The 115,343-nt window shown below is 45.8% G+C and carries 108 protein-coding genes, 1 tRNA gene and 1 pseudogene (2 of these 110 cut by a window edge); 67 read left to right on the top strand and 43 right to left on the bottom strand.

The window, feature by feature from the left end; all coding sequences use genetic code 11:
- The 4 genes in view from BUB18_RS05205 to BUB18_RS05190 are tightly spaced (at most 19 nt apart) and all read left to right on the top strand, a layout consistent with a single transcriptional unit that may run on beyond the window.
- Positions 1-647, top strand: the final stretch of a protein-coding gene (locus BUB18_RS05205) for a SusC/RagA family TonB-linked outer membrane protein (protein WP_073078781.1). 2,662 nt of this gene lie to the left of the window's left edge; 647 of the gene's 3,309 nt are visible here — the last part of the coding sequence; the start codon falls outside the window, past its left edge; its stop codon occupies positions 645-647.
- Positions 648-659: 12 nt separating this feature from the next.
- Positions 660-2,084: a RagB/SusD family nutrient uptake outer membrane protein gene (locus BUB18_RS05200; protein WP_073078779.1), complete on the top strand. Its 1,425-nt coding sequence runs from the start codon at positions 660-662 to the stop codon at positions 2,082-2,084.
- A gap of 19 nt (positions 2,085-2,103) precedes the next feature.
- A complete protein-coding gene (locus tag BUB18_RS05195) occupies positions 2,104-2,943 on the top strand; it encodes a DUF4843 domain-containing protein (protein ID WP_073078777.1) in 840 nt (279 codons plus the stop codon).
- A gap of 18 nt (positions 2,944-2,961) precedes the next feature.
- A complete protein-coding gene (locus BUB18_RS05190) occupies positions 2,962-4,524 on the top strand; it encodes a PKD-like family lipoprotein (RefSeq protein ID WP_178372090.1) in 1,563 nt (520 codons plus the stop codon).
- 146 nt (positions 4,525-4,670) lie between these two features.
- On the opposite strand, the gene bioB is transcribed toward BUB18_RS05190, so the two are convergent.
- Both bioB and BUB18_RS05180 read right to left on the bottom strand, forming a co-directional pair.
- Complete coding sequence (gene bioB / locus BUB18_RS05185) at positions 4,671-5,654, bottom strand: biotin synthase BioB (RefSeq protein ID WP_073078773.1); 984 nt, start codon at positions 5,652-5,654, stop codon at positions 4,671-4,673.
- Positions 5,655-5,685: 31 nt separating this feature from the next.
- Positions 5,686-6,297 carry a hypothetical protein gene (locus tag BUB18_RS05180; RefSeq protein ID WP_073078772.1) on the bottom strand — a complete coding sequence of 204 codons (612 nt, stop codon included), beginning with the start codon at positions 6,295-6,297 and terminating at the stop codon, positions 5,686-5,688.
- A gap of 121 nt (positions 6,298-6,418) precedes the next feature.
- Between BUB18_RS05180 and BUB18_RS05175 the strand changes: the two genes are divergently transcribed.
- Positions 6,419-7,897: an aminotransferase-like domain-containing protein gene (locus tag BUB18_RS05175; protein WP_073078770.1), complete on the top strand. Its 1,479-nt coding sequence runs from the start codon at positions 6,419-6,421 to the stop codon at positions 7,895-7,897.
- Positions 7,898-8,107: 210 nt separating this feature from the next.
- Here BUB18_RS05175 and BUB18_RS05170 read toward each other — a convergent pair whose 3' ends face one another.
- Together BUB18_RS05170 and BUB18_RS05165 are read right to left on the bottom strand one after the other, a co-directional pair.
- On the bottom strand, positions 8,108-8,932 hold the full coding sequence (locus tag BUB18_RS05170) for a glycoside hydrolase family 16 protein (protein WP_073078768.1): 825 nt from the start codon (positions 8,930-8,932) through the stop codon (positions 8,108-8,110).
- A 29-nt stretch (positions 8,933-8,961) separates the two neighbouring features.
- Positions 8,962-9,840 carry a DMT family transporter gene (locus BUB18_RS05165; protein WP_073078766.1) on the bottom strand — a complete coding sequence of 293 codons (879 nt, stop codon included), beginning with the start codon at positions 9,838-9,840 and terminating at the stop codon, positions 8,962-8,964.
- Between the two features lie 557 nt (positions 9,841-10,397).
- On the opposite strand from BUB18_RS05165, the gene BUB18_RS05160 reads away from it, so the two are divergent.
- The 4 genes from BUB18_RS05160 to BUB18_RS05145 all read left to right on the top strand — a co-directional run bounded on the left by BUB18_RS05160 (position 10,398) and on the right by BUB18_RS05145 (position 19,642).
- Positions 10,398-14,438 (top strand): DEAD/DEAH box helicase, encoded by a 4,041-nt coding sequence (locus tag BUB18_RS05160; protein ID WP_073078764.1) that lies wholly within the window; start codon positions 10,398-10,400, stop codon positions 14,436-14,438.
- 382 nt (positions 14,439-14,820) lie between these two features.
- Positions 14,821-17,604, top strand: coding sequence for a TonB-dependent receptor (locus BUB18_RS05155; protein WP_073078762.1), 2,784 nt, complete (start codon positions 14,821-14,823; stop codon positions 17,602-17,604).
- Between the two features lie 7 nt (positions 17,605-17,611).
- A complete protein-coding gene (locus BUB18_RS05150; protein WP_073078760.1) occupies positions 17,612-18,370 on the top strand; it encodes a GLPGLI family protein in 759 nt (252 codons plus the stop codon).
- A gap of 744 nt (positions 18,371-19,114) precedes the next feature.
- Positions 19,115-19,642, top strand: coding sequence for a hypothetical protein (locus tag BUB18_RS05145; protein WP_073078758.1), 528 nt, complete (start codon positions 19,115-19,117; stop codon positions 19,640-19,642).
- A gap of 62 nt (positions 19,643-19,704) precedes the next feature.
- Here BUB18_RS05145 and BUB18_RS05140 read toward each other — a convergent pair whose 3' ends face one another.
- Complete coding sequence (locus tag BUB18_RS05140; protein ID WP_073078756.1) at positions 19,705-20,136, bottom strand: acyl-CoA thioesterase; 432 nt, start codon at positions 20,134-20,136, stop codon at positions 19,705-19,707.
- 93 nt (positions 20,137-20,229) lie between these two features.
- On the opposite strand from BUB18_RS05140, the gene rph reads away from it, so the two are divergent.
- Entirely contained in the window at positions 20,230-22,818 is a 2,589-nt protein-coding gene (rph, locus tag BUB18_RS05135; protein WP_073078755.1) for a rifamycin-inactivating phosphotransferase, read from the top strand.
- Positions 22,819-23,144: 326 nt separating this feature from the next.
- Here rph and BUB18_RS05125 read toward each other — a convergent pair whose 3' ends face one another.
- From BUB18_RS05125 to BUB18_RS05115, 3 genes are all read right to left on the bottom strand, one after another.
- Positions 23,145-24,206 carry a serine hydrolase domain-containing protein gene (locus tag BUB18_RS05125; protein ID WP_073078751.1) on the bottom strand — a complete coding sequence of 354 codons (1,062 nt, stop codon included), beginning with the start codon at positions 24,204-24,206 and terminating at the stop codon, positions 23,145-23,147.
- Positions 24,207-24,306: 100 nt separating this feature from the next.
- A complete protein-coding gene (locus tag BUB18_RS05120; RefSeq protein ID WP_073078750.1) occupies positions 24,307-24,681 on the bottom strand; it encodes a VOC family protein in 375 nt (124 codons plus the stop codon).
- Between the two features lie 74 nt (positions 24,682-24,755).
- Positions 24,756-25,550 (bottom strand): DUF6597 domain-containing transcriptional factor, encoded by a 795-nt coding sequence (locus BUB18_RS05115; protein WP_073078748.1) that lies wholly within the window; start codon positions 25,548-25,550, stop codon positions 24,756-24,758.
- A 63-nt stretch (positions 25,551-25,613) separates the two neighbouring features.
- Between BUB18_RS05115 and BUB18_RS05110 the strand changes: the two genes are divergently transcribed.
- The 6 genes from BUB18_RS05110 to BUB18_RS05085 all read left to right on the top strand — a co-directional run bounded on the left by BUB18_RS05110 (position 25,614) and on the right by BUB18_RS05085 (position 38,455).
- The gene (locus BUB18_RS05110) at positions 25,614-28,172 is read left to right on the top strand and encodes a M1 family metallopeptidase (protein ID WP_245805616.1); all 2,559 of its coding nucleotides are present in this window, start codon (positions 25,614-25,616) and stop codon (positions 28,170-28,172) included.
- A gap of 157 nt (positions 28,173-28,329) precedes the next feature.
- Positions 28,330-29,181 carry an L-type lectin family protein gene (locus tag BUB18_RS05105; protein WP_073078744.1) on the top strand — a complete coding sequence of 284 codons (852 nt, stop codon included), beginning with the start codon at positions 28,330-28,332 and terminating at the stop codon, positions 29,179-29,181.
- A 107-nt stretch (positions 29,182-29,288) separates the two neighbouring features.
- Positions 29,289-35,741 carry a PKD domain-containing protein gene (locus BUB18_RS05100; protein WP_073078742.1) on the top strand — a complete coding sequence of 2,151 codons (6,453 nt, stop codon included), beginning with the start codon at positions 29,289-29,291 and terminating at the stop codon, positions 35,739-35,741.
- Positions 35,742-35,961: 220 nt separating this feature from the next.
- Complete coding sequence (locus BUB18_RS05095) at positions 35,962-36,729, top strand: class I SAM-dependent methyltransferase (RefSeq protein WP_083549386.1); 768 nt, start codon at positions 35,962-35,964, stop codon at positions 36,727-36,729.
- A gap of 104 nt (positions 36,730-36,833) precedes the next feature.
- Entirely contained in the window at positions 36,834-37,700 is an 867-nt protein-coding gene (locus tag BUB18_RS05090) for a helix-turn-helix domain-containing protein (RefSeq protein WP_073078737.1), read from the top strand.
- A gap of 59 nt (positions 37,701-37,759) precedes the next feature.
- Positions 37,760-38,455: an SIP domain-containing protein gene (locus BUB18_RS05085; RefSeq protein WP_073078736.1), complete on the top strand. Its 696-nt coding sequence runs from the start codon at positions 37,760-37,762 to the stop codon at positions 38,453-38,455.
- Positions 38,456-38,495: 40 nt separating this feature from the next.
- On the opposite strand, the gene BUB18_RS05080 is transcribed toward BUB18_RS05085, so the two are convergent.
- The 4 genes from BUB18_RS05080 to BUB18_RS05065 all read right to left on the bottom strand — a co-directional run bounded on the left by BUB18_RS05080 (position 38,496) and on the right by BUB18_RS05065 (position 43,879).
- Complete coding sequence (locus BUB18_RS05080; protein WP_073078735.1) at positions 38,496-41,342, bottom strand: outer membrane beta-barrel protein; 2,847 nt, start codon at positions 41,340-41,342, stop codon at positions 38,496-38,498.
- Between the two features lie 4 nt (positions 41,343-41,346).
- Positions 41,347-42,555, bottom strand: a complete 1,209-nt coding sequence (locus BUB18_RS05075; protein WP_073078734.1) for a 6-bladed beta-propeller — start codon at positions 42,553-42,555, stop codon at positions 41,347-41,349.
- Between the two features lie 208 nt (positions 42,556-42,763).
- Positions 42,764-43,285 (bottom strand): GNAT family N-acetyltransferase, encoded by a 522-nt coding sequence (locus BUB18_RS05070; RefSeq protein ID WP_073078733.1) that lies wholly within the window; start codon positions 43,283-43,285, stop codon positions 42,764-42,766.
- 9 nt (positions 43,286-43,294) lie between these two features.
- On the bottom strand, positions 43,295-43,879 hold the full coding sequence (locus tag BUB18_RS05065; RefSeq protein ID WP_073078732.1) for a histidine phosphatase family protein: 585 nt from the start codon (positions 43,877-43,879) through the stop codon (positions 43,295-43,297).
- 98 nt (positions 43,880-43,977) lie between these two features.
- On the opposite strand from BUB18_RS05065, the gene BUB18_RS05060 reads away from it, so the two are divergent.
- Positions 43,978-45,051, top strand: coding sequence for a class I fructose-bisphosphate aldolase (locus BUB18_RS05060; RefSeq protein WP_073078731.1), 1,074 nt, complete (start codon positions 43,978-43,980; stop codon positions 45,049-45,051).
- Between the two features lie 78 nt (positions 45,052-45,129).
- Here the strand turns inward: BUB18_RS05060 and BUB18_RS05055 are convergent, their stop codons facing one another.
- Positions 45,130-46,380: a glutamate-5-semialdehyde dehydrogenase gene (locus tag BUB18_RS05055; RefSeq protein ID WP_073078730.1), complete on the bottom strand. Its 1,251-nt coding sequence runs from the start codon at positions 46,378-46,380 to the stop codon at positions 45,130-45,132.
- Between the two features lie 12 nt (positions 46,381-46,392).
- Entirely contained in the window at positions 46,393-47,427 is a 1,035-nt protein-coding gene (gene proB, locus BUB18_RS05050; RefSeq protein WP_073078729.1) for a glutamate 5-kinase, read from the bottom strand.
- An 80-nt stretch (positions 47,428-47,507) separates the two neighbouring features.
- Between proB and BUB18_RS05045 the strand changes: the two genes are divergently transcribed.
- From BUB18_RS05045 to BUB18_RS05025, 5 genes are all read left to right on the top strand, one after another.
- Positions 47,508-48,191, top strand: coding sequence for a response regulator transcription factor (locus tag BUB18_RS05045; RefSeq protein WP_073078728.1), 684 nt, complete (start codon positions 47,508-47,510; stop codon positions 48,189-48,191).
- Position 48,192: 1 nt separating this feature from the next.
- Positions 48,193-49,560, top strand: coding sequence for a HAMP domain-containing sensor histidine kinase (locus BUB18_RS05040; RefSeq protein ID WP_073078727.1), 1,368 nt, complete (start codon positions 48,193-48,195; stop codon positions 49,558-49,560).
- Between the two features lie 265 nt (positions 49,561-49,825).
- Positions 49,826-50,095: an ArsR/SmtB family transcription factor gene (locus BUB18_RS05035; RefSeq protein WP_073078726.1), complete on the top strand. Its 270-nt coding sequence runs from the start codon at positions 49,826-49,828 to the stop codon at positions 50,093-50,095.
- 541 nt (positions 50,096-50,636) lie between these two features.
- Positions 50,637-51,386 carry an SDR family oxidoreductase gene (locus BUB18_RS05030; protein WP_073078725.1) on the top strand — a complete coding sequence of 250 codons (750 nt, stop codon included), beginning with the start codon at positions 50,637-50,639 and terminating at the stop codon, positions 51,384-51,386.
- A gap of 256 nt (positions 51,387-51,642) precedes the next feature.
- Positions 51,643-52,392 carry an SDR family oxidoreductase gene (locus BUB18_RS05025; RefSeq protein ID WP_073079544.1) on the top strand — a complete coding sequence of 250 codons (750 nt, stop codon included), beginning with the start codon at positions 51,643-51,645 and terminating at the stop codon, positions 52,390-52,392.
- 79 nt (positions 52,393-52,471) lie between these two features.
- Here the strand turns inward: BUB18_RS05025 and BUB18_RS05020 are convergent, their stop codons facing one another.
- Entirely contained in the window at positions 52,472-53,899 is a 1,428-nt protein-coding gene (locus BUB18_RS05020) for an aminotransferase-like domain-containing protein (protein WP_073078723.1), read from the bottom strand.
- 101 nt (positions 53,900-54,000) lie between these two features.
- Between BUB18_RS05020 and BUB18_RS05015 the strand changes: the two genes are divergently transcribed.
- From BUB18_RS05015 to BUB18_RS04975, 9 genes are all read left to right on the top strand, one after another.
- Entirely contained in the window at positions 54,001-54,936 is a 936-nt protein-coding gene (locus BUB18_RS05015) for a DNA-3-methyladenine glycosylase family protein (RefSeq protein ID WP_073078721.1), read from the top strand.
- A gap of 7 nt (positions 54,937-54,943) precedes the next feature.
- Positions 54,944-55,426 (top strand): methylated-DNA--[protein]-cysteine S-methyltransferase, encoded by a 483-nt coding sequence (locus tag BUB18_RS05010; protein ID WP_143159837.1) that lies wholly within the window; start codon positions 54,944-54,946, stop codon positions 55,424-55,426.
- Between the two features lie 438 nt (positions 55,427-55,864).
- Complete coding sequence (locus tag BUB18_RS05005; protein WP_073078720.1) at positions 55,865-57,256, top strand: pyridoxal phosphate-dependent decarboxylase family protein; 1,392 nt, start codon at positions 55,865-55,867, stop codon at positions 57,254-57,256.
- A 7-nt stretch (positions 57,257-57,263) separates the two neighbouring features.
- On the top strand, positions 57,264-58,178 hold the full coding sequence (locus tag BUB18_RS05000; protein WP_073078718.1) for an EamA family transporter: 915 nt from the start codon (positions 57,264-57,266) through the stop codon (positions 58,176-58,178).
- 132 nt (positions 58,179-58,310) lie between these two features.
- Complete coding sequence (locus BUB18_RS04995; RefSeq protein WP_073078717.1) at positions 58,311-58,751, top strand: GNAT family N-acetyltransferase; 441 nt, start codon at positions 58,311-58,313, stop codon at positions 58,749-58,751.
- Between the two features lie 29 nt (positions 58,752-58,780).
- Positions 58,781-59,332, top strand: a complete 552-nt coding sequence (locus tag BUB18_RS04990) for an NUDIX domain-containing protein (protein ID WP_073078715.1) — start codon at positions 58,781-58,783, stop codon at positions 59,330-59,332.
- A 36-nt stretch (positions 59,333-59,368) separates the two neighbouring features.
- Positions 59,369-60,139 carry a 23S rRNA (guanosine(2251)-2'-O)-methyltransferase RlmB gene (gene rlmB / locus BUB18_RS04985; RefSeq protein ID WP_073079540.1) on the top strand — a complete coding sequence of 257 codons (771 nt, stop codon included), beginning with the start codon at positions 59,369-59,371 and terminating at the stop codon, positions 60,137-60,139.
- 33 nt (positions 60,140-60,172) lie between these two features.
- Positions 60,173-61,024, top strand: a complete 852-nt coding sequence (locus BUB18_RS04980) for a hydroxymethylglutaryl-CoA lyase (protein WP_073078713.1) — start codon at positions 60,173-60,175, stop codon at positions 61,022-61,024.
- A gap of 9 nt (positions 61,025-61,033) precedes the next feature.
- A complete protein-coding gene (locus BUB18_RS04975; protein ID WP_073078711.1) occupies positions 61,034-62,017 on the top strand; it encodes a GSCFA domain-containing protein in 984 nt (327 codons plus the stop codon).
- On the opposite strand, the gene BUB18_RS04970 is transcribed toward BUB18_RS04975, so the two are convergent.
- Complete coding sequence (locus BUB18_RS04970; RefSeq protein WP_073078709.1) at positions 62,012-63,472, bottom strand: MFS transporter; 1,461 nt, start codon at positions 63,470-63,472, stop codon at positions 62,012-62,014. The genes BUB18_RS04975 and BUB18_RS04970 overlap by 6 nt on opposite strands.
- Before the next feature lie 115 nt (positions 63,473-63,587).
- Between BUB18_RS04970 and BUB18_RS04965 the strand changes: the two genes are divergently transcribed.
- Positions 63,588-65,831, top strand: coding sequence for a patatin-like phospholipase family protein (locus BUB18_RS04965; protein WP_178372089.1), 2,244 nt, complete (start codon positions 63,588-63,590; stop codon positions 65,829-65,831).
- 90 nt (positions 65,832-65,921) lie between these two features.
- Here BUB18_RS04965 and miaE read toward each other — a convergent pair whose 3' ends face one another.
- Positions 65,922-66,518, bottom strand: coding sequence for a MiaE family protein (gene miaE / locus BUB18_RS04960; protein ID WP_073078705.1), 597 nt, complete (start codon positions 66,516-66,518; stop codon positions 65,922-65,924).
- Between the two features lie 60 nt (positions 66,519-66,578).
- Here miaE and BUB18_RS04955 point away from each other — a divergent pair, with 60 nt between their 5' ends.
- The 3 genes from BUB18_RS04955 (at position 66,579) to BUB18_RS04945 (ending at position 70,304) form a co-directional block, all read left to right on the top strand.
- Positions 66,579-67,682, top strand: coding sequence for an aminotransferase class I/II-fold pyridoxal phosphate-dependent enzyme (locus BUB18_RS04955; RefSeq protein WP_073079539.1), 1,104 nt, complete (start codon positions 66,579-66,581; stop codon positions 67,680-67,682).
- Between the two features lie 52 nt (positions 67,683-67,734).
- On the top strand, positions 67,735-70,158 hold the full coding sequence (locus tag BUB18_RS04950; protein ID WP_073078704.1) for a penicillin acylase family protein: 2,424 nt from the start codon (positions 67,735-67,737) through the stop codon (positions 70,156-70,158).
- Positions 70,159-70,231: 73 nt separating this feature from the next.
- Positions 70,232-70,304, top strand: a tRNA-Lys gene (locus tag BUB18_RS04945).
- Positions 70,305-70,830: 526 nt separating this feature from the next.
- On the opposite strand, the pseudogene BUB18_RS30180 reads toward BUB18_RS04945, so the two are convergent.
- The 4 genes and pseudogenes from BUB18_RS30180 to BUB18_RS29595 all read right to left on the bottom strand — a co-directional run.
- A pseudogene (locus BUB18_RS30180) lies at positions 70,831-71,820 on the bottom strand (recombinase family protein); the annotation flags it as partial.
- 19 nt (positions 71,821-71,839) lie between these two features.
- On the bottom strand, positions 71,840-72,274 hold the full coding sequence (locus tag BUB18_RS04935; RefSeq protein WP_073078702.1) for a recombinase family protein: 435 nt from the start codon (positions 72,272-72,274) through the stop codon (positions 71,840-71,842).
- A complete protein-coding gene (locus tag BUB18_RS29600; protein ID WP_178372088.1) occupies positions 72,264-72,413 on the bottom strand; it encodes a hypothetical protein in 150 nt (49 codons plus the stop codon). Before BUB18_RS29600 ends, BUB18_RS04935 begins: the two co-directional genes overlap by 11 nt.
- A 427-nt stretch (positions 72,414-72,840) precedes the next feature.
- Complete coding sequence (locus BUB18_RS29595; RefSeq protein WP_178372087.1) at positions 72,841-73,230, bottom strand: hypothetical protein; 390 nt, start codon at positions 73,228-73,230, stop codon at positions 72,841-72,843.
- A 346-nt stretch (positions 73,231-73,576) separates the two neighbouring features.
- Here BUB18_RS29595 and BUB18_RS04920 point away from each other — a divergent pair, with 346 nt between their 5' ends.
- Both BUB18_RS04920 and BUB18_RS04915 read left to right on the top strand, forming a co-directional pair.
- Entirely contained in the window at positions 73,577-73,813 is a 237-nt protein-coding gene (locus BUB18_RS04920; RefSeq protein WP_073078698.1) for a hypothetical protein, read from the top strand.
- 83 nt (positions 73,814-73,896) lie between these two features.
- Positions 73,897-74,754 (top strand): hypothetical protein, encoded by an 858-nt coding sequence (locus tag BUB18_RS04915; RefSeq protein ID WP_073078697.1) that lies wholly within the window; start codon positions 73,897-73,899, stop codon positions 74,752-74,754.
- Between the two features lie 14 nt (positions 74,755-74,768).
- On the opposite strand, the gene mobC is transcribed toward BUB18_RS04915, so the two are convergent.
- From mobC to BUB18_RS04890, 5 genes are all read right to left on the bottom strand, one after another.
- The gene (gene mobC / locus BUB18_RS04910) at positions 74,769-76,757 is read right to left on the bottom strand and encodes a conjugal transfer protein MobC (RefSeq protein ID WP_073078695.1); all 1,989 of its coding nucleotides are present in this window, start codon (positions 76,755-76,757) and stop codon (positions 74,769-74,771) included.
- Between the two features lie 27 nt (positions 76,758-76,784).
- Positions 76,785-77,693, bottom strand: a complete 909-nt coding sequence (locus BUB18_RS04905; protein ID WP_073078694.1) for a phosphoadenosine phosphosulfate reductase domain-containing protein — start codon at positions 77,691-77,693, stop codon at positions 76,785-76,787.
- Positions 77,694-77,705: 12 nt separating this feature from the next.
- Positions 77,706-78,956, bottom strand: a complete 1,251-nt coding sequence (locus BUB18_RS04900) for a relaxase/mobilization nuclease domain-containing protein (protein ID WP_073078693.1) — start codon at positions 78,954-78,956, stop codon at positions 77,706-77,708.
- Complete coding sequence (locus tag BUB18_RS04895; RefSeq protein ID WP_073078691.1) at positions 78,941-79,333, bottom strand: plasmid mobilization protein; 393 nt, start codon at positions 79,331-79,333, stop codon at positions 78,941-78,943. The genes BUB18_RS04900 and BUB18_RS04895 overlap by 16 nt, the downstream gene beginning before the upstream one ends.
- 255 nt (positions 79,334-79,588) lie before the next feature.
- On the bottom strand, positions 79,589-80,482 hold the full coding sequence (locus BUB18_RS04890) for a toprim domain-containing protein (RefSeq protein ID WP_073078690.1): 894 nt from the start codon (positions 80,480-80,482) through the stop codon (positions 79,589-79,591).
- Positions 80,483-80,652: 170 nt separating this feature from the next.
- On the opposite strand from BUB18_RS04890, the gene BUB18_RS04885 reads away from it, so the two are divergent.
- Together BUB18_RS04885 and BUB18_RS04880 are read left to right on the top strand one after the other, a co-directional pair.
- Positions 80,653-80,928: a hypothetical protein gene (locus BUB18_RS04885; protein WP_073078689.1), complete on the top strand. Its 276-nt coding sequence runs from the start codon at positions 80,653-80,655 to the stop codon at positions 80,926-80,928.
- Between the two features lie 7 nt (positions 80,929-80,935).
- Positions 80,936-81,277 (top strand): hypothetical protein, encoded by a 342-nt coding sequence (locus BUB18_RS04880; RefSeq protein WP_073078687.1) that lies wholly within the window; start codon positions 80,936-80,938, stop codon positions 81,275-81,277.
- A gap of 78 nt (positions 81,278-81,355) precedes the next feature.
- On the opposite strand, the gene BUB18_RS04875 is transcribed toward BUB18_RS04880, so the two are convergent.
- The 3 genes from BUB18_RS04875 to BUB18_RS04865 form a co-directional block, all read right to left on the bottom strand.
- The gene (locus BUB18_RS04875; RefSeq protein WP_073078686.1) at positions 81,356-81,775 is read right to left on the bottom strand and encodes a response regulator; all 420 of its coding nucleotides are present in this window, start codon (positions 81,773-81,775) and stop codon (positions 81,356-81,358) included.
- A gap of 154 nt (positions 81,776-81,929) precedes the next feature.
- The gene (locus BUB18_RS04870; RefSeq protein ID WP_073078685.1) at positions 81,930-82,262 is read right to left on the bottom strand and encodes a hypothetical protein; all 333 of its coding nucleotides are present in this window, start codon (positions 82,260-82,262) and stop codon (positions 81,930-81,932) included.
- A gap of 51 nt (positions 82,263-82,313) precedes the next feature.
- Entirely contained in the window at positions 82,314-82,574 is a 261-nt protein-coding gene (locus BUB18_RS04865; protein WP_073078683.1) for a hypothetical protein, read from the bottom strand.
- Positions 82,575-82,770: 196 nt separating this feature from the next.
- Between BUB18_RS04865 and BUB18_RS04860 the strand changes: the two genes are divergently transcribed.
- Positions 82,771-82,992, top strand: coding sequence for a helix-turn-helix domain-containing protein (locus BUB18_RS04860; RefSeq protein WP_073078681.1), 222 nt, complete (start codon positions 82,771-82,773; stop codon positions 82,990-82,992).
- Positions 82,993-83,062: 70 nt separating this feature from the next.
- Here the strand turns inward: BUB18_RS04860 and BUB18_RS04855 are convergent, their stop codons facing one another.
- The 9 genes from BUB18_RS04855 to BUB18_RS04820 all read right to left on the bottom strand — a co-directional run bounded on the left by BUB18_RS04855 (position 83,063) and on the right by BUB18_RS04820 (position 86,789).
- The gene (locus tag BUB18_RS04855; protein WP_073078679.1) at positions 83,063-83,356 is read right to left on the bottom strand and encodes a hypothetical protein; all 294 of its coding nucleotides are present in this window, start codon (positions 83,354-83,356) and stop codon (positions 83,063-83,065) included.
- Positions 83,357-83,417: 61 nt separating this feature from the next.
- A complete protein-coding gene (locus tag BUB18_RS04850) occupies positions 83,418-84,215 on the bottom strand; it encodes a DUF3560 domain-containing protein (RefSeq protein ID WP_073078678.1) in 798 nt (265 codons plus the stop codon).
- Between the two features lie 62 nt (positions 84,216-84,277).
- Complete coding sequence (locus tag BUB18_RS04845) at positions 84,278-84,589, bottom strand: J domain-containing protein (RefSeq protein ID WP_073078676.1); 312 nt, start codon at positions 84,587-84,589, stop codon at positions 84,278-84,280.
- A gap of 2 nt (positions 84,590-84,591) precedes the next feature.
- Positions 84,592-84,834: a hypothetical protein gene (locus tag BUB18_RS29290; protein ID WP_143159836.1), complete on the bottom strand. Its 243-nt coding sequence runs from the start codon at positions 84,832-84,834 to the stop codon at positions 84,592-84,594.
- Positions 84,835-84,845: 11 nt separating this feature from the next.
- Positions 84,846-85,229: a hypothetical protein gene (locus tag BUB18_RS04840; RefSeq protein ID WP_073078674.1), complete on the bottom strand. Its 384-nt coding sequence runs from the start codon at positions 85,227-85,229 to the stop codon at positions 84,846-84,848.
- A 55-nt stretch (positions 85,230-85,284) separates the two neighbouring features.
- Positions 85,285-85,719: a DUF6908 domain-containing protein gene (locus BUB18_RS04835; RefSeq protein ID WP_073078673.1), complete on the bottom strand. Its 435-nt coding sequence runs from the start codon at positions 85,717-85,719 to the stop codon at positions 85,285-85,287.
- 69 nt (positions 85,720-85,788) lie between these two features.
- The gene (locus BUB18_RS04830; protein WP_073078671.1) at positions 85,789-86,265 is read right to left on the bottom strand and encodes a molecular chaperone DnaJ; all 477 of its coding nucleotides are present in this window, start codon (positions 86,263-86,265) and stop codon (positions 85,789-85,791) included.
- An 11-nt stretch (positions 86,266-86,276) separates the two neighbouring features.
- Positions 86,277-86,480: a hypothetical protein gene (locus BUB18_RS04825; protein WP_073078669.1), complete on the bottom strand. Its 204-nt coding sequence runs from the start codon at positions 86,478-86,480 to the stop codon at positions 86,277-86,279.
- Positions 86,481-86,537: 57 nt separating this feature from the next.
- The gene (locus tag BUB18_RS04820) at positions 86,538-86,789 is read right to left on the bottom strand and encodes a hypothetical protein (protein ID WP_073078667.1); all 252 of its coding nucleotides are present in this window, start codon (positions 86,787-86,789) and stop codon (positions 86,538-86,540) included.
- Positions 86,790-87,417: 628 nt separating this feature from the next.
- On the opposite strand from BUB18_RS04820, the gene BUB18_RS04815 reads away from it, so the two are divergent.
- From BUB18_RS04815 to BUB18_RS04800, 4 genes are all read left to right on the top strand, one after another.
- A complete protein-coding gene (locus tag BUB18_RS04815) occupies positions 87,418-88,422 on the top strand; it encodes a helix-turn-helix domain-containing protein (RefSeq protein WP_073078665.1) in 1,005 nt (334 codons plus the stop codon).
- Between the two features lie 237 nt (positions 88,423-88,659).
- Positions 88,660-89,148: a MauE/DoxX family redox-associated membrane protein gene (locus BUB18_RS30175; RefSeq protein ID WP_073078663.1), complete on the top strand. Its 489-nt coding sequence runs from the start codon at positions 88,660-88,662 to the stop codon at positions 89,146-89,148.
- Between the two features lie 50 nt (positions 89,149-89,198).
- Positions 89,199-89,567, top strand: coding sequence for a hypothetical protein (locus BUB18_RS04805; protein ID WP_073078662.1), 369 nt, complete (start codon positions 89,199-89,201; stop codon positions 89,565-89,567).
- A gap of 141 nt (positions 89,568-89,708) precedes the next feature.
- The gene (locus tag BUB18_RS04800; protein ID WP_073078661.1) at positions 89,709-90,245 is read left to right on the top strand and encodes a hypothetical protein; all 537 of its coding nucleotides are present in this window, start codon (positions 89,709-89,711) and stop codon (positions 90,243-90,245) included.
- Between the two features lie 50 nt (positions 90,246-90,295).
- On the opposite strand, the gene BUB18_RS04795 is transcribed toward BUB18_RS04800, so the two are convergent.
- From BUB18_RS04795 to BUB18_RS04785, 3 genes are read right to left on the bottom strand one after another with little or no spacing between them, the layout of a single operon-like run.
- The gene (locus BUB18_RS04795) at positions 90,296-91,648 is read right to left on the bottom strand and encodes a RagB/SusD family nutrient uptake outer membrane protein (RefSeq protein WP_073078660.1); all 1,353 of its coding nucleotides are present in this window, start codon (positions 91,646-91,648) and stop codon (positions 90,296-90,298) included.
- 16 nt (positions 91,649-91,664) lie between these two features.
- Positions 91,665-94,871 (bottom strand): SusC/RagA family TonB-linked outer membrane protein, encoded by a 3,207-nt coding sequence (locus tag BUB18_RS04790; protein ID WP_073078659.1) that lies wholly within the window; start codon positions 94,869-94,871, stop codon positions 91,665-91,667.
- A gap of 41 nt (positions 94,872-94,912) precedes the next feature.
- The gene (locus BUB18_RS04785; protein ID WP_073078658.1) at positions 94,913-95,491 is read right to left on the bottom strand and encodes a TlpA family protein disulfide reductase; all 579 of its coding nucleotides are present in this window, start codon (positions 95,489-95,491) and stop codon (positions 94,913-94,915) included.
- A 199-nt stretch (positions 95,492-95,690) separates the two neighbouring features.
- Between BUB18_RS04785 and BUB18_RS04780 the strand changes: the two genes are divergently transcribed.
- Genes BUB18_RS04780 through BUB18_RS04770 form a run of 3 tightly spaced genes read left to right on the top strand, consistent with a single transcriptional unit; the run spans position 95,691 to position 96,915 of the window.
- Positions 95,691-96,095 carry a helix-turn-helix domain-containing protein gene (locus tag BUB18_RS04780; RefSeq protein WP_073078657.1) on the top strand — a complete coding sequence of 135 codons (405 nt, stop codon included), beginning with the start codon at positions 95,691-95,693 and terminating at the stop codon, positions 96,093-96,095.
- Between the two features lie 12 nt (positions 96,096-96,107).
- The gene (locus BUB18_RS04775; protein WP_073078656.1) at positions 96,108-96,518 is read left to right on the top strand and encodes a helix-turn-helix domain-containing protein; all 411 of its coding nucleotides are present in this window, start codon (positions 96,108-96,110) and stop codon (positions 96,516-96,518) included.
- 4 nt (positions 96,519-96,522) lie between these two features.
- Positions 96,523-96,915, top strand: coding sequence for a helix-turn-helix domain-containing protein (locus BUB18_RS04770; RefSeq protein WP_073078655.1), 393 nt, complete (start codon positions 96,523-96,525; stop codon positions 96,913-96,915).
- On the opposite strand, the gene BUB18_RS04765 is transcribed toward BUB18_RS04770, so the two are convergent.
- Complete coding sequence (locus BUB18_RS04765; protein ID WP_143159835.1) at positions 96,893-97,237, bottom strand: hypothetical protein; 345 nt, start codon at positions 97,235-97,237, stop codon at positions 96,893-96,895. The two genes, BUB18_RS04770 and BUB18_RS04765, sit on opposite strands and share 23 nt — an antisense overlap.
- A 205-nt stretch (positions 97,238-97,442) precedes the next feature.
- On the opposite strand from BUB18_RS04765, the gene BUB18_RS04760 reads away from it, so the two are divergent.
- Genes BUB18_RS04760 through BUB18_RS04740 form a run of 5 tightly spaced genes read left to right on the top strand, consistent with a single transcriptional unit; the run spans position 97,443 to position 101,127 of the window.
- The gene (locus BUB18_RS04760; protein WP_073078653.1) at positions 97,443-98,678 is read left to right on the top strand and encodes a hypothetical protein; all 1,236 of its coding nucleotides are present in this window, start codon (positions 97,443-97,445) and stop codon (positions 98,676-98,678) included.
- A gap of 12 nt (positions 98,679-98,690) precedes the next feature.
- On the top strand, positions 98,691-98,969 hold the full coding sequence (locus BUB18_RS04755) for a hypothetical protein (RefSeq protein WP_073078652.1): 279 nt from the start codon (positions 98,691-98,693) through the stop codon (positions 98,967-98,969).
- Between the two features lie 22 nt (positions 98,970-98,991).
- The gene (locus BUB18_RS04750; protein WP_073078651.1) at positions 98,992-99,678 is read left to right on the top strand and encodes a hypothetical protein; all 687 of its coding nucleotides are present in this window, start codon (positions 98,992-98,994) and stop codon (positions 99,676-99,678) included.
- Between the two features lie 32 nt (positions 99,679-99,710).
- Positions 99,711-100,574 carry a HEPN domain-containing protein gene (locus BUB18_RS04745; protein WP_073078649.1) on the top strand — a complete coding sequence of 288 codons (864 nt, stop codon included), beginning with the start codon at positions 99,711-99,713 and terminating at the stop codon, positions 100,572-100,574.
- Between the two features lie 19 nt (positions 100,575-100,593).
- Positions 100,594-101,127, top strand: coding sequence for a hypothetical protein (locus BUB18_RS04740; protein ID WP_073078647.1), 534 nt, complete (start codon positions 100,594-100,596; stop codon positions 101,125-101,127).
- Here the strand turns inward: BUB18_RS04740 and BUB18_RS04735 are convergent.
- Entirely contained in the window at positions 101,118-101,534 is a 417-nt protein-coding gene (locus tag BUB18_RS04735; protein ID WP_143159834.1) for a hypothetical protein, read from the bottom strand. The genes BUB18_RS04740 and BUB18_RS04735 overlap by 10 nt on opposite strands.
- Before the next feature lie 289 nt (positions 101,535-101,823).
- Between BUB18_RS04735 and BUB18_RS04730 the strand changes: the two genes are divergently transcribed.
- From BUB18_RS04730 to BUB18_RS04660, 15 genes are all read left to right on the top strand, one after another.
- The gene (locus tag BUB18_RS04730; protein WP_073078644.1) at positions 101,824-102,693 is read left to right on the top strand and encodes an RteC domain-containing protein; all 870 of its coding nucleotides are present in this window, start codon (positions 101,824-101,826) and stop codon (positions 102,691-102,693) included.
- A gap of 399 nt (positions 102,694-103,092) precedes the next feature.
- Entirely contained in the window at positions 103,093-103,524 is a 432-nt protein-coding gene (locus tag BUB18_RS04725) for a hypothetical protein (protein WP_143159833.1), read from the top strand.
- A gap of 214 nt (positions 103,525-103,738) precedes the next feature.
- Positions 103,739-104,074 carry a DUF4134 domain-containing protein gene (locus BUB18_RS04720; RefSeq protein ID WP_438939904.1) on the top strand — a complete coding sequence of 112 codons (336 nt, stop codon included), beginning with the start codon at positions 103,739-103,741 and terminating at the stop codon, positions 104,072-104,074.
- 12 nt (positions 104,075-104,086) lie between these two features.
- Positions 104,087-104,407, top strand: a complete 321-nt coding sequence (locus BUB18_RS04715) for a DUF4133 domain-containing protein (RefSeq protein WP_073078642.1) — start codon at positions 104,087-104,089, stop codon at positions 104,405-104,407.
- A 48-nt stretch (positions 104,408-104,455) separates the two neighbouring features.
- Entirely contained in the window at positions 104,456-106,903 is a 2,448-nt protein-coding gene (locus BUB18_RS04710) for a TraG family conjugative transposon ATPase (protein ID WP_073078640.1), read from the top strand.
- Between the two features lie 11 nt (positions 106,904-106,914).
- Positions 106,915-107,586 carry a conjugal transfer protein TraI gene (locus BUB18_RS04705; protein ID WP_073078639.1) on the top strand — a complete coding sequence of 224 codons (672 nt, stop codon included), beginning with the start codon at positions 106,915-106,917 and terminating at the stop codon, positions 107,584-107,586.
- Positions 107,587-107,592: 6 nt separating this feature from the next.
- Positions 107,593-108,201 carry a hypothetical protein gene (locus BUB18_RS04700; protein ID WP_073078637.1) on the top strand — a complete coding sequence of 203 codons (609 nt, stop codon included), beginning with the start codon at positions 107,593-107,595 and terminating at the stop codon, positions 108,199-108,201.
- Between the two features lie 11 nt (positions 108,202-108,212).
- Complete coding sequence (locus BUB18_RS04695; protein WP_073078636.1) at positions 108,213-108,863, top strand: hypothetical protein; 651 nt, start codon at positions 108,213-108,215, stop codon at positions 108,861-108,863.
- Between the two features lie 23 nt (positions 108,864-108,886).
- Positions 108,887-110,176, top strand: coding sequence for a conjugative transposon protein TraJ (gene traJ / locus BUB18_RS04690; RefSeq protein WP_073078634.1), 1,290 nt, complete (start codon positions 108,887-108,889; stop codon positions 110,174-110,176).
- A 70-nt stretch (positions 110,177-110,246) separates the two neighbouring features.
- Positions 110,247-110,852, top strand: coding sequence for a conjugative transposon protein TraK (gene traK, locus BUB18_RS04685; protein WP_245805615.1), 606 nt, complete (start codon positions 110,247-110,249; stop codon positions 110,850-110,852).
- An 11-nt stretch (positions 110,853-110,863) separates the two neighbouring features.
- Positions 110,864-111,328, top strand: coding sequence for a hypothetical protein (locus BUB18_RS04680; RefSeq protein WP_073078631.1), 465 nt, complete (start codon positions 110,864-110,866; stop codon positions 111,326-111,328).
- Between the two features lie 3 nt (positions 111,329-111,331).
- Positions 111,332-112,639 carry a conjugative transposon protein TraM gene (gene traM / locus BUB18_RS04675; protein ID WP_073078629.1) on the top strand — a complete coding sequence of 436 codons (1,308 nt, stop codon included), beginning with the start codon at positions 111,332-111,334 and terminating at the stop codon, positions 112,637-112,639.
- Between the two features lie 21 nt (positions 112,640-112,660).
- Positions 112,661-113,539 (top strand): conjugative transposon protein TraN, encoded by an 879-nt coding sequence (traN, locus tag BUB18_RS04670; RefSeq protein WP_073078627.1) that lies wholly within the window; start codon positions 112,661-112,663, stop codon positions 113,537-113,539.
- Positions 113,540-113,591: 52 nt separating this feature from the next.
- Positions 113,592-114,422 (top strand): hypothetical protein, encoded by an 831-nt coding sequence (locus BUB18_RS04665; protein ID WP_073078625.1) that lies wholly within the window; start codon positions 113,592-113,594, stop codon positions 114,420-114,422.
- Positions 114,423-114,475: 53 nt separating this feature from the next.
- A protein-coding gene (locus tag BUB18_RS04660) for a hypothetical protein (RefSeq protein WP_073078623.1) crosses the window boundary here: on the top strand, positions 114,476-115,343 show its 5' portion. Its footprint extends 11 nt past the window's final position; only the first 868 of its 879 coding nucleotides appear in the window; its start codon is at positions 114,476-114,478; its stop codon lies off the right edge, out of view.

The raw sequence follows: 115,343 nt of genomic DNA, 5'->3' as shown, positions 1-115,343 counted from the left end.
AGCTGCGTGAGCTCAACTCAGTAACACGCTACATGGATGGTTTTTCTCCGGATGACATATGGGCCGTGCCTAGCGCTGGCATCGATCCCAACACCGGCCGTGAAATCTTCATAAAAAAAGATGGTACCCATACGATGGATTTTGATTATAAAGACCAGGTAGTAGTAGGTAATTCCAGGCCTAAGGTGCAAGGGGTATTCAGTAGTAATCTGTTGTTGAAAGGCTTTACGGTAAACCTGAATTTCCGGTATATCGTGGATCAGGATATCTTCAATACCGCACTTTATAATAACGTGGAAAATATCAGCTTCCGCAGTATTATTGAAAACAACCAGGATAGACGGGCATTCTACGATCGCTGGAAAAAACCGGGCGATTATTCGCAGTTTAAATCTATTTCCATTACCTCCTCTACGCCGATGAGCAGCCGGTTTGTGCAGACAGAAAATACGGTCACGCTGGAATCGCTCAACATTGGTTACGATTTCCGTAATAAGCCATGGTTAACAAAACTGCGACTTACTAATCTCAAACTCAGTGGATACATGAACGATGTTTTCCGTTTGTCGACCATCCGGCGCGAACGTGGAATCGATTATCCTTTCGCCAGATCATTTTCATTTAGTTTAAGCACCAACTTCCAATAAATACATTTCAGCATGAAGCATATACGAAAATATAAAATAGCGCTCCTTTGCCTGCTGGTATTGGCATTGAGCTCCTGCAAAAAGTGGCTGAACGTAAAACCTGAAGATAAATTCACGGAGGAAATGATCTTTTCCAACGAACAGGGTTTCTCCGATGCCCTGAACGGTATTTATATGAAGATGGCTGCCGATGAACTCTATGGTAAAAATCTGACCATGACCATGTTGGACATCATGGCTCAGCGCTACGTTATTGCTAATACCACCATGAAGGCTTATCCGGTGAGCAGGTTCGACTACACAGAATCAGGCTTTAAAGTTACACTGGATAATATGTGGCAGAAATTATACCTCGGTATTGCCGGTGCCAACGAGTTGCTGAGTAATCTCAATAAGTACAACACCATTTTAACGCCTGAAAAAAGTGACCTGTATAAGGGCCAGGCATACGCATTACGCGCCTTCCTGCATTTTGATGTGCTACGCTTTTGGGGACATGCTTATACTACTGATTCCCTTAAAGAGGCAATACCATACTACCGCAGCTTATCTTCGGAAGTGGTGCCGTTTATTCCTGCCCGTCAGGTGTTGGATAGTGTGCTGGATGATTTGAAGATGGCAGAAACGCTGCTGGCCAATGACCCGGTACTTACCAAAGGCTCCCGGGATGAAGGCAGCAAGGATAACTATCGCTTTAACCTCATTGCAGTAAAGGCTTTGCAGGCCCGCGTATTGCTGTATCGGAACAACAAGCCGGCTGCATTGGCGAAGGCGAAGGAAGTAATAGCAATAGGCCAGCCGGTTTTTCCATGGGCTACCTATAGCAGCGTAGTGGAGTCGGAAGGGTTTAATGACCGCATTTTTGGCTCAGAAGTCTTATTTGGCGTATATGCGGGGAGGATGTACCAAACCTATAACAACCTGTTTTCGCCCCAGGCCTCACCGGATAGCATACTTGCTGCGGGCACTTCCACACTGTTGGAAACCGTATACGAAGGCAACCAGGCGGATTACCGCTATACCCAGCACTGGAAGCTGAACAGCGCCGGTGTGAGTTATCGTACCTTTTATAAATACATAGATGCGGCTCGTAAGGATTATTACAAATACCGCTATCTGGTACCGCTGATCCGCATGAGTGAAATGTATTACATCGCTGCAGAGTGTGAGCCGGATAAAGCTACTGCACTGGGTTACCTCAACAAAGTAAGGGCTAACAGGCAGAAAACACCGGTCGACCTCCTGCCCACCGCGGATGTAGAAACAGAAATTACCAAAGAGTACCAAAAGGAGTTTTATGGAGAAGGACAGATCTGGTATTACTTCAAACGTAAGCAACTGACCACCATTACATCGGCCAACTTCAACAGCGGCTTGAAAATGACACCTGCCCTGTATGTGCCGCCGATTCCGGAATCAGAACTCTCTGTCAGATAACCTTTTAAAATATTAGTAAATGCAACATAAAATTTTCCGCAGTATTGCTGCGCTAATATTAGTGGTAGCAGGTGTATCCTGTGAAAAGCAGGGCCTTGATCTGTATGATGATCAGACTGCTAAAAATGATATTTATTTCCTGGAGAAATTCAATTACGCTGCGGGTAGTAATTCCGCGGATATTATGGATAATTACCGTCGCCGGTATATCAGTCTCGGCTATACGCCATTAGGCGTGAAAGATACGGTGATAGCGATTTACGTGCGGCCAACGGGTGGCAGAGCTTCAGCTGACAGAACCTACACCGTAGAAGTGGCAGATTCATCCACCATGAAGGAAGGAGTGCATTTTGAGTTCCTGAACAAGCCGTTTAAGATTGCTGCGGAAAATACCAGGGATTCTATACTGATTAAATTTCACCGCTCTCCGGACTTTCAGAAAGATACCCTTATGCTGGCGCTTCACCTGAAAGCAAATGAAAACTTTGGTATCAATTTCCCGTGGAAGCGGAGTTACAATGGCCGCGACTCCCTCAATATCATAGAGTATATTATTGATATGGACGATATCACCGGGGAGCCCGGCGTGTGGTCGGACCCCTGGTTTAAGACTTATGTGCCTTACTATCTCGGCAAGTATTCGCGTACCAAGGTGCTGTTACTGACACAGGTGATTGGCATGGACCCTAAAGAGTTTACAGTGTTACCTACCACTACGGCCGACAAGGGCAAGCTGTTGGATAAGATTGCCACCTGGTGCAAATACCTTTACTGGTGGCTGGGTGTGGAAAAACAAAACGGCCGCACCTATACCGATGAAAATGGCGATCCTATTACGTTTGGTACTTTAATTAAATAACACACAATCATGACGAATATGATGCGATATATAGGCTTACTTGCGCTGGTAGTGCTGTTTGCTGCCTGTAGAAAGGATTTGGGAAATTATGAGTACAAAGAAGTAAATGCACTGGAGATCAGGGGGATTCCTGATACAGTAGTAGTGAAGCTGGGGACGATTGTTCCAATCAGGCCGGACCTGACCTTTACGCAGGATACCGTGGCCGGGCACTTTACCTACGAATGGATGGCCATTGACAATGCCACCGACAATAAATTCAGGCTGCTCGATACCAGCCGTAACCTCACGGTGGAAGTACCTTTACAGGCAGGCTACTACAATGTATACTATACGGTAAAGGAGAAGTCGACCGGCATTACCTGGTCCAAAAAATTTGTGATGAGCGTAGTAGGGGCCCTGGGCAAAAAAGGCTGGTTCTTTATGTCCGATGTGGATGGTAAAACCAATGTACAATTTTGGGAAGAAGATATGGCACAATTGGGCGTATATCCGATCAGGCATACGGACCTGCTGAGTAAAATCAAAGATCCGGTGAGTGGCAAACCTTTGACCCTTGAAGGAAAGCCAAGGTATTTGAACGTGACAAATTTAAGCGTCAATGTAGCTGAAACAGGCTATAAATACTGGTTGTACCTGGGTTCCGAATTTTCTGGTGAGAAGATCAATATCACCAATGGGTTAATCTGGAAGAACCCGAGTTACTCTTTCCGTTTCGAAACGGCAAATTTATACCCTTCCAATCCATTGTGGGTACACAGTCAGGGTGCTGGTGTGGCTTATGCTTACTATGAAGGGCAGTTGTATAAATCCTACTCTGTAAACAAGGAGGTTTTTGGTATTCCTATTAACCGGCTCAATACCGGGGAAACATTTAAGATTTCTCCGTATATGGCCGTACCGTTAAACATGCAGGAACTGCTGTCTATTGTGTATGATGTGGACAATAAGCGCTTTATGAAACATTACGGTGCTGCTACCAGTTATATGACGGCGCTGCTGCCCAAAGTGGGTGGTTTTGATCCCAATAATGTAAATATGGATCTGGTGTATATGGCGCACACGGCAGCCTTCGGCGGCCAGGCAGTGGCAGTGCTGAAAGACGCAGCCAATAAGAGGTTTATTGCCCGCATTACACTTACTACCAGTGGTACTACTTCAGCTGAAAAACTGGAAGAAGTAAATCTTCCGGAGCTGGCAGCAGCTGATCATTTTGAAGTGGATATCCGCTACGGATTCCTGATCTACAGTGTAAAGGAAAAGCTGTATGCCTATGATATGGATGCTAAGAAGCAATGGCTGCTGCGCGACTTCGGCGCAGGCGCCGAGATAACGATGCTGAAGTCGGGAATGGACTGCGTATTGCCTTCCTGGGCAGCGTATCTGTTAAGGCCACAAAATTATAACCGGGCGCAGATCGAGCCACCGGTAGTAGGCCTGATGGTAGGGGTGTTCAATCCCGCGCAAGGCCCCATGGGAGGAAAGGTAGATATTGTGAATATGGAACTTGCCAGCCATCCAAGTTATTATACATTTAGTGGCTTCGGCAGGGTAGTGGATATTGAGTATATCAATCTGTAGAGTACTCCTTTATTAAATGCGGATGCTGCGCGCAGCGCGGCCCCTCCTCCGTGAGGCCGAAGGCATCACGGGCAATCGCTTTCGAACAATTGCAAAAAAGATCACCACTCAGACGAGTGGTGATTTTCTTTTTAGGGTTTAACTCCTTAACAGGAGTGTGCTTCTTTTCGGGCTTCCATAGGTTTGAGTCCCAGCGTTTGCAACATTTGCATATCTTCATCCACACCCGGATTTGGCGTCACCAGTAAGGTCTGACGTTCTCCGGTGAAAATGGAGTTGGCACCTGCCATAAAGCACCAGGCTTGTTCTGCTTCGGTCATTTCGATGCGGCCTGCGCTAAGTCTCACTACGGAGGCTGGCATAATAATTCTTGCTGTTGCAATCATCCGGACCATATCCCATATGTCCACCTTAGGGTTATTTTCCAACGGTGTTCCTTTTACCCTTGCGAGTGCATTTACCGGTACAGATTCCGGATGCTTAGGCATGGTAGCCAGTGTGAGCAGCATGGCCATGCGGTCGTGATGGGTTTCACCCAAACCGATGATGCCGCCGGAGCATACGGTAATACCGGCTTTGCGGACGTTATTAATGGTATTGATTCTGTTATCGAATTTGCGGGTAGAGATGATTTCTTTATAATATTCTTCGGAGGTATCCAGGTTGTGGTTGTAGGCGTGCAGGCCTGCTTCCTGCAGGCGGATGGCTTGTTCCTCCGTGAGCATACCGAGAGTACAGCATACTTCCATGCCCAGTTCATTCACCCCTTTCACCATGTCAATTACTTTGTCGAAGTCGCGGTTATCCCGTACCTCTCTCCAGGCGGCGGCCATGCAGAAGCGGGTGGAGCCGGTGTCTTTTGCTTTTTGTGCGTGGGCTATCACCGTTTCTACCGGCAGGAGGGCCTGTACCTTAATGTTGGTATGGTAGCGCGCTGCCTGTCCGCAATAAGAGCAGTCTTCCGGGCATCCACCGGTTTTAATGGATAATAAAGTACAAACCTGCACTTCATCAGCGGCATGGTACCGGCGGTGTACGCCGGCGGCCTGGTATACCAGTTCCATCAGCGGGAGGTCGTAAATGGCCTGGATCTCTTCTTTGGTCCAGTCGTGTCTGATTTCAGCTGTCATGCTTCCTTATAGATTTTAATTTCGTATATGCTTAGGCGTAGATATTCAATTCTTCTTCAATGGCTACCAGCCATTTTACAAACAGGCCGTTTTCCAGCTCCTGTATATGGCGGGCGTGGTGTTCCCAGTCGCGTGAAAATGTTTTCAGCTGGCTGATCATTTCTTCCAGGTGGCCTTCTTCCTCCACGATGATGGACCTTACCATCACCTTGCTGTTGGCCTGATCCAGTGCCTGTTGATATACCGGGTACAGCTCATCTGCCCGTACTTCTATAGCATATGTTACAAAGAGATAAGCGGCATTTTTGAGCGCCTGCCCGCTAAGGCTGAATTGTTGCTTCAGGTAACGGGAGGTAAGCAGGTCCAGCGAATGGAGATAATGGCGTGTATGCGTGGCAGCGAGTAACTCGTGTGGCAGGTAGGTTTTACACAGCTGCGCATCCAGTTTCAGGATCTGCTTTTTCAGGTAATAGGCATGGCGGTGTTCCTCTGCAGCATGCTTCAGCTGAATCAGATCTACGCTGGTAGGATGCTCACAGCCGGATATTTTCCTGGCGCCGGCATTTTCCATGAACGACAAGGTATTGAGCCACCGGGCGTGCAGGTGAGGCTGCCCTACTATATGTTGAAGTAATTGATGCATAAGTTGCTGATTTTCGGTTCAAATGTAATGGCTTGCCGGATGGTCAAACTAGACCGGATTTTATATTTCAGCTAGTCCGGATAAAAGCTTTATTTTGCCGGACTATTAAAAAATTGCAAATATGGGTAGTCCGGTGAGCGTGCCATACGAGAGTTTTGTTCAGATCGACCGTGAGTCAGCCACAGCAGTGTATATTCAGATCGCCAACCAGCTGGTAAACGCCATCCAGCGAGGATACGTGGTGCCCGGCACCCGGCTTCCCGGCACCCGCGAGCTGAGTGAACTGCTCCGGTTACACCGCAATACCATCGTGGCAGCCTACGAGGAGCTGGACGCCCAGGGCTGGGTGGAGTCCCGCCCCAACAAAGGCACCTATGTCATCGGCAACCCGGAAGCGAAGCCCCGTAAAATACGTGCGACGGAAGAAGTACCGTTGGTGCAATACCCCACCAGCACCGGCTTCTCCTTTAAAAAATCCAGTTTACTGGATAGCCCTTTCGAACATGCCGCCTGTGAGTATATTTTCAATGATGGTACGCCGGATATCCGGCTCACACAGGTTGCCCACCTGTCGAGCCTCTACAGCGCCAACATGAAGCGCAAAAGCAATCACCGCAAGCTCGGCTACTATAACCACGACGGGAGCGAATTCTTCAAACGGAATTTATCCAATTACCTCAACGTTACCCGCGGCCTTCACATCTCCCCCAACAACCTGCTTATCACCCGCAGTACGGAAATGAGCGTGTACATTACTTCCGAAATATTATTATCTAAGGGAGATATTGTGCTGGTGGGTGCACTAAGCTATTTTTCTGTGAACATGATTTTCCAGAAATCGGGGGCGAGGATCATGCCAGTGCCTATCGACGAAGAAGGAATTGACGTGGACGCCGTCAGGGATATTTGTACTCGCCAAACGATCCGGATGCTCTACATTACGCCGCATCATCATTATCCCACCACGGTAACGCTCAGCGCACAACGGCGACTCGCATTGCTCAACCTCTCCGCTGAATTCGGGTTCATCATTCTGGAAGACGATTACGACTACGATTTTCATTATGATAAAAGCCCGGTGCTGCCGCTGGCCAGCGCAGATAAAAAAGGTATGGTGGTATACATCGGCGCCTTCGGGAAATCGCTGGCCCCGGGTTTTCGTACAGGCTTTATCGTTGCACCGGAAAACCTGATGGTGGAAATGCGCAAACACCTTGGCATCATCGACCGGCAGGGGGATATCCTCATGGAACAGGTACTGGGTGAAATGATCGAGGAAGGAGAAATTCACCGCTACCTTAAGAAATCACTAAAAGTATACCACGAACGCCGCAACCACTTCACCAGCCTGCTACAGCAGCACCTGGGGGATCACCTTCATTTCCAACAGCCCTCCGGTGGCCTCGCCGTATGGACGGAGTGGAAACAACCCGTCAATCTCTTTCAGCTGGCAAAAGAATGTGCGAAAAATAATCTCTTTATTCCTAAAACCCTGTTGTATCAACACAGGCAACTATCAGGTATGCGCCTGGGTTTCGGACACATGACCTTAAAGGAAGCAACTGAAAGTATAGAGATTTTGCGGCATTGTTTGCAGTGAGTTTATTTGCTTTAAATCCCGGTGTAAATTAGCATTTACAACCGCGCCGAAGGCGCGGCACCTTCCCCATCGCTGCCGAAGGCAGCGATAACATTCCAATAAAAAAGAAGGCACCTCCTCTCATCGTGCTGCCGAAGGCAGCGATAATACCTTAATAAAAAAGAAGGCGCCTGAAATAGTTTCAAGCGCCTTCCTCATTAAAAAAAAATATTATTGATACACCCGCACCCAATCTACTATCATCTGTACCGGCAGCTGCTCCGGATGTACTTTGCCTACCCAGTCGCCTCCTAACTGCTGATCAATCAGGATATAAAAAGGCTGATCATACGGCCACTGCGAAGGGTCTACGCCCTGCACACGGGGATAGGTAAACGTAGTTTTTCCATTGAGCTGAAACTCAATCCTGTCCGGATACCAGCTGATACCGAAGGTGTTGAACGCAAGCGGGTCCAGCTTGGCGGTGCCGCCATGAGGTGGATTTTTATCCTGCTTAAGTTCCAGCGTATACCAGGAGTGGGTGGTTTGGTAGATAAGCTGATCGTGGTTAAGATGCTCCATGATATCGATCTCTCCGTTTTTCGGGTACTTACCGTATTTATCCTGTTCGGCCAGCATCCACATGGCAGGCCAGGCTCCCTGGGCGCCTTCCAGCTTAGCACGGATTTCTATCCTTCCATACTGAAATGCAAATTTACCTTTGGACCAGATGCCGCCTGTTAGGAAAGGCCGCGGATCAGCCACAGTATCCGGGTTTACGATCCCACGGAGGTAGAGCAGGCCACTATCCAGCCGGTAGCAGGCTTCGTTGCTGCTCATATGTTTGCCCCAGGCGGCGTTGTTAGGAGGGATGCGTGTCCACCGGGAAGTATCCAGTTGTGGCTGGTTAAATTCGTCCTGCCAAACGAGTTTCCACGTTTTGTGTTCACGGCCTTGCTTTTGCACGTAAATATGCTGGCGATTGCCGCTGCGGTTCGTTACCTTACACGAAGAAATGGCTGCTACGGCGAGCAGCATCAGGAGTATGCGTTTCATTGTCAACTGTATATGACTTGAAAGATAACTCATTTTATTTTACTCGTTTTAATGGACATGAACATTTGCAGTAGCACGGAAGTAATGATCAGTAGCAGTCCTGTGTAAAATGCCATATTCAGTTGTTTCCCTTCCTGGAAAAAGAGGATGGCCAGCAATATGCTGTATACCGGCTCCAGGTTAAACGACAGGCTCACGGTAAAAGCAGAAATGCGCCGCAGGGATTCGGCTACCATCACATAAATGGCAATGGTGCAAAACGAAGCCAGGATCAGGAGATAGCCGATGTCGGTGCCGGTGGGTATTAGCTTCACGGCTATCGGTAACGTATATACGTACACGGGTATCAGCAGTCCAATGCCCAGCGTGATACCGGCCATCTGGTAATAGTTGATCATAGCAGCATCGTAGCGGCGGATCAGCTTTTCGTTGGTCAGCATATACAGGGAGCCGAATACGGACGAAATAAGGCCCAGCGTAATGCCCAGCCGGTAGCTGGTATCAAAGTGGAAGATGAGTCCTACGCCAATCACAGTGAGTAAACTTAGCAGCAGCTCTCTTGCAGAAAAGCGCTTTCCTGCTACCACTGGTCCCAGTAGGGCGGTAAAAAATCCCGAGGTACAAAAGCATATCACGCCGATACTGATATTGGAATATTTGATGCTGGCGTAAAACAGCAGCCAGTGCAGCCCCGGTAGCAGCCCGGAAGCCATCAGCTGCCATTGCTGTTTCCGCTCATATACCATAAACTTGCGGCTGCCCTTCAGAATAAGGTAGAGCAAAATCATGGAAAATAAGGCCCTGAACCATACCAGGCCAATTTCATTAATGGAAATGAGTTTGCCGAATATGCCTGTAAATCCTGCCAGGATGACTGCAATGTGCAGCAGCAGAAATGATTTTTTCATAAAAATTTAGGTAGATGCCAGTGCCGCTCAGGCACGACAATAAGTATCAGTAAAAATGATGAAGTCGGAAAAAGTCTGTAAAAGTAGGTGGAGCTGAATAAGAAGTTGGGCTATTTATCAGATAATACGTCAAAACAAAAACAACAAAACACAAGTCTTTGCTGCTTACCTGCTTTGCTGCTCCTATGTTTGCAACAAACAACAAACAACAAAACACAAGTCTTTGCTGCTCCTATGTTTGCAACAAACAACAAACAACAAAACACAAGTCTTTGCTGCTTACCTGCTTGGCTGCTTTGCGAGCAAAAAAGATCGCTCCCCTGGTGCCGAAGGCACCATCAGCGAAATAAGTCTCTGCGAGCAATAAACATCCGATCACCTGCCAATCGCAGGTAACAAGTAGCAAAGAACAAGCTTCTGATTCAGCTTAGCGGGCTACTACTGGAGGAGGAAGTGTACCTAAAAATAATGGTTTCGCCATAGTTCCAAAAATAGACATTCCTTTCCGCAATCCAAAGGGCTTAAAACTTTATTTTTGCTGCAATCTGTAAACACGCATGTTCGAAGATCCGCATTTCTCCAGGCAATATGATCATTTGTCGCCCAACCTCCGCATCATGACGGATGTATTGGCTATTTATATGTATCCCATTGACAAACCTACGCTAAACGCTGCCATGGCTACTTTGCTGCCACTGCAGCCGGTGGTGGTGGGGGAGATGTTACAGCAGCTGGCGGACATTGGCATCGTTGTAAAAAACGTTTCCGGCAGCTTCCTGCTGCCATTGGAGTATTGCCTGCAATTATTTCCTGCGGTGATTATGCAACCGCACTATCAGGATATGCTGCGGGCTGTTCCTGCCAACGATTTTCATTTTTACAGTACACACGCCGCCTTGCAGGAAATGCAGCGCATACTGGTAGCCTATTTCATCGGCGACCGCTCCCTGCTCCAGCTGCCAGTGCGGAAAATGGAACAAAACCTGACGGAGTACCTGCCTTATTTGTCGTGCCTGGCTGGCCGTACTGCCTACAAAGGTATCCTGCACTTCTTCTCCGAAAACGCCGTGGCAGCAATGTTTAGCTGGTCCTTGCGATTCCAGGAGCAGCTTATGCAGCCAATCACAGTGCTAAAGGAATTACAGGAGGAACTGACGCCGTTCAGCACCGTTCGTATATGCCCCGAAGTAAGCCTGCTGGATGGTAGCCTTGCGGCTATTCCATCTCCCGAAACAACAGACGAGCACTTTCAACAGGCCGTATGGCTGTTGTACCACGATACATCCGCCAAAGCGCGGCAAATGTTTGAGCTGGGCATTAAAAAGCAACGCAGCACCGACAAGAAAAACACGCTGCCAACTACTGCCATCTATGCTTTTTATTACGCCTGCTGCCTGGCGCTGCTGCCGCCTGCGGATAGTAGTCCCCTCATACAAAAAATTACCACGCATTACGAGCGCAAGCCCTTTCCGGCAATCGTGCCTGCACTGGCCCTGCTCTACCTCCACATGGGTAAGCGGGAGCGGGCAGAAAACCTGCTGGAAATACTGTTCGAAAATGCCGCCAGGGAAGCCGATAAACGCCTGATGGCCCTCCTGGGCTACCTGGCGCTGAGGTGGTATCACCCTAAAAATAAACTCCTGGTATTACACCAAACTTCCCGGCGCGTGCTGCTGGCAAGGGCTGTGGCCAATGGATACGGCTTGCCGGCATTCGAATACTGTTACCACACCAGGGATGAAAACTACGACGGTTACCAGTCGTTTTACGATGAATTTGCAGCCACTACCGGCTTAAAGCCATTGGGTGCTTCTGCCGACCAGGTGCCGGAATGGGAGCGGGTGCTGAATTCACTCCTGGGGCATGAGGAGAAGAAAAGAGAAAAAGCTGCGGTGCCTTATCGCATCGCTTACCTGCTGGACCTGCAACAGTACACCATCCAGCCGGTGTTGCAGCAATTTAAAGACGAAGTGTGGAGTAGTGGCCGCCCCTTGCCGCTGAGCCGCCTCAAAGATGGCAGTGCAGAAGGGATGACGGACCAGGACCTCCGTATTGGCACCGCCATACAAAAGGTGAGTTATTATAATACAGGATCGGATGGCTGGTCGTTCGAGCCCCGCGTATGGCAGGAAATGGCAGGGCATCCGCTGTTGTTTGATATTAACAACGGCGCCCCCGTTGAAGTGGTGAAAGGTGTTCCTGAAATCAACGTGATCACTAACGCTAAAGGGTATACGATTTCTACCAACATCCATGATTTCAACACTCCCATGATTTTTATCAGAGAGAGTAATACCCGCCTCAAAGTGATTGTACTCAATACCTGGCAGCAGCACCTGTTGCGTACCTTGCACCAGCTGCATACGATTCCATTAACCGGCAAGGATAAACTCAACGCAGTACTGCAACAGGTAGCTACCCACCTCACCGTACATGCGGACATGCTGGAAACACCAACGGATATACGCAGCATCACCGCGGATGCAAGGATTGTAGTGCAGTTGTTGCCGGTAAACACCGGGCTGAAAGCGGCCTTTTTTGTAAAGCCCTTCCGCAATGATCCGCCTTATTGCAAACCGGGACTTGGTGGCCGCGCGGTGCTGGGCATTATGAACGGAGAGCGCTGTCAGGCTCGCCGCAACCTGGATCAGGAATTAGCCAATTACAAGGAACTCCTCGGTTACATTCAGTTGGAAGTGATGCAGGAAGTAGATGACGACCAGATCATTTTTGAAGATGCCATGGATTGTCTGCAGCTGCTGGAAGTAATCCGCCTCCATCCTGACATCGCCGTGGCTGAATGGCCGGAAGGGGAGCGCTACCGCATCCGCCAGGAGCTGGATGCATCGCAGCTGCACATCACCATCAAAGAAAAGGATCATTGGTTTACTGCCGATGGCAGCATCCGGGTCGACGAATACACGGTGCTCACCCTGAAAGAACTGCTGGATACAAACCGCCTTAAACATAATCGTTTCTATACACTCAAAAACGGGGAGATCGTATCGCTCACCGATGGTATTCGCCGCCGCCTTCAGGAGCTGGCTACATTTACCATGGAAGAGAAAGACCAGCTACGTATCCGCCCTATGATCGTGCCTTTTGCTTCCGAAGCCCTCATGGACCTGGAAGCCGTAAAAACGGATACTGCCTGGCGCAACATGCTCAAAAAGTGGGAACAGGCAAAGGAGTTGAAAGTGGAAGTCCCCGCAGGATTACAAACCTCCCTGCGCAGCTACCAGGAAGAAGGCTTCCGCTGGATGGTGCAACTGGCTTCCTGGGGTGCAGGCGCCTGCCTGGCGGATGACATGGGCCTCGGCAAAACCATACAGGCGTTGGCGTTACTCCTGCATCGGGCACCACAGGGGCCTGCCCTGGTAGTATGTCCTGCCTCTGTGTTGCCCAACTGGATCAGCGAAGCCAATAAGTTTGCGCCTGCATTGAATGTCGTAGATCTCTCCTCAGTTAATCGTGCAGCTATAATAAAAGAAGCAACGACCTTTACGGTAGTGGTAACTACTTACGGGCTATTACATTCTGAAGCGCAGCTGCTGCATAAAAAGGTATGGCACACCGTAGTGCTGGACGAAGCACATATCATTCGCAATGCCGGTACCCGTACAGCTAAAGCTGCCTATGGCCTCGATGCTCATTTCCGGCTCGCGCTCACGGGAACCCCTGTACAAAACAACCTGGGAGAGATATGGGGGCTATTCCGCTTTTTGAATGAGGAGCTGCTGGGCAGCCAGGAGTACTTCAACAAACAATATGTATTTCCATCTCTCCGGAATCCGGAAAGCCCGGTGAAGAAGCAACTGAAAAAATTGTTGTCGCCTTTTATGCTCCGGCGCACCAAAACCGCTGTATTGGAGGAGCTGCCTCCAAGTACTGAAATAGTAAAACTGGTACAGCAAACTCCGGAAGAAGCCGCCCTTTATGAAGCTGTGCGCAGGAAGGCATTAGAGTCGCTCCATACCCGCGAGGATAATATTGGGCAACGCCACATCAAAGCACTCGCTGAAATCACGCGGCTGCGACTGGCTGCCTGCAACCCTAAACTGATTGATAGCAATATGGATATACCTTCTTCCAAGCTGGAGGTATTTATGGAGATTGTAGAGGAGTTGTTGCAAAATCAGCACAAGGCACTTGTGTTTAGCCAGTTTGTAATGCATCTGGATTTAATAAAGGCGGCACTGCTGCAAAAAGGGGTTAAGTTTTTGTATTTAGATGGGAGCACCCCGGTGGCTACACGTGCATCGCTGGTGAAACAATTCCAGTCAGGAGCGGCGGATGTATTTTTAATCAGCCTGAAAGCAGGAGGACTGGGCCTCAATCTCACTGCAGCTGATTACGTCATCCACCTGGACCCGTGGTGGAATCCCGCCATCGAGGAGCAGGCTTCCGACCGGGCAAGGCGTATTGGTCAAACAAGACCGGTAACGGTATATCGTTTAGTGACTATGCATACCATCGAAGAAAAAATCCTTACCCTGCATCATACCAAACGCGCCCTCGCGGATCAGTTGCTGGAAGGAACGGACCAATCGGTGAAGCTGTCGGCGGAGGAGCTGGTGCAGTTGATAGAGAGTTATTAATAGGTAGGTACTGTGCCACTGCTTTCCTTGTCATATCTGAAAAACGGCATTGTCAGTTATCGTGCCATTATGATAATAATTTATTAGCAACAGCGTGCATCGAATTTGAATTCAATATGCATAGCGGCGTAGAGACGGCTGGCTAGCCGTCTCCTCGCTTTGTGACCTCCCCGATGACACCGAAGGTGTCATTGGATAACCTCAATCAAAATATTTATTGTACCCCATCACCCTACTCGATAAGTAGAGTACAATTTAACAGATGTTTATCACGCACGATAAAATCATGTTGAATTTTTTTATGGAATTTTGACCGCGTTGCATCTAATCAATGCGTGTGTGTGCGGGAACTGTGAATTCCTTATTAACCTGTAACCCGTTAATGAAAAAACTTTTTTTCCTGGTTGCTTTGTTGTTTACCATACAAACAACCTGGGCGCAATCCGCGATAGTAAAAGGGAAGGTGGCGGACACCCTGAATCGTGTCAACCTTTCCAATGCGGTGGTAGCTGTACTGCATGCGAAAGACTCCATCCTGTACCGGTTTCAACGAACCGCCGGAGATGGGCGCTTTGAACTTAAAAACCTGAAACCCGGCCAGTACCTGGTCATGATCACTTACCCGAAATTTGCGGACTATGTGGAGTCGGTAACGCTTACTGACAGTACCCTGCATAATATGGGTAATGTAAATATGATCCAGAAGGCAAGACTGCTGCAGGAAGTGGTGGTGAAGCAACAGGTCGCGGCTATACGCTTTAAAGGCGATACCACCGAGTTTAATGCCGACAGCTTCAAAACCGCTGCCAATGCTAATGTGGAAGAGTTGTTGAAGGTGATGCCTGGTATACAGGTCGATAAAAACGGACAGATAACCGCCATGGGGCAGCAGGTCAAAAAAGTGCTGGTGGAAGGGGAGGAGTTCTTTGGGGATGATCCTACACTGGTAACTAAAAACCTCCGCGCGGATATGGTGGATAAAGTGCAGGTATTCGATAAAAAAAGTGAGCAGGCTGATTTTACCGGTGTCGACGACGGTGAAAAATCCAGGACCATTAACATCACCCTGAAAGAAGACAAGAAGAAGGGCTATTTCGGGAAAGCCAGTGCCAGCGGCGGTACCCATGGCTATTTTGATACGCAGCTCATGGCCAACCTCTTCCAGGGCAAACGCAAGGTAGCAGTGTTTGGCATCGCTTCCAACACCGGAAAAACGGGACTTAACTGGGAAGAACGGGATAAGTTTGGACAGAGTAATGCCGATAATATGAGCTACGATGAAGTTGGCGGTTATTATATAGGCTATAACAATGATGATCTGGGTGGCTGGGACGGCAGGTTTGATGGCAGGGGATTCCCGCTGGCACAAACAGGCGGGGTGCACTACGAGGACAAATGGAACCAGGATAAGCAGCGTATGGCCGCTAACGCGAAAGGTTTGCGCATGGATGTGGAACAGTGGTCCGCCAACCTGAATCAGAACGTACTTAATAATACCGTGCAGTATTCCAAAGATACCAACACCAGCAAGGTACTGGATAAGAAGGTCCGTGCTGATGGTATGTACGAATGGAAGATCGACAGCATGGCTACTGTAAAGTTCAACGTACAGGCAGGGCGGGATAATCATACCAGCTTTTCCCGTACCAAAGGGGAGGTAACAAATGAAAACGATCAGTTGCTCAATGAAAATGAGAACAATACCAGCAGCGATGGGCAGCGCGATAAATTTGGTACCAACTTGTTATGGAAGCAGCGTTTTCAAAAAAAGGGGCGAACCCTTTCCGTCAACTTATCGCAGAATTATGAGAAATCCAACAGCAATATGTTGCAGCTGTCCCATGCAAGTGTTTACACCGCCGGCGTGCTGGATTCTGTATTGACAGTCGATCAGCATAAACTAAATACCAGTGAAGAATCCAATATCGGTGGCAACGTAACCTATACGGAGCCTTTGGGGAAAAACGGGTTAATGCAATTCTCCTATAGGCTGCAGCTGAATAATAACCATTCCGGCCGAAGTTCCTATAATAAGGCGGACAACGGAAAGTATGAGGAGCTGGATTCTCTTTACAGTAATGACTTTCAATACAATGTAGTCACTAATTCAGGCGGCCTGGCCTATAACTATAATTACAAAAAAATCCGTTTCAACATTGGTACTAATGTAGGTGCAACGAAGTATCACCAGGATAATATGTTTACCGGTACTACCTGGGATCGCAGTTTTATCAACTGGAATCCGCGGGCGCGTATAGGTTATCAGCGTCGCCAGCAACAAAGTATCTCCTTGTCATATAACGGGTATACCCGTCAGCCGGATGTGAATCAGTTGCAGCCACTGGTGTCCAATGATAATCAGATCAATATTGTGGTGGGTAACCCGGCACTGAAACCCTCATACTACAGCTCCATGAATTTAAATTTCAGCGACTATAAGGTGTTCACGGAGCGGAATCTTTGGGTAAGCCTCAATTATAGTTTTGCCTTGAATGATTTTGGTAATGCAACGGAGGTAGATGCCAGTGGGCGAAGCAAAAGCATGACGGTAAATGTGGATGGCAACCGCAGTATCAGGTACTGGATGTCGGGCGAGTGGAAACTGAAGTGGAAAGGGGTACGATTTGGCGCAGAGTCCAATGGAGAAATGGGCAGGCGCACGGACCTGGTAAATCTGGTAAAGAATATCTCCAACACCTATAACGTTGCAGCATTGGTTTCCTTAAGGAAATTTGAGGAGAAGAAATATGAAGCATCCATACGTGCGGGCGCTCGTTATAATAGTACCGTGTCGTCCATACAGCAATCGCTGACCACTACCTATTGGGAGTTTCCGCTGAATGCCAACGTAACGGTTACATTGCCCTGGAAACTGCAGTTAAATACAGATATGGATTATACTATACGGCCTAAAACTGCGTTGTTTGCCATGAATAACAACATGGCTATCTGGAATGCCGGCTTAGGTAAGAAGTTCGGAAAGGGCGATGCCTTTGAGCTGAGGTGTTCGGTAGAGGATTTGCTGAAGCAGCGCCGGGGGATTAATCGAAACATGTATGGTAACACGGTATCGCAAAGCACGTATGGTATCATCGGCCGCTATGCCATGGTTACTTTTCTCTGGAATTTTAACAAGTTTGGTGGAAGCACTGCCGCCAGCAAATAGTTTTTTTATGAAGATGAAAATGCTTTTAGGAATACTGTTAAGTATGTGTTTAGGGCAACTGGTGAAGGCGCAGGAGGCAATGTTTTTTACTACCGGAAGGATTGAGTTTGAGAAGCGTACCAATGTACATGCAGTGCTGAAGGAGATGAATAAAGATGATCCTGATAATGGCTGGGTGCAGTTACAGTTGCAGCGTTTGCCCCAGTTCACCACCCAGTATTTCGACTGCTGGTTTACTGATTCCATAACGCTGTACAGGCCAGGCAGGGAAAGTCCGGATATGAAGAATGCCCGGGAGTTTCCGGCAAATGACAACATTGTGTACAATGTGCTCAGCAGCGGCCGTACCGTCTCCCAAAAACATGTATTCGAACAAACTTTTCTGATCCAGGATAGCCTGCGGAATATCAGCTGGAAGATCACGGATGAAAGAAGGAATATTGCTGGGTTCGATTGTCGCCGCGCAAATGCCGTGATTATGGACAGCATTTACGTGGTGGCATTTTTCACCGATCAGATCATTCCTCCCGGCGGGCCAGAATCCTTTACAGGCTTGCCTGGTATGATATTAGGCGTGGCGCTGCCCCATGAGCACATTACCTGGTTTGCTACCAAGGTGCTGGTGGAATCCATCCCGGCGGATCAGTTGTTACCACAAAAAAAGGGAAAGAAGGTTACCCGCGAACAACTACATAACGACCTGTCAGCTGCGTTGGCAGAAAAAGGTAATTATGGTAAATATTACATCAAATTTGCGGAGTTATAAACACCCTTAAAATCGCTGAAAGCCTCCGTGAACCGGGGGCTTTCTTGTTTTTGAGAATTGTTCTGTGTGTGGATAAATTTATTTATTTGGTGGATAAAAAACTAACATTTAAATTTGGAGTCCTGCGTAATTAGAACGATTTACTCCTGAGCATTGACCTCTAGCATCATTCAAAGTTCTTAGTCGAAAAGTAGCCTGTATCAATGTATTTATAGTAATCATATTTCTATTGATAAAAGATACTTCTTTTTCGTAACGTGGAATTATAATGAATGACTGCGGAGTGATCCCACTCCGCAATTCTTTCTGACATAACTTTTTCAATATAGTAACTCAAATCTGACAAGTCAGTAAAGGCTTGCTGAGGAGGATTTTATCTAATCTAAAAAATGCGTGTGAATGAAATAATATTTTACTAGACAGAGATCTAAGCCGCAATGTCGTTTAAATTCAATGTAACCGTAGCTTTAAGTAACCGCGAAACTGGAAGCGATACGTCACAGCGAATAGCAAGTACTACATCAGGCTAAGCCGGGTATTGTTGGTTTCTATTATTACGTCGGCATCTGGTAATCATATGAAGACCCTTTTATTTGTTAGAGCCCCGGAAGTATTGATCAGTGCATGCAGTTACAACAACGGTAAACATTCCGAGCATTTTTTTCAGGCTAAGTCGTGCCTGCGGGTGATATGCGCCAAAGGGCGTTGGATCTCAAACAACCGATCACCACAAAATTTATGACCATGAGAAATTTGTTTTGTTTGTTGGTAGTATTGTTAGCCACCCTGGGAGCACAAGCCCAAACTGTTCAGGTGGCCATGCCACTGGAGGGAGAAGATATCATCACTGAGATCTTCGGCAAAAACAAAGATGCCCTGATGAAGGATTACCTGCGCATTTCACCTGTAGAAACAAAAGGGTTCCAGGAAGCCCTGATGGATTATGAAACAGATAAGCAGCCATGGCAGGCCGAACGCCTGGCCCTGCTGAGAATGTACAACGAGGAATTCACATCGCTGGACGAAAAGAAACTCAATTCATTAACCAAACAAATGATGAACAACGACCTGGAATATAGCCACCTGCAAATGCGCTATTTCCGGCGGATGAATAAGTTGCTGGGCGCTAACCGTGCAGCTAAGTTCTTCCAGCTCGACAGCTATTTCGAACAGTCCACCAAGTCTTATATACAAAACAACTTACCTTTTATTAAGGAGTTGGAAGCGGGCCGGCTGGTATATTTCCGTGAAAAGCCGATTACCCGTCGCTGATTGTTCCCCTTTGAAAAAAGAAGTCCGTTGCTGTGTTTACAGGAACGGACTTTCTGTTTTAATTATTCTTCCACATAGTCTTCACTGACCGGCAGCTGCTTGAATTGCTGATACAGGTGTTCCGGCAGCGTCCCCAGTTTCCGCTTCGCCACATCTATCCAGGCGCCGTCCACATTAATGGTGGCTGCCTTCACGCCGTCCTTCCTGTAAATCTCATGGCGGATGGACCATCTGCTGCCATCTTTACGGGATTTAGTCATCACACAGGTCACTTTCAGGTAATCATTGGGGCCTACCTCCCGATGATAAATCAGCTCTTCCCTGAATAATATAGGGCCCAGCTTCAGTGCCACCAACTCTTCTGCCTTCATTCCCAGTTTATCCAGCATATTTAATCGCGCCTGCGCCGCAAAGTCGGCATAAGCGCTGTGCCGCATGTGCATATTCGCGTCTAATTGTGCCCATAATACGGGGCCTTCGAAATAAGTTACCATGATTAAATTTACGAAAAATGAAAATTACTCCTTTCATGCTGTATTTTTGTACGCAATCACCTTCTCTCTAAACCAAATTTTGACCCACTCACTATGCAATCCTATGTTCGCAGCTTTTCGGAAACTGATCGTACCATGCTTACTATTGTCGGCGGTAAAGGTGCCAATCTCGGAGAACTTACTACTATCGCGGGTGTAAACGTGCCACCGGGATTTTGTATCACTACTGCAGCATTTCAACAAGTGATGGCAGCATCTCCCTCCATTCATCAGCTACTGGAACAGTTAGCCGGTTTAACCATCCACGATCATGCAGCAATCCATTCCATCGGCACTGCATTGCGCCTGTCTATTGAGGAGGCCGCTATGCCGGCGGATGTCAGCGCCGCTATCCGTCAGCATTTACAAGGCCAGGAAGCGGTTCCGCTGGCGGTGCGTTCCAGCGCCACCGCAGAGGATTTGCCTACCGCCTCTTTTGCAGGTCAGCAGGATACCTACCTGAATATTACGGGTATTCCCGCAGTCCTGCAATATGTCAGCAAGTGCTGGGCCTCCTTGTTTACGGAGAGAGCTATTATCTATCGTATCCAACATGGTTTCGACCATCAAAAAGTGCAGCTGGCAGTGGTGGTGCAGCAAATGGTGTTCCCCTATGGGGCGGGTATTATGTTCACCGCCGATCCGGTAACAGGCAACCGGAAAACTGTTTCCGTAGATGCCGGCTTCGGACTTGGGGAAGCACTGGTATCAGGACTGGTAAATGCTGATCACTTTAAAATACAGCAGGGTAGGGTTATTGCCAGGGAGATATCAGCCAAGCAACTCGGTATTTTCGCGGCGCCGGAAGGAGGCACGCGGCAGCAAGCCATTGCGCAGGACCAGCAACAGGTATCGGTGCTGACCGATGCACAGCTACTGGCATTGGAGCAGCTGGGTCGAAAAATTGAAGCTCATTTCGGCCAACCACAGGATATCGAATGGTGCCTCGATAATGATACTTTCTTTATTGTACAAAGCCGCCCTATTACCACCTTATTCCCCATTCCGCAAGTGGAGGATGATCTTTTTCATGCCTATATATCCGTAGGCCATCAGCAAATGATGACCGATGCCATGAAGCCACTCGGGCTCTCTTTGTTTCAGCTTACCACACCACGGCCCATGTACGAAGCCGCAGGGCGTTTGTTTGTAGACGTGGCACCCGACCTGGCCGTGCCTGCCCGCAGGGCAATGTTCACCGGCGTGCTGGGTAAATCGGACCCACTGATTAAGGATGCGATACTTACCCTGCTGCAACGAGCGGAATTCCAGGTGGACAAAGCTGATACCATTCCCGTGCCCATGCACGACTACAACGTCAGAATAGATTATGATCCGCATATTGTAGCGAAGCTGATCGCTGCCAACGAGGCAGCAAGCAAACAGCTCAAAGCTGACATCAAAGGCAAAACAGGGCTGGATTTAATTGATTTTATCCTCACGCATATCAGGGAATCGGCTAAGGTATTATTCGATCCGCAAAGCCTGAATGTAATCATCACAGGTATGAACGCTGCTACCTGGCTAAATGACAACATCGAGGCATGGCTGGGGGATAAAAATGTTGCGGATATCCTCACCCAATCCGTTGCCAACAACGTCACTTCCGAAATGGGGCTCGAGCTGATGAACGTTGCCGATGTACTTCGCCCTTATCCGGAAGTAATTAATTTCCTGGAACAAACAACGGATAGTGGTTTCCTGGATCAACTCCCTGCCATACCGGGAGGGCGGGAAACCGCCGCTGCCATTACAGCGTTTCTGGAAAAATATGGCATGCGCTGCGCCGGTGAAATAGATATCACCAAAACCCGCTGGGCCGAAAATCCTGCGATCCTCCTGCCCATGATCCTCAATAACCTGCATAACTTCCCTCCGGGCGCAGCTGCACAAAAGTTTGCCCAGGGCCTCAAAGCCGCCACTGAAAAGGAAAAGGAACTGCTCGATCGCTTACAGCAGCTGCCGGGCGGCGCGGAAAAAGTGGCAGAAACAAAACGAATGATTGAATTGGTTCGCCAGTACAGCGGCTATCGTGAGTACCCGAAATACAGCATCATTAGCCGCAACTTCGTATATAAGCAGGCGTTAATGGGCGAGGCTGCACGGCTCCGGCAAGCCGGTGTTATCAGTGACGTGGAAGATATTTTCTATCTCAGCTTTGAGGAACTGAGGGAGGTGATTCGCACCCAACAAGCGGATCACGCACTCATCCGGCAACGCAGGGAAGTCTTCGCACAATTCGAAAAGCTTACCCCGCCACGCGTAATGACTTCCGACGGCGAAATCATAACGGGTAAATACACACGTGATTACCTCCCAGCCAATGCCATCGCAGGTCTGGCAGTATCCTCCGGGGTAGTGGAAGGGCGTGCCCGCGTAATCCTGGACCTCGCTGAGGCCCGCCTGGAAAAAGGTGATATCCTGGTAACGGCCTTCACAGACCCCAGCTGGACACCAGTTTTTGTAGGCATTACCGGGCTGGTAACAGAAGTAGGCGGGTTAATGACGCATGGTGCCGTAATAGCCCGCGAATACGGCCTCCCCGCAGTAGTGGGTGTGCAGGATGCTACTAAGCTGATAAAAGACGGACAATGGATAAGGGTAAACGGTACGGAGGGGTTTGTGGAAATCTTACAGGAATAAGATCCTGCGAAGCTGTTAGTTACCTTTATTTAGCTACCCAATAAATCAAATACAGCCAGAAAAGTCCTTTTAATAAAAAGAACATAAACCCCCAAAAACCGAGGCGCTTCAGCCATTTGATGATCTTTTCCTTTCGAGTGGTAGTTTCCATTACTAATCGAATTTGCTACGCATAGGTGTATGTCAAAAATAGGAATAATTATTATTGCTCGCTTCACTGGGGAAGGTAAAGCGTACAACCACGCTCACTTTCTAATTCATTCCGGATGTACAGGGCGCAGGCCCTGTACATCCGGAACCAGAGGTGACAAAAGCTTCAGGGAAAATTATTGCTGCTTTAAATACATCTGCTCAATCGCAGCAACATAACGCCCCAGCTCCAAGCCATCATTCTGATTCCCCAAAATCACAATAGATAAACGTGCCTCCGGGTATCTTACATAGTAAGAAGAAAATCCGGTAGTACCGCCCGTATGTACGTAACGCTTCATCCCATATTTCTCTTCAATTTCCCAACCATATCCATAGCCCAACGTAGGGCTAGGCCACGCGCCAGGCGTAAACATCTCCTGGAGCAAAGCAGGTTGTAATAACCGGTTTGTATAAAACGACTGATCCCACTTATAAAAATCATCTACGGAAGAGTAAATGCCGCCATCTCCCAACAGGTAACTATATCTGCTTTGGTCCATCTGCTTCAGCTGTCCGTCCCGTAAATTATAGCCATAGGCCCTGTCAGGAATGTTTGCATCTGGTGCATTGGTGGTAGTATGGCGCATTTTCAGCGGCCCAAAAATTTCATCTTTCAAAAACTGCGCGAAAGGCTTGCCGGATACTTTGGCTATTATCAGCCCAAGTAATACATAGGCAGTATTGCTGTAGGAGAATTTACTGCCTGGGGTAAAGTTGGCCGTGTCCTGCCGGGTCACCAGGTCCAGCACATCCATATCAGAGAGGGGAGTGGTGCGCGATTGCGGCATCAGATCGCTATAATCTGGTAAGCCTGCGGTATGGTGCAGCATGCGCCTGATGGTTACCTCCTTCCCGTACGGTGGAAAGCCGGGAAAGAATTTGGTAATCGGATCTTCCAGCGATAATTTCTTTTGTTGAACCAATATCAGAACTGCCATAGCTGTAAACTGCTTGGTAACGGAGGCAATGCGGTAATTGGTAGCAGTAGTGGCGGGCGTTTGTTGTTCAATGTTGGCCAGGCCAAAGGCTTTTTTGTAGCTCACCTTCCCGCCCTTGATCACCAGCACACTGATGCCGGTAGTGTTTTGCAGGTTGTAGCTGCTGAAGAGACTATCGATGCGCTGGTTGAGCTGGGCTGAAACGGGTGTGGCAGCAACAAATAGTAACAATAGGATACCGCTGATGGCGAGTTTCATAATACAAATTGGCAGGTGGTGAAGCAAAACTCACGAAGTCGTTCTCCTATGTAAGATATAAAAAAAATGGTACGGTCATTAATGGCCGTACCAGCGTAAGTTACTGTACAGAAGTAATCCAAAACGAATTATCATTCGTGTCCTGCACGCCGCCACTGCGGCCGTAAGGCTGGTCAGCCGGCTCCATAATGCTGGTGGCACCATGCGCCAATGCCTTTTTAAAAGTAGCATCCGCATCAGGTACGTAAATAAAGATTCCTGCGGGCTGCGGTCCATACTCTTTGGTGGCATTGCTGAACATAATAGTGGAGTTGCCCACCTGCACTTCCGCATGGCGGATAGTTTTACCGTCCGGCTGCATGGACTTGTGGGAAACGGTGGCGCCAAATACCTGCTGCATAAATTGAAGGAATGCGTCTGCATCCTTAAGGATCAGGTAGGGCATAATGGTTTGGTGTCCTGTAGGAATGTTCATAGCTCAGTATTTTAATGAATATTGTACCACAAAACTAGTACCACCGGCATCCGCAGAATTGTAAAAAACCGACATTATTCCATCCAGTCGGTAGCGCCCGATTTACCGGAGAAATATATCCTGGGGTGTTGCCCTGAAAAACGGCTGAAGTCGTGTATGAAGTGTGCCTGGTCGTAATAGCCACATTCCAGTGCCAGGTTGGTGAGAGAGATGTTTTTATCCCCGTAGCGTTTCATCGCACCATGAAAGCGGGCAATGCGGGAAAATAATTTAGGCGTAAATCCTGTGTAATGGCGAAACTGCCGCTGAAACTGCCGTTCTGAAATATAGTGCGTAGCGGCCAGGTCGGCAATGCTATGCTGCCCATGTGCATTAATAATACCTGCAATCGCTTTGAATACCGGTGGCTCCGGTTTTTCCGTTACGGCGAGGCGGCGCAGCAGAAACTGCTCTATCAGCTGAATGCGCTCGCTGTTGCCGGCAGCGTTGAAAATACTTTCTTCCAGCGCTACTGCTTCTGATTTTAACAGCGATTGCAGATCCGGCATCTGGTTCGTGACTTCCGCCGCAGGTATACCAAATACCAGCGGTATTGCCTGGGGGTACAGGTATACGCCAATCATACCAAAACCATTGTGGATGCTGAACCTGCTCACCTGTGCACTCTGTCCGTGTATGCCGGCAGTGAAGCTGGGCGTGGCACTGCCATCTCCCAAAATTTCATTAAACCGCCCGTTGTAATGAAACAGCAGTTCCGGGCACATATCCGCCAGGGAATGGTGGGTATAGCCATCCTCACTTTCCAGTATCCAGTAAAACCGGACGATGTGCTGCAGGCGTGCTTCAGGAAAAACGGTCAGGTATTTCATACCCTAAAGGTAGGGAAATGCTGGCTGTAAAGTCCTATATTTACAGCCTTCGGCCAACCAATTATGATGAAAAATTTAGTGACTTCCCTTTTATTGCTGGCGGCCGCACCGCTGGCATATGCGCAACAACAGTCAGCCGCTGTACCCATAACGGCAGGCGTTTCCAGGCAGCTGGCAGACCAGCGTTTTAAAAACATCAGCAACATTCACTATGCGCTGTCGTTTACTTTTCCTGCCAGTAAAACTGCGGTTATTCCTGCAAAAGAGAAAATTACCTTCTCCCTGAAAAATGCAGGGCAAACTTTACAGCTCGACTTTAAACAACCTACCCAGAGTATTACTGCACTGGTGGTAAATGGCAAATCCATTACGCCTGCGGTGCAGGAAGAACACGTGGTAATTGAACCCTCGCTGTTAAAGCAGGGCAAAAATGAAATTGAATTAACCTTCCTTGCCGGCGATGGCTCCCTGAACCGCAATAACGAATTTTTATATGCCTTATTTGTGCCCGACAGAGCGAGGTTTGTATTCCCCTGCTTTGATCAGCCGGACCTGAAGGCTACCTATGATCTAACAGTGGCTGCCCCTTCCGCATGGACGGTGCTGGCCAACGGTACTACGAAAGATAGTGTGGTAAACACCGACGGCACTACTACCTGGCATTTCGCCACCACGGAAAAACTGCCTACCTACCTGTTTTCCTTTGTAGCAGGTATGTTTAAATCCGCCGTGCAGGATATCAAAGGCCAGCCAGTAACGCTGCTGTACCGCGAAAAAGATCCGGGCAGTAATATCGACAGCATTTTCCGCCTGCACCGGGAATCCGTTAGTTTCCTCGAAAAATGGACGGGCATTCCATATCCGTTCCAGAAAATGGGCTATGCCGCAATTCCGGATTTTCAGTTCGGGGGCATGGAACATCCGGGGGTAGTACACTATAAGGCCTCTTCCTTCTTTTTACAAAGTCCTACCAAAGATCAGCTCCTGTCCCGCACCCAGCTGATTTCCCACGAAACGGCACATATGTGGTTTGGCGACCTGGTGACCATGAAATGGTTTAACGATGTGTGGATGAAAGAAGTGTTTGCCAACTTCATGGCTGATAAGGTAGCAGAGGATATACTGGGGTCCGAGCAGTTTAACCTGCGTTTTCTGCAGGATCATTACCCGCGAGCGTATAATGTAGACCGTACGAAGGGGGCCAATCCTATCCGCCAGCAGCTGGATAATCTGAAGGATGCAGGTACCATGTACGGCGATATTATTTACCACAAGGCCCCTGTGATGATGCGGCAGATAGAACTATTGATGGGCAAGGATAACTTTCGGAAAGGTGTACGTGAATACCTGAAAAAATATGCCTACAGCAATGCTTCCTGGGACGACCTGATTGCCATCCTCGCCAGGTACACCAAAAAGGACCTTTATAAGTGGAATGCTGTTTGGGTAAACCAGCCACACCGCCCGGTGTTCGATTATCAAATTTCGTATAGCGGTAACCGGATAAAGGACCTGGAACTCACACAGCATCCGGAGTTTGGTGGTACAGATGTTTGGCCGCAGCTGTTTGATATCGCTTTCGTATATCCGGATGCTGTTAAAACTATTCAGGTAGACATGAATGCCGCACGGCTGAAGGTCAAAGGGGCTGCCGGATTGCCAAAGCCGCAATATATCCTCTTCAACGCCAGTGGACTCGGTTACGGCCTGTTCCCGTCTGATACAGCCATCAATCCACACCTGTTTACCACCGGTACCTCACTCAACCGGGCATCGGCTTACCTGACGGCCTATGAAAATATGCTGGCAGGGCGTTATTATAAACCGCAACAGCCCCTGCAACTTTTCGCCACCGGTCTTGCTATTGAAAAGGAAGAAACCAGTATCAAACAGCTTACAAATTATATCAGCGCCCTTTATTGGGAATTCACTACACCGGCAGATCGAAATGCTTTGGCAGCGGCACTGGAAAACCAATTATGGGCTGCGCTGGAGCAACAGCCATCCGGCAATAACCGTAAATTGATTTTTAAAGCCTATCAGGATATCTATACTTCGGTGGAAGCAGGGGAGCGCATGTACAAGATTTGGGCGTCGCAACAAGCGCCGGAAGGGGTTAAGCTGGCAGAGGAAGACTATATCTCCCTGGCACTTACCATCTCCCTGAAAAATGATACAGCCATCAGCGTTATACCACAACAGATAAGCCGTCTTAAGGATGAGGATAAAAAAGACAGGCTGCGGTTTCTGATACCTGCATTATCTGCCGGTGAGGCCGACAGGGATCAGTTTTTCGCTTCGCTGCGGGAGCGCGAAGGCCGCAGTAAGGAAGCCTGGGTGGTATCCGCATTGTACTACCTGCATCATCCACTCCGCCAGCAAACCTCCAGGAAATATCTGCCGGAGAGTTTGCAGCTGCTGGAAGATATTCAGCGTACCGGCGATATCTTTTTCCCTGCCAACTGGCTGAATGCGATTTTTGGGAATTACCAGGATGCGGAAGCCTGGAATATGGTACAGGTTTTTTTAGATAGCCATCCTGATTATAATCCTAAGCTGAAAGCGAAAATTTTGCAATCTACGGATAACCTTGCCCGTGCGAGGCAGTTATTGAAATTATAAACAGTAGCCGGGAGTGCGTGAGGCACCGCCTCACGCACTCTTGGATCACCAGCACCGCAGGTGCTGGTGATCCAAGAGCCAAAAAATGTAACTCCATTTAATTCCACTTTTAAACTAAATCAGTCGTCAGCTGTTTCATGGGGTAAACCCTTATGATATGCCTGGAAACCAAAATCGAGTTCCTACAGGTATTGTTGCCCTCATTATAACGCTATTGATTGTATTTTCAACAACCCTGAAGGCACAATTTACTATCCGCGAAAGTTTTGGTGAAAATAATCTTCTGTCGCCCCGGCTGGTTATGGGAGGAAGTGCTCAGTTAACTGCTGCTGCCGGTATAGATCCATTAGGCAGCGGATGGCTGCGACTCACCGGAAATACTACCAACCAGGTAGGTTTTTGTTATGTAAACCAGGGCTTTCCTTCTGACTTGGGTTTGCTAATAGAATTTGAATATACGGCATGGTCACCTACCGCAGCGTCACGCCCTGTAGCAGATGGTTTTAGTATGTACCTGTTCGACTCCACCTATGGCCCTGGTAATTTTCAGATAGGGCAGGACGGTGGTGCCTTGGGATATGGGGAGGTAGATCAGGCAACCCACCCTACCGGATGGACACTGGGTCCAGGGCTTACAGGAGGGTACCTGGGTTTGGGCCTGGATGAATTTGGAAACTATTCAGTCAAACAAACAACGAGTGATAATACCGCACCTGGTTTGAGGGCACACACCATTGCCCTGCGTGGCCCTACTGCCAGTCATACATCATATATCACCGGCACTGGTGCGAATTTAGGCGGTACGGTATACGCCGGGCAAACCATCAGCTACCCTGGAGTGGCTGCCAGCAGGCCTACTTCATCCTTGTTTTATCGTAAGGTTCAAATCCTGTTGGAGAAGGTCGGCACAAACTACCAAATCACTGTTTCCATGCAGGTTGCAGAATCCGGCTCCATGCGTGCGGTATTTGGACCTATTACCCTTACCACCCCCCGCCTCCTTACCTAAAACTTGGCTTTGCCGCTTCCACAGGATTATATACTGCTAACCATGAAATACGTAATCTGACTATTACCACTCCGGGAGCCGTACATACGGAAAAAACAGGACCTGTTTTGTTTACCAATAATGAGCCTGGCCAGTATACTACTGCTGTTTTTAATGATTCCCGCAATGCCATGGCAGGCGTACCTGTAACCGATACTCTGCCACCGCAGGTAATAGTTAGCAGTGTCAACTTCTCTAATGAAGGATATACCGGTAATACTTATGACGGCGCCGGTGCTGTCGTTAATCAGGTTTTCAGCGGCGGAAAGGTAAACCTACAGGCGCTAAGTCGTGCCTCCTTCAGATTTACCGGTCGTGTAGCCTTTTCGGATAGTTTACCGCAAATCATGAGGAACGTATTTTATGCAAAAGCTCCTGCGGGCTTCGATGATCCTGATCCGAGCAACGATACGGCTATATTTTATTCCTACCGGAGGCCGGTAATCAGTCAACCAGGTAATCCGACAATCTGCAGCGGCCAGCCGTTTACTACCAACCTGCAAACCATGAGTACCGCCACAGTTAACTGGACGGTGGCTACTACCGGTAATATAACCGGCGCTGTGAGCGGAAGCGCAGTGGCTGATGCTGCCGGCGTGCTGGCTTTCAGTCCCACACTTACCAATACAGGTCCCACTGCAGGTACTGCCACCTATACCTTTACTCCTACTTACACTTATACCAATCCTAAAGACCGTACTCCCATAGTCGTAAATGGTTTGCCGGTGAATGTTACCTATACTATCAACCCTTCACCAAATGTGGTGAAACCGGCCAATGTAACAGCATGCCCTGGGGTGGTGGTCGGACCATTTAATTTCGCGGGTAATACTACCGGTGCTACTTATACCTGGACTAACAATAATACGGCTATCGGTTTGCCGGCAACGGGTAGTGGTAGCACCATTAACAGCTTTACGCCGGTCAACAGCGGCAGTGCCGCCACTACCGCCAAGATAATAGTGATGGCTTCTTTTGGAGGATGTATAACAAAAGATAGCTTTAATATCACAGTGAATCCTTTACCTGGCGCCGGCTTTACCATTAATAACCCTACCCAGTGTATTACAGGTAATAGCTTTGTATTTACTAACAGTACCAATACAGGTACTTATCTATGGGATTTTGGAGATGGTACTACGGCTACGGCAATTTCTCCGACACATGTTTATGGTGCTACTGGTACTTTTAACGTGAAGGTGGTACATACAGAGCCATCAGGCTGTAAAGATTCTGCTTTCAGAACTGTGAATGTAACCCCTGCACCTGTTGCCAATTTTATATACAGCATTATTTCGCAAAACGTGAATAATACTTTCCAGTTTACCGATGCCTCCATTGTGGATGCGGGTGAGTCTGTCAGCTGGTTCTGGGATTTTGGAGATGGTAGTACCAGCACGGAAATAAATCCTGTGCATACATATATGCAGAGTGGTAATTACACTGTTACACTCACTGTTACGGGCAATAATGGATGTGTGAGTACGAAAACCGATCAGTTACTGGTGTCGATTGATCCGAATGTATCACCAAAGTTTTCCATCAACAACGATGAGCAATGTTTGACCGGTAATCAGTTTGTGTTTACGAATAGTTCTGTGGTGGCGCCAGGGTATAACATTGTCGCTTATTCCTGGGATTTGGGAGATGGTAGTGCTGCACAGACCGGTGCTACCGTAGCTTATACTTATGCAGCTGCAGGTACTTACGATGTAACGCTTACCGTTACCACCAACAACGGGTTGCAGTTGTCAGTTAGGCAATCGGTAGTGGTGATTCCAACGGCCACAGTTAATCAGCCTGCTTCGCAAATTTGGTGCGTCGGCGAGGCTACTAATGGTGTGGTGTTCAGTAGTCCGCTGGGTGGGACTACCTATCAATGGACCAATAACAACACCAGCATAGGACTGGCCGCAAGTGGAACTGGAAATATATCATCTTTCACCTTGAAGAACGCTGGCACTGTTAACAATGTGGCTACTATTACAGTTGTTCCGTTGTACAAGGGGTGTGCAGGTACACCGCAATCGTTTACTATTACTGCAAGGCCGGTTCCTTCCGTAAATGCACTTACGCCACAGGTATTGTGTACCGGTGCGCCTACACAGCCGATAGTACTAAGTAGCAGTGTAGCAGGTACTATCTTCAGTTGGACCAACGACAATCCTGCAATCGGATTGCCTGCCGCCGGCACAGGGGATATCCCGGTGTTTACCGCTACCAATTTACAGGCAGTGCCAGTGGTAGCAAATATTGTAGTAGTTCCTTCGGCTAATGGTTGCACCGGTCCGCAGCAAATTACCACTATCACTGTTAAGCCGCTGCCTACACTTAATAACAACCTGTCGGCAACTGCTATTTGTGACAAGGCATTATTCAGCTACGTACCTACAAGTGCTACCGGTGGTACTACCTTCGCATGGACCCGCGCTGCTGTTCCAGGTATTTCCAACCCGGCAGCCAGCGGTACCGGCAATCCCAATGAAACGCTGTTTAATACCACACCCGATACCGTAAGTGTGGTATATAACTTCACCATGGCAGCCGATGGATGTACCAATACGCAACAGGTAACCTTACCGGTAAAACCGACTCCGGTATTGTCCAGTTCTTCTGATGCCGGAGCTATATGCAGTGGCGATCTGTTCTACTATGTTCCCGCCACTACTACACCAGGAACAATATTTACCTGGGAGCGCAGCATCAACAGGGCGGTGAGGGAGGATGCACGAAATGATAATGGTGCTATTTCTGAAGTATTGACCAACCTAAGTTCCGCACCAATTACGGTTAACTACTCCTACCGGCTTACTGCCGCGGGTTGTGTAGGTAATGCCAGTGTTAGTGTAAATGTGAAACCTACACCGGAATTAAATTCCGACCTCAACCCTGGGGCTATCTGCTCTGGCACACCATTCGTTTACGCGCCTTCTGCTACGGTAACCGGCACTACTTTCGCCTGGTCCAGGCCATTGATTGACGGTGTCAGTAATCCCGCTGTAACAGGTAGCGATGGTATCAATGAAACATTGGTGATAACCGATAATACGGCTCACACTGTTCCATACACTTATAGTCTTAATTTTGACGGCTGTACGAATACCCAGGTAGTGAATGCAAACGTGCTGCCTGCCAGTCAATCTGCATTTACGGTAGATAACCCTGCCCAGTGCCTGGATGGTAATGTATTTACCTTTACCAATATTTCTCCATCAAGATTACCCGGCCGTGATTCCTATATCTGGGATTTTGGTGACGAAACAAGTGCCACCACGACAAATGCAGTACATAGTTACAACGCTCCGGGTATCTACACGGTAACCTTGTATATTGTAGGTATGGCTGGTTGCCGCACTGCCAGCAGCCAGAATGTAATCGTGAAAAGCACGCCAACAGCCGGTTTCCTGCTCAATGTAATAGCACCTGCCTCTAATGGGCAGTTCCAGTTTACCAACACATCTACAGGTATAAGCCAGCCACTGACCTACCTGTGGGATTTTGGAGATGGTACAACCAGTACTGACGTAAATCCGCAGCATACCTACGCCGTGGCAGGAACGTACACGGTTACACTGACTGCCACAAGTGCAGAAGGGTGCAATGCGGTGGCTTCAACGGTACTTACAGTAGCTAAAAATCCGGACATCGTAGTGGACTTTGATGTAGTCCCTACTTCCTCCTGCATTACCGGTAACCTGATCCAGTACAACAGTACTACCATTGTAACACCAGGTATTACCATAAATGAGTACCTGTGGGATTTTGGTGATGGTAATACCAGTACGCTTCAAACGCCTTCCCATAGCTATGCTGCAGTAGGAAGGTATACGGTTACACTGACGGTGCAAACCAGTGCGGGTGCTGCAACCGGGACTGACCTTGTAGAAATCTATCCTGAACCGGTTATCACTAAGCCACATGACAGAATAATATGTGCGGGGGTACAGGTGAATAATATAAATTTCGCATCTACCGCTACCAGCGCAACTTATACCTGGACGAATGATCATCCGGAAATAGGCCTGGCGGCAAACGGTACCGGCAACATCAGTGCGTTTACACCGGTGAATAATACGGCAAACCCAATAGTGGCAACCATCACGGTAACGGCAGCGGAGAGGGGTTGTGCAGGCCCACCCATACAATTTACCATCACGGTTGATCCGGTACCAACCGTTGCGGCCGTGGGCAGCCAGGTAATCTGTGCCGGCGGTACCACCGCACCGGTGGCCTTTACTGGTACGGTGACAGGTACTACATTTAACTGGGTCAACGATGACCCATCCATCGGACTGGGTGAGAGTGGAACCGGAACTATCCCTTCGTTTGTGGCTGTTAACAATACCCTGATGAACCAAACAGCTTTAATAAAGGTAACCCCGGCAGCAGGTAGTTGCATAGGTACAGCAGTTAATTTTGGTTACGTGATCACCCCAACAGCAGAACTTACAAGTACTACCATGCCGGAACCGGTCTGTGGTAATGTACCATTTACGTACCTGGCCACCACCAACCAGCCATCAGCAGTGCTTTCCTGGACGAGAGCCGCCGTTCCTGGTATCACCAATCCTGCAGGCTCTGGTACCGGTAATATCAACGAAACGCTGGAAAATACAACAGGCAATACAATTACGGTTACTTACGTGTATACAATACAGGTGCCAGGCTGCGTTATCAGTACCGCGGAGGTGAAGGTTCAGGTGAAACCACGTCCTACGCTGACCAGCCCACTATCGCCACCTGATATTTGTAATAACACCATGTTTAGTTATGCCCCTACTGCGAATGTGCCAGGAACTGTTTTCCGCTGGACCAGAAATGGTTCTGCTGTACTGGCAAATCCGGCTGCTTCCGGCGTGGGAAGTCCGGATGAAGTGCTGGTTAATATCTCCAATGATATCGCCAGGGCGATTTACAGCTACTCCATGGATGCAAATGGATGCGTAAATACGCAAAACGTTGTGCTGATTGTAGGACCTGACCTGAAATTAAGCAGTAGTACAAATCCTTCGGAAATTTGCTCCGGTACGAATTTTTCGTATACTGCCACTACCAATAATCCGGGAGCGGTTATTACCTGGTCAAGACCATCCATACCGATAGTTGGCCTGAGAGATGCTAACGGCAGTGTTACCATCAATGAAAAACTGGTGAACATCACCAGTAGCCCGGTCGTAGTGCCTTACACATTCCTGCTAACATACAGAGGCTGTAGCACAAGCGTGGTGCTGAATGTAACAGTAGAACCGGCGCCAACCCTCGCCTCTCCACTTGCGGATATGAGCGTATGTGCGGGAACGGCAGTACCGGCAGTGATGCTGACCAGCAATGTGCCAGGTACACAATGGAGCTGGAAAAACAGTAACCTGGATATAGGTCTGGGTGCCAGCGGTAACGGAAATATACCATCTTTCAGCGCTACGGCAGGTGAGAATACCACCGTTACAGGGCGTATAACGGTGGAAGGTATTACTCCTGCTGGTTGTATTGTTCCGGCTGTAAATAATGCCTATAATGTTACTGTTAATGCAGTGCCAACAGGAAATATCAGCGTACCTAATGGTGTCAACTTCTGTGAAGGCTCCTTTGTACCATTAATTGCTACCGGTGGTACCCGTTACCAGTGGTATCTCAATGGCAATGCCATCGGCGGCGCCACTGCCGGTCTCTATCAGGCCAGGACAGCCGGTGTATATACAGTTGATATCTTTACTGCTGCGGGCTGTAATACGCTCAAAGCAGGTAACGTTACAGTATCAGGTACTGTGAAACCAACCGCTGCTTTCAACTATAATACCAGCTGCCAGAACGAACCGATTACATTCATTAACCAGTCGCTGGTAACCGGCAGCGGCCCCGTTACCTACCGCTGGTCAGATAACGCAGGCCACACCAGTACCGCGGCTTCACCGGTATTTACGTATAGTCAGTCAGGTACCTATCAGGTGAAGCTGGTAGTGCAAACGCAAACCTGCCGCAACCTGGCAGATAGTATCACCCAAACCATTACCGTGGAAATACCGCATCCGGGCATCCGGCTCTCCACCGTGAACACCGTTCTGAATAGCCCGACGCAGTTGCTGGCGCGTAACATCGGCAATACGGCCTACCTGTGGGAACCAGCCACAGGACTGAACAGTACCACTGTGCAGAACCCGATTGCCACGCTTACGGCCGACCAGGAATACCTGATCCGCATGACCACCGCCGCAGGCTGCGTTACCACCGATTCCATGCTGGTACGCATCCGGGGCAATGATGTGATTTTCGTGCCGAACGTGATCAGTCCTAACGGCGACGGTAAAAATGACAAATGGATTATTCCGGGTCTCAACCAGTATCCTAATACGGAAGTATATATCTACAACCGCTGGGGTAACCAGGTATACCAAAGCAAGAATTATGATAACCAATGGGATGGGGATGGCCTTAATGAAGGTACCTACTACTATATCATTAAGCTGAAACTACCTGGTGGCGGTGACAGGCAGTATAAAGGCTGGGTGGAGTTAGTGAGGTAACTTGTTTTCGGAGGGAGCTGCGGCTGCCATCGCAGGGCTGTTATAATTTTGGAAAGCGCGGGGCCACCGGTGGGCTACCCCTGAAACTATCACCCATTGCAGGCTGTTGTTAAGATTTGGAAAGAGCGGTGCCATCGGCACCGCTCTTTCCAAATTATCCTGTGCCGAAGGCACAGGATAATTTGGAAAATAAAAATCAAATTTTTTGTAGTATTGCTACATGATGTCCCCCAAGATTACTTATGAATACGAGCGCATTACCGATATTAAGCGCCTGAACTTTATTACTGACAGCCTGCAATCTGCTATTCCTGCCAACGCCCGGATCCTCGATGTAGGCTGTGGTAACGGTGTAATTACCCGCCACCTTGGTCAGTTTGGCTACGAAGTGCTGGGTATAGATGTAAGCGAAAAAACCATCGCGGTAGCCCAAAGTAAAAATACCCTTCCCAATGTACAGTTTGCCGTAATCAGCGCGGAAGAATTAATTGCCAGTGGTCAGCAATACGATGCGATCATTTGCAGCGAAGTGCTCGAACACCTGCACGAACCTGGTGTATTGCTACACACGATTTATCAGTCGCTGAAGGATAATGGTACCCTGATCGTGACCGTGCCTAACGGCATGGGCCCGCGGGAGGTGTTGGTGACCAAACCCATGCTGCGCCTGCGTAAAAGCCCGCGCTTACAGGCCGTGGTGAATAAAGTCAAGCATATGCTGGGCTATAAAGGTACCACGGTACAATCCCAGGCGGATAACCTGGATCACGTACAATTCTTTACCACTAAGGATTTGCAGCAACTGGCAAAGGCTAATAAATTTGAGATCATCCGTTTTTCCAAAACCAATTTTGTAGAAGATGTATTTCCGTTTTCACTCCTTACCAAAAAGATAAAATCGTTACAGACTTTCGACTGCCAGGTAGCTGAAATATTACCGCTGGGCTGTACTGGCGGATTCAATACTATCTGGAAAAAATCAAAATAATTGCTGGCGGAGATCCTTGTTGCTGGCGGGTTTAAGTGGGTTGTGGAAAAGTTCTTTGCGCAACCGGTGTTACATCGGAAAACAATAGGTGTTACTTTTACCGGATGAAATCGAGAAAGGCGCCTATTCCTCATTACAGATTACCGGACTACGTAAAGGCCGGAATAGAAATACATACCCACGCGGATATGGTGACGGAGGTGTCCGAAAATCACGACCTGTTTGCGCCTCACCGCGATGATCACTATTTGCTGGCTATCAGTTTCGACGGGCGTTTCCATGGTACAATTGATTTCAGGTCTGTGGAGATGTCAGGGGCGTTTATCCTCATGATCCTGCCAGGGCAGGTGCACCAGTTGAAAGAAGTTACTAACGCCCGCGCCTATACGGTGAGCTTTGACACATCGCTGATGCCTGCCGCCCTTAATCCCTATATCGATCAGTGGTTTGCGACTAACACCGGCTTCCGGCCCGCGGAAGACCTGCTGGAGCAACTGGATGAAATACTGGAAATCATGACCCGCCTCAAAGATGAGCAGCACAACGGTTTCAAGGCACTTTCCCTGCACGGTTTACTGCAAGCCATGCTGGCACTCATCGCCGAGAACCTGGACGATTCCGGCGCGGATTTCCAGCATACTACCCGCGCAGCCATCATCAACAGGGAATTTCAGCAGCTGCTTCAAAACCATTTTAAAGAGTGGAAAAGTCCGGCCGATTACGCCGGCGCACTGCATATTACCGCCACCCATCTCAATGACACGATAAAAGATATTACCGGCCTCCCGGTATCACAGCATATCCAGCAGCTGGTAATACTGGAAGCCAAACGCATGCTGTATCACACGGGCATGACCGTTACTGAAATCGCCTACGACCTGGGCTATGAAGACGTAGGTTATTTCACCCGCCTCTTTAAAAAAGTAACCGGCAGCACAGCGTTGATGTTCCGGAAGCAATTCCGTGAATAGTCCAATCACTTCCCCTTTCAGTACCATTTTCCACCAGCACAATGCGATTGCTTTGTGGTATGGAAACACTAACAAGAAAAAAGGAGCTATCCTTTCTCGAAAATATCTTCGTTAAATCCGCCACCATACTGGCGGTGCGCTGTTGGGAAACGGGCGATTTTTATGAGCTGGACCTGCATCTGCCGCAGGCAAAACCAGAAAACTGGACAGCCGCGCAACGCATTGCCACCCGGATCAGTAACTTTCACTACTGCGACTACACGCCCGCCAGATGGGATGTAGATACCAAAACCTGTACCCTGTTTATTGACGGTAGCCACCCGGGCCGCGGCAGCCAATGGCTGCGTACGTTGCAAGCAGGCAGCGAACTGTATTACGCCTCTATCGACTCCGTACGGCACTCGCCCATACCGGGCACCACCCCCGTGTTTATCGGGGATCATACTGCAATCGGCCATTTTAGCGCATTACAGCAGCTGGCAGGTAATCATACCAACACCACCGGCTTCATGATGGTAAACAAGCCTGCACATAAAGAGATGGTAGCTGAAAACTACTCCTGGCTTAACTTACATACCATCTGCCGCCACGAAGATTACTTTACGCAACTGGATAATTACCTGGAAGAACTGCCCACAGGAACTGACTATGTGTTTTATCTCGCAGGTAATTCAAAACTGGTGGGTAATACACGAAAATTCCTGCGGCAGCTCGGGATAGAAAATGGTAGTATAAAGGCCCAGGGCTTTTGGTAGATGAAAAAGGAGAGACCAGAAGCCTCTCCTTTAATAGCTGTTACGGTGCTTTCTTCGGCGACCGCTGTGCAAAAAATCGCGGATAATATGCAAACGTGCATAGGAAAAATTGCTGCATTACATTGTTCTGTGAACGCTGGATAATGTTTCCACTGGTATACGTCTGTAAACCCTGGTTCTGATGGAGGATGTCAAAGGCCGCCAGTCTTACTTCCGCATTTTTTCCTTTAAGGAAACGATAAGTAACATTGGCGGACCAGATAGTAAACCGGTTGCCTTCAATGCCTGTACTGATCCTGGTGTTGCGCTCCAGCATGCTTTGCACCCATAAGCCCTTTAACACTTGCCAGGATCCTGTAAGCGCCAGGGAGTTATTGGTAGCATCACTGGTATTATTACGATAGCTCTGTTTGGAGGTGGACATCGAAAGGTCTTCTTTCAGCGACACTCGGAATTTATCCAGCCATTCGTAATTAACGGCAAGGCTCATGCCCAGGCTGTTGGAACTGAATTCACTATTGATAGAGTTCACATATGTCGAGAATTTTTCGTTGCTAAAGCGAAAATTTGGTTCCACACTAATGGTGTGTTTTTGAATTTTCAGGCCTTTCTTCAAGTAGGCATTGGTGTAAAATATCGTACGCCCGTTACCGTTAATCCAGTAGCGCCTGGTTTTGCCATCTTCATCGTAAATAGTACTGTCTGCCACTGCGTTGGGTGTAAGGGTGTAACTACTGTTAATGCCATAAAAAAAGGTGTTCACTCTCGATTGCGAGTTGTAATTGTAGTTAAACTTTATTTCGTGGCTTTTAACTGATTCGAGGTTCAGGTTACCGGTGGTGATGTTCATCACATTACTGCTGTCGATCAACGGAGCCAGCTGGTTAATAGTTGGATAAGCCATGGCTTGCTTGTAGTCCAGGTTAAAGCTGGTGTAACTGCGGTTATCGACATACTTATTCCACCTGATGCTGGCGCCTGGGAGGAAGTTGCTATACTGTCTGCTCAGGTTCTGAAAAGCTTTGTCTGAATTATTTTTCATGAAAAAAAATTCCTGGGAACCATTTATGGCAAAAGTAATGCTGCGGTTATACCGGTTTGCAAAGAACTTGAAAAAAGTGCGGTTGATCTCGATTTGTGGTACTTCTCTGATGGTCGTACCATTCGTGCTGTTGGACAGGTATGCATTTGATTGATAGCGCTTACCGGTGGTATCAAAGTCGAGTACATTAGCATTATTGTTATTGCCGTTGAGTTCTGCTGTATTTTTGAAACTCATATTCAGCAAAAGGCTTTTCCTGACGGATGCCGGCAGGATAAACCGAGACAGGTTGTTGATGTTAAAATCCGCTACCTGGCTTGTGGCGTTGCTGTTGTTGTTGTACCGACGGTTGAAGTATTGGTTCCGTTGATGATCGATCAGTGAATTAAAAGTAGTGACCCCGTCTGACATACTATTGTCGCCGGTATTAGTAAGCCGGTAATTGACGGTATACATTAGCCGTTTACTGTCGGCTGTGTAAACAGAGCCATTCCTGCTGCCATAAGATACATTCAGGGCGAGCCTGCGGGTATCACTGGTGCCAGTAGAAGTGCTAGTGCTGTTGCTCAATGCTTCATGGTTGGTGCCAAAGTTATTGCTACTGTTGATATTGGAATGGTCCCTGTTGTTATACGAACCATCTGCAACAATGTTAAGGGAGCGTTTATCATTGATCTGGCCATATTGCACGCTGCCACTCATCGTGGTTTGATCGTACCTGTTGGCGTTGTTTGCATAGGCGGTTTGTGACTGGCCTGCGGTGAGCAGGGTAGTGGTGGTATTGGTGTTCAGGTTGCTGGTAGAGCCCTGGTCCACTTTAAAATTGCCGTCCAATGCATCTTTTTTACTATAATCATTGCCTCCTTCAATGAATTCATTCCTGAATATCAGGCCACCAGCTACCGTTTTGCGTATGCCGCTTTGAGAAAAATCGGGCCTGTAGGCACCTATCCCTGAAAAACTTTTGTAGGAGCCATTATTGAACAGATCGTTGAGGTTATTACTACTTTTATTGATGTTGTTGGTGGCAGCTACTACCGCCACCTGTGTTTTAGGAGTGTATCCACTGAGCATCAGGTCGGCCTCATACCGGTCATCGGTGCCTGCCCCTGCTGATACTTTGCCGAATTTACCTGTTTTCCAGTCTTTTTTGAGCTTTATATTAATATCTGTGGTGGAATCCGTGCTGGGTACAGTAGGATCCTTGGTGTGCTGGTATACCTGGATCTTGTCTACTGCCTGTTTGGGTATATTCTCCAGTGCCATATTAATATTGCCGCCGAAAAACTCTTTTCCGTCGATTAGTATTTTACTGATCGTGCGACCGTTCACGGTGACGGCCCCATCTCCCCAAACAGTAATGCCGGGCAGGCGCTTAAACAGGTCTTCGATTACCGCGTTAGAATCCAGCCTAAAGGCATCTGCATTGAATTCCAGCGTATCGCCATTCATTTCCACGGGTGGCCGGGTGATCACTACATCTTTCAATGTATGTGCCCCGCGTTCCATGTTAATTATTTTAAGATCAAGTTTTACTTCGGATGCCTGAATTTTTGTTTTAATGATATGAGGTTGATATCCCATGAAGGTAACTACCATTTTCAACGGTAGTTCCAGCGGTACTTTTTCGATATGGAAATCACCCAGACCGTCCGTCAGCTGAAAAGTGAGCAGGGAGGAATCAGCCGCCCTGTAAACCGCAATGGTGGCAGCCGGAAGTACAAAGTCATAGGCAGAATCTTTTACATTCCCATGAATGCTCCCCAGGGTGGTACTATCTTTTTTCTGCGCCTGACTAGCCACAGCAATTAATAGCGTGTAAAACAGTATATGGACAAATTTCATTTTTCTAGAGATTGTCTTTTAGCTTAAACCTGATGAGTACGGGATTGTCGGAAGATTTTCCTTTTTTGAAAAATTGCTTCAGATGATCGGGGTAGGTTACCTGACGATATGCTGTATTGCTCTCAAGGGCGCTAAACATGAGGGAGGCAGCCGCAGCGCAATACAGATAACCACTATCAATCTGGGTAATGCCTTCATTATTCCAGTCATTTCCAGTGGCAAACGGCAGGAAATAGCTACTGCTGTCTGTACTTACTTTTTCCAGCTGTATCATGTTTCCTGTTTTGAGGTTCATGATCATGGTAGCCGGCTTTGAAAAGGTGTTAAGTCTGAATACCAAGTAATTACCGATCATGGCTGTGTTGCCGATACTGCTGATATAATTGGGGTGTTTTATGAAGTATTCCCATGGTCTTTGCTTGCCAATGCTATCGCGCATTGCATTCAGCGGTACGGTTTGCGCCAGTGGGAATATAAAGCGGAGAAAAGTGGTAGCTGTATCTTTCGTAACACGATATATTACCTGCTCATTATAATCGGAGAGGTACACCACCGTATCCTGTTCACTTCGCAGCAAATTCATTTGCGAAGTGGCGAGTGTAAAAGTATTTGCATCAGGTCCGCCAAAAGAGTTGAGTGGCAGCAGTCCTTTGGTTATTACCGAGTCTTTATAAATCACAATGCGATTTATCACGCTGTCTTTTTTGTTGTCACGGTTATAGAAATGCCGCGCCACCAGGTAACCATTAGCAAGCAGGGTACTGACGAATTTATCCTTGATACCAGAGTCTTTACTGATAAGGTTACAATTAAAATCATAGCCTTCCCGCATGGGCTTCATATTACGTTGAACGTAAATAATCCGCTTATTTCGGTCAACCGTAATATGCCGTATCAGATTCCTGTAATTATCCGGGCTGCCTCCTGCAATTTTTTTGTAGAAGCTGCCGTCTTTTTTGAACATTAATACGCAATTGGTAGCACCGTCGAGGATAATGTAATAATCATCAGTAACCTCCAGCTGATCAATTTTTCCAAACAAACTGGCTTTGGTGGTTTCCAGCGGAATAAATTCCATAGTCTCAAAGATTTTGCCGGTAGTGCCACCCCTGGCCATTTTAGGGTCCAGGCGCATTACCCTTTCCTGTGCATACAGTTGCAAGCCGGAATACAGGAGCGTAAACAGCCCTGCCAACAGCGATTTTCGAATCATGTATTGGGAGATGTTGTTAGAAAATAGGTATATGTAACAGTATGGAATGAGGTGATGATACACTCACATTCCCGGGGAGATTTGCATTTTCATTGTTTAACTATAACGGTTTGAATGATACAGGGAATTTTTTACCGGCTGTATTTAATCAAATGTAATACCAGATATAGGTTTTGTAAATATTTTTCTTTGGCTGGATAAGTTGTTGCTATTTGTTGCGTAATTCAAAATGCAGAATTTCGTGCAGGCGTTGATGTGGTATTTCAGTAAAGCCGTGTTTTTGCAGTGCTTTGATCGAGGGTTGGTTGGAAACGTCTACTTCTGCTTTGATCACGTTTGCCTGTATGCGCGTGAAGGCGAAGGTGATCACTGCGGCGATAGCCTCCTGCATAAATCCCTGGCGTTGGTATTTGGGCATGAGTTCATAGCCGATTTCCACGCTGCCGTCTGCCGGTTGGTAGTTCCATAGGCATATGGTACCCATGAGTTGGGAAGATGAGGGTGTAGTGATGACCCAATAGAGCCCTTCTGCGTTAGCGAAGCGGTTGTTGGTGCTGGTGATAAATTGCCGCGCTGCAGCCAGGTCGATGGCTGCAGGTCTTTCCAGGTACGTATTTACGTCAGCGTTAGAACGCAGCGCCTGGATGGCAACATCGTCTGTGAGCTGTAACTCCCTGAGGAGCAGCCGGTTGGTGCTGAGCGAGGGGAATGGATAAAAGTCAGTATGCATAAGTTGTGATTAATCTTCGAGGTGCTGAACGCAATTGTAAAGATGGCAACTCCAGCTATTATCTGAATGCAGTATTTCTGTAATGGAAGTATTTTTCAACATATGCTGATGAGGCGCATCCGGCACCAGTTCGCGGATCATTTTGCGGATAAATCCGCCATGGCTTACGATCAGGATTTTTTTGCCGGGATATTTGGCTACCAGTTCAGATAAGAATTCGGTGCCGCGGGCTACTACTTCTTCAGGGGTTTCTATGCCCAGGTCCAGCTGTTTCCAGTCGCTACCCCATTTACTTACTCTTTCTTCCTCGGTAGTGCCTTCTGTGAGGCCTCCGCCTGCTTCCCGGATGCGGTCGTCTTCCAGGAGAATATGTGGATGCTGCATGGCATCGGCGATGATCTGCGCTGTTTCTTTAGCGCGTTGAAGTCTGCTGCTGTATACGATATCGTATGTTTCACCCATCAGGCGTAATCCCAGCCTGCGTGCCTGCTCTCTTCCTTCTTCGTCCAGGGGAATATCCGAGCTGCCTTGTAATTTTCCTGCTTTGTTCCAGGCTGTACTTCCGTGTCTGATGATTGCTATACGAGTGGTCATTTCGTTTTTTATAGATATGTTAATCTGCAAAGATAAAAAATCATTCGGGTAGGTTCGAATGCAAAAGGTTAAATTTAGATAGCCAAAATAGTTATGTTATGTTATCCTTTGAGAGAATCAGTGAATTATTAGGGAAAGACAGCGAGTTGCTGCTCCAGCATTCCTGTAAAACGATCCATAAGTCATCCTTACACATGCCGGGTCCGGAAACCGTGAATGATATTTACGGATACAGCAGCCGCAACCCGCAGGTATTGCGGAGTTTAGGGCAGTTGTTTGGCAACGGGCGACTGGCTAATACCGGCTATATGTCCATTTTACCGGTAGATCAGGGCGTGGAGCACAGTGCGGGCGCATCCTTTGCGAAGAACCCGGCTTATTTCGACCCGGAAAATATCGTGAAATTAGGCCTGGAAGGCGGCTGTAATGCAGTTGCTTCTACCTTTGGTGTATTAGCAGCCGTTTCGCGTAAATATGCCCATAAAATCCCATTTATTGTCAAAATTAACCATAACCAGCTGCTCACTTATCCCAATCGCTTCGATGAAGTGCTGTATGGCACCGTGGAAGAAGCCTGGAACCTGGGCGCGGTAGCAGTAGGCGCTACGATTTATTTCGGTTCTGATAATTCGGACCGGCAGCTGGTAGAAATTGCACAGGCATTTGAGCATGCCCACGAGCTGGGAATGGCCACCATCCTCTGGTGTTACCTCCGTAACGACGCGTTTAAGAAGGATGTGGACTATCACCTGGCTGCCGACCTCACAGGGCAGGCCAACCACCTGGGCGTGACTATCCAGGCGGATATCATCAAGCAGAAGCTGCCGGAAGTAAATGGTGGCTACAGGGCGCTGAACACAGGCAACTCTACCTACGGCAAGCTGGATGAACGCATCTATACGGAACTTACCAGTGACAACCCGATTGACCTCTGCCGCTACCAGGTAGCCAACTGCTATATGGGGCGTATGGGCCTGATCAATTCCGGTGGCGCCTCCGCCGGGGAAGGAGACCTTGCAGATGCGGTGCGTTCGGCAGTGATCAATAAGCGTGCTGGTGGAGCGGGGTTGATTTCAGGAAGAAAAGCGTTTCAGCGGCCGATGGAAGAAGGAGTGGCGCTGCTGCAGGCTATTCAGGATGTGTATTTGAGTAATGAAGTAACTATTGCATAGTTTCCGAAGATCGTGGGCCTTCGGCCCACGATCTTCGGAGTTTTAAGAGGGCCTGCGGCCCTCTTAAAACTCCGAAGATTATTCTCTTATTTGCCCGCTGCCATACACAAACCATTTCTCCGTCACCAGTTTCTCCAGTGCAAACGGTCCTCTGGCGTGCAGTTTTTGCGTAGAAATACCAATTTCTGCCCCTAATCCAAATACACCACCATCCGTAAACCGGGTGGAGGCATTTACATATACTGCTGCAGCATCTACCGTATTCATGAACTGCTCACTCGCAACAGGATCGCGGGAAATAATGGCTTCCGAGTGTTTGGAAGAATGCCGCTGAATGTGTTCCAGGGCGGCTTCCAGGCCGGGTACTACTTTTACGGAGCATTTCAGGTCCAGGAACTCGCGTCCAAAATCTTCCGGGGTGGCGGTATGTAATTGCGGATAAGCATGTTGTTGGAGGAGATGAAATGCTAACGGTTCCGCATATACGTCTACTTTATAAGCGGCCAGCTTCGGAGCGAGCAGTTGTAAAAACTCCCCTGCTACCGCTTCATCTACCAGCACGGTATCCAGCGCATTACACACGGATGGGCGGGATACTTTGGCGTTGGTAACGATGGTGGCGGCCTGTTCCAGGTCGGCCGACTTTTCCACGTAAGTATGACAAACTCCTGCACCGGTTTCAATAACGGGTACTTTGGAGTTGGCGCGTACGAAGTCGATCAGCTGCTGGGAGCCGCGTGGAATAATGATGTCGATATATTTCACGGCAGCCAGCATATCTGCTACCAGCGCACGGTCTGGCGGCATGAGTGTAACCGCATTTTTGTTGGTATGGTATTTTTCCAGGAGAGACTGGATGATATTAACGAGAATGGTATTGGTATGCAGCGCATCCGTACCGCCACGGAGCACACATACGTTGCCGGAGCGAATGCAAAGGGCAGCCACATCTACGGTAACGTTGGGGCGTGATTCATAGATAACACCTACTACGCCTAAGGGAACTGTTTTCTTTTGTACCAGCAAACCATTTTCCAGCTGCCTTTCCAATACCAGCACGTTGGCGGGGTCGGGGAGGCGGGCAATGTCTTTTAAACTTGCTGCCAGTCCGCGGATACGTGCACTGTTGAGCAGGAGTCTGTCTTTTTTGGGATCTTCATCCGGCATTTTATCCAGGTCCAGCTGATTGGCCGCCATAATTTCGGTGGTCTTTTGCTGTAGTACTTCAGCGAGTTCATTCAGCAGCTCCTGGCGCTGTGCGTCGTTGAGCTGCCGGAGCGAAGGCGCAGCCTGCTGCGCCTGTTCCAGTAAGGTGTCTATGCTTTGCATGATGGGGGTCATTTACAGCAGCACAATATCATCTGCATGTGCTACCTCTGTATTTTGTTGACGGCCGCTTTTTTCCAGCATGTCGGAAGAGAGTCGTGCCCTTCCTACGGCTACGGCTATATTATTTTCGTTTACCATTTCTATTACCTCGCCTTCTTCAAACTTTTCCAGTACTTCTTTTACGCCTACGGCGAGCAGGGAATGTCTGCTTTCCAGGGCTTGTTGTGCGCCGGCATCCACGAGGATGCGGCCTGTTACCAGGCTTCCGCTGGCGAGCCATTTGCGGCGGGCTGGCATACTGCATGGCTGCGGCAGGCACAGGGTGCCGGTGTTGCCGTTGATAGCGTTCAGGATACCGTCGGTAGTACGGATACCGAATATTACCACCTGTATGCCCATGCGGGTAGCGAGTCGCGCAAAGGTGAGTTTGGATACCATGCCACCCAGTCCCAGGGCAGATTTCTCTTTATCTGCAAGGCCCAGTGCGTGCTGGTCGATCACATCAATTTTCGGCACCACTTTTCCTTCCCGATCCAGTACACCGGCTACGGAAGTGCTAAACAGCAGCTGCGTGGCGCCAAAGCCAACAGCGATGAGGGTGGCCAGTTCATCGTTATCAGAAAATTTCAGTTCTGTGTTGCTGACAACATCGTTTTCGTTGGCGATGGGGATGATATTGTTTTCCCACAGTTCTTCGTATGTTCGTTTGAGCTGGAGGAACTGTTCCCTGTTGGAAAAGTGGTGGCGTTCGCAGAGGCTCTGGGCAACAGCGATATCGTACGGGGCAAAGTATTTACTGTATTTGCTCAGCAACAGGGGGTTGCCGATAGCGGCGGCGGCTTTGCGCTCGCTGATGCTGCCGGAATAATTTTTCAGATGTTGCCTGCCTGCGGCCACTGCGCCGGATGATACCAGCACGATATGATAGGATGCGTGCAACTCCGCTACCTGACGGGCAATGCCGGCGATCACCGTTTCGTCCAGGTCACCGTTTTCCCGGGTGATGGACGCGGTTCCAAATTTTATGACAAGTATTGGTTTGCTCACAATTTTTAAGAATTTGCCGACAAAATATTGAAATACTACGAACTTTAATAACGTTAGCGCATAATTACAGACATTTGGATATGATCAGGATCTTAGTCATAGAAGATGAAGAACGTGTTGGAACGCTTATCAGGCGCGGTTTAGAGGAGAGTGGTTACGAAGTTACGCTGGCCCGCGATGGCAATGCAGGGCTCAAACTGGCCCTCACCGGCGAGTTTGAGCTGGTGATCACCGATATCATCCTGCCAGGGGTGGATGGGTTGTCGCTCAGTCGCAGTATCCGCGAGGCTTTGCCGGATATACCCGTGTTGATGCTCACCGCCCTCGATACTACGGATCATAAGGTAGAAGGCTTTGAAGCCGGTGCAGACGATTACCTGGTGAAGCCTTTTGACCTGCGGGAGCTGCAGGTGAGGATCAAAGCCCTGCTGAAGCGCTACGGTGGCCGCCGGCAGCAGCCCTCCAGGGTGCTGCAATATGCAGGCCTGCAAATGGACCTCCGCGCTAAGACGGTGAACAGGGATGGCGTGGAAATCAGTCTGACTCCGAAAGAATTCCGGCTGCTGGAATACTTCCTGCAACGCCCGGAAGTGGTGGTTTCGCGCACGGAGCTGGCCGAGAACGTATGGGACACACACTATGACACGGGGACTAACTTCATTGACGTCTACATAAATTACCTTAGAAAAAAGATTGATAAAGATTTTGCAGTAAAACTGATCCATACCAGAACAGGTATGGGCTTCATTTTAAAAGCTGGATAAAATGAAAATCCGAACGCGGCTGACGCTATTGATTTCCGGGATCACTGCGGCTATTTTACTTTTGCTGGTGATTGTGATTTATATTTCATATGCCCGTGACCGTGAGGAAGACTACTATAAAAACCTCCACCGGCAAGCCATCACAAAGGCTAACCTGCTCCTGGATGCGCACATAGATCCGCAGGTGCTGCAGCTGATTTACCGCAACAGCAGCGGAAATCTGGCCCAGGAAGAAATTGCCATTTACGATACTACATTTCAACTGCTGTACCATGATGCGGCCGATATTGACAAGGTGAAGGAAACGCCTGCCATGCTGGAAAATATCCTGGAGAACGAGGAAATCTTTTTCAACCAGGGGCATCTGCAGGTGGTGGGCTTTTCGTACCGGCATCAGGGGAAAAACTACCTGATCACGGCGGTGGCGGAAGATGAGTATGGCTATGCGCGACTCCGGTACCTGGCCTGGATACTGGGATTCTCCTGGCTGGGGGCCCTGATCTGTATTATTATTGCCGCGTACTTCTTTGCCCGGCTGGCACTCAGGCCGGTTTCCCAAATGGTGGACCGGGTAGAGGAGATCACTGCTACCAACCTGGATAAGCGCGTGCCGGAAGGCAATGGAAAGGATGAAATGGCGGAACTGGCCGTTACCTTCAACGCTATGCTCGACCGGCTGGAGCAGTCGTTTGATGCCCAGAAGCAGTTTGTGTCTAACATCTCCCATGAGCTGCGTACCCCGCTAACCGCTATGATGGCGGAGCTGGAAATTTCCGCTTCCCGGGAAAGGCCGGCTGATGAGTATTTGCAAAGTATGCAACATGCCATTGCTGATGCACGGCAGCTGGTGCGACTCTCTAACAGTCTGCTGGACCTGGCCAAGGCCAGTTATGATCCCGCAGAGATCAGGTTTAAACCGCTCCGCCTGGATGAGGTGCTGATGGAGGGCAGGGAAGAGGTGCTGAAAGCTTTCCCTTTTTACCGGATCAATGTAAATTTTGAAGAAGGCGAGGACGCGCCGGATTATTTATCTATTGAAGGAAATGAATACCTGTTAAAGGTGGCTTTTGTGAACCTGATGGAAAACGGGTGTAAGTTTTCCGACAACCATGAGATGCAGGTGGTGGTAACCTGGTTCAAAGGGCATACGATATTGCGTTTCAGTGATCATGGGGTGGGTATTGTGAAAAAGGACCTGCCTAATATCTTCACGCCTTTTTACCGGGGGGCTAACGGGCAGTATGCCGATGGTACGGGTATTGGGCTGCCGCTGGCTTCGAGGATCATCAGGCTGCACAAGGGGAAGATCAGTGTGGTGTCGAGGGAAGGGCAGGGGACTACGTTTACAGTGGAATTTGCTTTTAATTAACAGACGGGATAAGGGGGCCTTCGGCGCCCTTATCCCCGTTGTTCGCTTAATGAGAGGGTGTGGGGGCCGCCAGTGGCGGCCCCCACCCTTTTATAACCCAGGGCTTGCGCCCTGGGTTATAAAAGGGTGACAGCGGAAACGTTTTTAGGTCCTGGCGGTACTCATTATAATATGTAAATTTGCATTTTCCGGAAGTCAAAAATTCCTTTCAAAAAAAATTCATCGAAAAATTTCGATATTTCAAAATTAGTACTACATTTGCATCATGGATTTGGGATTAATTGAAAAAGCAGCCAATGCCATAGCGGACAAACACCGGTTATCCATTCTGATGGAGATCGCGAAAAAAGGAAGTATGGCTTGTGGCGATATGTGCGGTCTGACTTGTTTATCTCAGCCTACTGTGTCTCACCACGTAAAGATCCTGGTGGACAGTGGAGTTCTTAATTCAACAAAGACCGGTCGCGTGCTGGAACTCACCATCAATAAAGAGATGATGAAACAGCTGTCGATGTTCTTTCTTAAATTGAGCTGATCAGCTTCTCGTAGAGAAAGCTACCAGCTTTTTTTATCCGTTGAAACATCGATTTTTTTAAATGTTTAGATATGGGAGATGTAAATCTCTTTTTTTAAATGTTTAAACATCGAAACTTTTAAATAAATCAAAGGAATCATAAGCGATCTGTTTTCAAAACGGGCATTGAAGGCAGATTTTGGTTAATGGTAAGTACAAACGGAGGCGCTTTCCCCGCAACGGGTGCGGGGAGAGCGGAACCTTCCACAGCAGAGGAATTTCCTCAGATTATTTGATTGTTGTAGTTCTTTTTTTCTCGCAAAGCAGGGTATGGAAGTAGGTATTTTCCGCCAACGGCGGAAAATACCTACCCAGCGGAGAGACCGAAGGTCTCTCCGCTGATAAAAACTTATCAGAATAATGCAGGCTTTTATTGCTTATGCATCTTACGCTGCTTTGCGAGAGAAAGATCTTCACTAAAAAATACGCTGAGTTCATCATAACAGATTGTATAGCTAAAAAGGGATTTCTATCTGTTCACACAGGTAATTCAACAACAGCAATGGTAAAGAAACAACAGCAAACGATCGTCATCACTGGCGGCAACAGCGGAATAGGCTATGCTACGGCAGAAGAATTTTTAGGAAGAGGTTACCGCGTGCTGATCACAGGTAGAAACCCTGCAGCCATACAAAAGGCCGTACACCAGCTGGGCTATCCGGCCGAAGGATTCAAGGCAGATGTGCAATCACTGGAAGACACCACAAAACTGGCGGAATTTGTCCGCTCCCGCTACGGCCAGATAGACGTGCTCTTTATCAACGCCGGTATCGGGAAGTTCGGACCATTTGAAGCAACAACAGAAGAACTATTTGACGAACTGATGAACATTAATTTCAAAGGAGCATTTTTCACGGTGCAGCAGTTGCTGCCACTTATGAAAGAAGGCGGCAGTATTGTGTTCCTCTCTTCCAGCAATGCAAACGGCGGTATGCCGGGAGCAGCAGTACACTCGGCGAGCAAGGCGGCCCTCAGTTCCCTGGCCAGAACATTGTCCAGAGAACTAGCCCCACGCAACATCCGGGTAAATACCATCGTTCCCGGTCCCGTAAACACACCCATTTTACAAAAAGCAGGTTTGGGAGAAGATACTCTTTCATTCATGGCCAGCCGCATTCCACTGGGCAGAGTGGCACAACCGGCAGAAATAGCCAGTATGGTAGGCTTTATCAGCTCCCGCGAAGCCAGCTTTGTACATGGGGCCGAAATCAATATCGACGGAGGCTTCTCTGTTCATCCATTAGCAGGGTAACCCAATTTGCCATAATTGTAATTGTATTCTCCAACCAGGTCGACTTCATCCATCACCCCTTATAAACCACTTCATCCATTGTCGGGCTCCAAGGTCTTATCCAGCAAGGAGGGATATTTGTAAATACTTCCTTGTGGCTATTCAGGAGTAATGAAACCGGAGGTTTCACTCTCTCTGAATCTTCCCACAGCAGGCGGGATAGGTTGCCCCAAAATTTTTTCCTCTATTATATCGAAATATTTAAATGTTTAAAAAAATGAGTACTTATCAGGATAAAACAGTCGTTGTCACAGGTGGCAACAGTGGAATAGGATACGCTACAGCAGAAGAATTTTTAAAGAAAGGATACAGGGTGCTTATCACCGGCCGTAATGCAGACGCCGTACATAAAGCGGTACAACAGCTCGGTGAGCCGGCAGCAGGGTTCACTGCTGATCAGCAATCCCTCGCAGACACCAAAGAACTGGCTGCGTATATTCAAAACCGTTATGGTAAAATAGACGTGCTCTTCATCAACGCCGGCGTAGGAAAATTCGCCAGCTTTGAAGATACTACCGAAGATATCTTCGACAATACCATGGACATCAACTTCAAAGGCGCCTTCTTTACCGCTCAATACCTCCTGCCACTGATCAATGAAGGCGGCAGCATCATATTTCTCTCCTCCATCAACGCTATCAGCGGTATGCCTAATGCATCCGTGTACAGCGCCAGCAAGGCGGCCCTCAACTCGCTCGCCCGCACGCTCTCCAGAGAACTTGCAGCTAAAAATATTCGTGTAAATGCGGTAAATCCAGGGCCCATTTTCACCCCGATATTCGATAAGGCCGGCATCGACAAAGGCACAGTTGACCAGTTCGGTAACCTGGTACCACTTAAGCGCATTGGTAAACCCGAAGAAGTAGCCAAACTGGTGAGCTTCCTCGCATCTCCGGATGCCAGCTTCATTACCGGTTCCGAAGTAAATGTTGACGGTGGCCTCGCCGTTCATCCGCTGGCAGGATAATCTTGAAATGTTGATTTGTAATGTTGTAATTGTCCCGGTATTTCCCGCAGGTAGCTTCCTGGCGGGAAATACTTTTGGGTTATCCCATCCTGCGCAGCAGCTTCCCTAATGTTTTCAGACTATCATCCACCTGCTTGCTCCAGGGCACACTATAACTGAGCCGCATACAGTTGCTGTAACGGTCCTGCAACGTAAATATCCTGCCTGGGCTTATACTGATCTTGTGCTTCAGTGCCTGCTGAAATAGTTCATAGGTATTAATATGCCCCTCCAGTTCAATCCACAATACACAGCCTCCCTGCGGGCGGCTCACACGGGCACTCTCCGGGAAATACTCCATGATGGCCTGCGAATACCGCAGATACTGGGTATGTAATTTCTTCCTGAGATTTCTTAAATGATTTTCATAACGCCCCGTTTCCAGGAAATTACCAACTGCCGCATGCGTAATACTCGGCGATGCTATGGCATGCATATGTTTCAGCTGCAGAATGCGATCCTTGTATTTGCCCGGCATCGTCCAGCCAACGCGGAAGCCCGGCGCTACAGATTTTGAAACCGAGCTGCAGTACAACACATTACCCTTCTTATCAAAGGTTTTGCAGGTAGCAGGGCGCTGTTTACCAAAGTACAGGTCCCCATAAATATCGTCCTCTATCAGCGCGATATCATACTTCTCTATAATACCCACCAGCTCCTTTTTTTGCTTATCCGGCATGCAACACCCAATGGGATTATTGAAATTGGGCACAAACAAACAGGCTTTAATTTTATGCCGGGGTATAGCTTTATCCAGATAAGCCAGGTCCACGCCGGTAGCCGGATGTGTAGGCACTTCCAGCACTTTCAGGCCCAGGCCTTCGGCCAGTTGCAATGCACCGTAGTAGGCCGGACTTTCAATCGCAATCGTATCGCCAGGCTGGGTAACGGCACTGAGGCATAACGTTAGCGCCTCTACGCAGCCGTTGGTAGTCACCACATCATTTTCCGTATAGGCGCCACCCCAGCTGAGCGACAGCAGCGCCAACTGCCGCCGTAGCCGCAGATTTCCCTGCAAAGGATCATAGGCTACCCCGTAATCAGGTAACTCGCGCAGGGCCTGTACTACTGCTTTTGCCATCTTTGCAGCAGGTAGTATCTCCGGTGGCGGCGTGGCTACGGAAAACCGCACGATGTCCGGCGCCGCCATCAGATTATATACAGCTGCTACCATTTCATGCACAGTTACTTCTGCTGCCTTCTTTACAGGCTCGCAGCTGGCAGGCAGGTCCGGCATGCGCTTGCTGTTAAACCGGATGTAGTAGCCGGATTTAGGGCGCGATTCAATCAATCCCTTCGATTCCAGGTGATAGTACGCCTGAAAGGCTGTACTCAGACTAATCCCCTGTTGCTTGCTTAAAGTGCGTACGGATGGCAGCTTTTCGCCGATTTTAAGCACTTCTTTTTCTATCAGTTGCTCAATATTATCCGCTACCTGGATATATAGGTGTTCTGCTGTTTTAAACATCTCGTTGAAAATCTGATATGGTGTAAAAGTAGTAAATTGAATCTGTTTTTTCGCAATAATCGGGCTTGCAACTGTGCACCGTTTTTTTATTTTTGTAGGATATGAAGTCGCAGCAGATTTTAGTGGACATCAACGACCCCGGTAATTTTTCATTTGCAGCATGCCTGGTGTTCCTGGGCAGATCGGATAAGGAAAATCTGCATTTTATCCGTAACGGCACCTTGCAGAAACTGGTGGTAGCAGATGGTATCCCGGTGCTGATCACGGTTACAGGTGAAACAGGTCATCAATTAATAGTGGAGATGTCACCGGTAACTTTTCCGGAGCTGACGGAACGGGTACCAGCCCTCACGGAAAAAGCCATTGCCTATATCACCCGTTATGTAACGCGCTGGCTGCACCTGGATGGGAGCTTGCAGTCGTTTTATGATTATGCTGCTCAAAATCCTTTGCTGTCGGGCCTGCCGGAGAGATACAAAGGCCTGCGGCTGATCGGTATCCCGGATTTATTCGAAACGCTGTGCTGGACGATCATAGGGCAACAAATCAACCTGACATTTGCCTATACCTTGCGCCAGCGGCTGATCACCCACTTCGGCTACAGCGTAGCGCTGGATGGGCATACCTTCCACCTGTTCCCACGCCCGGAAGTGATTGCTGCACTTACCCCGGAGGTACTGGCAGGCATGCAGTTTTCCGGCGGCAAGGCCAGGTACCTGATTGCCACGGCACAGGAAATAGTGAATGGTACTTTTTCAATGGAAGCACTGGACCGCATGGATTACCAGCAGGCAAAAGAGCGATTGCTTGCACTCAAAGGAATCGGTAACTGGTCCGCTAACTATATTCTGATGAAATATGGTCGCTTTCCGGAAGCGCTGCCCCTGGAAGACGCCGGCCTGCATAACGCAATCAAAGCGCGTTTGCAGCTGGAAGCCAAACCAACCGCAGCGCAGCTGAAAGAAATCACCGGCAAATGGGGCCAACATGCCGCCTATGCTACCTTTTATCTGTGGAGAACATTACTACCCCAATAAATTATATATGGATACGCTGTATCATCTTCGTATAGACACCCCCGTTGGAGCACTGCTGATTAGCGGCACCACCGCGTATATTACCTCCGTGCATTTTACAGACGACCCGGAAGAAGATTTTCACGAAGCCCCGCCACTGCTGCTGGAATGCGCGCAGCAGCTTTTTGAATATTTCGCGGGCGACCGGCGCGAATTCGACCTGCCCATCTCCCAGCATGGTTCCACTTTTCAGCATACCGTATGGAATCAGCTCGTAAAAATCCCTTACGGCCATACCATTACCTACCTGCAACTCGCCAAACGCATTAATAACGTGAAGAGCATACGCGCAGTAGGTACCACCAACGGCAAAAATGCCCTCGCTATTATTGTACCCTGCCACCGGGTGGTAGGCGCAAACGGTGTATTGACGGGCTATGCAGGTGGTCTGTGGCGCAAACGGTGGCTGCTGGATCATGAAAGAGGCGACCTCTTCACAGGGCTGAGATGAATGTTATCACGCGAATTTTTTTTCTCGCAAAGCAGCATAAGGGGCATAAGCAGCAAAGGCCTGCATTATGTTCCGATAATTTTTTTCTCCGTGAGTAAAGACCGAAGGTCTTTACTCACGGAGATTTGTTTTCCGCCGACGGCGGAAAACAAATAAATCGCTCTTCAACAACAAAACACAAACAACAAAACACAAGCCTTAGCTGCTTACCTGCTTTGCTGCTTTGCGTGCAAAAAAGATCGCACCCTGGCGCCGAAGGCGCCTAAAGCCCCAGCTTAAAATCCTTATGTCCCTTTGCGAGAAAAAAGATACAATCCTTGCCGGGAAAAAATCTGATCTGTATAAAATTTGCAAAACTGAATCTGTTTTAGCAACCGGAATTGTATGAATTTTGTGTCGCGATTAGCGAATGATTGTTTCACCCTTAATTCCGGCACAATGAAATTAGCAGCAGATTTACAGTCCACAGATCAGTTATTAGCCCTCAGTCAGGCATTCACCAGTAAGTATCTCGCCGGATTAAATTCACTCGCCCCACATCGTATTATTCCGTCGCTGCCCGCTGCCACGCTTCCTGAACAAGGGATTGGGGCAGCAGCAACGCTGGAAAAGTTCACTGCGTTGTATGGTAACCACCTGGCCGCCGGCAGTGGCCCCCGCTACTGGGGCTTTGTAACCGGTGGTGTAACACCGGCTGCGCTGATGGGCGACTGGATAGCCGGCGCTACAGATATGAACGGTTCCAGCAGCGGTTCAGCAGCATTACACATCGAAAAAGATGCAATCCAACAGTTGAAGTCGCTCTTCGGGATTCCGGAGCATTTCTTTGGTGCCTTTGTGAGCGGCGCTACCACCGCTAATTTCACCGGACTGGCTATTGCCCGGCAGTGGCTGGGGGAGCAGCTCGGGGTAAACGTGGCAGCAGAAGGGATAGCATCTCTCCCCAATCTTAAAATCCTATCCGCAGTACCCCATTCCAGTATTCTCAAATCTTTGTCTATGCTGGGTATAGGTCGTAATAACCTGGTGCGTATACCAGCCATTCCCAACCGGGAAGCGGTAGAGGTGCACGCACTCGAATATTACCTGCGTGAAAATCCCGGTCAGCCGGTTATAGTAGTTGCCAATGCAGGCACGGTAAACACTGTTGATTTCGATGATATCGAAGCGATGGTGGCACTAAAGAAAAAGTATAATTTCTGGCTGCACATAGATGCTGCTTTCGGTGGTTTCGCCGCTTGCAGTCCGGATTTCAGCCATTTGCTGAAAGGCTGGGAGCAGGCCGATAGCATCACCATCGATGCGCATAAATGGCTGAACGTGCCATATGATTCCGCCATGATTTTCAGTCGCCATCCGCAGTTGCAGGTGAGCGTGTTTCAAAATCCCGGCGCCGCATACCTTGGTGATCCGCAGGAGGAATTTCATTACAATAATTACGTGCCTGAAAACTCCCGGCGCTTAAGGGCATTGCCCGCCTGGTTTACGTTACAGGCTTATGGTAAGGATGGCTACCGGCACATCGTGGAAAACAATGTGAAGCTCGCGCGGCAGTTGGGGACTTACATCGCTTCGGATGCACGGCTAAAATTGCTCGCACCAGTGCGGTTATGTGTGGTTTGTTTTACGGTAGATGTGGAAGCAGCGGAGCAGGCAGCCAAAGTAGAGGCCTTATTGCAGGCACTGAACGCGAGCGGCGTAGTATACATGACGAAAACGCAATACCAGGGACAGCCCGCCATCAGGGCGGCTTTGGTCAACTGGCGTACCACCACGGAAGACGTAGCGCTGGTATGGGAAACTATGCAGCAACTGTTAACCACAATATAATTGAGCCATGCGTAAAGCAACACCTATCGGATACCTGGCACTCGCCATCGTTAGCATATTCTGGGGCACCACCTATATGGCTTCCAGCATTGGAGTGCGTCACCTGCACGGGATTACCCTTTCAGGACTGCGGCAGGGTACCGCAGGATTAATCCTTGTCTTATTTTTCCTGGTACGGGGAAATGCGGTGCCACCGCGGGCCGTGTTAGGAAAACTATTTATGATCTCGCTGCTGATGCTGGTAGGTAGCAACGGGTTAATGACCTGGTCCATGAAGTACATTCCCAGTGGGCTGGGTGCTATCATTAGCGCCACTGTTCCTATATGGATCACACTTTTCAGCTTTTTCCTGGTGCAGCGTACCCGCATCAGTCTGCAACTGGGAATTGGGCTGCTGCTGGGCTTTGCGGGAGTGGCAGCTATCTTTTATAACTACCTGGCGAGTATGATGAATCCTGATTTTCGCTTTGGTATTATGTTATGTGTGTTTGCCTCCATGTGCTGGGCACTGGGTTCTGTGCTTACTGCCAAATGGGCCCTGCATATTAATTTCCTCTATGGAGCCGGCTATCAGATGCTGTTCGGAGGGGCGGTCATGTTGTTGATATCTACTTTGTTCATAAGGGAGTCAATTCAATTTTCCACCTTCAGTGCGGAGCTATGGGAAAGTCTGCTCTATTTGATATTGGTAGGTTCACTGCTGGCATACGGTGCTTATGTGTACGTACTGAATAACATGCCTACCTCGCTGGCCGCCGTATATGCCTACATCAATCCGATTGTGGCGGTGCTGCTGGGCTGGTTCTGGCTCAAAGAGGAGCTCACCTGGATGATGGGAATTGGTACCCTGATAACGTTGTTTGGCGTGTACCTGGTAAATGGAGCCGTGGCAAAAAATAAGCAGCTGGCGTTAACAGAATAATAACGTAAACAGATATACGAAAAATTTTAAGGTAGAAGTATAGTCAGATGCCGCCCCGGTATTTACCGGATCAGGCATCTGAACTATTTTTAGGGAAAAGGGTTAACTTGAGCATTATTAAAAACTATTCAAATGGAAATCATCCAGGCAAGCACTTTGCACCTCAATGAAGTGGCTGTATTATTCGATACTTACCGTACTTTTTATAAGGCAGCACCTGATTTTGAAGGGGCGCTGAAATTCATTTCCGAGCGCATGGAAAAAGGGGAGAGTCGCATTTATGTGGCCCTCGAATCGGACGAAATCGTAGGTTTTATGCAGCTTTATCCAATTTTTACCTCTCTTGGCATGAAACGTGCTTGGTTGCTGAACGATTTATTTGTCCTGGAAGCCCATCGTGGCAAAGGTGCCGGCAGCATGCTGGTGGATGCAGCCCGACAGCTGGCCATCGATACCGGAGCAGGATATGTAACGTTACAAACGGAGGTGACTAACGAAACCGCACAGCGACTGTACGAAGAAAAAGGATTTAAGAAAGACACCGATTTCTATTACTACTATCTGTCCGTTTAACCGTTCATTTTTCATTTTACATTTACAGGATGGATAAACATCAGAATCCCTGGAAAATACATTCCAGTGAAACGAAGTACGAAAACAACTGGATCAGGATTACACATAACGAAGGGCTGAACCCTGCCGGCAACCCCGGTATTTATGGCGTCGTGCATTTTAAAAATGTGGCCATTGGTGTATTAGCTTTGGATGAGGAGATGAATACCTACCTGGTGGGGCAGTTCCGTTTTCCGCTGAACCGCTTCAGCTGGGAGCTGCCAGAGGGCGGGGGAGCGCTGGACGAGGATCCGCTGGATGCAGCCAAGAGAGAGTTGCTGGAGGAAACAGGGCTGGTAGCATCCGAATGGGAACTGCTTACCCGTATTGATACGTCCAACTCCGTTACCGACGAAACGGCAGTGGTGTTTCTGGCCAGAGGCCTGCACCAGGGGGAGTCGGAGCCGGAAGAAACCGAGCAGCTCACCATACGCAAGGTGCCTTTTGAAGAAGCCTACCGGATGGTGCAGGACATGGAAATCACGGATTCCATATCCGTGGCGGCTATCCAGCGAATGAAACTGCGACTGCTGGGGTACTAGCTCGGTATGTCCGCAAGGACTAGTATCTTTGTGCCAATGGAAAGGAAATTTAAGAAGCACACGAGCCCGCGTCCGAAGCAGTCATCGCTGATCATAGGCCGCCAGCCTGTTATAGAAGCTATCAACAGTGGCAAGCCTATCGAGCGCATATTCATGCTCCGCAGTGCAACGGGAGATATTATCCCACAGATCAAAGAAGCGGCACAATCTTACAATATACCTGTAAACCTGGTACCGGTGGAAAAGCTCAACGGGCTTACCCAGGCCAATCACCAAGGTGTTATTGCCCTGGCCGGTAATGTTACCTACCTGGATTTGCAGGATGTGATTTCTCATGTAACTGATCAGGGACAAACACCCCTGTTCCTCATCCTGGATGGTATTACAGATGTTCGTAATATCGGTGCCATTGCCCGCAGCGCAGTGTGTTGTGGTGCACAGGCCATCATCATACCGGACAAAGGCGTGGCTGCTCTCAACGAAGAAGCCATGAAATCCTCTGCCGGCGCCCTGGAAAGAATTGCAGTTTGTCGGGTAAACAGTTTGCTCAAAGCCATTGATACCCTGCATCTCAACGGTATCAAAGTGCTTACCAGCGAAATGGAAACCGAAACCATGCTGCATGAGTGCGACCTCACCGAACCAGTGGCCGTGATCATGGGCTCCGAGGATAAAGGCGTATTCCCGGCCCTGCGTAAAGCATCCGATGTACTGTTCCGCATCCCGATGGCGGGTAAGTTTGAATCATTCAACGTATCCGTAGCAGCAGGGATCATCCTCTACGAATCCATGAAGCAGCGGATGTAACCGGATCTTATCTGCTTATTCCAAACTATGCATATGCTTAAACTGATAGAATGTCCCAGAGATGCCATGCAAGGATGGCACCGGATCATCAGCACGGAAGAAAAAGTGGAGTACCTCAACGCCCTGCTGAAAGTAGGGTTTGACACCATCGACTTCGGCAGCTTTGTATCGCCGAAAGCGATTCCGCAGATGGCGGATACGGCGAAGGTATTGCCACAACTGGACCTTTCCGGCTCTAAAAGTAAGCTGCTGGCCATTGTTGCCAATGTAAGAGGGGCGGAAGAAGCCGTGATATTCGATGAAATCAACTACCTGGGTTTCCCTTTCTCTGTATCTGAAACCTTTCAGCTGAGAAATACCAATAAAACTATTGCAGAGTCCCTGGAGCAGGTGCAAACCATCCAGGAACTCTGTATAAAAAATAAAAAAGAGCTGGTCGTATACATTTCCATGGGCTTCGGTAATCCTTACGGGGACGCCTATAGTCCGGAAATAGTGCTGCGTTGGGTGGAGGAGATGGTAAAAATGGAAATTACCACCATTTCCCTGGCCGACACGGTAGGCGTTGCGGATCCGGTAACCATCAACAACCTGTTTAATCACCTGATTCCGGCCTATCCACAGGTGGAGTTTGGCGCCCATTTTCATGCGGCTCCCAACAACTGGCAGGAGAAAGTGCTGGCAGCCTGGGAACACGGCTGCAGGCGGTTCGACAGCGCGTTGAAAGGGATCGGCGGCTGCCCCATGGCTAAAGATGAGCTGGTGGGCAACCTGGCTACGGAAAACCTCATCGCTTTTTGCGAACAGCACCAGGCCCCGCTGCAGCTGGACCCTTCAGCCCTGCACAAAGCACAGGCCCTGGCCGATATCGTTTTTAAGAATTAAGCGGATTACATGCAATTTCACCTGAGCTTTCCGGTAGATACGTTGGAAAACGCCATACAGCACAGCGATAAGCTGCTGCTCATGGGCTCCTGCTTTGCAGAAGAGATAGGCGGCAAACTGGAAGCAAATTATTTCGATACCCTTATCAATCCGCATGGCATACTGTTTAATCCTCTCAGTATCACTCATGCCCTTACCACCTACCTCGACGGTAAGGTATATGCGAAAAATGACCTCTTCCTCCACGATGACCTGTGGCACAGCTGGGATCATCACAGCCGCTTTTCGGGTACTGATCCCGAGCAGGTTTTGGGAGAGATTAACCGCCACCAGCAGCAGGCGGCCGCGCAGCTGGAAAATGCCGACTGGCTTATCCTCACCCTCGGTTCTGCCTACGCATACCACCTGAAAGAGGGCAACCGCCTGGTAGCCAACAACCATAAAGTGGCAGGCGCCAATTTTTATAAACGCCTGTGCAGCGCGGAAGAAATCATTACCTCGCTGGATAACGTGATGCATCGCCTGTTTTTCAGAAACAGAAAGGTGAACATCCTGTTTACGGTTAGCCCTGTACGTTATATCCGCGACGGGGTAGTGGAAAATAACCTGAGTAAAGCAGTGTTGTTACAGGCCGTTCATCACCTGGTAAACAAATTTGCGCGACTCTATTACTTCCCGGCCTACGAGCTGGTGATAGATGATTTGCGGGATTACCGGTTTTATAAGGAAGATATGGTGCATCCCAATGAGCAGGCGATCGATTATGTGTGGGGTAAAGTAGTGGAGCATTGTATTCATCCCCAAAGCCAGCTATTACTGAAGCAACTGACAGAGCTCAACAAGGCCGCGGCTCACCGGCCATTCAATCCGGACAGCGTCCGGCATCAGCAATTCGTGGCCTCCCAGTTGGAAAAGGTCAGAAAGCTGATGCAGGAACATCCGGAGCTGCAGCTGCACAAGCTGGTGCAACAGCTGCAGTCACAACAATTATAAAGCTTCTCCTTTACGTTCGCGGATCATTACCACGCCAAATACAAAGCAGATCAGCGCTATGGCAATCGGATAAATTAATCCGGCCAGGTGATTATTGTATTGTGTAACGAGAATGGTAGATATCGTAGGCAGGAGTCCTCCGAACACCCCGTTGCCGATATGATACGGCAGCGACATCGACGTGTAGCGGATGCGGGTAGGGAAGAGTTCTACGAGGAAAGCTGCGATAGGCGCATATACCATCGTAACAAATAGTACCTGTATAAATACCAGTAATACCAGGAATGTCATGTTTTTCATACTTACGGTGATTTCCTTTTTGCCATCTGTTTCATTTAGGATGGTGGCATCGTCGTAGGTATGCACCCGGGTGGTAACGGTGACCATTTCGCCGGCATCATTGCGGTGGCTTTTGTTTTCAATGCGGAAAGCATCTTTTAATTCCACTTTCTTATTCACGTTGCCGATGTTGTCCATGGCCGCATAAATAGGGTAGTAGGCGAGTGCGGCAATGAGCATGCCTGCCATCATTATTTTTTTGCGGCCGATTCGATCGGAGAGCCCGCCGAAATAAATAAAGAACGGCGTGCCCAGTAACAGGCCAATAGCGATAATGATATTGGATTGCACAAATTCTATATTCATCGTTTTTTGGAGAAACGACAGTGCATAGAACTGACCGGTATACCATACCACGCCCTGGCCCATGGTAGCGCCAAACAGCGCGATGAGCACCAGTTTCAGGTTTTCTTTATTACCAAAGCTTTCTTTGATGGGGTTAGCGCTGGTTTTGCCTTCCGACTTCATCTGGGCAAACAGCGGTGATTCCTGGAGGCGTATGCGGATGTAGTACGACATTACCACCAGCAGGATGCTGAGCAGGAAAGGTATTCTCCAGCCCCATTCATTAAACGACTCTGACGACATACTGGTGCGCGTAGCGAGGATAACCCCCAGCGATACAAACAGGCCCAGCGTGGCTGTCGTCTGTATAAAACTGGTATAATAGCCTCGCCTGTCGGCCGGCGAATGCTCGGCCACATAGGTAGCTGCACCACCATACTCACCGCCTAATGCAAGTCCCTGCAGGAGTCGCAGTACCAGGATGAGTGCCGGCGCCACCAGGCCCACCGTGGCGTAGCTGGGGATGATGCCTATGGCAAACGTAGAGCCGCCCATGATCATCAGGGTGAGCAGGAAGGTGTATTTTCGGCCTGCCTTATCCCCGAGGTGGCCAAAAACGATGGCGCCAAAGGGGCGTACGATGAAGCCTACCGCAAAAAAGGCAAGGGTGGCAATATAAGCCAGTTCGGGGTTGCTGGGTGGAAAAAACTTTTCAGAGATAATAGACGATAAGCTACCGAAGATGTAGAAGTCGTACCACTCTATCAGCGTGCCTGCCGAGGAGGCGAAGATGACCTGCCAGATGTTCTGCTTAGCAGTTAGTGTTTTCATAAACGTGTAGACGGATTGGATGATAAAAAGTATCCGTAAAAGTTAGTGAATCTTTATTATGTTTCATAACTGCATACAATCTTTCTTTATCTTTAGAGAAGAGCTGTTTATATCCATGAGATTCCGTCGTGTTACCTTACTAACCTTATTGTTATGTGGAGCCCTGCTGGTGTCCGCACAAAACAGCCATCGGCCAAAGATAGGGCTTACCCTGAGTGGCGGAGGTGCACGGGGGCTGGCACATATCGGTATTTTACAGGCCTTGGACAGTGCCGGGCTGAAAGTGGATTATCTCACGGGTACGAGTATGGGAAGTATTATCGGTGGACTGTATGCCATCGGTTATTCGGGAGATTCGATAGAAGCCATTGCCAAAAATATGGACTGGAATATCCTTTTCAGTAATCAGCCGAATATCTCTGACATCTCCTATGAAGAAAAGGGGGAATACAACAAATACATTATTGAAATTCCGTTTGAATACGGCAAGCCCAAACTCGCTTCCGGCGTGATTTCCGGCGAAGCCCTCTGGCTGCAGCTGGCAAAGCTCTGCTGGCCGGCGAAAGACCAGAAAGATTTCACCAAATTCAATATTCCGTTTAAGTGCATTGCTACCGATGTGGCCACCGGGGATATCATTACCCTCGACAGTGGTGAGCTGGTCACCAGTTTGCGTGCCAGTATGGCCATTCCTTCTGTGTTTACCGCCGTTACCATTGATGGGCGCAAGCTCGTGGATGGCGGTGTGGTACGCAATTTTCCGATTATTACTGCCAAAGAGATGGGGGCGGATCTGGTGATCGGGTCTAACGTAAGCGGGGGGCTGCAAACGGCTGATAAACTCATTACGCCTATAGATATCCTTTACCAGCTTGGATTTTACAAAGATGCGGCGGATTTTGAGGAGGCCCGCAAGCAATGCGATATTTACATCTCCATAAACAAAGATTTAAAAGATTATTCCGCTGCCAGCTTTGGCAGTGTTGATTCCATTATTGCTGCCGGGCAAAAGGTGGGGCGGGAAATGTACCCGGTTTTTAAGCACCTGGCGGATTCCCTGAATGCGTTATATCCGCCGCAGGACAGTTTTAAGGTGGATCGTTTACCGTTTACGGCGGATATAGAACTGAGTAGTATACACGTAACGGGGCTGGTGCATTCCGATGAAAAGTTTTTTAAACAAAGGTTGAGACTTAAGCCTGGCGGGTGCTACAGCTCCCAGCAGTTGAAAGAGGCCGTGCAGAACGTATTTGGCACCAGGTTTTACAAGCTGATTACGTATAACCTTACTCCTGAAGGGTATGGGAGGAGTCGCATGGATATTACAGTGGAAGAAAACGCGCTGACCTATGCAAAATTTGCCCTGAACTACAATAGTTTTACCAATGTAATGGCGGTACTGAACCTTACCCAGCGCAACTTCATCGTGAAGAACTCCCGTAGTTTTGTGACGCTGGGAATCAGTGAAAATCCCCGACTGGAAGCACAGTACTTTAAATATTTGGGTAGGCGCAGGAATTTTGGGTTTGGTTTGCAGGCTTATTATGAGAACAACGGCCTGAATTTCTATGATCAGGACTTTGAAAAAATGCAGAACTACCGCAATAAGTATGCGCATGTGGGAATGAACGTTCAGTTTACGTTTGGCGGTACCATGGCCATGGGAGCGGCCACCAGGTGGGAGTATCTCAAGTATAAGCCGCAGTATTCCCCGCTGCTGGAGCTGAGGGGCAGTACTAATCAAATGAACAGCTTTGTTTACTTCGGCATTAATTCTCTCGATAGAAAAATATACCCGACCAAAGGTATGTTGCTGGATTTTCAGACCGGTTATATCTACAGTCAGCATTCCGGTATAAGGGTGAGCATGGATGGCCAGCCGGTGGATCCGGATAGTGTGGGCATCAGTTTCCGCGATTTCCAGCATGCTATGCTAAAGGCAAAGTATTACCTGCATTTAAATGATAAGTCGGCTGTGGAGCTGAATGCAGCCGGTGCGGTGAATTTCGGTAATCAGCAATCGGGTGTAAATACTTATTTCATAGGCGGTATGACCGATGTGATGCACAACCAGATTCCGTTTGTGGGTTTGTTTGAGGGAGAAGCTATTACCACCAGTGTGGCGGCCGTCCAGGTGGCCTGGCAGTGGGAGTTTTTAAGAAATCTTTTTGGTATGCCGAGAGTGGGGGCTGCGGTATATGACCTGAATGCCAGTACCAGCGGGAAATATAAATATTTGAGCGGATATGGGCTCGGGCTGGGTTACAGCAGCAGGCTGGGGCCTATTGAGGCTACGATGATGTATAGTGACCAGGTGGGGCGGGTGAGGTTTTATGTGAATATGGGCTTTAACTTCTAAATTTTTTACTTCTTCAATTGACGCCTTCGGCGTCAATTGAAGAAGTACCTGTTCCTCCGCCGAAGGCGGAGGAACAGGTACTAATAATTTTTAGTGCATTCTATCTCCTCTCACCTCAATCTCCTTCAAAATATCTGCTTCCCGCAACAGCCATTCCTGCCAGCGGTTCCGCACTTTCTCTTCATCAAAATATTCATTGGCGAGATCAATAAACAGGCGGTAGTGGCCGGCTTCAGAGATCATGAATTTACGGTAGAACTCGCGCAGGTATTCATCTTCGAGGCCTTCGCTGAGTAAACGGAAGCGCTCGCAGCTGCGTGCTTCGATGAGGGCGAATATGAGGAGGTTGTCGAGCAGGGCGTCATCAGCGCTGCCGCCTTTTACTTTAAAATCGAGGAGGGCATTAACATAATCGTCCTTTCGTTGTTTACCCAATTGCAGGCCTCTTTTCTTCATTTCGGCCAGTACCTGCCGGAAATGCCCCCATTCTTCCGTAACAATGGGCGCCAGTTCCTCGACCAGGCGAACTCTGTTAGGATTGCGCTGGATGAGGGAAATGGCAGAAGATGCGGCCTTTTGTTCGCAGTAGGCGTGATCTGTCAGGATATCTGTCAGGGATATGGCTGCCAGGTTCACCCAACGGGGATCTGTCGGGAGTTTCAGGCCTAATATGGAAACTTTACTCATGATATTTTTGAAAATGTAATTTTTGCGAAGATAAGTTTGATTTTTAACTTGACGGGTATTATGGACTACATCTTACAACAACAGCTGCAGGAGCGGCTGGCGCAGCATTCTTTCCGCAGTTTGCGGCAAACGGGCAACCTGGTGGATTTTTGTTCTAATGATTACCTGGGATTGGCCAGGAGCGGGGCTATGCAGGAAGCGGTGCATACATTACTGCAGGAGAGGCCGCATTGGCAGGGCAGTACCGGTTCCAGACTGCTGGCTGGTAACTATGCCTGGATCGAGGAAGTGGAGCAGGACCTGGCGGCCTTTCATCAGGCAGCGGCAGGACTAGTCTTCAACTCCGGCTATGATGCGAACCTGGGATTTTTCAGTACAGTGCCGCAGCGCGGTGATACCATTGTGTATGATCAGTTGATTCATGCAAGCATCCGCGATGGGGTGAGGCTGAGCAGGGCGCAGTCGTTTGCTTTTCAACATAACGACCTGGCGGATTTGCGGGCGAAGATTGAGCGGGCGGCGGGTCGCGTGTTCGTAGCCGTTGAATCGGTGTATAGTATGGATGGAGATATGGCGCCGCTGGTGGCCATGGCCGCGATGTGTAAGGAGCTGAATGCTTTGCTGGTAGTAGACGAAGCGCATGCTACCGGTGTGATCGGAGAGAAGGGAGAGGGGCTGGTGCAGCACCTGGGTTTGCAGGAGCAGTGTTATGCACGGGTGCATACATTTGGAAAGGCAGTGGGTTGTCATGGTGCAGTAGTGCTGGGTTCCAGGGTGTTGCGCGATTACCTGATCAACTTTTGCAGGGCTTTCATATATACGACAGCGTTACCTCCGGCAGCTGTGGCGGCTATTCAGGCGGCTTACAGTTTATTCCCGTATATGCCCGAGGCGCGGCAGCAGTTACGCGAGCTGGTGGCTTACTTCCGGGCGGGAGCGGCACAGTTGGAGCTGATCGGAAGCGACACGCCGATACAGGCGGTGGTTACTAAAGGTAACGAATATACGAGAACAGTGGCGGCGGCTTGTCAGTCGGCCGGACTGGATGTACGTGCGATCCTGCATCCGACCGTACCCAAAGGGGAAGAGCGTTTGCGCATTGTGTTACACAGTTACAATACCAAAGCGGAGATCGACCAGTTACTCCGCGTCTTAAAACAGTAATGGTAATAATCTAAAATTGGTGTATTTTAGAAATTACATTCTGTGAAATCATATGAGAATTATCCCCGCAGTTATCGCAGGCGCTGTCACTTTATCACTGACCTGGGCGCTCAACACCAAAATAGGATCGGTTCCGCCACTGGGTAAGTTATTGAGTCCGCAGCAAGGCTTCTGGATGAACGCCGAGCCGATAGATGCCACGCGTGATCTCGTGCAGCTGCCGGGTTTCAAGGGCATGGCTGAAGTGTGGTTTGATGATCGTATGGTGCCGCATATTTTCGCTAAAACGGAGGCGGATGCCTATTATGTGCAGGGGTATATTACTGCCCGGGACAGGCTTTGGCAGATGGAGCTGCAAACTTTTGCGGCGGCGGGGCGGTTGTCCGAGATCCTGGGGCCATCAATGGTGAACTACGACCGGGAAACGCGCAGGCGCGGGATGGGCTATGGCGCAGAGCAGGCGCTGAAGGAGATGCTGGCTAACCCTGAAACCAAAGTGGTGCTGGAGTCGTATGCTGAAGGCGTAAATGCTTACATCGCTACCCTTACCGATGCGACCCTGCCTGTAGAATATAAAATCCTCGATTACAAGCCGCAGCACTGGGAGCTGATTAACTCCGCTTACCTGCTGAAATATATGGCACATGACCTCGCCGGCTTTGCTAACGATCTTGAATATACGAAAGCGCGGCAGCTGTTTGATATCAAAGATTTCAACCTCTTATATCCTGATTTTCTGGATAGTACAGATCCAATCATTCCGAAAGGGACCGCCTATCAGGCTGCCACTGCGAAAGCAGTAGCGCCGCCGGACAGCGTGTTGGCGCTGGATGCAGCCTTTATGAAATACCGTACCAATAATCCTGATCCTGCCAATGGCAGTAACAACTGGGCAGTGGGTGGTGCTAAAACCAGGCTGGGTGCGCCTATACTTTGTAGTGATCCGCATCTGGGATTGAGTTTACCATCGCTGTGGTATGAAGTGCAGATCAATACACCGGATATGAACGTGTATGGTGCGAGCTTGCCGGGAGCTCCTGGTGTGATCATTGGTTTGAATGATCATATTGCCTGGGGGGTAACCAATGGGGAGGAAGATGTGAAGGACTTTTATCGCATGGAGTTCCGTAATGGTCGCAGGGAATACCTGTTTAACGGTAGCTATCGCACAGCCGACCAGCGGGTGGAAACAATAAAGGTGCGGGGTGGTGCTACGGTGTATGATACCGTTGCGTACACCGTGTGGGGCCCGGTGATGTATGATAATACCTTTCCGGAGCATACTACCAGTCAGCAGTTCCTGGCGATGCGCTGGAAGGCGCTGGACCCATCCAATGAGTTCCTGACATTTTACAAGCTAAATAAAGCTAAAAATTACGAGGATTACCTGCAGGCGCTGAGTACATATCAATGTCCGGCCCAGAACTTCGTATTCGCCTCGAAAACGGGTGATATTGCGATCTGGCATAACGGCCAGTATCCATTGCGCTGGAAGGACCAGGGCAAACTGATTATGCCTGGCTCCGACAGTACCTATGCCTGGCAGGGATATATTCCGCATGAGGAGCTGCCGCATATTAAAAATCCGGCGCGCGGCTTTGTGAGTTCTGCCAATCAGCGGGCTACTGACAGTACGTATCCTTACCGTTTGTATGGTGAGTTTGATCTGTTCCGCGGCAAGCGTATCAACGAAAAGCTGGCGGCTATGTCCGGTATTACCCCGCAGGACATGATGACGTTGCAGAACGACAACTACAATGAGTTTGCGGCTGTGGCGCTGCCGCTGCTGCGTCAGCATATGGACACCGCAGCGTTAAATAATCAGCAGCGTGCTTACTGGCGTGAGTTGGTGGGCTGGGATGCGGTGGCATCGGCGGAGAGTCGCGGCGCTACGCTGTTTAACCAGTTCTGGATGCATTTTGAAGATACCATCTGGCTGGATGAGCTACACCCGAACGACAGCGTGTACCTGCCATTTCCGCAGTCGACCGCTACGCTGATGTTACTGTTAAAGGACACTGCCTTCAAATTCATCGATAACATTCACACGCCGCAGCGGGAGACTTTATCCGACCTGGTGCGCGATGCTTTTGTGGCTACCGCTGCTGACGCCGCTGCTGCTGATAAGGACGGCAAGCTGGCCCTGGGCAGGTACCGCGGAACGGACATCCGTCACCTTACACGGGTGCTGAAGCCTTTTGGTGCTAACAACCTGAACACCGGCGGAGGTATGCACATTGTGAATGCGACCAAGAAAAACCACGGTCCTTCCTGGCGAATGGTGGTGCAGCTCTCGGATAAAACCGAGGCCTACGGGATCTATCCTGGTGGGCAGAGCGGCAACCCTGGCTCGCCATATTACGAGAACGCCGTTGGCGACTGGGTAGCCGGTAAATACTACCTGCTGCATATTTTCCGCCCTGAGGACAAGGATGATCCGGTGATCCGCTACAAAGCTGTATTTGCAGGCAAATAAAATTTTTTAAAGAAAATTTGGTTGGGAATGAATAATTCCTATCTTTGCACTCCCAATTGAAAAGAGGGTGATTGATTCCGTAGCTCAGTTGGTAGAGCAATACACTTTTAATGTATGGGCCCTGGGTTCGAGTCCCAGCGGGATCACCTGATGGGACAAGTTAGAAATATCTACACTTGTCCCATTTTCTTTTTCCATGAAAGCCTTATCCATATTGTATATTAGCTGAACCGCATAATTAACTCTTGTGGTTCGATATGCAAATCCTGTAAAAATTAGTTTCTCAGGGAATATCGAACCAATGATCTTTCGCTGCGTTTCTACCTCTCCACTTTCATAAAGAAGATCCATTCTGGACATATTTTCCATTCCTTTTTCAAGTATATTCTCTATACTGAAATTCCTTTGAGGTACTTCTACCAATCGTTCTTCTAATTTAGAAATAGATATTTCATACTCCTTTTTGCTTTCGTTAAAGTCTTCGGGTGTTATTTTTTGCTGAAATAAACACTTTCGAGCCTCCCTTATCAAGTCCGTATATGCCTCAATTTGTGAAAGCAGGCTATTTCTTTCATCATTAGCGTGTTTGGTTTGGGCTTGAAAATAGTACTCCAATGCCGGACGGAAAAGCTGACGAAAGGGAGATTGTGGCACATATTTCCGTAGTTCTTTTGAAAACAACTGATTTGCGTGTTCTGCGGGGAATCGGCAGCCGCAGGAAGTAATACAATGGTAGTAGTGATAATGTCGATTGCGGCCTTTGGAAGCACTGCCCGTTAGCACTCTGTTGCACCGTGGGCATAGAAGAAAACCACGCAAAGGCAAGTCTTTATCAACAACAATTTTGGTACGTTGTTTCTTCTTCCTTCCATCGAGGACTTCCTGCACCTGATAAAAAAGTGTTGAAGTGATAATACCCTCGTGTTTCCCTTGCACGAATAAACTTTCTTCATCACGGAATTTTGGAATGTGTATTTTACCGCAATAAACAGGGTTTCTAATGGCAACCCAAAAGTTATTCTTACTACAATTTAAACCGCGTTTGCGGGCCAGTTGTAGGATCTGTTCTGTATTAAATCTACTTAGGGCAATTTCTTCAAAAACCCATTTCATAATGTCGGCTTCCGGCGGAAAGGGTGCGATATATTTAATTTTCCCGGTTTCATCTGTTTTATTTTGATAGCCTATTGGGGCTGTTCCCATCCATCGACCCTCTTTCCGCGCACGGCGCATACCATAAAAAATATTCAAAGCCCGGCGATCATTCTCGGCCTCCGGTACGGCTAAGTAGACAGCCATCATTATCTTACTTTCGGGGACGGTCATATCGAGGGGTTGCTCAATTGCTTGCGGTTCTATCCCTAGTTTGCGAATAATACTTATCATATTATAAGCATCCCCTGCATTTCGGCTGAATCTATCCCATTTCGTAAAAAGCAACAGGTCTACCTGATGCTTTTTTTTTCGCCAGTCCATTAGTAGCTTGTTCCACTGTGGTCTGTTGAATGTTTTTGCGCTATGATCTTCAAAAATAACGTGCCGTATTTGAATGAAATTTCGATCACAGTATTTTCGCAAAACCTCTTCTTGGCTCCGCTGCGAGAAACCTTTATCGCGCTGGTCATCTGTACTAACTCGTATATATAAGTCTGCTACTTGCATAAAGTAAATTTTATCATTTTCACAATTTCATTTCATTCATGAAAAGCATATAGAAATGAAGAACATCTATATTAGAACGCTGCTCACTTTCGTGAGAATAGAATTTCAAGGCTTCCGAAAAACTATCGTGTGTATCTATGGGCATGACGGTGATCTCCATTTGCCGGAGGATTGACCTGGCTTCAATCATTTCTGGAATGTTTCTTGACCAACGATCCCACGAGGTAAAAAGGAGTAATGCTGGTTTTGTAGATGACGATTTAATGCTGTCAAAATATTTCGACCAGCCGGGCCTTTGGAAATTACCAGCAGAACAGTTATCAAATACTTTTTCCCTGATGGTGATCTTATTGAATTGGCAATAGTTTATAAGTGCGTCCTCTTGTCGGCGCTCAAATATAAACTGACTTGCCCGGTTGTCACACCGGGCGCGGATATACAAATCAGCTTTCATGGCTTAAAATTTCAGTGATTGTAATTTCTGCGAATTGGTAGATGATTTCGAGAATCGCAACTGCTTCATCAAGGCTTACAGTAATACCTTGTTCACTTAACAGCTTCATAGCTGTTTCAGGTTTCATTTTCTGCTCCATAACACACCCATATTCAAAATTCACAAATCCAAGTGCTATGCGGGATAATACGAAATTACAAACGAAAAGGATAGAATTTGATGGTTGTATATGGTGTTAAGCAGGTGAAAAATGAGCCATAGAACAGCAAGATGTACTAATGTGTCACAAGATTTTAAAATTTAGAAAAAAAGCAAAAATCAGTTACCAATTTGAATGTTTTTCAAACACTCAAAAAGCTACTTGCAAAATATGGAATAGTAGAAAAAAAACGGTTGGGGCCAGTGTTGATTTTTACCAAAAAGTGTTGACTTTTACCGAATGTTCATTTAAAGGAAAAAATGAGTGTAATTGCTGCTGCGGTCATACGGGAAAAGTAAGTGTAGTAAGGGGTTTTAGACAATAAGAAGTTAGTGCTGAACAAGTGAAAATATTTTTAGGTATTTTTTTATGTATTTGGGGGTGATGTGCTTTCAATAGAATCGCGTTTCTGTTTGGCATTCTTTGCTAACTCTATCAGATGTTGAACATCTTTAACTGTTCCATTGTCGAAAAGGGCTTTCATTCTTGGATGCTTGGCAATAAGTTCATTTTTTGACACTTCCAACCATATCTCATATAGCTTTTCGTATACGCTAAAATAGTAACCTAGCTGGCAGTTATAGAAGTACAAACGACCTTTCAGGAAGGGGGTCTGATGTTCGGTTTTGGTGATTTGGGAAATAGACTGGCCGAGTTGATAAAGTCGGGCTTCAACTGATTTCAATTGAAGCTGTAATCTTGCAGCGGATATATTTTTTAATATCCGGGTGGGAATTAATTGAGGGAACAGTATCATAACAAGAGCACAACAAAAAATGATAATAGGAAGCTAAGAAAAATAATATGAATAAAAAAATAGCAGCTGTTGACTTTTACCGAGCAGCTGTTGACTTTTACCGCCAACATTGGTATATTCGCATTGTTGTACAATTGCAGGAGATAACATACCTTCGCCTGCTCCAACCAAATTATCTTCTGTCAAAGGATTAATGCGTGTGCGAATGATCCCATATATATACAGATACACACACGCATATGTTGCACAAATAAGTTTGCGATACTGTTAATTCTTTTTCGTTAACACCCAATTAAGATTTGGGATTTAAAAGGAATGTATTTTACAACATCCATTTTTGATCTTTATGAATAACATTGATCCAATAATTTCAGAGGAACTGAAAAAGCTCGGAAGTAATATAGAGCAGGTAAAAAAAGCATCTCGAAGCACTATTGCACAACCACCTGCATTGCTGACTATTGGAGGGCAACCACTTTTCCGGCCTTTTACAATTAACGCAATACAAGGAAAGGAAGGAAGTCATAAAAGTAGGTTGGCAGAGATTATTTGTACCGCTGCAATCGCTGGTAAAATGCCGTAGGTAAGCCGGGCGGTAATCATCTTGAAATTGAAGCTAATTTCGATATTCCTTGCCATGTTTTATATGTAGATACAGAAAGAAACATGCAGGATGAATTTCCAACCTCTATACAATCATTAAATAGAAATGCAGGTCATAAGGAACGTTCAATTTCTTCTCGCTTTACCCCTGTTCCCCTCTTGAATATATCACGTATTAACAGGCTGGACGTTTTGCAGTATTATGTAGAGAAGCTGCGAAAAAAAGTGAAAGAACACATGCTTATTGTCCTAGATGTTTCTACAGATTGCATTGATGATTTCAATTCGTCGTCCAGCGCAAATAGGATTCATGACTGGATGAACGTTATGAGAACTGATTTCGATATGACTTTTCTGTTGCTGATACATGAAAATCCGGGAGGCAACGATAAGGCAAGAGGGCATGTAGGAACCGAACTAACGTTTAAGGCTTCCACACAGTTACAAATACGTAAGGTAAGCGAGAAACAGGATAAAGGAAGTGACAAAGAGGACATCGATATATTTCAGATTGTCTTTAAAAAAATGAGGTTTAAAAGACGAAACGCCCCTATTTACATTAAGTATGATGAAGAATTGGAAACATTGGTGAAGGTAGATTTTAAAGAGGACGAGAAAGAAGAAAGGGAACGAACAGGCATAAGTAATGAACTACATGCGGCGCTTGCAGAAGCCTTTACTTTGCAAAGGGAATATTCCCGTGGTGCGTTGGCTTCCTTTGTTGCTAAGAAACTCAATGGGGAATTAAATGAGAATACGATTGCTAGGAAATTAGCGGATCTTAGCCGCGAAGATCAGTTCATTTTAAATATACATGGTGGCGGAAAATTTGTGGCAGAAAAACGTAGCAGGGAAACATTCTACGTCTTTCTGCCAACCCCTGAAAATGAATCTGAAAAGGATTTAGCAGTGGCGAAATAAGGCAGTGTTGAAAACTATTTTTTTACAATAAGCCCTTCTTGTGACGGGTCGTTTAGTACCGATTGCAATACTGCATCCACAATATCCTGTGCATCCTGTTTAATAATAGCAAAATTGTCCATAATATCTTTGCGGGTTACCTGCTTGACTATCGGAATGGGTAGATAAGAATCCTTTTCAATTTTTAGTTGTTCGCTATCTACTTTGACGTGAGCATGAAACCGTTTTAAGTCGATGGGCTGTTCTGGTGTGTCAGCAGTGATGCCCACAAATTCACCGGAAGAAAGATTAGAAATGGTACTTACCGGAACGGCCATTTCCAATTGCTTGCTTCGGGAAATTGAAGTGTCCCCGCTATTTATCGAAATGCTTTCCCGATCCTGCATCGTTTTACCTAGCCGTTCTGAAACCTGTTTGGCAAGTTCCCCGCTTGTTTGACCGATCATGATGTTTCCGCAAATATTGAGGACTACATCTGCCCACTCTTTGCCGTATTGTAAGCGCAGCTGGTGATCTGATTGCATGGCGAGAATGGTAGAAATTAAGTGGCTTCTCGCACTGGCTATTTGGGTGGAGAGTTCCAAGAAAGTCAGGGTGGGAAATTCATCGAGTACAACAGCAGATTTTAGCTTACCTGGCTGATTCATGATCTTACTGATCCTAGTCATGAAAAGGCTGAGAATAGGGCCAAATACTTGTTGCTTTTGTGGGTTGTTGGCTAGGCAAAGAATTTTTGGTGCATCAGGGTTGTTAACATCCAGAGTAAAGTGGTTTCCACTTAACACGTAGTAAATTGTTGGAGAGGAAAGACGAGCCAAGCCGATCTTTGCAGCATCTACTTGTCCTTCCAATTGCTCCATCGTATTTTCAACGAATGCAGAAACGAACGGTGAAATGTAGGCCGAAATTTCAGGCTCCGTTTGTAGCACAGTAAAGAGTTTATCCATCTTTACTTGCATCAGTTCTATGACGTGTGGTAAAGTGCAGTAGCGACCATCCTCATATTTTCGCAAAAACCAAATGATTGAAATAGTAAAATTGATGGCACTTTCCACAAAGAAATCACCTTGTTTTTTTAACCAGCTGGGGTTGGTGCCAAGCATTAAAATGCGTGCAGCTTCTACCGCATCGGATATGTCGTGCATCATTTCTGGAAACAGCGGATTACAACGGTGACTGTGAGATAAGTCGTCAAAGTTTATAACATAGAATGAAGGCTTGTTACGATAATTATTTCTGTTTTTCAGATAGTGATTGTAGGCGATTATGCTTAAATCGGGGTACTTGAAATCATAGAGTACCATTGCATGATTTTTGGCAAGCAATTGCCTGATAGCAGGTTCTATTAGATACCTTGACTTACCCGCTCCGGGACTTGCAACACATAAAAGCCCCCTTGCTGGTGAAACAAAAGAAATGTTTGAATTACGGCGCTGGTTTTTATAGTAGTAGTAAGCAGGAAGGTTTATTGAAAATTCATTTTCCAGTTCTTTCTCCTGCTGCGGAAAGGTTTCATTTTCCTTGTTAAAAATATCCCCGCTCAATCTTTTTTTTAAAGACCTGGCTATTACACTGCCACCCGTAATTATCAGAATGAATGCAAGGCCATTTAAGAGAATATAGGCTGTTGCAGCGGCTTGTGGCGGTAGTCCTGTTATCAAGAGGATTAAGCCGCTGAGAAAGTAGATGATCAGGCCGGAAAACAATAACGCAATACCGGCCTTTACATCTGATTTTTCATCCTTTCTCCCACGTACACCGAGTAAGGAAATGAAAAGAAAGATAAGCGCAATTATTTTTGATTTGATGTAACCAGATAATAGTCCGGTTTTGAGAATGTTTTTAAGAATCTGGTCAGAAATATTGCTTGTCCAACCCATCAATTTGAAAGCATGGTAACAATTGTAATAGCAGTGGATAAGTAGCACTACAATTGCAATCATTCGTGTGAGGTCAATAATTTTTTTAAGACCCATTTCGTTTTCCCCAGTCCTCATTGTCATATCGCACAATTTTGAAATGAATAATGTCTACCGGCAGTCGGAGAATATTTCACAGCTATCCCCACCGACAAAATCGGTGTCACCAAAATCTATAAATGGTATGGTGGTTTGTTGGGTGTATATCCTGTTGTCATCCCGGATTATGGGATTCGCGGATCGAGCGGATAATAGAATTTCCTCTGCGGAAATATGGTTTCGGAAGAATGTAATAGGTAAAGCAATTGACTTTCCTTTTTGCTGTAGCAATGAAACCCTGTTGGGTGGTATGTAGTTGCCAAATTGTTTCTCCATTCGTAACGGGAAATTGAATGCAGCTGGATCATCTTTTGCAATCCTCAATAGTTTTTTTAGCGATTTTTTCCAGCACCACTTGCAATTGCCTTCGTACCCTTTTAGGCGAAGTCTAAAGGGCATTTTAGACCAGAATAGATTAACTTCTACCTTGTTTACGCCGGGGTGGAAACCTCCCGATATTAGGGGATATATCAGCTTCTTTTTTTGTGCATAGGGTGAGATCCGATCAACTTCGTCAGACCGGATGCCGATTGCTGTAGAGTAATGCTTACGAAAGATTTTTTTTGAGAAGGCAGTTATAGGCACCTCTTTAAGTTCACGGGAACAGTGCGGAAGTGCAATATTAGGAATACCATATTTTCGTATCACCTTTTCAAAAGGTTCTCCCCGGCGGGAAGCTGTAAAAAAATCTACTATTGTGTATTTTGTTTTACTTTCCGGCTCACATTCTATCCAAGTGACCGGGAAACCGAAATAGTCGCTGCACTGCTGAATAAACTCTAACGTTTCTTCTCTTTCTTCGCCAGTATTGGCGAATACAAACTGCATTTCATATTCCTGTGATTTGTGTTGCCATAACCACTGTGACATAAAAGCTGAGGTTTCACCTCCGCTGAAGGAAACTATAAGTTTTCTTTTCATGGTAAACTCGTTTTAGTGGAATAATCTTTTACGCTTCTTTTTCTTTCTTTCGTCAAATTCCGCTAATGGAGATGTTTCTTTCTCCACCTCGAAAACTAAGTCTATAGCACCTTTGAGGGTATTTGAAAGTGTCGTATCGTTGGTGCTGGAAATGTTGTCTTTATTTGTAAGCTGTGGCTTCTGCTGTTGGATGATCGGAATCTGCTGAATACGTTGTTGCAGTTGATTTGCATTGTATGGCTTACCGAGATCAGAACCATTAAAAACGGATTGGGTCTTGTGATCCACGTAGGTCAAACCATAGATGATTCCCTGCGCATTCTGGCGGATAACAAGGGAGATTCTTTCTTTCTGTAGGTAGTTCTGTAATTGGTCTATTGTGATGCGTCCTTTTGTTGCAAGAGTATAGTCGATGGCATTTCGTACACGCTGCATATGAGGGCGGCGTGCAACCTGATTTTTTTGGAAGTTTTGTTCTAAATGTTTTAAGGTTGGTTTATTATAGATATGACTGGCGGGAATTGGAACACCAACCTTGTCACCAGCAGTATTGAGTACCCTGTAGACTAGCCCCCCGGACTTGTAAATGCGGGATTCTTTACTGCCCTGATCTGCGATAATGTTGTATTGGCGAAGAACCGCATTCAGCTCCGGTAATGAAGTGTATTTGTATTTTGGTAGTACGCTATCCAGCACATTTGTGATAGCGCGTTTGGTGCCTGATGCAGCGTTCTTGCCGTAGATTACTTTCTCCGCGTTGACTGGTTTTATGTCGTAAATCTGTTGGCGTTGTTTAGAATCTGCACGTATCAAATTAAAGTCTTTTTCTATCTGCTTACGAGCCTTTTCAGATTGGTTCTTTCCGATATTATGGAGTTCGATTCTTTTCCCATTTCTTTTGATGTTGGTAGTGACGATATGGATATGCGGGTGACTGGCATCGGAGTGGTTATAAACAAGGTAAGGCTGGTCACCAAAACCAATTTTCTGCATATAAGAATCAGCAATACTCTGGAGAGTTTCTTTGTCCAATTTTTCTGACGGGTCGAAGTTGAGAGATATGTGGACGCTGTTAACTTTTGTGCGTTCATTTTGTGCTGCAAAATGCTGTAGGGTTCCGAGTTTATCGGTAAGTTTTAGTTCGCCTGTATCTTTCGCAAAATTCTTGGAATGAATAAGCACAGCAGCTGACTGTCGCACTTTGTTTTCATTGTAGTGCAACGCATTCCGTAATGACTTACCGGCATTTATTCTTGCAACCATTTTTCACTGATTTGGGCGATTCTTTCTTTTATTTCACTGACCTTTTCGTACAAGGTTTTACGTCCTGCTTCATTGAGGGAAAGCCATCCTGAGAGGTCGGATTTAGCATTGAGCATATGAAGCCTTTTAACGACCTGGTTGTAGTTATTGGCGATGGCATTTAATTCATCTTTAAGCTGAATTAGTACTGCCATTGCGTCATCGAGCGATTGGTTTCTGTGATACATTTTGATAGGTTTGTCCAGCAGGATTTTTCGGATATGCTCACTGAACTTTTGGCTGGACGAACCGGAGAACTGGTTGAATAGCTTTTGGTATTCTTCCGGCGTAAGCCGGACGTGGAGGTGCTTGTCACGATTGATCTTTTGTCCTTTCATTTGATAAATTTTAGATGGTTTGAAATGGTTCCTTTGCCGCCTGTGGCGGTTCCCGGCCCCGACTTCGGAGGTAGGCCGGCCAGATTCGGTTGAGCCTTGTGGCACAACCGTACATCTGGCCGATCATGGCGCAGCAGATGATCTCAGATTTTGGCATGGTGACCAAAATGGCTATGGCGGTATGGATGCTGCAATGGATCTATTGCGGAAGTAGCCCGAAGCCCTGGGCAATCTGTGATCTGCTGACGGGAGTTGTTAGGGGCTTCGGTGGTTGTGTTGTTGTGATTGGTTCTTTTGTTGTTGTGGCCCTAAGCTGGTAACCCATTCGTTCAGGTCTTTATGGGTAGCATATAGCTTGCGTTCATCGATGAATTTTTGGCAGTCGATGGCTAATGCTTTCTTGGTGAATTTGTCGCCGGATTTATCATTGTCAAGAAATAGCCTGATGTTATCATGGGCGGTCATCCGGGATAAATTGTTGTCGAAAAAGGAGAGAGAATTTAGTATGAGATAGTTTGTTTTCGGCGGGTTATTACGGTGCATTGCCTGATGGGTAAGAAAGTTAAAAAAACCTTCAAATACTGCAAGTTCACCAGCTTTGTTATCAATGAAAGTGGAGGTCTTTGGAGAGCTGCTGGCCTTGATATATTGGTTGCGGAGTTCATAACCTCCGGCATCATTTGGAAAACCGAGGGCATAGTAATTTTTGCCTTTGAGAGAATAGTGTACTTCTTTTAGAAATTTTTCAGCTGTAGGCATAGGAATACCACGTTGCCGTACATACTGAATCAATGGTATGGAGGTAATAGGTTTTACACGATTTATGGTGATTTCGCTATCTGTTTTGATCGCCGGTGAATACTCTTTTGTTGGTTTGAACATGGGGGCATTAGCGTCTAGTTTTTGCAGGAGTTCTTTTACAGAACATTGGTGGTACAGAATGCCAAAATCAATAAGGTTTCCGCTTTCCCCACTGCCCCAATCTTTCCATTTATTCATCTGCCGATTGATCTTAAACGAAGGCGTTTTCTCGTCAGGTCGAAGTGGGGAAAAATACCAGTAATGCGGCTCGTTTATTTTTTGTGGCTGGAAGCCTAGCTTGGCGAGGTAATCGACCATATCCAGCGACTTAGCTTGCTCTATTGTCATAACTCACAGTTTCAGATTTCACAAATCAATATTGCTGCTACAAAAGTAGATATGTGGCACAGCAGAGAATATACCCCTGCAAATAAGGTAGTAGCTGAAAACCTGAAAAGGATTTAAATACAGATAGTTTTACAATTGAAAAATATTGTTTAAAACAAAAAATCAAGTGTATGTTAAGTGCGAAAGATGTGACAGTGATTTTTGAAACATTACTTGCTAGTCCAGGAATGGGCGATTCTGTAAAAGTTAGTCTGGTGCAACCCCGCAAGTTGATACTGCTGTTGGCAAAGGTGATTGACGCGGGACTTAAAAGCAGGGAGGATACTTTACTTACCGGTATGGATACGGCCACTGTAGACGCAGTAAAAGGCATTGCAGAAGACCTGCTAAAAAAGGCGGGCCTTACGGAATTGAATGAGAAGATAGCATTGTTAACGCAGAAATAAACTGGCTATGGAAAACAATGTACTGGCGTGGAGCAAAGCCCTACAGATGGGATTAAACCCGATGGCTTATCCTTTTGAAATGAAATTAGTACCTACCGGACTGGTTGTTGCAAGACTGGACTTCAAAATTTGGGCAAAAAAGGTAATGGGGATTAACGGTTTTTTCTCACAGGAGGGCGGACTGAAATTTCAAATTACAGTATTTCTGAACAAGGAACTGCGGAATTACCAGTTTAGAAAAGACGGTGTGGATTTTGCTTTTTGTCCACTTGATTGCAGGTATGAGTTGAAGATCGGAATGAGAAGGGATAGGCCATTTCTGGAATCTCTTAAATGCTTGGAAATATAGTATTCCGGGTATAAGGTCTTAAACGAAAACTGCCGTCCATTGCGCAATGCTATGGACGGCAGTTTTATATGAACTTGTTTATATTTCTTGTGAAACCCGCTGCTCGTGGATGCGGATAATTTCTAGTATATTTTCTTTAATACCTTCAAAGGAATTTGCTTTCGTTAAGAAACAACATGCGCCATTTTGCAGGCAATACTGAATAGTATTTTCCTCTGAACAATCACTAAGGAGAATTTTAGAAATGGAAAAATATCTTTCATCCAAAGATAATTGCTCCAGCACTTGACCACCGTTGAGATGTGGCATATTGAAGTCGAGAATCAATATTTCGGGAAGACGTGAATCAGGCAATCTTTGAAGAAACAGTAAGGCTTGTTCTCCATCAGGAAAAGAAATGATTTCTGCTCCCGGATATATGACCGGAAAAATTTCTAATAGCAATGAGAGATCTTCTGCGTCATCGTCCGCAATTAGTACCCGTAAAGCGTTTTTCATGATGCTAAGGTTTTGCAAATTTTCAGATATGGCTATGTGGGGAAATATGGCGATTTCTTCCCTTAAATTACGATTATTATGGCAAAAAAACCGTCAAAGGGAATGTCACACCTCCCTTAAACGGTTTCATGATAAATATTTTATATTTGTATGCCTAATTATTGGTTGACTGAAAGATGGTTTGGATAGCGCGTATTGCTTGTATTGCATTTACTGCGGCTTTGTTTTTCTCCATCATTTCTTTACAGTCCGGGGATTGAAGTATAAAATTGTCATCTGCATCAACGATGCAGAATAATGCGCAATGATCGGCCAAATCATTAACGAACTGATGTGCTTCTTCTTGCGTAGAAAAAGTTTCCTTTTGTAGTGGTGGTTCCAGCTGGTGTAATAAAAGTATATCGCTCAGAACATCACTTTTCCTGAGTTGTTTTACCAGTTCTAAATTTTCAAGGGAAGCAAAATCGAAAAATAACACGTAGTACATTATTCAGGACATTGGAGTTAGGGGAATAATTGTTTTGATGGTGATGGAAGGTTATTCCATCTTTTGTTTGTATCTGGATTGTCTTGGTTCGCTCATGTATTGGAAGTATTGAAAGGTTACCTCTTTGGTACGTTCATAAATGCTTCCAAAAATTACAATGCCGTCCTCATATTGCAGATCGTTACCGGGTAAGATGGAATAAGATGATTTTGAGCCATTGACTACAATCCGCAGGTAATTGTGCGATACTTTACAGATAACTACTCTGTAATATAGGCCATCTTCCCAAAATGAAGTGCTTACCCGGCTCATATAAGTATTATTTTACATTCAAAATTGATGTTCTCCATGCGGAGGAACCTGCGGGTTTGTACTTCAGATTGCATTTGCAAAGGGTTTTTATCAGTTGAGGGATGGTGCCAGTGGCGGCTCCCGATTAATCGATTTCTAATGTAGTATAATTATACGACATAAACCAATATCATTTTGTTCATTTTGGCGCTCATCTATGAACGAGCCGGAAGATTACGACCAGTTAAATATTATTCGAGCCAATTTGAATCGAATTAAAAAGGAGAAGAAAATAAGCCTGCGCACTATAGCTGCGGCAGCTGATATTGAGCATGTGCAGGTGGACAAATTTTTAAAAGGTACTTCTGATGTAACTACGATGACCTTGATAAAGATGGTACGGGGCTTAGGTGTTACATTGGCCGATGTTATAAAATGATCCGTAGTTGCCAGTAATAAGCTGGTTAAGAATTGTAAAAAGAACGGCGGGATTACCGCCGTTCTTTTTTTTAATATTCTTCTTTTTTCCACATATAAAAAAGTTCTTCCTCTGCATCTTCGCGCAGCTGAAAGATGGGGTGCATTGTTTCAGTGAGTACCTGGTATCGCAGCTGACCATCTGAAAATATCTCGAAAAAAAAGTACCCATCGAGATAAACATGAAAGGCGATAATATCATCCTCGCTTTCATAATCCTGAGCAAATGGGTATTGCTCAGGATCAGATACTGCATCGGCCATGAGGACACGCCTAGCAGAGCGGCGGAAAACGTTATAGGCGTTTTTCCTTTTTCGTTTTGTCATATCGTAAATTTTGAGGGAATGAGGGAATGGCGGCGCCGGTAAAAGCGCCGCCGTGTAATACTTATTTTGCGCTGCTTTCTGCTTGGTAAAGACCTGCTACCATGTAGGCATGACCTACCGCGCTGTTACTGATGAATTGTTGCCATGCGTTGCCTTCTGAACGGGAGAAACGAAAACCACGGTCACGCAGCCGTTTTCTAATGTCCTCCGGGGGAATTTGGGGAAAGAAAAGCTGTACACGGTTGGCCTCTGTATTTATCACTACCCGAACACCGTTAATAATCTTTTCGGACGTAGCAAGTTGTTCGATACTTTCCAGCTTCGCAATGCGATGCTTGACGCTACGGATATTCGCATTATTATTTTTGAGGGAGTAGTCGGGGAATCCGACACGTTTCAAAAAATCAGGTGTTGTAATTTCTATCCAGATTTTTTCTGTAGCATGGGGAAGTTTCATAAAAGCTACTTTGTTACCTGATTTGACACATTTGTTTGCGCTTTTCATAAACTCCTGCGTACTCTCCAATAGTGCCAGTTTTTTCCGTAGTTTGTCAAGTGCCAGCGGATCATCGGAGGATATAGCGTCATTGCTTTCTATCGTGGCCGCTTTGTTTTCGTAATAATCTGCTTTATCACCTGCGGCAACGGCTTTACCAAAAGTGTTATGAATTTTCCCCCGGTAGTTGCGATCCCATTTTTCGGAGTGATGCCCCACCAGTATAGGCTGGCCCATTGGTATAACGGATGCCATTTTTTGCGCATGGTTATACAGCTGATTGGATTCTTTTTGCAGTTTGGCCGCTTTTTCTTTCGCATAGTCGATACGGTTTTGTCGGCGCTCTTCATAGTTATGTTTCATGATTTTTAAATTGGTGGTTTACCCTCCCGTTGTGAGAGGGCAAACCGGTTAAGAAATATTTGTTAAGAAAGAAGTGTATAGGCTGCAATGATCTTTTTGCTCATTGCTTCGGCTTCTGCAAGCCTGTGCTGATTTACATCGGGGTGCCATTGACGAATAAGGGTGCGGAATGCCTTTTTAATATCACTTTTAGATGCACCTTTTTGTAGGCCGAGTACTTCGTGTGGCGTTTGTGCATTGGCGGTAAAGTGCAGGGCTGCATCTTCCTTACTCATTCGCTGTTTAAAAGCACCTTTCCAGCTTTCAGCGTTGCCATAACCGCTGTTAGTGTCGTAGGTCTGGTAACCATCGAGGAAGTTATTTTTCTTTGCCATTGCTAAGAATTGATAAGCGTTACTTCATACGGTTGGCAGTTACCGGGTAAACCGATAGCAGAAAGGTGTTTGCAGGTGCGGTGTGCCTTCCACCCCGGACAAGAGCAGCCCCAATGCCTGCCTTTTTTGTTTTGAGAGATCACGTAAAGGCGATTAGATGTTTCACTCTTTACATTGAAGCGGTGTTGCCATTGGTCATTGTCGGGCAATGCCATTTCAGGCCGTACATAAATTGTAGGTTTCATTTGTGTGGTGTTTAAATGCGTGATGAAAAAATGAGATCAGCGGCTAGTTTAAATTTTTCACTGGCGGTCTTTTGCTTCGCGTATTGTTGTAAGCAGTGAACGGTGTAAAGTGCTAACATGCCATCGAAAAGCTGATCTGAAAATATTTTCGGTGACCTGGCTAACTTGTTTCCGCATTCGTCAATTACGCGGATAGTTTCTGTAGCGTAAGCAATCCAGTGCTGCGGCCCGATGATTGGGTTTTCTGTCCATTGCTTACGCAGGCCGTCCGGATCGGCAGTTATGGAATTTGAAAGAGCCTTTGCGAAGTCGAGGAAGCCGGGAATATCTGCCGGTAAGAGTTGGCAGATTAGTTTTGCCTTTTGAACGTTGTTCATTTCATGAAGTGCTGACATATGATGTAAATTTTGAAGTGAGAGAAGGAGCGCGGATTGCTCCGCGCTGTTGTTGTTAGCTGATAAAACCTTGTTGCTGGAGATTATTTAACCAGTAGTTTGCAAAAACGCAGTGCTTATGTTGGATTTCGGGCCAAAAAGCCATTACAGCGTTATTCTCTAGTTCGATGCTTTCTTCATACTTGCTGAAATTATCGTCTTGATACATTTGCGGGCATATATGCAGTTGCTTAAAGTCGTTAGGTTCCGTTCTGTTGTCCACCACTAAAAAGCACATTTCAGGATCTCGCATTAAATCCCCATTTAGCTTATAGTAATGACAAAGGCTATACAGCCTTCCTTGTCCTGCTGCTGTTGTAATGAATTGGCTTAATAATTCCACTGTAAGGGGCATATAACCGGAAGATTCCAACTTCATATGGGAACGGTTGCCCATTTTGTCTATGATCTGACTAAAGATTTGCGTTGCCTGTTGACTAATCTTTTTCATGACTGTAAAATTTTGAGGTGAAAAAATGAGGGGGTAAACGGGGCGGCGTATATACCGCCCCGTTAGTTGTTATGATTCCTGCAATTCTTTTTTGTATTTTCCCGCTACGGTTTGAGAGCCGTATTTAGCGCGTATTTTTTCCAGCGATGCGCCGTTACCACGGACTTTAAAGGCTTCATTCCGGTAGTACCATGCAACCTTTTTTGAAGCGAAAAAGAACCCGGCAGCCTTGAGGATTTCTTTTACCGGCTTAGTGTTGCCAGTTACCCAAATCCAGTTGCGTACTACTTCAATGTTGATACCGGGTAAGTGCTGTATTTTTTCAATGACTGCCGTGTATTCTTCAGATAGTTTAATTTCATAGTCTATCTGTTCATCCGTCATGCCGGAGGCTTTACCGATGAAGGCGAGAGCAAAGGCATATTCACCGTTGATCTCCTGCATTGTTGCGGTATCGCCGCCCCTGTCGGGGTGATGTACTTTTGCCAGTTCGCGGTAAAGTGTTTTTACTTCTTCTACATTTTTGCAATTATTGAAATATTTCATGACCGTAATTTTTAGAAGTGAAAGAGGGAAAAGTTGGTAGAGGCTATGGGTTTGCTCGTGCGGGCGCTATGTTTCGCACGTAAGTAGTTTACCGTTATATCATCATTTTTCAGGATCACCCACGCGGAAAACAGGGCGTTTGATCTTGTTGTATGACGGCGGCGCTGTATTTGCCATGACATGCGCATCAGGCGGGAAAGTGTTTGATTATTCATTTTGATAAAGTTTATTAGTGAGAAAAAATGCCGGGGGAAAAGCCCCCGGCGGTAGGCTTATTGTTTGGGTTCTTTCAGCAGTTCATTTAATTTCTGCTTGACTTCTTTTGCTGTATCACCATGCCATGAGTGCGCATTGCTGAGGAAGTAAACAACGATACTACGGGCGCTGTCCTCATAGAAAGAATCGTTGATGCTGTCTAATGTTTCCATTGCAGATAAATAAGGGGCGGCGGTGTAGTGTACTTTCTGCCAGTCTGCGCGGATGATCTTTGCGATCTCTGATAAGTTGTTAGGAATTGTTTGCATAACGAAAAGTTTTGAGTTTATAACTGCGGCTTATCTGTGTGCCGCTTTCTTCTTTTTCGCCAGCAACGCTGTTCATTGTTTTTCGGAGGCCGGATGAACTGCCCGCCAGAAAAAAATTTTACCTGAAATGGGAGGTAAAAATTTTTTCCAGGGCTGTTCGTAGGCTCGGAGAAAAACAATACAGCTTTATTGAATATTGAAGGAATGGAGTGGTGATCGTGTGTACGTGGACGTTATTGTGAAGTGGAAAGGAAACCTTACATCATATACTGTGCAGATAGTGGTGGAGAATAGCGATATATGCGTACAAGAGTGCGACGCAACGGCAGTCTTATTGATGTTTCTACGCCGACTACCCAAATACCCTAACTATATACGGTAGCCTCGTGTCAACATAAATGTTTACCCCGATTTCGTCGAAATAATTAGGATTCAATACCTCACTAGATAAATATGTAAATGATGCCAGCAAAGCTGTGTAACCAATAATCGGCGGAGTTTAGTAAATTTATATAGGGACAAAATGACCGGACAATTCCCTGTTATTCAGTAACCATTTAAAACACGGAAAAAATGCCAGCAACGCTATAAGCAGCAAACCCATTAATCACATTTAAACCCACCCTATATGTTTACCTTATCCGAAAGGCACAAGGGGATAGTTAGCTTTGTTCCAAATGATCCCAAAGAACTGCCACAGTCCTACATTCCCGGAAGCCTCGCTTATCAGTCCACCAACAATTTTGGCGATTTTTATTATCAGGAAGTTCAGCAGGAAAATTTTACAATATGGAGAAGTACATACCGACCGTATGAGGATGTTTCACTGCGGGTAAAAAGAGAGGTAAAATGGCTAGGGTTCAGAATGATGCTAAAGAAACACATATCACATCTGTTCCTGGGCCGACCTATCGCCATTATGCAGGGCCAGATGCACTTTGCCTATTCTCCACTCACAGATGTAGAGCTGATGCTGAAAGGAAATGAAATATATGAAGTAGTGGATATGCAGGTATCGCCATCCTTATTTTATCAGCTAAAACAACGTGGACGCACATTTGAAGCCTTTGCCGCTATGATAGGATCAGATAAGCCTGCTTGGATTTCCGATAAGCCAGCATGGAGCAGTTATACTGTATTGGATAATATGGAAAATCTATTGCAAGATCCAACACAAGATAAAATTGCAGTGGAGATAGTGCAGCAGGTAGTCACCACGCTGATCAAAAATAAGGGGCATGATAAGAAGATTACCTATGAGCAGGTAGAAAATATTTTTCTGATAAGAGAAATGATCCAGCATAGGTTTCCTGAAGCAATGACCTTACAGCAATGGGCTAAGGAATCAAGGATGAACACTACGGATTTTAAATACAAATTCCGTCAGGTGTTCGGCTTACCTGCTTATAAATACCTCACATTCCAAAGGATCAACGCAGCCAAAGAGATAATGCTTACAGACCCGCAATTGCCCCTTAGCGAAGTGGCGCGGCGATGCGGATTTGGTACGTATAATAATCTACGCCGGGCTTTTTATTCAACGGATAAAACCAAGCTATCATTATGGCGTGATAAGAATTTAGGAATGGCTTTTCAACTCCTGATCGAATTATTGTTAAGTGAAATGCTCTGAGTTTCTGGTATGTCAAAAAGGAAATTTTTTGCATCAAAAAGGAAATTTCAACTGTAGCGTATTGTTAGCAAATGAACAGGTTACTAACTTTAGTATAGAATCAACGGAGTAAATAGTAATCCTGTAGCCAGCAGCTTTAAGACAATTGCAGAGGAACATTTAATTACCAACAAAAGATGGAAGCGTATAGACAATAAGGTTAGTCCTTATCTGGAATTGCTTTGCCCATACTGTAACATGAACCTCAATAAAACATACGACACAGAAGTCACCTTCAATAGACGTTGGAAGTTGCTGGCCGATAGCACAGCGGGTTTGTTGATATGCTTGTTCCTATATACTGGTATAGATAAATTATACCATCAATCGCAGTTTAAGGATGCCCTTCAAAAATCGCCTGTCTTATCAGGGTACGCCACCTTATTGGCTTGGTCACTTCCTACGTCAGAACTCTTTATTGCATTGTTGCTATTTATGCCACAGACGCGCAAGTATGGATTTAAAGCGTCTGTGGTGCTACTATCAGCATTCACGCTGTACCTCAGTTATATGATGGTGTTTGCTCCGAAATTACCGTGCATGTGCGCGGGGTTGCTGGAATCTCTGTCCTGGAGGATGCACCTTGCATTGAATGTGGTACTGATTGTAATATCCATACTGGGCTTAATTGCGTGTGGTAAACGAAGCAACGATGGAACACGCGCACCACCTGCCAATCAGGGTTAACTGTCCGGTCTATTTTAAACATTTGTCAATAACATTCAAATTCTCATTTTATGAAAAAGTATTTAATCGGCATATGTGCCGTAGTGGTAGCCTTTACTGGCTTTGCTTTTAAGGAAGCGAAAAGTGCAAAACGTGCTGATATGTATGTTTTCGAGTTCCGCAGCACGCAGCCTTACACACAGGCGAACGTTCAGGATATTTCTAATACCTATTGGGAATACAAAGGAAAGAACCTAGCAGGCTGCGCAAGTGTTAATCAGAAAGCCTGCCGGGTTTTGGTAGGTGCGGCTTATGTTGATAATCCGTCTAGTCCTTCTGAGTTGTCAGGATTAACTATTACCGCAGTACAAAGCGGAACTACTGCCCATGTAAGCGGTATTTCCGGTAGCGGCAACCTGTATTCCAATCAGCCGGACTGAGTAATTTTTAGTAGCATACATAAAAGACTGCCTCCTTCGCGGGAGGCGGTCTTTCGCTATTTGTGGTCGGTGACTAAAATAGCTATGGTGCGGTATTTCAACGGATTATTTTAGTAAATTGCAGATAAACAAAATACTACTATGCGAACATTTTTATATGTACTGACAGCAATGGTACTTATGTCCTGCGGATCTGAGGAATTGTCCAGAGAAAAGGCCGCAGAAATTATTGCAAAGAAATATCCGAAAACCCTTGATTGGGATATATTCCGGGCTGATCCCAGTCACGCTGCCCGCGCTCTTGGATCAAAACTAGAAACGGAGGGCTATATCAAGGTGCAGAAAACGCAATCATTGGCGGAGGCGGGGCAACCATTTATTACATTTACGGAAAAGGCACAACCGTACCTGATAGCGAATACTGAGAAGGATAAAGAGTACAGTATTCAGAAGGTAAAAATTGGTGAATTGCATTTCAAAGAAATCACCAGCATTCAAATGGATGGAAAAGGCAAAGGAAAAGGAAAGGGTCAGGAGGCGATAGTAGAGTATACGATAGAGCATAAGAATAATACACCGTTTGCAGAACTCACCCACTACAAACTGGAAGGTGTAGAAAAAGAAAAAGCACTTCTTGTGCTATCTGATAAAGGGTGGGAAATAGCTGCCATAAAATAAAAAAGCGGGCTGCCAACTGGCAGCCCGCTTGGTTTTTCATCGATGTGGCGTTACGGGTTTTGAGGTACAGAACTGCTCACTATGTCTTTAGGTAGTGGCAGTGCGAAATATGGATCGTTTGCATTCAATTTGAATTTTGTCCCTGCTACGCTTCTTTGCAGGGATATGTTATAGCCTTCTTTATTCAGCCTCTTTATATCCATCCACCGAAGCCCGCGCATGTACAATTCTTTCCTACGTTCCAGTAATATAGTGTTGACAGCTTTTGCGGGATCAAGTGCCGGAGGGTAGCCTGACTGTTGCCATCTGGTAGAAAGTAATTGCTGGTAATCAGACGTAGCCTGTTGCATTTTCCCGGTGCGTGCAGCACATTCAGCACGCATCAGGTAGAGTTCATCGGTCGCAATACCGGTAAAATACTGCCACTCACTACCTGTATAGCTGCCCTTAAACCGGTACAGGCTATCTACCTTGTAATAGAATGCGGTAACCCTGAGATCATCCGGGTTATATGATTGCATGATACTGGAATCAATCGCTATGCGTGTTGAATTAAGCAGCGGATTATTAGTGTTCATTTCGGAATAGAAAGTGATTTCTTTATTGAACCTGCGGAACGGGGTTTGCTCGGTAATACTGCCGTTAATATCATCATCGCCGTTAAAGTTCATCAGGTTGCCTTTTAATTGTAATGCAGCATCCGCGTAATGATACGCGCTATCGTAGTTGCGCATGGAAAGGTAGGTACGCGCCAACAAACCGTATGCAGCTGCCCGCGATGGCTTTGTGGGTAATGATGGCAGATTCGGCAGTAGCGCAGCTGCTTCTTTTGCATCTTGTAAGACCTGGCTGTAGGACTGCTGAATGCTGGCCCGCTTGCTAGGCTCGTTAAAATCGGAAGTGTTGCGCAGCACTATTCCATAATCTGACCCGGCTGTAGCAGCATCATAAGCAGGGGCATATGTCCATAACAACTGTTGATAGTAGTAACTACGGAAAAACAAAGCCGCACCTTTCACTTGGTTCCATGCTGATTGGTTGCCGGAGGAAGGAAGTTCCTTCAACTGTTCTAAACACAGATTGGTGATGAAAATAGGTTCATATGCAATCGACCAATCATTTTGAAAGAGATAATCCTTCAACTTCCATGTGTAGATGCGTTGTTGTTCGACCTCGATGTTATCGTACTGGTCAGCAGGCAGAAAATAGTCATCTGCTGATGCCTCGGATAAATTGGGTGTTCTTTGCAGGTTCATTTTGTCGGTGTTATCCAGCAATGCCTGTAAATCCGATAATGTTTTTGGTGTGGTAATACTTTTATCTGGCTGTACGTCCAGATATTTTTTGCAAGCGGGTAAACCGCCTAAGAGTGCAATAAGAATGATAGTTATGGTGTGTTTCATGATTTGTTTTTTTTGATTAAAAGGAGGCTCTAATGCCTACGGAAAATGTTTTCGGTGCAGGTATGCCCTTTGGATAATCCGGGTCTAAACGATAGTCATTTGCCCGCCAAATAATGCCGAGATTCGCTACATTGAAATAGAACTGTAGTAATTTCAAAGAGGTAATGCCAAACGGTTTAACGGGCGTGTAAGTCAGGTTTATGTACTGCAACCGTATATGATCACCTCTGAGCGCGTTGACCGTACTGTATGCGTAGAACATATCCCGGCTTGCATTATTCGGGTAAACGAAAGAAGGGACATTGGTACGATGTTCATCGCCGGGTTGTTGCCACCTGTCTGCATATTCTTTATCTCCCATTGCGCCTGCGACTATGCCTGAATAGGAAATTGCTGGTTTACGAAACCAGTAGCCAAACTTATAGGCAACATTGACCGATACCTCGAAATTTGAAATGCTGAAAGTATTCGTCACGCTTCCTGTGGAAGTTGGAATGGAGGAACCGATGTAAACGATACTCGGTTGCCCGTCTTTAGCGGGTGTAGAGGTCAGCATTGCTGAATAGTCGGTGCTTATTGATCCATTTAAGTACCCTTGCGGATTTCCTGTTGCATCGAGGCCCGCCCAATTGAAAGCTGCGATTGAATACAGCGGTTTGCCGATCACCGGTGTAATGCTCTTACCGCCACTCAGCAGGGTGTTGATTGTTTGCGCCTGATCCTCAAAATATTTTGTGGTTTTATTGTTGACATAATTGTAAATGAAAGTGGTATTCCATTTGAATTTTCCTTTTAAGTTTTGGGTATTTATGATAGCGTCAATGCCACTACCGCGCATGTCTGCAACATTAGCAGTAATAAAATTGGATGCTCCCCATGCTGTATAGTCATATGCCATAGGCCCATACAGATCAGCGCCGTGCTTAGTATAGTAATCAACACTGCCGGATAAGAAGTTATTGGAAAATTGCACGCCTACGTTGAATTGCTTAACCGTTTCCCATCGTAAACGCGGGTTGTTCAGAGTGGTAATAGCGGCTATAGGCAGGTTGGTCAGAGGATCTACAGAATACACCGCAACCGGAAGAGCGGTGCGTGATAGATCAACGTTGCCTGATGTGCCGTAAGTTGCGCGGATTTTCAGCTGCGGTAGCCATTGCAGCCTGTAAAAGCCCTCCTGACTTATATCCCACCCAATACCAGCCGACCACAATGGTTTCCACTTATCATTGGTTTTTACTCCAAAGACGTTACTGCCATCGCGCCGTGTACTGAGCGATACGCTGTATTTGTCTTTGTAGGTGTAATTCAGGTTAGTGAAAAGTGATACAAAGCGGCTCGTGGTACTGGACGGTGGCCCGGCATCAGGTATGATCTGCTCCACGCCATTAATATAAGTAGGGTACGGATTAATGTAGTCCATTTTTGCAGAGGTAAGCGGCTTTGCAGCATATCCGTAATAGATATTCTTATAACTGTCGGTATTAATATCCTGAATTTCGCCACCGGCTATTGCGATTATGCTGTGATCTTTCCAGCTGCGGTTAAAATCCAGCTGGCCGCGGAGGTTCTGGCTTCTGAGATTGGTAAAAGTAGTATTCAGTATATCGCCAACAGGTACTACGCGGGTCACTTCCCCGGTGGTTCGGTTGACCTGGCTGAAGAGGTTGATCGTATTACGTGCATCAAAACTTTCGGCCCCGGAAAGGTTTTGCTGGTCGGTACGCTGCTGCTGATATTGATAGAGGACACTCGCCTGCAGGAATGGAAGTACTTTATAACTCATTCTGATATTGGCTAATAATTCATCTGTTCGGGTCGTGCCCCTGCGCTGCTTATATTCAGCCAGTGGGTAGTACTTCCAATCCAGCAGGTGACCTGCCCCCGCCGTATCAACATAGCTATTCCGGTAATACTTGGGTACGGATAACGGATTGCCATCCGCATCTGCAAAGGAAAGATACGGTGCATACCTGCCATTTACACTTGCCACGGTGCCGAAACTTTCCTTACCGGTAGTGGCTTTGCTATTGGTATAGTAGGCGTTTACTTCTAGCTGTAGTTTGTCTGAAAGTTTGAAGGTGTTGGAAAGATGCAGGTTTGCCTTGTCGTAGGTGGCACTGAGATTGTCCGTGTTGCGGTCGATGGCACCGGCCAATAGCCACATCATGTTGCTATTACCACCGCTTACGCTCAAAGCATATTGCTGCGTTACTGCCGGACGATAGAAGTGTTCTTCGTATTGGGCTTTGCTATCCTGTCCCTGCAATGCCTTCACCTGCGCCGCACTGTCTGCTGCCGAGATCAATCCCATTTTACGTTTTTGTAATACTTCAATCAACGGTGGAACAGGTACGTATCTGCGATTCAGGGCGGAGTTGAAGTAATTCCTTCCGAAAAGAAAGGTTTCAAGGCCCATGTAATCGGCTACGCTCATATCCCGCAGGGTGGAGAGATCGGGCTTTTCCTGCACTATCACACCGGAAGAAAAGGAAACGGTTGGTTTCTGATTAAAGCGCCCTTTCTTAGTGGTAATGACAATGACCCCGTTTCCGGCCCGCGCCCCCCAAATGGAAGCTGCCGCTGCATCTTTGAGAACAGTAATACTTTCAATATCATTGGGGTTGATATTGGAAATGTCCCCCTGAAACACAAAGTTATCCAGTACGATCAGTGGCTCTAACGATCCATTGATTGTACTAAGGCCACGAATATTAATGCCGGTACTATTACGGTTGCGGGTGGCATTTCCGTAACCCTTATTGAAGCTCAGGCCCGGTGTGACGCTTTCCAGACGGTTCAGGATATTGGTTCCTGTCTGCTGGTTAAGCAGTTTATTATCAACCACAGAAAATGAGCCGTTGACCTGGTTAGGTTTCATCCGCTGGTAACCTGTACTGACGGTAACCTGTGAAAGTTCGGTAGCAACGATGTTCATAATGATTTCCAGCGGCTTTGCCACGCTGGTAACCGGTATCCGCAGCGGTTGGTATCCTATATGGGTAAATTGAAGGGTGTCGGGAATATTTGATAACGTGATACTAAAAGTCCCATCTGCGCCTGACGTAGTTTTTACACTGCTTTGGGAAGCTGATATGGAAATACCAGCCAGCGGCAGTTGTTCATTGGAAAATATCCGCCCACTGACCTTTACACGGGCAATCGGCTGCGCCGATGCTGCTGCGGTTAAGAAAAAGAGAAATCCTACAAAAATAAATCTCATTGATAAAAGGTGTTTTGGTGAAAAATGCTGTTTTGGTTGTGTCAATAATCCTTGTCGTATCTGTCGCCCTTAATAGGCTCCTGTAGAATGTGTCCGTTCAATGCTTTCTGTATATTGCTGGTAGTAACTGCTTCCGCGCTGGTGATGCCTAATACCCTTCGATCTGCTGAAATCCATACGTAGTGTGGTATGTAGATGTGCGGGAACAGTTTGAATGCGGTAGTGTCGTTGGTGGCTGTAGCAAGGGGAAAAGGCTGTCCTTTCGTGTCCTGCCAGCGCCGGAAAAACTTTTGTAGCTGCGGGGTGCTGTCCTGTGTAGGCCGGCAACTATTTACTAGTAAGAACTGCACCTGCCCGGAAAACTGCTTTTGCAGGGAATCGGCTTTAGGGAACATGCGTATGCAGCTATTACACCATGTAGCCCAGAAGTCCAGAATAACCAGTTGGCCGGAAAAGTCACTTAGCTGTGTGGGCTTGGATTCAGGCCACAGGAAGAAGGAAATATCCGGTACAGTATCACCCACGGAGAGGCGATGAGGTTTTGCAGGTTGGAGATCCTGCGCAAAGGGGGATCGTGCCGGCCAAATAACGGCCAGCGCAATGAAAAGGAAAAACTTCATGCGTGATTTAGATTGTATTAGAAATATTGACTGGTGCCGGGTAAAATGCCACTCGTATCCATGTTTATATTATCGCCAACGGCAAGGGAAATTAACTTTACTAGCAAATTAGTCGTAGTTGTTCTACTTTCATGGGATTTTTGGTTGACTTTAACTGGAATTTGGTTGACTTTTACTATATTGTGCTTAAAATTCGTTTATGGTTACAGGTTCTCCCGAAATACAAACGACTAAGCATCATGGAAAGAACATTCAAAAGATCAGGGTCTATATGAATGTTAAGCAAAATGCCTTAGCTACAGATTTAGGATTAACTCAGCAGGACATTTCTGCACTTGAAAAGCAGGAAAATATCGATGATGCTATGTTGGTAAAAGTAGCGGAGGCATTAGGAGTATCGGCTGAGGTAATCAAAGAGTTTGATGAAAGAAATGTTATCAATAATATAAATAACGTTAGAGATTGCACGTTCTCTGATAATTCAATAAATTCAGTTGCAGGTACATTTAATCCCGTTGAGAAAATTGTAGAACTTTACGAAAGGCTTTTAACCAGTGAAAAAGAGAAAGTTGAAATGTTAAAGAAAATTTCTACCAAAGAATAAATATAAAATCAAATGGAAAAGTCTATAAATAGCAATAACTCTGCACACATGGGCAGAAAGATTGAAAGGATAAGACGTTTGCGTGGGTTTTCACAAACTCAGTTAGGCGAAAGACTGGGTGGAATGTCGAAACAAGCCGTTTCAAAATTAGAACAAAGTGAGAAATTAGATGATGAAAAAATAGAGAGAGTTGCAGAAGCTCTGGAAGTCACCGTAGAGGGACTAAAAAAATACCATGAGGATCAGGTATTATATAATACTATTAATTTCTATGATTCAAGTGGTGTATCTGCTTCCGGGATCTGTTGCAATAACATCGAGAATCTTAATACTTTCGATATTCATCAGGCTATGTCTTTGTATGAAAAATTGATTGCAGGAGAACGATTGAAAGCTGAAAAATTGAGAAAAGATAAACAATAGTTGAATGACAGTGATTGAAAATAATTATAGTAAACATCTAGGCCGAAAAATTAGTGCTGTACGTCAATTACGGGGTTTTACCGAAATTGATTTGGGCAACGCCCTGGGCATATCTGCGCAAGAGGTATCGCAACTTGAACAGTTAAGCGAAATTGAAATTTCAAGGCTAAAAGAAATCGCTGTTGCTTTAGGAGTAACAGAACAAGGGCTAATCGATTTTAGTGATGAAAAGGTACAATATAATACATTGAATTTTTATGAAAATTGCGGAGTTCAAACTTCAACAATTGCTAATAACTTTCATCAGACAAACAATTCAAATCAATACGATAAGATTTCAGAAACACTCGAATTGATATTAAAATCTTTGAACGCTAAAAATCAAAAGATTGATTAGTGCTTTCTTTTGATTCGCTGCTACTCGTTGCACATTTAACCCACTCTACTGCTTCTAAAAGGGCATACCTCTCTCTTTCGCTTTGTAATAACCGTTCGTAAAGTTCTACAATTTTTTGCATGTAGAAATAATCATCAAGTATTATCGGCTTCTGAATCTGTAATACAATTCCATTAAATATATTTTCAGGAATCTGAAAAATCCAAACAGGAACCTGTAAGACATGGGAAATTTCATTTAACGTGGAAATCTCTATTTTATGCCTTCCTTCCCAGTAAGATATTTTCTGTTGGTTCCAATTCTTTCCCAGTATAAATGCCATCCGATTCTGCTTTAGTCCTAAGATCAGCCTTAGCTTTCTAACATTTTTCCCTTCGTGTATTGAACAATTTGTCATAAGCATAATAATCAATACAAGTATATGTCTTTCAGTATTTGTAAAAGTCAACTAAGGAGTGGTAAAATACAGATTTGAAAATGTGGTTTTCGTTTTGATAACTCCGTGATTTGCGAGAAACAAAACAATCATGGTTACAGCTAAATCATTTCCAAGATCAGCAGCGGGGACTGCGATCCTACCATTGACCAAAGACTACGGTATCTCCCTTGAAATTCTCAAAGAAAATTGTCTGGATGCAGATTTGCTCACAGGAATAGGCGTACCTACCATTAAATTCATGGAGTACAAAAGTCATCAACTTACGCTCAATAGTTTCTTCCCTTCCAACGACTATGTAGTGAAATTTAAAATCGTTGACAATTCATTACAGGTTGTTTGCAGCTGTAAAGAGAAAAGACCCGGAACCTGTTTACACGCCTACAAAACAATAGAGGCGATAACTGGTAAATACGGCAAGGGCTACTTTTCTCAGCTGGTGAGAAATAACGTGTTTGATCTTGCCTTTAGTTACCCGGCATCTTTTGACAAAGAAGAAAATGAGCGCGGGATCTCTGTAAAAAAAAGAAAAGAGGTCATGCAGTTGTTTCCATTTGAGAAATCAGCTTACCCGCTGCCGTTAGATGAAATGCTGAAATTGAAAGTTCCACCGGAAGTAGGATTCCCCGCGAAACGTGAATCACTTGCATTTTTCGTGATGTTGCCCCACAGTGGCAGACAATTGCCATTTTTGATGCCAGCCCTCGGTAGGCTAACCATAGGGAATGATAAAGTATTGTCGTGGGTAAAATTTCTGCCTATGGTGGAAAGTGAACATGAAAAGCTGATGAACGTACATCAGCTTGACCTGTCTATTAAAGCCGATCAGCTCAGGGAGAAGTCAGACGCATTAGGAGAGCAACGTGATTATTGCAGGGAACCCAACTGGGATAAGCAGACGCAGGTAATTTATAACGAATGGAAAAAGTTGTTTCCAATGTTACAAAATGAAGTATTCATATATACCTATCATTACTTTGGGTCACGGATATTCCGCAGAAGGCCACGCCCCAATAAATCAAATGCTAATCGGATAGCAGTTTGCGCAGATACCCCAGTTATCTATTTCAAGGTAACCTATACAAAAGAGCGATTCCAAATGGATTTAGGAATAAAGATCAAAGGCAAACCCATATCAGGATTCAATATCAGCTATCCTTTCTTTGTTATACATCAAGGCCGGTTGTATATGTTTTCAACCTATCAGGATGCAGCGATTGCCCAATGGTACAATAGAATAGGTCATATCTGTTTTTTTAAAGAGCATAAAAAGGATTTTGGCGAAGCCATTTTAACTCCCCTTTCAGAAAAATATACCATCGCATAAAAATTACGCGATATGAAAAAAAAGTATGCTGCCGAACTATGCTTCAGGCAATCCAGAATGGAGGAAAATAATATCCATTCATCATTGGACGCAATTGAATGCTTCTATAACAATTTCACTTTGCAGGATGCGAGAACACTCTTGTGGGATTTTTACAGCTGTTGCGTAGGGTATTATTGCCGTGAAAGTATCCATCACGACAAAGCACATCAGTCTTTGTTTTTTTATACTGAAATGGAAATGCTTTTAGAGGCTACGTGGTTGATGTGGCAAAAGAAAGTCAAAAAATAATCAATTAAACGCTTATTCTATAATGAACAGTCTACAGGAATTTGAAATGAATGATTATACGAATGAAAACAAAAAGTTACTGAGCGCAAAGCAGGAAGCTGTCTTTCGTGCCGGCTCCGGTAAGAAATCTAATCAGGGGCTACCCGGTAAGCCCGGAAATTGGAAATCTTTAGGTGTACGGCCAAAGATTGATCCTGATACGCTTGAACCGACAAAGGCATTCGCCTGGGAAAATCGTGAAGAGATTCGGTATTCAGTGTTGCCAGTGCAAAATAGTGATGGTGAACCCGATAGTAGTAAACGAAAGGCAGGTCGGCCTATTGGAAGTAAGAATAAGCCTAAAAAAGACCGGCATCCACCAAATATGAGTTATACAAACGCGCCCGATTATACATCTTCATCCAGCACTGATTACTACAATCAAAAGTCGCGGTTTATTGGCAGCGAGATCGAAGCGGCAGCGCAGCATATGAACGGCAATATTTTAGCGGATATTAATAATGTCATCCAGAATTTTATGGTAAGAAATAGAACAGAGATCATGGAACAATGCAATTGGTCTACTTCAACATTCCATAGAAAGTACAACATGACTTTATCCAATGCTGACGCTGAAATGATAGGTCGTGTAACGACAAAGAACTTTTCCCTACTTACTACTGAAATGATCGAACTGGTTAGCCGTTCAAAAAACAGTAATAAACTATAGCCTATAATTTTAATAATACAAAACAACAACCGATGCGAACCTTTAATTTGTTCAATTCCCATAGCAGTCTTTTTCAAAATGCACAACCTGAAATTGTACGAATAATTAGAGAGGCAGTACCAGCGGAAATAATTTATCTGTTGGGGTCTTCGCTTTACCAGCGCCGTACTGAAACGATTTTCAATTGTACCTCTCCTGCATCAAACTATATGGGCGACTATTTTCTATTAGTAATAATACCGGATTTGGAAGGTAGGCCGATGAGCGAATGGGAAGATATTTTGGAGCAGAAATGCGCCCCAGTAATGAGGACTACCATTATAGTAATGGAGAAGGGGCGTTTTACTGAAAAGTATAAGGAAGGAAACATATTTGCAACATCTGCGCAAAAGGCTGGCGCTGTTCTATATGACGCTGGTAGTATCGAATTACCTGATCTCAACGAAATAGAAGTAAAGCAGCCCAGAGAGTGGCAAAAGGAGTATGAGAAAACCGTACATCGTGCCACAGAGTTTCTTGCGGGTGCAGATTTATACATTGCACGGGATGAAGCGGAGTTAGCTGCATTTATGATTCATCAGTGTTTTGAACAGTCATTAAAAACACTCATTTTGATTGGCAGTGGCTTTGTTGTCGATACTCATAGTATCGATAGACTCCTGAGATATGCAGGTCTTGTAACTTATAAATTGTTGGAGGTTTTCCCTGCTGACCAGGTGGATCGTAAAAAGCTGCTGGAACTACTACAGAAGTCCTACGTTGGTGCTCGATATGCGTATGATTTTTCTCCGGCAATGCCCAATGTTTTGAAGTTAAGGGGAAAGGCCAATTTGGTACTGGATATACTGGTGGATGCGGGAAAGTCTGGATTATTAGATGTGAAAGCACTTGAATAATCTCTAAATTTGTAGCCGTATGAAGAAATCTCAGGACAAAAAAATGGAGTATACGTTGCACTATCAATTAAGGGGATCTCGGCATGAGATACTTTCTGTAGTGTTTTCCAATTTTGACCTTGATAGCATGAGAGAGCGATTACAGGCTTGGTTGCATATTTGTCTGACAAACGATTATGGAGGTTATGATACCGGTGAAGATCGGAAAATGCTGATGGCGTTTTGTGAAGATTTTGAGCGCATTATTGAAGCCTTTTATATTGAAAGCAAGGCACGCGAAAAGGCTTTGCAAATGCTCAAAGGTGAGGCTAGGAAGTTGTTTAAGAAGTTAAATAAATGCGTTGCGCTATCAAAGGAAGAAAGGGAGAATACTCTTCCCGTATTGACTGAGTTTGCAAAATCCTATAAGAAACGGTATGTCCGGGCGGAATTATTGTGTATGCTGGAATCGGTGATTATATGTGATGATGATATTGGCAGAGAACGATTTTCCGCATTGACGTTTTTTCAATGCGTGAATAGCCTTATTAGTTTGATTTATAATCATCGCTGACTAATGTAAAGCCAGAGTAAGGTGGCGATCTTTTCTGCGTTGTTCCATTTAATTGTTTCCTCACTTATATACTCAATGGACGGCATGATCTTTTGTTCGTAAAGAAACAATAAAAACTGTTCATCGTCCCTTAGCCGCTTCATTAAACTAATTATACGTTTAGTGAAGCGGTTATCTATTGTGGTATTTTTTCGGAAGTCGGAAAAACAAGTGTGTGGGGAAATATCAACTTTAAAGAACACTGATAAGTCGTTTCCCAGTGCATCGCATAGACTGAAAAAATCCTGTTTATTTATTGCTAAGTATTTTTCATCACTACAGATGCAAAAGTCTGCCACTATCATTACAAATTCTATAAATTCTTCCCTACTGCCGCTCCACCGCATTGCTCCATCAGGAATGCTCATATAGTTCATGATCATTTTTGTTTAGAAAGTGTATACTACCAGCAATACAAAAACTATGCTTGCGGGCCTCTATTGTCCATAATTTTATCCACGTTTTTTCCTTCCTCTTTAAAACCCTGAGTGTCCTTTTTCTAGGCCGAAATATAGGTAAATGAAGGCCAGAATCAATGTAGTTGAAATATTTCCGATTTGCTGTTTTAAACTTCCTTTTTGATCTATCCTGAAAGCCTGATTTGCACGGGTTTTGTGCTGATTGTATGGGTAATATAAAGTTATAAAACTATTCCCTATGCAGAAGCAGCGATATTCCATATACGTATCGCTCCATAGCGAAATGGTAAATGAGTTAGATGGATTAGAAAAAGAAAACCTTAGCGGAATTGAATATGCACGGCGTGGAATTGAAGTGGTAAAGTTAGCTATAGAGCGTTTAAGACAGCAGGTAATAAAAAACGGCTTTGCTGATGAAGAAAGTGAAATTTCCTTTTTCAAGGAAATGAAGCCCCAATTTATGAGCCGACTTATTTTCTTTCGTAAAATCTATGACCTGGAGGTTAACCGACCGATACCGGCAGATAAACTAAACTCTGTTAAAAACTTTAAACGTGAGATCCGCAGGATAACGAAACACGTTAAGAAAAATGCCGATCTGCATTACTACTATAAATCAGGGCAGACATTTTTAGATAAAGTTTATTTTATCAGGAAGGTGGACGATCTGATGTATGCAGATGGTACTTACATGATAGTAGATAGCCAGTTTCAAACACAGCACGATAGCACCATTGCCGAGTTTATTGCCAATGAACTTTACTGCGACTACCTGTACGAGCAATTGGCATTGGTAGACGCATCGCAGCAACAGGTCGGACTTGCGCAACGAAAAGGAAATAAAGGTTTGCGTTGGACAGGCTCCAAGACCGCTCTTACCGAACTTATCTATGCCCTTTTTTCAGCTGGCGTTATCAATGATGGTAACGCGGAAGTAAAGGATATTGCAGCCGAGCTTTCCCAATTGTTTAACATTGATATTGGTAATTTCTATCGGACATTTCAGGAAATCCGTCTGAGAAAGAAAGATCGGTTTTCTTTCATGAATCAACTTATCGACCGGCTGGAAGATAGAATGAACTACTGGGATGAAAACCCGAAGCAATAGCAAGCATTGCAATAGTCCCGCAAGTATTTTGACCAACCTGCATTTCTTGAACTACTGTCATTAATAATTGCCGCACAATACGAGAAATCCCACTTCGGTCAGAAGTGGGATTTTTTTTGCCTCAAAATTGAATGTATGCGTGTATGGATATATATAGGGCCAGATTCTAATGCACACATCTGTTTGGTGGTAGACATATACCCGCTTAACTTTTGTAGGTAGCATTCAGGAAATATATGTATGCGTGGACGTGCCCCTATATATACATATATGCACGCACCAACGCTTTTGTTTGAATATTCCTTCCTGTAAATAAATATTTCTCCTGCGTCTGATCATAGTGTGAAAACCAGTTTTCAAAGTGATTCATTTTTGTGTAGTAAATCAAACAATGCAATTATGATCTCATGGACTACTTACGCGATGTGGCTTGGCTTAGGGCTGGTAATTTATTATGCCGTTGTGGTTTTCTTTTTCAAGGCAAAAGGCAGTTCGATTTTACGGATTAAAAGAAAAGCTGTCGAAAAGAAAGCAGTGGATGATGTTTTGTTCAAAGGTAAGCCAACTGTACAGGAAAGCAACGATGTGTCTACGATGGCTCCTGTGCATTCACTGGTGGACGAGTTACAAGCGTTGGTTAATCAGGCGGGAAAAGAAAAGATGGAGAAAGATGAGCTGTCGGATCGCCTAAAAACGCTGCTGAACAAATATCCCGGAACAAAAGGTAGTATCTATCAGAATGGTATTACCAACCTAATCGAAGTAATCGCGGAAGATCAATGCGGTATTCATTTCAGTGCGGAGGAATTAAGTGCTATGTGGGATGAATAAGTACCGTAAAGGAAACACTCGTCAGCACCGGTGTGCAGGAAAACCAAGTGCGTAGGGAACGGTGCGGAGTGTTTCTTTTTAAATAGTTGTTGTTGTAGTGTATTCGGCCCTGCCGTTACCTGATAGTGTTGGATGGTTAGTGAAATCGGGTCAGGTAGCGCGTAGGGCCTTTTATTGTCCTTACTTTTTTGATAACAATAAAAGCGAAGTGTGTATGAAAATGAAGTTGTTGCTAAATCGCTTAAAAGTGCGTTCACTGCAAGCCTCCATGCTGACAGTGGTTTCATTAATGCTTACTGTCTGTGCATATGCGCAGGACGGTAAAGCGGGGATTCAGGAGGCGAATACCAAAGTGCGTGGATATTTCGATGTGGGGTGTGATTTAATGTATGCTGTAGGCGCAATTCTCGGCTTGATCGGTGCAGTACGGGTTTATCAGAAATGGTCATCAGGCCATCCGGACACGGGTTCGACTGCGGCAGCATGGTTCGGCAGTTGTGTTTTCCTCGTAATCGTAGCCACTGTGCTGCGCTCCTTCTTTGGATTATAAATTATGTGATGTATGGCAAATAGTGTATACAGGATTAACAAAGGGGTGAACAACTCCATAGAGTTTAAAGGCTTGAAGGCGCAATACATCTGGTACTTAGGTGGAGGTTTAGTAATCGCGCTATTACTATTTGCCATACTCTATCTCGTTGGGGTCAATTCTTACTTCTGCATTGTCCTGGTGGCAGGTCTTACCATTTTTCTATTTACGAAGGTGTATAAACTAAGTAACAAATATGGAGAGCATGGAATGATGAAGAAGATCGCCAGCAGAGGTATTCCGAAGGTTGTAAAGAGCAATGACCGGCACATCTTCAAAAAGGAACACCGGTAAACATTGAGAAAGGGTTTATGATTTTGAAGCATTTAAAGATTTGTGAAGATGGAAAAGTGGCTAAAGAATATTTTCCCGATTGCAGATATAGAGCATAACTGCATATTAAGTAAACAAGGTGATATAACAATCGCCTACCGGGTTGATTTGCCGGAGATTTTCACCGGACATGCAGAGGATTTTGAGGGATGGCATCAGGGGCTTATAAAAGCTATTAAACTGTTGCCCAAAAATACCGTGTTTCATAAACAAGATTGGTTTGTGAAAAACCGCTATAAAGGCGAGTTTTCAGATGCAGATAGCTTTCTGAAAAAACGTAGTCAGGAGTACTTTAATAACAGGCCGTTTCTTGACCATCAGTGTTACATCATGCTAACAAAAAGGTCGTTGGCCCGCAAAGGATCTACGTCCTTAATGTCAAACCTTATCAGACCCAATATTGTACCTGAGCAAACATTAAGCGCAGTAGCATTACAGGAATTTGAAGATGTAGCAGGTCAGTTTCAAAAAGTTTTGTCAGATGTTGGCATCATCCTGCATCGAATGGGTAATGATGAATTACTAAGTCATGATAGACGCGCCGGACTGGTTGAAAAATACCTTTACCTGCTGGATAAGGAAGATGAGTTATTAGTACAGGATATTGAGTTACGAGATCAGTTGAGAGTTGGTAATAAAGATTGCCAGTTATTTACATTATCAGGCAATGATAGTTTACCGAGTGTTTGCGGTTCACGAATCAACTATGACAAGTATAGTACCGACCGGACAAAGTTTTCCATTGGATTTGCTTCGCACCTGGGCTTATTGTTGCCTTGCAATCATATTTACAATCAGTACATCATCATCGATGATGCTCAACAGACGCTAAAGAAATTTGAGAGTAAGAGATTGCGCTTGCAATCACTGGCTGCATATAGCAGAGAGAACGCGATCAGCCGCGATGCTGTCAATGAATTTCTGAATGAAAGTATCAGCCAGCAGCGCCTTCCCGTCAAGGCCCACTTCAATGTTTTGGCATGGTCGGAATCGGCGGAAGAAGCAAAGGATATTCGCAATTTGGTTACGTCTGCGTTAGCGCAGATGGACGCCATTGCAAAACAAGAAACAATAGGTGCAGCCCAAATATTTTGGAGTGGTATTCCCGGTAACTCTGCTGATTTCCCAGCAAATGACACCTTTGATACGTTTGCTGAACAGGCATGTTGTTTTCTGAACCTTGAAAGTAATTATCGTTCGGATAACCCACAGGAAAGTATACGCTTCTGTGACCGATTGACCGGTAAACCTGTATTCGTAGATCCGTACACAGCGCCGCGTATGAAGGGGATTAGCTCGAATATGGGTACGCTGGTTTGCGGTACATCGGGCGGAGGTAAAAGCATGACCGTAAATCACATGCTAAATTCCATGTACGAACAGGGTGCGCATTGTGTGATCCTCGACATTGGTGGTAGTTATCGTGGGCTTTGTGATCTTGTTGGCGGTTATTATTTTACCTATACGGAACAGAACCCTATCCGTTTTAATCCCTTTTATATCCCGGAGGGCCAGGTACTTGATACCGAAAAGAAGGAAAGCCTGAAATCTTTGCTCGTTGCGCTGTGGAAGCAGGAAAGTGAATCCTTTAACCGCTCTGAATATGTGGCCCTCTCCAATGCACTGACAGGGTATTATAAATATCTCTCTGAAAATCCTACAGCCTTCCCCTGCTTCAATACTTTCTACGAATACCTACAGAACTTTTTCATTGATGAATTGAAACTACATCGGCTCAAAGATCGTGACTTCGATATTGACAATTTCCTGTATGTACTACGGCCATTTTATCGTGGAGGCGAGTTTGATTACCTGTTGAATGCAGAAGGTAAGCAGGACTTGTTAAATCAGCGATTCACGGTCATAGAAATGGACAATATTAAGGAGCACCCCGTACTTTTTAGCGTTGTGACCCTGATTTGTATGGAACTTTTTATCTCTAAGGTGCGTAAGCTGGCAGGAATAAGAAAAGTTTTTGTAATCGATGAAGCGTGGAAAGCCATCGCAAAGCCATCTATGGCGGAGTTTACTAAGTACGGATTTAAAACATTCAGAAAGTTCAATGGCGTTCCCATTGTCATCACGCAAGAATTAGACGATCTGATTTCTTCCCCCATCATCAAGGACGCAATAATAGCCAACGCAGATGTAAAGATTCTCATGGATATGCGAAAGTTCATGAACAAGTTTGATCATCTGCAAGCTGCACTGGGCTTATCAGAAAAAGCTAAATCCATCCTTCTCAGTGTGAATAAAGACAACCGGGAAATATTCATGGAGATAGGCGGTCAGGTTGCTAAGGTTTATAAAAATGACTTATGCCCACATGAGTACTACGCTTTTACTACGGAGGGGAAGGAAAGGGTAAAGGTATTGGAGTACGCGGAAAGTTTGGGTAGCATGGAAAAAGCGATTGAGCAAATGGTGGCAGATAGAAAAAAATTATGTAACCCATAATCTCAAAGTGTATGAACAAGGTTTTTGTGACGGTGATGCTTTGTTTTTGCCTGGTGCTTGCACCGACAAAGAAAAGCCACGCGATTATCTGGGAAGTTGCAAGGCAGGCGCTCATTGCTGCAATTAAAGCCGCCGATCTTGCTGTACAACGTTTGCAAAATAAAACCATATGGTTGCAAAATGCTCAAAAGGAGGTAGAGAATATTCTAACAAAATTGAAACTCGATGAAATTTCGGACTGGACTAAAAAGCACAAAGAGCAATACCAGCAATATTTTGATGAACTCAATAAAGTAAAGCAGGCTATCAGCGGATATAAACGAGTAAAAGAGATTATCAACAAACAAGTGGCTATCGTGGACGAGTATAATGCTGCTTTCAAACTTTTCAAAAAGGACAAACATTTCAACGCTCAGGAGATTGATTACATGACGAAAGTTTATACCGGCATTATTGACGAAAGTTTGAAGAATGTCGATAATCTATTCCTTGTCATTAATTCTTTCAGTACCAAAATGACCGATGGTAAAAGAATCGAAATCCTCAATGGTGTTGCAAAACGTATTGATCTAAACCTAAACGACTTGCGCTCGTTCAATAATGAAAATAAGAAGTTGGTATTGCAACGAGCGAGGGATCAAAAGGACGTTGAGCAGATAAAAATGATGTACGGATTAAAATAGTGTGTTATGAAACTTCTGATAATTTTTTGCTCGGTTCTGTTTCTGCACCTGCCTGTTTTTTCTCAGGGCAACCAGATCAAGGTTTACATCCAGCAGATAGCAGCTAACAAGGTTTATTTAGAATACCTACAGAAAGGTTATAAGATCGCCCGTCAAGGTTTAACGTTTATCGGTAATGTAAAGGACGGTCACTTTAGCCTTGACAAAAACTTTTTTCTTTCGCTAGAAACTATAAACCCGAAAATCCGCAATTATACGCGCATCGCTGAGATTATCAGCAGTAGTCTTGAAATATCAAGGGACTTTACCGCAGTATTAAAACACATGCGAGAGAGTAATCTATTCGCTGGATCTGAGGTTTCTTACGTAGGGGACATTAGAATCAGAATGCTCACAAGCTGCGAGAATATGTTATCTGACCTCGTGCCGTTGATTACTTCCGGGAAGATGGAACTGAGCGACGATGAGCGTATCAAACGAATAGATACCATCTATGCTGATATGCAAGATTGTTATCTGTTCACAAAGTCCTTTTGTTCCTCTACAAAAGTGCAGGTGCTACAGCGACAGCAGGAAATGCGAGATGTAAAGACAATGCGAAAAGTAACAGAATAAAATTGGTGTCTATGAAAAAGTGCAGGAAGTGGTTCTGTTTTTATTTATGTAGTTTATTTTTTTTGTTCTTGGCCGCACCTGGTCAAAGCAATGCGCAGGCAAAAGAACTGGCGCAACTCGCTCTCAATATCGAAAAATTGGCGCAATTCAAACAAATTCTTTCTGATCTCAAAAAGGGTTATGAAATTTTATCGGGCGGCTATAATACAATCAAAAATATCAGTCAGGGAAATTTTCAATTACACAAAGTTTTTTTGGATGGATTAATGGAAGTAAACCCGGCAATTAAGAAATATAGCCGCGTCGCCGATATAGTTAATAATCAGGTTTTGCTGGTGAAGGAGTATAAGAGGGCATTCCAGTATGCAAAAGAATCAGGCAGTTTTACGATAGAGGAAATTGAGTATATGGGGAGAGTGTATGGGCGGCTGTTCGATGCTTCACTTCAAAATCTGGATGACTTGGTAACTGTTATCACAGCAAGTAATCTTAGAATGTCAGATGAGGAACGGTTGAATGCAATTGATAAGATACACGCTGAGGTGTTGGATAAGTTGACATTTTTAAGGCACTTCAATTCTTCCAATACTGTTATGGCTATTCAGCGTATGAAAGAACTGAAGGAAGTGGAGCGCATGAGAAGTATGGAGGGGTTGAAATAACTATCATTTTAAAATCGTGGGATATGAATGTGCGGTTGAAAGCTGTGTTGGCTGGTTTTCTATTTCTCTTTTTCCCTTGTTTTCTCTTTGCACAATCGGGAGGCGCAGCGGATGATATAAAAAGTCTGCATGTAGTGTTGGCTGAACTGTATAACAAGTTGATGCCACTGTGTGCTGAACTAATAGGTGTTGGACGCGGGATCGCTGGGTTTGCTGCTCTATGGTATATAGCCGCACGAGTATGGGGGCATTTATCACGGGCGGAACCTATTGATTTTTATCCGCTGTTTAGGCCATTCATTATTGGCTTTGCTATTCTCATATTTCCGTCTGTTATTACAATGATCAATGGGGTTATGCAACCCACTGTTACAGGAACGGCAAAGATGGTTGATAAGGCTGATGAATCTGTGGCTGCACTGTTAAAACAAAAAGAAGAAGCGATCAAGAAAACAGATGTATGGCAGATGTATGTTGGCCCAACTGGTGAAGGTGACCGGGAACAGTGGTATAAATACACGCATGATGGAAAGCCCAGTACAGATGAAGGTTTCTTTGCTAGTGTGGGCAACGATATACGATTCGCTTTTGCAAAGGCGTCATACAATTTTAGAAATGCGATAAAGGAAGTTATTGCGGAAGTTTTACAGCTTTTGTTTGCAGCTGTTTCATTGTGTATTAATACCATGCGCACGTTCAATTTAATCATTTTGGCAATATTGGGGCCATTGGTTTTTGGATTGTCGGTTTTCGATGGATTTCAGCATACGCTTAAACATTGGTTGGCAAGGTATATAAACGTATTTCTCTGGTTGCCGATTGCGCAGATTTTTGGAGCCGTGATAGCGACTATTCAGGCTGAGATGTTGAAGATTGACCTTACGCAAATTGGTCAAACCGGGGACACCTTTTTTAGCAGAACAGATTTGGGCTATATGGTTTTTTTGATAATAGGAATTTACGGATATACCACTATTCCTAATATCGCCAATCATATCATGTTTGTTGGTGGGGATGCGCTGACGGGCAAAATGACTGCTGCAATTGGAGGTGTTGCCGGTGCTGCTGGTGGCGCTGCAATGGGAGCTGCTGGAATGGCGGGAAAAGCTGCCGGGGCCGCCGCTGATGGGTTTGGCGATCTGATGTTTGCCGATAATAATTCTGTGGAAGCAGGTTTGAGGAACCTTTATAATGCGCCGGATAATATCAAAGATGGATATAATTCTGGCAGTACTGGTAAAGGATTGGCTGCTGATGCAGGTCGTGCCTACGGGCATATGGCTAACAAGTTGAAAGGAGGTGATACCTCGTGAGTAAATAGGCGTGGCGGGTGATTGATGAAACAATGTGTTGAATGAAAAGTGAAAGTGTATGTTTCAAAAAATGAAAAGTATTCAGGGTGCCTTTGCGCATGTGCGGATTTTCACCCTTGTTATAGTGCTGTTGTCTTTTTCTTTGTCAGCGTTTACCATTTATAAATCTATGTTGCTGGCATCAAAAACACAGGATAGAATTTATGTCCTGGCTAATGGTAAAGTACTGGAAGCATTTGCCAGTGAAAAGAAAGACAATATCCCTGTAGAAGCGCGGGATCATGTCAAAATGTTTCACTACTATTTCTTCACACTAGATCCCGATGAAACTGTCATTAAGAACAATATCGTCCGTGCCTTATATATGGCTGATGCTTCTGCGAAAAGGCAGTATGAAAATCTAAAGGAAAGCGGATACTATAACAATGTGATCTCAGGAAATATTTCACAGAAAATCGAAGTAGATAGTGTTTCTGTGAATGTGGATCAGTACCCATATTATTTCAGGTGCTATGCCCACCAGCGAATCATAAGAGCAACAAGTATAGTGATAAGAAGCCTTACTACCGAAGGGTATATACGAAATATCAGTCGTAGTGACAATAATTCACATGGATTTTTAATAGAAAGATGGTCTACGTTGGAAAATCGGGATATAAATACTACGGAACGTTAAACTGTTTTCTTATGTGGAAATTATTTAGACGGAAGTCAAATCGTATTACTGTTGTAGAGGCTCTTTCACAACGTTTCTCCGGGAAGGCGGAACATCTGCAAAGAAGATGGGCTGATTGGCTGAATGCGAAGGCGGCTAACTGGTCATCATTTAAGGTAAAGGTGATATTGGTGGTATTTATTTTCAGCTATGTAACTGTTACCGCTTTGGTGCTGATAAACGCAGGTAAATCCGCAGATAGCCATGTTCGCATCCGGCCAATATTGATACCCAAGAATGTTTTGCCATCAGACAATCACAGTAACACGCCAGCATCGCTATATGTGACTGAAAGAATGAAGCAATTTCGGAGATACCTAGATAGTTTGAAAAGCGATAAAATCGGAATGGGAGTTTATGATAGTCTGCTGGTTGCTAGGCCCGGTCTTATAGACAGCCTTTATCAAATGGAAGAATTAGATAACAATAAAAAATAGTTTATGAAAAATGATGAAAGTGCAGTTAATGAAAAGCTGCGAAAACAACGGCAGTTTTTGATGGTAATGCCCGTTTTGGTGATTCCATTTTTGACTATCCTATTATCATCTTTCGGTGTGATTGGAGGTAAAGGCAAGGGCATCGTTACAGTTGTCAAAAAGGATGGCATCAATACGGACTTGCCGGGGGCTAAGGCATCCGGTGATAGTAGCTGGAATAAATTGATGTACTACGAGATGGCGGATAAAGATTCAGCGAAGTTGCGCACGTTGAAGGAGAAAGACCCCTATTACGCCACTCCATCAGTATATGAGAATATTTTTAGTGGTGACACATCAGGAATCGGATATGTGGGAGGTGATCAGCAGAAGAAAAGCCTTTATGGAATTTCAGGTAAAGATGAGAACGAGGAAAAAGTGTACCGGAAGATCGCCGCAATCAACAGCGAACTTGAAAGGAGTGCGACTAAAGAACCAGCACCTATGCCAACCGCGGAAATTCCGCGGGGAAATGTGGATTTGCAAGGTGTAGATAGATTGGAAGCTATGATGAAGGAAATGAGTGAAGATAAACCGGATAAACAAATGGAACAGATTTCTGGTGTGCTTGAAAAAATATTAGATATACAACATCCCGGACGTGTTAAAGATCGTTTACAGGAAATGTCAGAATCCAATCGAAGTCAGGTTTTTAGCGTCAAACCTTTACGCGGAAATGATGTGGTGTCCCTTTTGGAAGCAGATACCGGAAGGAGAAACACCTTTTTGGATTCATTAAGGGCGGCGCGATTGGGAACTTCTAATAAGTTCTATTCGTTGGACGATGAAGCCGGTGATGTGAAACAGAATACTGTCCGGGCGGTAATCGCGGAATCCAAAGAGGTAATGGATGGTTCAAAAGTTCAGCTGCGGTTGTTGGAGGATATTTATGTTGCTGGTGTGCTTGTACCTCGAAACGCCTTTGTTTGGGGTAAAGGTAAGTTGACTGATGGCAGATTTGTAATAAACATAACATCAATACAATATGGTAACAATATTCTCCCTGTTGATTTAAGTGTATTTGACATGGATGGAATCCTGGGCGTTGATGTAAATGCAAACATGGCAACGGAAGTTACGAAGCAGACTACAGATCAGGCAATACAAAGTTTAAGTATCGCCAGTCTTGATCCTAGTATTGGTGCGCAGGCCGCCAGTGCAGGTATTCAGGCCGCAAAGTCTTTAGTTGGCAGAAAATTGAAAGTGGTAAAGGTAAATATCCGCAGTGGTTACGATGTGCTTCTTGTGGATAACAACGTGAAAAATCGGTAATAATCAATTAAAAACGAGAATATGAAAAGGTTTTGTGCTACATGGATTGTGAGTTGTATTTTTTTCGTTACTGCTATCGGGCAAGTAACAGACTATCCTGAAATGAGGGCAAAGAAAATTGATCCTTATTTTTTATGGGTGAGCCTTAATCAGACCAGCAATCTCATTTTTCCATACGAAATTAAAAGTGTTGACCGTGGCAGTAGTTCAATCCTCGCTCAGAAAGCAAAGGGTGCCGAAAATGTATTGCAGGTGAAAGCTGCGGCAGTAGATTTTCCTGAAACAAACCTGTCGGTAATTACAGCAGATGGGCGTTTGTATTCTTTCCTGCTAAAGTATGCTAACGAACCTTCGGTGCTGAATTTGCGATTCTATAAAGGTGAAGAAGATGGCAAAGGAGTAATGCTGAAAGGATTTGAGCATGATAAAGAGTTCTACGAAAATTCGAGCCTACAGGTAATGGAACATCGAGGTTTTTTGCGTAAGCGAACTTCTGAACAAAAGGTAAGCCTCTCACTAGGTAGTATAAACATGCGGGAGAATGTTATGTTTTTTAAACTTACCGTTCGGAACAGTTCTCAAATCAGTTATACACCTGACTATATAAAGTTTATTGTTAAGGATAGAAAGAAAGCAAAGAAAACAGCCATTCAGGAAAAAGTGTTGAATCCATTATTCTCTACTAAGCATCCTACCATAGATGGTGATAGTTCCGGCAGCGTTGTTATTGTATTCCCGGCATTTACCATCCCTCGTAATCAGAATTTGTTTATTCAGGTTGGCGAATTGAATGGTGGTAGAACCCTTATTCTGAAACTCAGGCATCGGTATTTATTACGGGCTAGAAGCCTCATATCAGACGTTCCGTTTTTACGTACCTCTGGGACGGGCATTCAATAATTTACTTTTAAACCTGGTGGTGGCTGATTACTGTAGTGGTTAAATATAATATATGGAAGAAAGGCAGTTGGAATTTGTGAAAAATCAGTTTATTAAAATTGGGGCAAAGGAGGCATTCACAGCGGATTTGGTTGAAAAATTGAAAGCGTATGAGCCTTTAATCAAACATGAATACATAAAGGCATTTCCTGATGGAGCCGCCAATGCTGTTTTTCATGTCAAAAGATCTACTACTACGGAAAATTACTTCCTAACCAAGATGGATATGTCAACAATTATAGCAGGGACAAACATTAAGCATGGGAATACATTTTATTTTAATCATCGGAATTACGAACGCGGTGATCAACCAGATAATACCACCTTTTTACAAGCATATAACTTTCTCCAATGTAGGTCGGTATTCTTCCCTAATAATAAAATTTGGGAGCAGGAAGTGCCAAGCCCATCCTATAAACGTGGTTTCTTTTTCGAGGCTTTCGATCAAAGCTATGGTTATGATTTGGGGAAGGTGCTTGACCAGTATTCTTTTTTCAATCCTCATGATAAGCTATCCATTCTGGAATCCTTGCAAGCTGGAAATTTGGAAAAGCAAAAATTCATTACTAGAGATGGTACACAACGTGATTATTTCATTACCCCAGCGATTACATCTGGTAGCCTAGATTTATTTGATGAGAATAGAAAACTGGTGCCGATAAAGGAACAGATTGATCAAGAATTAATTAGTAAGAAACTGGGTAAAAAACTAGAAAGGCAGGAAGCCACAAATCTAAAATTGAACGTTGTACAAAGCACTGATATTGGAAAAGGGAAGTCTATTAAGCAGACAATAATTGAGAAGTTTGCGCCAATTAAAAAGTTACTTAGAAAGGTTAGATAACAGGTGTAAGCCAATATTCAGCCTACGAATGTCACCAGTAAAAAGTTTATTCTATGGAAGGAAATGAAGTTAATATAACGCAAAAACACTTTATGCTCATTGGCATGAAGGAAGCATATAACGATACTCTTATAAAGAAAATGCAGGAAGGGCTTCCCTCTATTGAGCATCCGTATTCTAAAAAATATGATGAAGGAAATAGTGACACTGTTTTTCACTTGAGGAAGTCAGCTACAACTGGTGATTATTTTCTTCATAAGTTCGACATGACTGCTCAGAGAGGTGAGAACGGAGAAACCCGGTCACAAACCTTTTACCTGAATCATAAAAAGGAGGAAGAAGGCCAGAAAGTGAAGGATAATTTTACTTATAAAATGGCATATAACTTCCTGCAAGGTAGACCTGTTCACCATGCTAAAAGTGATTCATGGGAAAGGATAAAGCCAAAGGAGAAATTGCAAAACGGCAATTTCAATTCGGAAAGATTCGATAAAGCCTACGGCTACGATGTAGGAAAGGTAATTGACGAATATTCCGTTGTATACAAATCTTCATTGAAAGAATCGCTGGAACGTGGCAATTTTCAAAAGGAGAAGTTTTTAAATAAAGAAGGGAAGCAGGAGGAATTGTATGTCACCCCTGCTATCCGCTCTGGTAGTTTAATTCTTTACGACCTGGATAAAAAGCTGATTCCTTTGGATCAGCAGATTGAGAAAGGGTATATCAGTCAGGAGTTAGGTGAAAAGTTAAAACAGCGACAGCTTGAACAGCAGCAAAAAGAACAGAAAACGGAACAGCAGGATAATAAGCAAACGAATAACCAAACTAAAGATCAAAAGGAGAAACAGCAGCAGTCTACAAAGAAAGGTCAGAAACAGAAGGATGGTGAGCCAAAGGCCCCAAGAAAGCAGCATAAACAGA

The organism is Chitinophaga jiangningensis, from assembly GCF_900142605.1.
GTDB classification, from domain to species: domain Bacteria; phylum Bacteroidota; class Bacteroidia; order Chitinophagales; family Chitinophagaceae; genus Chitinophaga; species Chitinophaga jiangningensis.
The sequence above is the reverse complement of the archived record's forward strand: the minus strand, read 5'-3'. Positions and strand labels throughout refer to the sequence as shown.

Coding starts and splice junctions, on each gene's coding strand:
- BUB18_RS05200 (WP_073078779.1), top strand. CDS start 660: ATGAAGCATATACGAAAATATAAAATAGCGCTCCTTTGCCTGCTGGTA.
- BUB18_RS05195 (WP_073078777.1), top strand. CDS start 2,104: ATGCAACATAAAATTTTCCGCAGTATTGCTGCGCTAATATTAGTGGTA.
- BUB18_RS05190 (WP_178372090.1), top strand. CDS start 2,962: ATGATGCGATATATAGGCTTACTTGCGCTGGTAGTGCTGTTTGCTGCC.
- bioB (WP_073078773.1), bottom strand. CDS start 5,654: ATGACAGCTGAAATCAGACACGACTGGACCAAAGAAGAGATCCAGGCC.
- BUB18_RS05180 (WP_073078772.1), bottom strand. CDS start 6,297: ATGCATCAATTACTTCAACATATAGTAGGGCAGCCTCACCTGCACGCC.
- BUB18_RS05175 (WP_073078770.1), top strand. CDS start 6,419: ATGGGTAGTCCGGTGAGCGTGCCATACGAGAGTTTTGTTCAGATCGAC.
- BUB18_RS05170 (WP_073078768.1), bottom strand. CDS start 8,932: ATGAAACGCATACTCCTGATGCTGCTCGCCGTAGCAGCCATTTCTTCG.
- BUB18_RS05165 (WP_073078766.1), bottom strand. CDS start 9,840: ATGAAAAAATCATTTCTGCTGCTGCACATTGCAGTCATCCTGGCAGGA.
- BUB18_RS05160 (WP_073078764.1), top strand. CDS start 10,398: ATGTTCGAAGATCCGCATTTCTCCAGGCAATATGATCATTTGTCGCCC.
- BUB18_RS05155 (WP_073078762.1), top strand. CDS start 14,821: ATGAAAAAACTTTTTTTCCTGGTTGCTTTGTTGTTTACCATACAAACA.
- BUB18_RS05150 (WP_073078760.1), top strand. CDS start 17,612: ATGAAGATGAAAATGCTTTTAGGAATACTGTTAAGTATGTGTTTAGGG.
- BUB18_RS05145 (WP_073078758.1), top strand. CDS start 19,115: ATGAGAAATTTGTTTTGTTTGTTGGTAGTATTGTTAGCCACCCTGGGA.
- BUB18_RS05140 (WP_073078756.1), bottom strand. CDS start 20,136: ATGGTAACTTATTTCGAAGGCCCCGTATTATGGGCACAATTAGACGCG.
- rph (WP_073078755.1), top strand. CDS start 20,230: ATGCAATCCTATGTTCGCAGCTTTTCGGAAACTGATCGTACCATGCTT.
- BUB18_RS05125 (WP_073078751.1), bottom strand. CDS start 24,206: ATGAAACTCGCCATCAGCGGTATCCTATTGTTACTATTTGTTGCTGCC.
- BUB18_RS05120 (WP_073078750.1), bottom strand. CDS start 24,681: ATGAACATTCCTACAGGACACCAAACCATTATGCCCTACCTGATCCTT.
- BUB18_RS05115 (WP_073078748.1), bottom strand. CDS start 25,550: ATGAAATACCTGACCGTTTTTCCTGAAGCACGCCTGCAGCACATCGTC.
- BUB18_RS05110 (WP_245805616.1), top strand. CDS start 25,614: ATGATGAAAAATTTAGTGACTTCCCTTTTATTGCTGGCGGCCGCACCG.
- BUB18_RS05105 (WP_073078744.1), top strand. CDS start 28,330: ATGCCTGGAAACCAAAATCGAGTTCCTACAGGTATTGTTGCCCTCATT.
- BUB18_RS05095 (WP_083549386.1), top strand. CDS start 35,962: ATGATGTCCCCCAAGATTACTTATGAATACGAGCGCATTACCGATATT.
- BUB18_RS05090 (WP_073078737.1), top strand. CDS start 36,834: ATGAAATCGAGAAAGGCGCCTATTCCTCATTACAGATTACCGGACTAC.
- BUB18_RS05085 (WP_073078736.1), top strand. CDS start 37,760: ATGGAAACACTAACAAGAAAAAAGGAGCTATCCTTTCTCGAAAATATC.
- BUB18_RS05080 (WP_073078735.1), bottom strand. CDS start 41,342: ATGAAATTTGTCCATATACTGTTTTACACGCTATTAATTGCTGTGGCT.
- BUB18_RS05075 (WP_073078734.1), bottom strand. CDS start 42,555: ATGATTCGAAAATCGCTGTTGGCAGGGCTGTTTACGCTCCTGTATTCC.
- BUB18_RS05070 (WP_073078733.1), bottom strand. CDS start 43,285: ATGCATACTGACTTTTATCCATTCCCCTCGCTCAGCACCAACCGGCTG.
- BUB18_RS05065 (WP_073078732.1), bottom strand. CDS start 43,879: ATGACCACTCGTATAGCAATCATCAGACACGGAAGTACAGCCTGGAAC.
- BUB18_RS05060 (WP_073078731.1), top strand. CDS start 43,978: ATGTTATCCTTTGAGAGAATCAGTGAATTATTAGGGAAAGACAGCGAG.
- BUB18_RS05055 (WP_073078730.1), bottom strand. CDS start 46,380: ATGCAAAGCATAGACACCTTACTGGAACAGGCGCAGCAGGCTGCGCCT.
- BUB18_RS05045 (WP_073078728.1), top strand. CDS start 47,508: ATGATCAGGATCTTAGTCATAGAAGATGAAGAACGTGTTGGAACGCTT.
- BUB18_RS05040 (WP_073078727.1), top strand. CDS start 48,193: ATGAAAATCCGAACGCGGCTGACGCTATTGATTTCCGGGATCACTGCG.
- BUB18_RS05035 (WP_073078726.1), top strand. CDS start 49,826: ATGGATTTGGGATTAATTGAAAAAGCAGCCAATGCCATAGCGGACAAA.
- BUB18_RS05030 (WP_073078725.1), top strand. CDS start 50,637: ATGGTAAAGAAACAACAGCAAACGATCGTCATCACTGGCGGCAACAGC.
- BUB18_RS05025 (WP_073079544.1), top strand. CDS start 51,643: ATGAGTACTTATCAGGATAAAACAGTCGTTGTCACAGGTGGCAACAGT.
- BUB18_RS05020 (WP_073078723.1), bottom strand. CDS start 53,899: ATGTTTAAAACAGCAGAACACCTATATATCCAGGTAGCGGATAATATT.
- BUB18_RS05015 (WP_073078721.1), top strand. CDS start 54,001: ATGAAGTCGCAGCAGATTTTAGTGGACATCAACGACCCCGGTAATTTT.
- BUB18_RS05010 (WP_143159837.1), top strand. CDS start 54,944: ATGGATACGCTGTATCATCTTCGTATAGACACCCCCGTTGGAGCACTG.
- BUB18_RS05005 (WP_073078720.1), top strand. CDS start 55,865: ATGAAATTAGCAGCAGATTTACAGTCCACAGATCAGTTATTAGCCCTC.
- BUB18_RS05000 (WP_073078718.1), top strand. CDS start 57,264: ATGCGTAAAGCAACACCTATCGGATACCTGGCACTCGCCATCGTTAGC.
- BUB18_RS04995 (WP_073078717.1), top strand. CDS start 58,311: ATGGAAATCATCCAGGCAAGCACTTTGCACCTCAATGAAGTGGCTGTA.
- BUB18_RS04990 (WP_073078715.1), top strand. CDS start 58,781: ATGGATAAACATCAGAATCCCTGGAAAATACATTCCAGTGAAACGAAG.
- rlmB (WP_073079540.1), top strand. CDS start 59,369: ATGGAAAGGAAATTTAAGAAGCACACGAGCCCGCGTCCGAAGCAGTCA.
- BUB18_RS04980 (WP_073078713.1), top strand. CDS start 60,173: ATGCTTAAACTGATAGAATGTCCCAGAGATGCCATGCAAGGATGGCAC.
- BUB18_RS04975 (WP_073078711.1), top strand. CDS start 61,034: ATGCAATTTCACCTGAGCTTTCCGGTAGATACGTTGGAAAACGCCATA.
- BUB18_RS04970 (WP_073078709.1), bottom strand. CDS start 63,472: ATGAAAACACTAACTGCTAAGCAGAACATCTGGCAGGTCATCTTCGCC.
- BUB18_RS04965 (WP_178372089.1), top strand. CDS start 63,588: ATGAGATTCCGTCGTGTTACCTTACTAACCTTATTGTTATGTGGAGCC.
- miaE (WP_073078705.1), bottom strand. CDS start 66,518: ATGAGTAAAGTTTCCATATTAGGCCTGAAACTCCCGACAGATCCCCGT.
- BUB18_RS04955 (WP_073079539.1), top strand. CDS start 66,579: ATGGACTACATCTTACAACAACAGCTGCAGGAGCGGCTGGCGCAGCAT.
- BUB18_RS04950 (WP_073078704.1), top strand. CDS start 67,735: ATGAGAATTATCCCCGCAGTTATCGCAGGCGCTGTCACTTTATCACTG.
- BUB18_RS04935 (WP_073078702.1), bottom strand. CDS start 72,274: ATGAAAGCTGATTTGTATATCCGCGCCCGGTGTGACAACCGGGCAAGT.
- BUB18_RS29600 (WP_178372088.1), bottom strand. CDS start 72,413: ATGGAGCAGAAAATGAAACCTGAAACAGCTATGAAGCTGTTAAGTGAA.
- BUB18_RS29595 (WP_178372087.1), bottom strand. CDS start 73,230: ATGATACTGTTCCCTCAATTAATTCCCACCCGGATATTAAAAAATATA.
- BUB18_RS04920 (WP_073078698.1), top strand. CDS start 73,577: ATGAATAACATTGATCCAATAATTTCAGAGGAACTGAAAAAGCTCGGA.
- BUB18_RS04915 (WP_073078697.1), top strand. CDS start 73,897: ATGCAGGATGAATTTCCAACCTCTATACAATCATTAAATAGAAATGCA.
- mobC (WP_073078695.1), bottom strand. CDS start 76,757: ATGACAATGAGGACTGGGGAAAACGAAATGGGTCTTAAAAAAATTATT.
- BUB18_RS04905 (WP_073078694.1), bottom strand. CDS start 77,693: ATGAAAAGAAAACTTATAGTTTCCTTCAGCGGAGGTGAAACCTCAGCT.
- BUB18_RS04900 (WP_073078693.1), bottom strand. CDS start 78,956: ATGGTTGCAAGAATAAATGCCGGTAAGTCATTACGGAATGCGTTGCAC.
- BUB18_RS04895 (WP_073078691.1), bottom strand. CDS start 79,333: ATGAAAGGACAAAAGATCAATCGTGACAAGCACCTCCACGTCCGGCTT.
- BUB18_RS04890 (WP_073078690.1), bottom strand. CDS start 80,482: ATGACAATAGAGCAAGCTAAGTCGCTGGATATGGTCGATTACCTCGCC.
- BUB18_RS04885 (WP_073078689.1), top strand. CDS start 80,653: ATGTTAAGTGCGAAAGATGTGACAGTGATTTTTGAAACATTACTTGCT.
- BUB18_RS04880 (WP_073078687.1), top strand. CDS start 80,936: ATGGAAAACAATGTACTGGCGTGGAGCAAAGCCCTACAGATGGGATTA.
- BUB18_RS04875 (WP_073078686.1), bottom strand. CDS start 81,775: ATGAAAAACGCTTTACGGGTACTAATTGCGGACGATGACGCAGAAGAT.
- BUB18_RS04870 (WP_073078685.1), bottom strand. CDS start 82,262: ATGTACTACGTGTTATTTTTCGATTTTGCTTCCCTTGAAAATTTAGAA.
- BUB18_RS04865 (WP_073078683.1), bottom strand. CDS start 82,574: ATGAGCCGGGTAAGCACTTCATTTTGGGAAGATGGCCTATATTACAGA.
- BUB18_RS04860 (WP_073078681.1), top strand. CDS start 82,771: ATGAACGAGCCGGAAGATTACGACCAGTTAAATATTATTCGAGCCAAT.
- BUB18_RS04855 (WP_073078679.1), bottom strand. CDS start 83,356: ATGACAAAACGAAAAAGGAAAAACGCCTATAACGTTTTCCGCCGCTCT.
- BUB18_RS04850 (WP_073078678.1), bottom strand. CDS start 84,215: ATGAAACATAACTATGAAGAGCGCCGACAAAACCGTATCGACTATGCG.
- BUB18_RS04845 (WP_073078676.1), bottom strand. CDS start 84,589: ATGGCAAAGAAAAATAACTTCCTCGATGGTTACCAGACCTACGACACT.
- BUB18_RS29290 (WP_143159836.1), bottom strand. CDS start 84,834: ATGAAACCTACAATTTATGTACGGCCTGAAATGGCATTGCCCGACAAT.
- BUB18_RS04840 (WP_073078674.1), bottom strand. CDS start 85,229: ATGTCAGCACTTCATGAAATGAACAACGTTCAAAAGGCAAAACTAATC.
- BUB18_RS04835 (WP_073078673.1), bottom strand. CDS start 85,719: ATGAAAAAGATTAGTCAACAGGCAACGCAAATCTTTAGTCAGATCATA.
- BUB18_RS04830 (WP_073078671.1), bottom strand. CDS start 86,265: ATGAAATATTTCAATAATTGCAAAAATGTAGAAGAAGTAAAAACACTT.
- BUB18_RS04825 (WP_073078669.1), bottom strand. CDS start 86,480: ATGAATAATCAAACACTTTCCCGCCTGATGCGCATGTCATGGCAAATA.
- BUB18_RS04820 (WP_073078667.1), bottom strand. CDS start 86,789: ATGCAAACAATTCCTAACAACTTATCAGAGATCGCAAAGATCATCCGC.
- BUB18_RS04815 (WP_073078665.1), top strand. CDS start 87,418: ATGTTTACCTTATCCGAAAGGCACAAGGGGATAGTTAGCTTTGTTCCA.
- BUB18_RS30175 (WP_073078663.1), top strand. CDS start 88,660: ATGAACCTCAATAAAACATACGACACAGAAGTCACCTTCAATAGACGT.
- BUB18_RS04805 (WP_073078662.1), top strand. CDS start 89,199: ATGAAAAAGTATTTAATCGGCATATGTGCCGTAGTGGTAGCCTTTACT.
- BUB18_RS04800 (WP_073078661.1), top strand. CDS start 89,709: ATGCGAACATTTTTATATGTACTGACAGCAATGGTACTTATGTCCTGC.
- BUB18_RS04795 (WP_073078660.1), bottom strand. CDS start 91,648: ATGAAACACACCATAACTATCATTCTTATTGCACTCTTAGGCGGTTTA.
- BUB18_RS04790 (WP_073078659.1), bottom strand. CDS start 94,871: ATGAGATTTATTTTTGTAGGATTTCTCTTTTTCTTAACCGCAGCAGCA.
- BUB18_RS04785 (WP_073078658.1), bottom strand. CDS start 95,491: ATGAAGTTTTTCCTTTTCATTGCGCTGGCCGTTATTTGGCCGGCACGA.
- BUB18_RS04780 (WP_073078657.1), top strand. CDS start 95,691: ATGGTTACAGGTTCTCCCGAAATACAAACGACTAAGCATCATGGAAAG.
- BUB18_RS04775 (WP_073078656.1), top strand. CDS start 96,108: ATGGAAAAGTCTATAAATAGCAATAACTCTGCACACATGGGCAGAAAG.
- BUB18_RS04770 (WP_073078655.1), top strand. CDS start 96,523: ATGACAGTGATTGAAAATAATTATAGTAAACATCTAGGCCGAAAAATT.
- BUB18_RS04765 (WP_143159835.1), bottom strand. CDS start 97,237: ATGGCATTTATACTGGGAAAGAATTGGAACCAACAGAAAATATCTTAC.
- BUB18_RS04760 (WP_073078653.1), top strand. CDS start 97,443: ATGGTTACAGCTAAATCATTTCCAAGATCAGCAGCGGGGACTGCGATC.
- BUB18_RS04755 (WP_073078652.1), top strand. CDS start 98,691: ATGAAAAAAAAGTATGCTGCCGAACTATGCTTCAGGCAATCCAGAATG.
- BUB18_RS04750 (WP_073078651.1), top strand. CDS start 98,992: ATGAACAGTCTACAGGAATTTGAAATGAATGATTATACGAATGAAAAC.
- BUB18_RS04745 (WP_073078649.1), top strand. CDS start 99,711: ATGCGAACCTTTAATTTGTTCAATTCCCATAGCAGTCTTTTTCAAAAT.
- BUB18_RS04740 (WP_073078647.1), top strand. CDS start 100,594: ATGAAGAAATCTCAGGACAAAAAAATGGAGTATACGTTGCACTATCAA.
- BUB18_RS04735 (WP_143159834.1), bottom strand. CDS start 101,534: ATGAGCATTCCTGATGGAGCAATGCGGTGGAGCGGCAGTAGGGAAGAA.
- BUB18_RS04730 (WP_073078644.1), top strand. CDS start 101,824: ATGCAGAAGCAGCGATATTCCATATACGTATCGCTCCATAGCGAAATG.
- BUB18_RS04725 (WP_143159833.1), top strand. CDS start 103,093: ATGATCTCATGGACTACTTACGCGATGTGGCTTGGCTTAGGGCTGGTA.
- BUB18_RS04720 (WP_438939904.1), top strand. CDS start 103,739: ATGAAAATGAAGTTGTTGCTAAATCGCTTAAAAGTGCGTTCACTGCAA.
- BUB18_RS04715 (WP_073078642.1), top strand. CDS start 104,087: ATGGCAAATAGTGTATACAGGATTAACAAAGGGGTGAACAACTCCATA.
- BUB18_RS04710 (WP_073078640.1), top strand. CDS start 104,456: ATGGAAAAGTGGCTAAAGAATATTTTCCCGATTGCAGATATAGAGCAT.
- BUB18_RS04705 (WP_073078639.1), top strand. CDS start 106,915: ATGAACAAGGTTTTTGTGACGGTGATGCTTTGTTTTTGCCTGGTGCTT.
- BUB18_RS04700 (WP_073078637.1), top strand. CDS start 107,593: ATGAAACTTCTGATAATTTTTTGCTCGGTTCTGTTTCTGCACCTGCCT.
- BUB18_RS04695 (WP_073078636.1), top strand. CDS start 108,213: ATGAAAAAGTGCAGGAAGTGGTTCTGTTTTTATTTATGTAGTTTATTT.
- traJ (WP_073078634.1), top strand. CDS start 108,887: ATGAATGTGCGGTTGAAAGCTGTGTTGGCTGGTTTTCTATTTCTCTTT.
- traK (WP_245805615.1), top strand. CDS start 110,247: ATGAAAAGTATTCAGGGTGCCTTTGCGCATGTGCGGATTTTCACCCTT.
- BUB18_RS04680 (WP_073078631.1), top strand. CDS start 110,864: ATGTGGAAATTATTTAGACGGAAGTCAAATCGTATTACTGTTGTAGAG.
- traM (WP_073078629.1), top strand. CDS start 111,332: ATGAAAAATGATGAAAGTGCAGTTAATGAAAAGCTGCGAAAACAACGG.
- traN (WP_073078627.1), top strand. CDS start 112,661: ATGAAAAGGTTTTGTGCTACATGGATTGTGAGTTGTATTTTTTTCGTT.
- BUB18_RS04665 (WP_073078625.1), top strand. CDS start 113,592: ATGGAAGAAAGGCAGTTGGAATTTGTGAAAAATCAGTTTATTAAAATT.